Genomic DNA, 115,343 nt, shown 5'->3' with positions numbered 1-115,343 from the left:
GGTGCTACACCCATGGAATTGTTACTGGCAGGTCTCGGAGGTTGTATGGGGATCGATATCACGATGATTCTGGACGCTTTCCTGGACAAAATTACTGGCATTGAGATTGAAGCACAGGGTACACGTAGTGAAGGTATGCCAAAAGGATTTACTTCCATTGACCTGATCTTCAAGGTGGACGGCGATATCCCGGATTACCGGATCTGGAAAGCCATCCAAATGGCTGAAGAGAAGTATTGTGCAGTTTCCGCTTCGCTTAGCGCTGATATTCATCCCATGCTGATTCTGAATGGGGTAGACACACCCCGTCCATAACGGGACGGACATGGTTAAAGTATACAATGAAGAGGCACTTCCAATCATGGGAGTGCCTTTTTGATTGTTCTAACATTTCGACCATTAGGAAGTAAGGTCACGCTGGATGTTGAGCAAGGTCCCAGACACCCATAATTTCGGTGATAGCCTGATCAAGCGTTGCAAAAGGGATACCGTCCCGGGCTTGTGTAGAGATACCTTGCATAAAAGTATCAAATACGGTGGTCAGCATTGCCACATTCGTGGAGGCAGGCAGTTGGCCGATTTCCACAGCGCGCTGGATGCAAGCCTGCAGGCGGTTGCGAGTCAGCTTTCTTTTCTCGGCGGTTATGTCACGGATATGATTGTTTTTGGAAGAACATGTGCTGGCTGACAGCACAATTAAACAGCCAGATGGATGTGCGCTGTCTGTTTGCATTTTGGCGGTACTTCTTAAAGTTGTTTCAATCGCTTCTCTTGGAGATAGCGTAAGATCTGAGAAGCTTTCCGTAACGCGTCCAAATGAACCCATATATCGTTCTACCGCTTCTTTATAAAGAGCTTCTTTGGATTCAAAGGCTGCATAGAAGCTGGCTGCTGAAATATCCCCCATGACCGCTCGAAGTTGAAGCAATGAGGTGGCTTCAAATCCTTGTTCCCAAAAGAGCATCATTGCCTGCAACAGGGCTTCATCCCGATCAAAAATGCGCGGACGTCCGGTTCTTGCCATTAGAGATTCCCCCTCGTTTTTCTTAATTATATACTAATCGATCCAAAAGTCGTTGACAAGGTAGGAGAGGGTGGATAATATAAAGAATGATCGATCCATAATTCGAGTTCTATGTCCTATATTATCTAAAAAGGAGCTGCACAGATGTCCGATAAATCTTCTCAACGTTTCCCATGGTTGGGGCTACTGGCCTTGGCGATGGCTGGTTTTATAGCTATTATGACTGAAACTCTTCCCGCGGGGTTGCTGCCGCAAATCAAGGAAGGGCTGCAGGTCTCTGAGGCAGGGGCAGGGCAGCTTGTCACCTTTTATGCAGTAGGTTCTCTGATTGCCGCCATACCTGTGGCCGTGCTGACAAGGGGCTGGCGACGCCGTCCGCTTTTACTTCTAGCGATTATCGGTTTTCTGGTCTTCAACACGATTACAGCCCTCTCTTCAAACTATGTACTGACCCTTGTCGCTCGGTTTTTTGCCGGTGTTGCAGCCGGTGTCTCCTGGGGCTTGATTGGTAGCTATGCACTACGGATGGTGCCTGATCATCTCAAAGGCAGGGGCATGGCTGTTGCGATGATTGGTACACCGATTGCCTTATCATTCGGTGTTCCTGCAGGTACATTGCTCGGTTCCTTTATGGGCTGGCGCTCGGTATTCTGGCTGATGTCGCTGCTGGCGTTTGTATTGATCTTCTGGGTGCTCTGGAAAGTACCCGATTATCCGGGGCAGTCTGCTGATCAGCGCATTTCTTCAATAAAGGTGCTGCTGACTCCTGGCGTAATTCCCATTCTGGCTGTCGTTCTGGCCTGGATGCTTGCTCATAATATTTTGTACACCTATATTGCCCCTTTCCTCGCCGATGTCGGTCTGGAATCAAAGGTTGGACTTATGTTACTTGAATTTGGCCTGATGGCATTGGTGGGCATCTGGATTACAGGTATTCTTATTGATCGTTGGTTGCGTATGCTGGTTCTCATCAGTCTTGCGGGCTTTGCCCTGATCTCTCTGGTATTGGGTCTTTGGAGTGAGCACGCTGCCGTTGTATTTAGTTCAGTTGCGCTCTGGGGTCTAACTTTTGGCGGTGCGGCTACACTGTTGCAGACCGCCCTTGCCCAAGCTGCCGGGGAGCAGGGTGTGGATATCGTTATGCCAATTAATACGACCGTTTGGAATCTCGCTATTGCTATTGGTGGATTAGCGGGAGGTGTGCTTCTGAATCAATGGGGAGCCTCGTCCTTTACCTGGGCCATCCTGTTCCTATCACTTGTAGCTCTGGTTGTTGCGCTGCGTGCCAAAGGACACGGTTTCCGCTCAGCACGCAGCCGCTAAGCCATCTGTTTTACTTCCTACATTAGAAATAGTTATACAAACTTCATGTTTGTTTTTCACTCAGCATACAGCCTTTTTTTGAAGCCCTCTTGCAGGGCTTTTGCTGTTATGTGGTATGATGAATTGGAAGGGCAGGCGTAATATGTACTGACCTTTATATGTAAGCGCTTATAAGCGACGGAAGGTGCAGATATGTTTAAAAGGCTCATAAGAACATCCAACAATCTTAAATTAAAGCATAAATTGCTCATATCCTATGTACTTGTCGTCATGATTCCGGTACTAATTATTGGACTTGCTGTAACCGGATACTTTCGCAAGCAGGCGCTGGACAATGCCATTGGACAGACGATCAACAACGTAGACAAGGTCAAGAGTCAGACCATCACACTACTGCGTGTGCCTACGGATATTTCCAACATTCTGATGTTCAACAATGAACTGAAGGAAATTGTGAACAAACGATACCAAAGCGTTGTGGAACTGACCTCGGCTTACCTCGCTTATAAAGATTTTCAGGAATATAAGCGTCTGTACCGTGAGGTTGCGGGCATCCGGTTTTACTCCACCAATCCGACGCTGATCAACAATCTGGAGTTCATTCCTGTGGACAAGCAGACCGAGGAGAGCTACTGGTACCAGAAGGCACTGAAAACGACGAGCATCGGCTGGTTTTATATTCCTGACAAGGGAGATAATCCGGTGCACAAGCTAAGTCTGGTGCGCAAAGTGCCTTTTGCCGAATATCGGACCGAGGGTGTGCTGATGATTGTAATCAATCAGGATGAGCTGAATGGATTATTACGTCAGGAACCGTTCGAGACGTTGATTACGGACGAACAGGGTTATGTGGTTGCGGCCAAAAATACCGAACTAGTGGGCAAGACGCTGGACGAGCTTGATTTTGGTGTAGATCTACAAAATCAGACCAAAGGCACAATTGAAGCAGATTTTCGGGGGGAGCCATCCAATATTGTCATTGATGAGCTGCGCCCTGGATCGAGCATGAACAGCCTGAAGATCATTTCGGTTTTTGCCACCAAAAATATTGTCAAAGACGCCAATACCATTAGCATGATCGGTATGCTCTTCATTACGCTTGTGCTGGTCATTGCATTGTTGCTTGTATATATCATTTCATTTCTCACATCGAACCGATTGTTACGCCTTAGCAAACATCTGAATAAGCTCGCACTGGGTGATCTGAACGTCACCTCCCGCATTGACGGGAATGATGAGATTGGGCAACTGTCGAGGCAGTTCAATTACATGGTGAAGAGCATTAATGAACTGATGACTCAGGTAGTGGAGGCAACGGAACAGAACAATCAATTGGAAATCGCACAGAAAGAGATTAAACTGAAAATGATGGCCAGCCAGATCAATCCTCATTTTTTGTTTAATGCACTGGAGTCGATCCGCATGAAAGCCCATATCAAAGGCGAGGCGGAGATTGCCAATATTGTCAGGCTGCTAGGCAAACTGATGCGCAAGAGTCTTGAGATTGGCAGCGGCAAAACGACGTTCAGAGCCGAACTGGAGATGGTACGTTCTTATCTGGAAATTCAGAAATTCCGTTACGGCGACCGGCTTGCTTTCCAGATCCATATCGATCCGGAGGTGGAGAAGATGTACATTCCTCCTTTGATCATTCAGCCTCTGGTTGAGAATGCGATTGTGCATGGTTTGGAAAATAAAGAGGGCACGGTCCGTGTGAATATAAATATTCGTTTGGTGGAGGATGTCGTTCAGGTGCGTGTCGATGATGATGGGGCAGGCATTACGCCGGAGCGTCTGGCTGAAGTGATGCAGTTCATCTGTGGACCGGAAGAACAGGAGAAGAGCCGGATTGGCATGCGTAACGTACATCAACGTTTAACGTTGACCTACGGTGAGCCATACGGATTACAGATTAAGAGTGTGTACGGGGAAGGAACAGAGGTTTCTTTCACCTTGCCAGTAGGAGGAGACCAGCATGTATAAAGTGTTATTGGTAGATGATGAACCGAGCATACGTGAAGGACTGACAACGATCATTGATTGGGAAAAATACGGCTTTCAGGTGATTGGTACAGCTGCCAGCGGGCGTGAGGCCATCACCCGCTTCGAAGAGCTGGAACCGGACCTGACAATCATCGATATTCGCATGCCCGGCATGACCGGACTGGATGTGATTGAAGAAGTGCGGCAGCACCATCCGGGGTCGCACTTTCTGATCCTGAGTGGGTACGCGGATTTTGATTATGCCAAGAAAGCCATCAGTTTTGGCGTAGATGGGTATCTGCTCAAGCCGGTGGATGAAGAGGAGATTATTAGTGAGCTGGAGCGGATCTCTGTGATGCTAACAAGGGAGCGTCTGACACTGGCCCGCCATGCTGGTGAGGATACAGCCTACCGGGAGCACCAGATTGAAGCATTGCTTTTTGATAGCCTGGAAGGTACAGAAACGATGGAAGCAAATGCTCTAGGATTGAATTGGTCGCAGTATCAGGTTGTGCTGCTGGAGATGCATGCCGAACCTGATTTACAGCGTGGTAGTGTAGTGAAACGCAGACTGGCGGAAGCTTTTGACCAGAAAGATCGGGGCATTGTGTTTTCGTTCCATTCCGGACTGGGACTGTTATGTAAAGAGCCTATTTTGACTATCCAATCTGCCCAGAGTTTATATGATGAGTTGGAAGGGCTGCTGGGAGAGTGGAATATTCACATGTACGCGGCAGCAGGTCAACCTGTAAACTCCACAGCAGACATCGCACATTCCTATAATCAGGCCAACGGCGTATTGGGCGGACGTTTCCTGTTCGCGGAACAACGTATTATGTTATGGAACGAAGGCGAGAAGAGCAAAAGTGCTTCTGGGCCGGTTATTGCGCTGGATGAAGTTAGTGGTGAACCGGATGAAGCAGAATTGGCGGACAAGCTGTATTATGCGCTCGACATTCGGAGTAGCGAGTCCGTGATGCGTGTGCTGACCGAAATCGAGGAACGTCTGATCCCCCATCATCAGACAGAACAGGCGATTAAGACGGCGTTCTCCCAAGTGTTTTCATTGGCTATTAACAAACTTGCAGCAACGAATCAGCATATGCAATCTATTATGCAGGAGCATTCCGTTCTAATTACGGAGGTCTACCATCAATTAACGTTACTGGATCTCAAAGTAATGGCTGCTCAACACCTGAACCGGCTTATTCAGCGCATGGGTGGAGGAAGCAAGGATACGGTACTGAAACAGATGATTGAATTTATCCGTCGTAATCCCGGCGAAAATCTCAAGCTGGAGGTACTCGCTGAGGTATTTAACTACAATAGCAGTTATCTGGGCAAGCTGTTCAAAAATCATACCGGAGAATATTTCAATGCATTTCTCGATAAGGTCCGAATGGAGAAAGCGAAGGAACTGCTCGATGAAGGCTTAAAGGTGCACCAGGTTGCCGCGAGGGTGGGGTATGCCAACGTGGATTACTTCCACGGCAAATTCAAGAAGTATGTAGGGGAATCGCCTTCCGCATACAAACATGCTAGAGAGCTTGCTAGATCACAGCCCAAAGATTCTTCAGGAGAGCCAGAACGGGAGTAGCCCATGTTTCAGAGGATGGTACTTCTGGAGTTTGGTATTTCTCCTGATTAGGTGAAAAACGTTTTCGAACTAATAGTCTATTTGAAGGACCCTGGAGGTCCTTTTTCTTTTTAGTTTTACATGAAGTAAACGATTTCTATAAAACGTTTTCGATCATTACCGATTTCAGATTAAATTCCCTTTTAATTTTAATAATTATTAATAGATAGCGTCATTATCACTAATTTTATAGATATAATATCGGATTTTATAAGGGGATATCTAATTTTCATATGATTTTCTCTAAAATCCAGATGGTATTTTGAAAACGCTCTATCAGGTATGATTATTTTATAAATCAGAGGAGGGGGAACGGAGATGGAAACGCTAACAGAAAAATCCGCTTCCGCGAAAAAAAGCAGTGACCCCAATCCGCCAACACAAAAACGGCGGAACAGAGTTTGGGACAGTATGAAACAGCAAAAGTATCTCTATCTCATGTCATTGCCATTCGTAGCTTGGGTTTTTGTATTTAACTATCTGCCACTATGGGGATGGACGATGGCTTTCCAAAACTATAAACCGGCCAGATCGTTCGGTGATCAACAGTGGGTTGGTTTTAAACACTTTGCAGAGCTATTCAGCGATGATCGCTTCTATCTGGTACTTCGAAATACGCTTGCAATGAGCTTGATGGGACTGGTTATCGGTTTTATCGTGCCGATTTTCTTTGCGATTCTCTTGAATGAGATGAAAGGCATGTTCTTCAAGCGCGCCGTGCAAACGGTATCATATCTGCCTCACTTTGTATCCTGGGTCGTAGTGGCAGGGATTATTACCAAGATGCTCTCCACCGATGGCGGGATTATCAATGACCTTTTGGTAAACCTAAACATTATCGATCAGCCGATCCAATTCATGGCTAAGGGGAACCTGTTCTGGTACATTGTAACCGCTTCAGATATGTGGAAGGAAACCGGCTGGAATGCGATCATCTATCTGGCGGCCATTACCGGTATTGACCAGGAGCTTTATGAAGCTTCCCGTGTAGACGGAGCGAACCGCTGGAGACAAATGTGGCATATCACGTTGCCAGGCATTCGGACTACGATCTCTGTACTGTTCATCATGTCCATCGGTCATCTGATCAGTATCGGTTTTGAAAAGCAATTTTTGCTGCAAAACAGTCTAGTGCTAGACTACTCGGAAGTGCTTGATCTATACGCGCTCAACTATGGTTTGAATATGGGACGATTCTCGTATGGTACAGCCATAGGCATATTCAACTCCGTTGTCAGTATCATCCTTCTGTTTACAGCGAACGGATTGTTCAAAAAATTCACCAAAGAAAGCATCATGTAGGGAGGGGACGACATTATGGCGAACAAAGCATTCAATGCTACTCGGGGCGATAAGCTGTTCGATATATTCAACATCCTCGCGATGACCCTGGTGCTAATTGTAACACTGTATCCATTCCTGAACGTACTGGCTATCTCACTCAATAACTCGACAGATACCGTACGTGGTGGAATTTACTTGTGGCCTCGTGATTTCACATTGCAAAACTACAAAACGATTTTCCAATACGATGGATTGCTGCAAGGTTTGCAGGTATCCATTCTACGTACAATTGTAGGTACCGTACTCGGTTTGATCAGTTCCTCAATGATCGCATTTACACTGAGTCGTCCTGACTTTAAGTTGAGAAAGTTTGTTTCTACTGCACTTGCACTCACGATGTATTTCTCCGGTGGTCTGATTCCGGTGTACATCCTGATGCGTGACCTGAACCTGATCGGTACATTCTGGGTATATGTATTGCCAGGTATGATCAGTGCGTTTAACGTGTTCATTATCCGTTCCTTCATTGATGGTCTGCCGTATGCATTGCAGGAATCAGCCAAGTTGGATGGTGCGAATGACTTTAAGATCTATTACAAAATCATTTTGCCGCTCTGTAAACCGGTACTTGCAACCATCGCGTTGTTCCTGGCTGTAGGCCAGTGGAATGCTTGGTTCGATACGTACCTGTATAATGGTTCGAAGGCGCATCTGACCACGCTCCAGTACGAGCTGATGAAAGTACTGCAAAGTACACAGCAAGGCTCGGGAGCCGGACGTAACGCCAATGACATGGCACAGCAGATGACACAGATTTCACCGGAATCCATCAAAATGGCGATCACGATCGTTGTTACGGTTCCAATCCTGATTGTGTATCCATTCCTGCAAAAGTATTTTGTAGGTGGTATGACATTGGGTGCAGTAAAAGCTTAAGTAAGTTTGTACAGGCCGCCACATAGATAGAGTGGCCGTATAATAAAAGAAGCATCAGAATGCCCGAAGCGCAGCCATTTGGCCTGCGCTTCACCGTATAGGGCTGCGGAGTGGCATTCATGGAGCTATAGACAGGGACAAAAAAGTCCCGGAAGACAGACATATGAAACGGGAGGATTACCATTATGGCAAGAAACAAAATGAAGATTGCACTGGCTCCAGTACTTGCGATGTCTTTGCTCGCAGGTTGCGGTGGAGGAAACAGCGGCGAAACGTCGTTTAAGGACACTAGCGGTGATACGTCTCCGATTACTTTTGACTTTTTTAGCGTCGATCCCAGTCCGAACTGGAACGGTATGAAGGATGAAGTGGGGAAGGTCCTTACAGAGAAAACAGGAGTAACCCTTAACGGTGAGTTTGCCGTCAGTGGTGGTCAGGATAAAGTATCCTTAATGGCAGCAAGCGGAGACTATCCGGATATCGTTTCACCCAAAGGAGAGCTAAGCAAGCTCGTGGATGCTGGGGCAATGGTCGATCTGACTGATCTGATCGAGCAATATGCTCCCAATCTGAAGAAGCTGTATGGTAATTACATGGACCGGCTGAAATATAGCAACGAAGATCAAGGAATTTATGTACTGCCTACGTATTATGCGGTAGACCAGAAGTATTTTGATGCAGGCGGCGGATTTGGGATTCAGCAGCGTGTATTGAAAGAGCTGGGATACCCTGAAGTGCGTACACTGCAGGATTATGAAAATGTATTGAAGGCATATAAGGAGAAACATCCAACGATTGACGGTCAACCAACGATTCCGTTATCCCTGGACGCAGATGACTGGAGAATCATGATTACGGTAACGAATCCGGCCTTCCAGGCAACAGGTGCTCCGGATGACGGCGAGTACTATATTGATCCTGAGACATATGAGGCAAGTCTGCATTACAAACGTCCGGAAGAGAAAGAGTATTTCCGTTGGTTGAACCATATGTACGCAGAAGGACTGCTTGATCAGGACAGCTTCGTTCAGAAAACAGATCAATACAAATCCAAAATTGCAAGTGGACGTGTTCTGGGCGTCATAGACCAGGATTGGGGTTATTCCGATGCGGAAAACGCATTGAAAGCAGCGGGCAAAGATGAAGCGACCTATTCACACTTCCCGGTAACTCTGTCTAAAGATATCAAGGATCATTCCTTCCAGGACCCTGGTTTTGTATCTGGATGGGGTGTAGGGATTACAACATCGAATCCGGACCCGGTTCGTACAATTAAATTCTTTGATTACCTAGCTTCTGAGGAAGGCCAAGTGTTGATGAACTGGGGTATTGAAGGTGAGCAGTACGAAGTGAAAGATGGCAAACGTGTGATTCCGGCCGATATTCAGGACCAAAAAACGAATAATGCTGCCGTATTCCAGAAAGAAACAGGTATTGGACTCTATACCAATATGTCTGGTCACTATGGAGATGGTGTCAAGGATTCAACGGATAACTATTACACAACGAATTTCCCTGAACAGATTGTAGCGGCGTATTCCGATGCAGAGAAAGAGACACTCAAAGCATACGGCGCAACAACGTGGAAAGATCTATTCCCAAGTGAAGATGAGTTCCCGGTTAAACCATGGGGAGCAGCGTACAATATGCCAACTCCAGGTGACTCGGATTACAACGTTATTTTCCAAAAAACACAGGATATTATCCGTAAACGGATCCCTGAAGCGATCCTCAGTTCCCCTGAACAATTCGATGCCATTTATGATGGGATGATTGCCGAGCTGAATAAAGCCGGAGCAGAGGACATGGAAAAACAATACACTGAGCTGGTACAAAGCCGTGTTCAATTGTGGAGCGGTGAAGAGAGCAAGTAATGCTTTTCAGCAGAATAGTTTTTCGAAAAAAAGGGCCCAGGAAACTGGGTCTTTTTTTATACCTAAAACGTTTTCCGAAAAACGTTTTCAATTTTGTGAATTCACTATTGACAAGGACTTTTAGAGGGATTATTATTCAAATATGAAAGCACTTTCATTAGTGATTTATCAAGGCATGTACATGAATCTCTTCAGTCAAAGGGAGTACGGATTAGTTCCTCAAATTACTGGATAGAGTGAGTGTTCTTCACTTCATTTTAGAAAACGCTTTTTATGTTATAAAATCAAACGTTTTACAATGAGAATCACCCAATTACGGTATGTGCAGGTCAGCCTGTTCTACAATAGATAGCTTCATTTTATCCATAAGGGGGATTACACATGAAGGGCAAAACACCAAAAACATTCGCAATGCTTCTGTTAGCCAGCGCTCTTGCCATTACAGCAGGATGCAGTGGTAGCGGAGGAGGAACTACGGCTTCAGAAACACCAACGGACACAGGGGATACGACCAGTCCAATCACCTTCACGTTCTTTGGTGCTGACGCAAGTCCAAACTGGAACAACATGAAGGACGCAGTCGGCCAAGAAATTACGAAACAAACAGGTGTTACAATTGAAGCTGAGTATGATGTGAATAATGGTGGCGACCAAAAGATACCTTTGATGGCTGCCAGCGGTGAATACCCTGATATTATCTATCCTAAAGGCAACTTGTCTAAACTTGTGGATGCAGACGCGATGCTTGACCTGACAGATCTGATTGACAAATATGCACCTAACCTGAAGAAAATCTATGGGGACCAGATGAACCGTCTGAAATACAGTTTGGAAGATCAGTCCATTTACACGATCCCAACGAACATGGGTGTAGATAATGTTGCGTTTGATGCTACAGGCGGATTCGAGATTCAGCAAAAGGTATTGAAAGAACTCGGCTACCCAGAAGTGAAAACGCTTGAGGATTACGAGAAAGTTCTGAAAGAATATTATGCAAAACATCCAACACTTGACGGACAGCCAACCATTCCGCTGACGCTGAATGCAGATGACTGGAAGATTATGATTACGGTAACGAATCCAGCCTTCCAGGCAACAGGTGGACCGGATGACGGTGAATATTATATTAACCCTGAAACGTATGAAGCGGTGTTGCACTATAAACGTCCAGAGGAGAAAGAATACTTCCGCTGGTTGAACAAAATGTACAATGAAGGCATTCTCGACAAAGATACATTTGTGCAGAAGGATGATCAATACAAATCCAAAATCGCAAGCGGTCGGGTACTGGGGCTGATTGACCAGGAATGGAATTATGGTGAAGCTGAGAATGCTTTGAAATCAGTTAAAAATGGCGAGAATACCTACGCTCACTTCTCTGTATCTCTCAATAAGGATATTGTGGATCATACGTTCCAACCAACCGGATTCGATGGATATGGCATCGGAATTTCCAAAACTGCAAAAGACCCTGTACGTATTATCAAATTCATGGATTGGCTCGCTTCGGATGAAGGCCAGGTGCTGAGAAACTGGGGGATTGAAGGCGAACAATACAAAGTGGAAAATGGCCAACGTATCATTCCTGAGGATGTACAGGACCGCAAGACCAATGACAACTCGGCGTTTACCAAAGAAACAGGAGTCGGTATGTATAACATCTTCAGCGCAAGATATGGCGATGGTGTCAAAGATTCCACAGGTAACTACTACACAACGAACTTCCCTGAGCAGATCCAAGCAGGTTATACTGCGGCAGAGAAGGAAACATTGAAAGCCTATGGCATTACAACGTGGAAAGATTTCTATCCTTCTGAAGACGACTTGAAGCTGAAAGATTGGGGCGCAGCATATAACATGCCTGTACCTTCGGATACGGATTATAACGTAACGTTCCAGAAAACGCAGGACATTATCCGTAAACGTATTCCTGAAGCCATCCTTGCCAAACCTGAGAAATTCGACCAAGTGTATGATGATCTCCTGGCTGAACTTGATAAAGCAGGGGCGGTAGACATGGAGAAACAATATACCGTTTGGATCAAGGAACGTGTATCTCTCTGGACAGGTAAAGACGTGAAATAATACTGAAAATAAGGCATGATAAACGATCATTTTCAAAGCAAAATGGGTCCCCTAAAAGGGGCCTTTTTTGTTGTTGACGAAAGGGGTAGGATAGCATATAATCGTTAATGTAAGCACTTTCAGTAAGCGTTTTAAATTATTTTCCGAAAACGTTTTATGTATGTTGCTAAAAGAGTTTTCATGGGTTTAGGTTTTGTTAAGAAAGAGTGCGAATTTAATTTTTTAGTAAGCGCATACATAAATGCGTCTTACAACGGTATCCTCAGGCTTAAAGCCTGTTATACAGATAAAACCTTCATAAATAATAGGGGGACTAGACAATGAGAGGCAAAATGAAAGGCAATACACCCAAGACGTTTGCAATGTTGATGCTCGCAAGTGCAATGCTGGTTACAGCTGGCTGCGGAAATTCGGGAAATAAAGAAGCCTCAGAGTCCAGTGGAACCGAACCGGTTACTTTCACATTCTTTGGTGCGGATGCGAGTCCAACCTGGAACAAGATGCAGGATGCAGTCGGTAAAGAGATTACCAAGCAAACAGGCGTTACGATTGAAGCTGAGTATGATGTAAACAATGGTGGAGACCAGAAAATTGCACTTATGGCGGCTAGCGGTGAGTACCCTGATATTGTTTTTCCAAAAGGTAACTTGTCTAAACTAGTAGATGCAGGGGCAATGCTTGACCTGACGGATCTGATTGAGGAGCATGCTCCAAACCTGAAAAAAATATATGGGGACCAGATGAACCGGCTGAAATACAGTTCGGAAGATCAGGCTATTTATACAATCCCAACGAATATGGGTGTTGATAATGTTGCGTTTGACGCAACAGGCGGATTTGAAATTCAGCAAAAAGTACTTAAAGAGCTCGGATACCCTGAAGTGAAAACACTTGAGGATTACGAGAATGTATTGAAAGAATATGTGAAAAAACACCCAACGATTGACGGTCAGCCGACCATTCCATTGACGCTGAATGCAGATGATTGGAAGATTATGATTACAGTAACGAACCCGGCCTTCCAAGCAACTGGAGCACCCGATGATGGAGAATATTATATCAACCCTGAAACATATGAAGCGATGTTGCACTACAAACGTCCAGAGGAGAAAGAATACTTCCGCTGGTTGAACAAAATGTACAATGAAGGACTGCTGGACAAAGATACATTTGTCCAAAAAGATGACCAATATAAATCCAAAATCGCAAGTGGTCGCGTACTCGGTCTGATTGACCAGGAGTGGAATTATCAAGAAGCAGAAAATGCACTCAAATCAGCGGGCAAAGATGACAGCACATATGCTCACTTCTCTGTATCCCTGAACAAGGACATTGTGGACCATACATTCCAGCCAACCGGATTTGACGGATATGGCATCGGGATTACAACTTCTGCCAAAGATCCGGTTCGTATTATCAAATTCATGGACTGGCTCGCTTCGGACGAAGGTCAAGTTTTGAGAAACTGGGGCATTGAAGGCCAACACTACAATGTAGAGGATGGTCAACGGGTGATTCCTCAAGATATTCAGGATCGTAAAACCAATGACAACTCCAACTTCACCAAAGAAACAGGAATCGGTATGTATAGCGTGTTTAGTGCGAGATACGGTGATGGCGTGAAAGATTCCACGGATAACTTTTACACAACGAACTTCCCAGAGCAGATCCAGGCTGGTTATACTGCCGCAGAGAAAGAAACGTTGAAAGCATATGGCATTACAACATGGAAAGAATTCTATCCTTCTGAAGATGATTTGCAACTGAAAGACTGGGGCGCAGCATACAACATGCCTGTACCATCAGGTACAGATTATGAGGTAACGTTCCGAAAAACACAGGATATCGTGCGCAAACGTATTCCTGAAGCTGTTCTGACTACAGCTGCGAACTTTGATAAAGTATACGATGATTTCCTCGCCGAGTTGGACAAAGCCGGCGCAGTTGAAATGGAGAAACAGTACACTGTTTGGGTTAAGGATCGTGTTTCCCTGTGGACAGGTAAAGACGTTAAATAACTTATGTTTTAATTGAATAGGCAGATATACAAAAAAGGCCCTGAGCAGGGTCTTTTTTTGCTGTTCATGTGATGTTTAACATTGACGCAAATTTCGAAATCAAATATAATTTTCTTACTGTAAGCACTTTCAGATAAACGACAATTTAGCCTTGTAGGTAAGCGGATTGCGATCAAGTAAAACAGTATTTATATTGGTTATTTAGTTATACCGAAAACGTTTTAGTAATGAATGAAAAATAGCTGATTAGGAACAGGAGTTATCTATGTCCCCATTTAATGAGAGAACAAAAGAAAATCGTCTGTGGTATCGTCAGCCTGCTACTCGCTGGGAAGAGGCGTTGCCTATCGGTAATGGTCGCCTTGGCGGTATGGTATACGGCGGAGCATCGGATGAACAAATCCAGCTAAATGAAGATACATTGTGGTCCGGATTTCCACGCGACACCATTCAGTACAGCAGTCAGCGGTATCTGAAACAGACCCGTGAACTGATTATGTCCGGGCAATATAGCGAAGTTGAACAATTGCTGAACCGCGAAATGCTGGGACGTGATGTGGAAGCTTATCAGCCGATGGGCCACTTTAAGTTGCAGCACGATGAACTGGATGGGATCCCGTACGATGAATTTGAGCGGGAGCTTGATCTCCATACCGGCATTGCAACGACGAAGTATTCATATAAAGCCATTCGTTATGTACGTGAAGTATACGCCAGTGCAACAGATGATCTCATGATCTGTACCATCACTGCTGATCGTATGGGATCTGTAAACGTCAGTGTTTCGTTGGACAGTCCACATCCTTATAATGTTCAGGCTTCGGGCGATGCACTTACTTTGTTCAGTCGCTGTCCAAGTCATGTTGAATCGAATTATTTCAGGGATCATCCGGAGTCTGTCATCTACGAAGAAGATCGTGGAACGGCTTATGCTATGCGACTGGCCGCGACTGCGACAGGCAAGAATGCCGAAGTAACGGTTATGGACGGAAGACTTCATATTCAGGGAGCTGACCAGGTTATTTTTTATCTGACAGCGGCGACCGCCTTTGAAAGCTATGATGTGGCGCCTGTTAAGGATGGTGTGCATCTGGATCAGGAGTGTAGGGAGGTAATCACTAAAGCGATGGCTCATGGCATGAAGGCTCTTCGGGAGCGACATGTCCTGGATCATGGGACTTTATTTTCAAGAGTATCTATTGATCTCGGCGCTTCAGCCAATGAAGAATTGCCTACAGATGAGCGACTGCAAGCGTACCAGGCTGGAGCCAATGATCCTGGCCTGGAGGCACTCTATTTTCAATATGGTAGATATTTGTTAATGGGTAGTTCACGTGAAGGGAGCCAGCCAGCTAATCTGCAGGGAATTTGGAATCATCAGGTGGAGCCGCCCTGGCACAGTGATTACACGATTAATATCAATACCGAGATGAATTACTGGCCGGCAGAAGTATGCAACCTGAGTGAATGCCATGAGCCGCTGTTTGGCTTGTTGGAGGATCTAAGCGATACCGGGAGAAGAACGGCACGTATTTTGTACGGAGCACGTGGCTGGACAGCCCATCATAATGTAGATATTTGGAGGACATCCACGCCTACAGGCGGAGACGCAAGTTGGGCGTTCTGGCCAATGGGCGGCGTGTGGCTGACTTCACATCTATGGGAGCATTATCTGTTTACCCGTGATCAACAATTTCTCGCGGAACGCGCGTATCCAATCATGAAGGAAGCGGCACTCTTCTGTCTGGACTGGTTGGTGGAGGGACCAGACGGATATCTGGTTACGGCTCCATCGACCTCTCCGGAGAACAAGTTCCTGACTGAGGAAGGAGAGGCTCGCAGCATCTCCATGGCTTCGACGATGGATATGACATTGATTCGTGAGTTGTTCGATCGGTGCATTGAAGCAACGGAGCAGCTGGATGTGGATCAGCAGCTGGCGAAGGAGTGGAGCGAAGCACGCAGCAAGCTCTATCCATTCAAGATCGGAAGCGAGGGGCAACTGCAGGAATGGTTTAAGGATTTTGCCGAATCCGAACCAGGGCATCGTCACGTCTCCCATCTGTATGGTCTGTATCCGGGGGAGCAGATCAACCGACTGGATACGCCAGAACTGGTGGAAGCAGCACGAGTGTCACTTGAACGTCGCATCTCACAAGGTGGCGGGCATACAGGTTGGAGCTGTGCTTGGTTGATCAATCTGTATGCGAGGCTGTTGGATAGCAAGCTGGCACATCAATTTGTCCGTACATTGTTGGCTCGATCCACGCATCCTAATCTGTTCGATGATCATCCGCCGTTCCAGATCGATGGCAACTTTGGTGGCACTGCCGGTATTGCCGAGATGCTGTTACAAAGCCACTTGGGCGAATTACATCTGCTGCCAGCGCTGCCTGAGTACTGGGCCAGTGGCAGTGTGAAAGGGCTTCGGGCACGAGGTGCATACACAGTGGCAATCGCGTGGGCAGATGGCAGACTCTCAAGCGCCGAAATTAAGGCTGATCACGCTGGTTCGATAACCATTCGGAGTGCATACCCAATGCGTGTGGAAGGAAACGATCAGCCTAAGGCGCAGTTAACACCTCAGGGTGATTATGTAGTGATTTTAACCATGACCGCAGGACAGACGATCCGCGTGTCATCATGAGACGGAGGAGTAGACGATGACGATTTTTAAATTTCCACAAGATTTCCGCTGGGGAACAGCAACAGCTTCCTATCAAATAGAAGGTGCAGCGCAGGAAGGCGGACGCGGGGTATCCATCTGGGATACGTTTGCCCGTACACCCGGCAAAGTATTCAATGGAGATAATGGTGATGTCGCATGTGACAGTTACCACCGCTATGAGGAAGACATCGAGCTGATGAAAAAGCTTGGGATCAACACCTACCGATTCTCGATCGCCTGGCCGCGTATTATTCCTGATGGAGATGGCGAGATCAATCGGGAAGGATTGGACTTCTATCATCGATTCGTAGATAAGTTGCTTGAAGCGGGAATCGAACCTTTCTGTACGCTGTATCATTGGGACCTGCCTCAGACGCTGGAGGATATCGGAGGTTGGGGCAATCGTAGGACGGTGGATGCATTTGTAAAATATGCTGAGGTCATCTTTAAGGAGTTTTCCGGTAAAATTAATTTCTGGCTGACTTTCAATGAACCATGGTGTATTGCTTTTCTGTCCAACTTGCTCGGCATTCATGCACCAGGAAATAAGGACCTGCAAACATCCATTAATGTTGCTCACGGACTGCTGGTTGCTCACGGTAAAGCCGTTCAGTCGTTCCGTCGCTTGGGTACAACAGGACAGATTGGTATTGCACCCAATGTATGCTGGGCTGAGCCTTACAGCAAATCTCCAGAAGATCAGGCAGCCTGCGACCGTTCCATTGCACTGAATACCGATTGGTTCCTAGACCCGATCTACAAAGGATCGTATCCACAATTTATGGTGGACTGGTTCGCTGAAGCTGGAGCTACCGTACCAATTCAGGAAGGTGATATGGAAATCATCTCGCAACCCATTGATCTGTTGGGCATTAACTATTACACCATGGGAATCAATCGTTTCAATCCAGAGGCGGGTGCATTGCAATCCGAAGAGGTCGATATGGGACTTACTAAGACAGATATTGGCTGGCCTGTGGAATCACGCGGACTGTATGAGTTCATGCATTACTTGCAAAAATACGGAAATGTGGATGTCTACATCACAGAAAATGGTGCATGCATCAATGATGATTTGGAAAATGGCAAAATCAATGATGATCGCCGGATTGCATACTATGAGCAGCATTTGGCCCAAATTCATCGGATTATCAACGACGGAATCAACCTGAAAGGCTACATGGCTTGGTCTTTGATGGATAACTTTGAGTGGGCGGAAGGATACCGTATGCGCTTTGGTCTTGTGCATGTGGATTACCGTTCATTGGTCAGAACACCTAAAGAAAGCTATTACTGGTATCAAAATGTGATCAAAAATAATTGGTTGGAAACACGAATTTAAGCTTTAATTTCAATATTCCAGGAAGAAGTGCTCAGAACCTGACATAACTAAGTAATTACGTTATTTCAATTGTTAAATGCAGGGACATACGTGTTTAATCAGAAAAAAGACGTTGATTCGATTATCCGAATCAACGTCTTTTTTATTGTTTTATTTTCAGCCAGGACTCACATGTTCATGAAGGTTTCATAAGGTCTAAGCTGTTTCATGTTATGAGGAGAGCGTTTTTGGGTTATAAGAAGTAAGAAGAAGTGATCTGCTCCTTGTCAACAGTTAAAATACAAATAAAGTGTCCAAATTGCGAAATAAATTTGAACATTTGTTGACTAAAAATCATACTGATGTGGTATATTGGTATAAGGAAAGCACTTACAAAAAGGGAAAAGGAAGTGTTTACTATGGCATCGAAGACAGCAATGGTAAGCCAATTGGAACGCAAAGATAAAAATATGCGGCGTGCAGTGCTAACGATGACAGTTCTGGCTTGGATTGCCCTCATTACGGGAGTAGTCATGTGCCTGATCAACCTGAATGATTTTAATGATCGTAACCTCGGATTAATGGTGGGTATCGGTTTCTTGGTTGGCAGTGTATTTATTTACGTTATTGCCAAATCGATTGGACTTGTTCATACACGCCGGGAAGACGAAGGCGCCGATTAAATAATCTTGCGTTAATTCGTTCATAATAAGACTGGATGAGCACCCGGAATCCCAGTCAATAAAGCCCTTTGCGGATTCGTTGATACTGTTCAACGGGACTGCAAAGGGTTTTATTTTGTGACTTGAAGTGTAAAGATTACAATGAGGAAATATCAAGTATGCAAGTGATTTGTGAGAAAAAATTCACACATTTAAGGTGTAAAATCGACAAATTTGTTAACATGAACAAAAAAGTTGCTCATTTCTGATATCTTTAGAAGGAAGAGAGTAGTATACTGTTTTTTCAGTATGAGCGAATTTAAGGAGAGGGGATCAAGATGAACAAGAAACCTAGGTCGCTAATTCGGATAATCATTCCGGTTGTCCTGACGTTGGTTACAATTGCATTGATTGTCTGGCCAATGCTGGCAGGCGGGCAGTACGTTGTTCTGGATCCGAAAGGGCCTGTTGGCGCTTCGCAGAGAGATTTGATTGTCATTTCGACAATTCTGTGTGCAGTCGTTATTGTGCCTGTATTGATTTTGTCTGCTGTAATTGTATGGCGTTACCGCGACAAACCGGACAATAAATCTGCTTATGAGCCTAACTGGTCTCATAGCACTAAAGCGGAGGCTATCTGGTGGACCGTTCCGATTATTATTATTGGGTTGCTGGCGGTTGTAACAATCCGCTACACCTATGATCTGGAACCTTCGAAGCCATTGGCTTCCGAGAAAGCACCGGTGACCATTCAAGTATCTTCACTGGACTGGAAATGGTTGTTTATGTATCCGGAGCAAGGTATTGCAACGGTCAACACGTTGAATATCCCGGCAGACCGGCCCGTAAAATTTGAGCTCACCGCGGATTCACCGATGAACTCGTTCTGGATTCCGCAGCTTGGTGGACAGATTTATACAATGTCGGGTATGGCGATGACCTTGTACTTGCAAGCTGATCATGAAGGTCAATATTGGGGTTCAGGTGCCAACTTTACCGGGGAACACTTCGCCCAAATGCGTTTTGACGTCAATGCTACATCGGAGGAAGACTTCGACAAATGGGTAACTGAAGTGAAACAACAATCCCAACCGCTGACGCAAGAAACGTATAAAACATTGGCGGAACCGGGAACAAGCAATGTAGCTTATTATTCTTCCTTCCCTGAAGGACTGTTCCAAGACATCGTGACCAAGTATGTTATTGACGGTCAAAGCGCTCACAGCAAGCACGGTGAAGCTTCAGGTGCCAAAGAGATTACTACGCAAGACGTGGACAAGAGTGCTAACTAAAGATTCGAAAGGAGGCCCCCAATGTTAGAGAGACTTAAGGAGTTTGCATCGGAGTTTTTCGTTACCGGTGATCCGCTGATTTATGGTGCGGACGTGGCGATCGGAATTACGATGATTACCATCGTAGCGGTGTTGACTTATTTCAAAAAATGGGGCTGGCTCTGGCGTAACTGGTTAACTACCGTCGATCACAAAAAGATCGGTATTATGTATATTATTGCTTCCATTATCATGCTTTTCCGTGGTGGTGTGGATGCACTGATGATGCGTCTTCAGCTAGCTATGCCTAACATGGATTTCTTACATCCTGAGCATTATAATCAGGTCTTTACGACTCATGGTACGATCATGATCTTGTTCATGGCGATGCCGTTTATGTTCGGTTTATTTAATGTTATTGTACCGCTTCAAATAGGGGCAAGGGACGTTGCGTTCCCATTCCTTAATGCACTAAGCTTCTGGTTATTCTTCCTGGGAGCAATGCTGTTCAACCTGTCCTTCGTTATCGGTGGTTCACCGGACGCAGGTTGGCTCAGTTATCCGCCTTTATCGGAGCTATCGCATAGCCCGGGGGTGGGACAAAACTTCTATATATGGGGTATTCAGATTTCGGGTATCGGTTCCCTGGCTACCGGTATCAACTTCCTGGTTACCATCATTAAAATGCGTGCGCCAGGCATGAAATGGATGAAAATGCCGATGTTTACATGGTCGGTATTCTCCACTTGTATTATCATTCTGTTTGCATTCCCAATCTTGACAGTGACACTTGCATTGCTCTTCCTCGACAGGTTTGCGGGGGCGCATTTCTTCACACTTGATCTGGGCGGTAATCCGATGATGTATATCAACTTGATCTGGATGTGGGGTCACCCTGAGGTATATATCGTTGTCTTGCCGGCATTCGGTGTGTTCTCCGAGATTGTAAGTACATTCTCGAAGAAAAAATTGTTTGGTTACAAATCAATGGTATTTGCGATGCTGATCATTAGCTTCCTGTCCTTCTTTACATGGGCGCATCACTTCTTCACGATGGGTTCGGGAGCAGACGTTAATGCATTCTTCGCCGTAACCACGATGTTGATAGCCATACCAACAGGGGTTAAGATCTTCAACTGGCTGTTTACCATGTTCCGGGGAAGGATACGCATGGATACCCCGATGCTATGGACACTTGCATTTATTCCATGCTTTATCGTCGGAGGTATGACGGGGGTTATGTTATCCGTTGCACCTGCTGACTTCCAGTTCCACAACAGTTACTTCCTGATTGCCCACTTCCACCAAGTATTGATCGGTGGTGTAGTATTCGGATACTTTGCAGGTCTGTACTACTGGTGGCCTAAAATGTTTGGATTCCAACTGCCAGAAAAACTGGGTAAATGGGCTTTCTGGACTTGGAATATCGGTTTCTATGTCTGCTTCATGCCGCAGTACGCTGTCGGTTTGATGGGTATGACACGTCGTCTGAGCACCTATGGCTGGGATACCGGCTGGTGGGAACTGAACTTTGTATCCACAATCGGGGCTTTCCTGATGGGTGTCGGATTCTTGTTCCAGGTAGCACAAATCGCAGACGGCATTCGGAAATACAAAACACTCAAAGCATCTGGCGACCCTTGGGGTGGTCGTACGCTCGAGTGGTCGATTCCTTCACCTGCTCCTGAATATAACTTCGCCATTACACCGCGCGGAGATGATATTGATGAGTGGTGGGAAGAGAAAGAACGTCGTGCCAAAGGCATCTATCCACCTGAACAGCCGCTTGAGCCGATTCATATGCCTAAAAATTCCGCGATTCCGTTCATCATGTCTATATGCTGGTTCGTTGCCGGTTTCGGCTTTGTATTCGGATGGCTGTGGATGGCGATTCTTGGACTCGCTGGCGTAGGGATTTGCATGATCGCTCGTTCATTCTCATACGATACGGATTATTATATTCCGGTTGACGAAATTAAGCGTACCGAAGCGTCGTTAAGGGGGTCGGTATAAATGGCTCAAGCAGCCGCGAAGCACGGTCATGACCATGCACATGATCATGACCATGGTCACCATGACCCGCAAGAATTGAAAATACTCGGATTCTGGTTCTTCCTGATTTCCGACGTTATCCTGTTCTCCGTGTTGTTCGCAACCTTTATTGTGTTGCGTGACAATTCGGCGGGCGGACCTGTATTGTCTGAACTGATCAAAATGCCTGGCGTTATTGCCGAGACATTTATCTTGCTCACAAGTTCATTCACAAGTGGACTTGCGGTTCTTGCCATGAATCAGGGCAAGGTGAAGCAATTGATCAGCTGGCTGGCAGTTACAGCTGTTCTGGGTGCGAGCTTTATCGCCCTGGAAGTAACGGAGTTTATTGAGTTGATTCATGAAGGGTTCAGTTATACAACGAGTGCAGCTTCTGGTGCATTCTTCACCCTTGTGGGAACTCACGGACTTCACGTATCGCTTGGTCTGATCTGGATGATCGGATTGATGCTTCAACTGAAAAAACGTGGAATTACCGATGTTACTCGCGGTAAAATCAACGTAATCAGCTTGTACTGGCACTTCTTGGACGTCGTCTGGATTTTCCTCCTGTCGATCGTCTATCTGATGGGGGTGATGTAGATGGCAGAGCATAACTCACATGAATCCCATGGCCACGAACAGCATGGTTCACTCAAGTCCTATGTCATCGGCTTCATTCTGTCCGTTGTCCTGACCATTGTTCCTTTGGTAGTGGTTCTGAATGACATGATGGGCAGAACAGCAACACTGAGTGTCGTTCTGGTAACAGCAGCACTTCAGTTTGTGGTTCAACTCTTCTTCTTCATGCATATCCGTGAATCGGAGAAGCCGCGTTGGAATGTAATGGCTTTGATCTTTGGTCTGTTGATCATGATGACCATCGTTATTGGTTCCATCTGGATCATGTTGAACAATACAGTTGCACATTAAGTTTTATAGGTTCAGGGATCTCCCGACTTTATTTAAAAGTCGGGAGATCTTTTTTTTTTCCTTTTTCCATCCTGAATGCGGGCAGAATAAGGGAAGGGACGCATGAGATACAAAAAGTCGAAAATATTGTCGAAAAAAGTTCTTGATTTTTTTTCTTGAATCCGTATACTCAGAAATATAAGTAATCCGAAACGTTTTGGAGGAAAGCAATTGGCTACAATCAAAGACATATCACAAATGACGGGATTTTCGATTACGACCGTATCCAGAGCTCTGAATGGGTACTCGGACGTCAGCGATAGTACGCGCAAACTGATTAAAGAAGCCGCCGAAACCCTGAACTATAGTCCAAATGGTCTAGCGAGAGGCCTGGTCATGAAGGAAACCAAAACGCTGGGGTTGCTCGTATCAGGCATGACGTACAAAAACATCGATAACAACTTTGTTTTCGAAGTGCTTTGCGGTATTAATGATAGCGCTGCCAATTCGGATTATGATCTGATTTTGTTCAGCACAAATACAGCGAAGCAAAAGATGAAAACGTACACACAGCTGTGCAGGGAACGAAAGGTGGACGGTGTCATTCTTCAGGGTGTGAAGACGGATGATCCGTATTTGCAGGAAGTATTGGATAGTGACATTCCTTGTGTATTGATTGATATACCCATTCACAGTGAGTATGTTGGTTTTGTATCAACGAATCACAAACAAAGTGCACAGACTGCTGTAGAGCACCTTATTGGTTTGGGTCATCGGCAGATTGCCATGGTGAACGGGTACCCCGAGGCTTTTGTATCCAAGGAGCGTTATGAAGGATATTCCGATGCAATGCGAAATGCAGGGTTGAGCTTGAAGCCTGAATGGATCGTAAACGGGAATTTCACGGAAGAGGAAGCACAGCAACAAGCTTCTGAATTGTTGAAGACATATCCGGAAATTACCGCAGTTTTTTGCGCAAGCGACATGATGGCTTTGGGTGTAATGAAGGCTGCGAATGAAATAGGCATCTCTATACCGGATGAATTATCTGTAGTAGGATTTGACGACATTCCAACAGCCGCTTATTTTCAACCACCACTCACCACCATCGGCCAGAACATGTATCAGTTGGGACATGAAGCTGCAAACCTGTTGATGGGCATGCTGAGATCGGAAGACAGTCCCAAATTTAATATTTTGCAAAATGAATTGGTTTTGAGATCCTCAACAGCCAAACCAGGTCGCTGAGTTTAGCTGAGAAACGGTTCGCGAGGGATTGCAAAATGAACGAGATGAAGAGAGCACCGAAATGTTTTATTAAATCCGAAACGTTTCGGTATTATTTTCACTCAAATCCAAAACGTTTCGGATACAACATAAGATAGACATAGGGGGAATACAAATTGCTGAAATACAATGCAGGACAAGGAGAATGGAGTAACTGGCTGGTAACTGAAACCGGGTTTGATCCGGCTCATCAAGGGAAAGGCGAAGCTGTGCTCTCACTTGGAAACGGCTACATGGGACTTCGCTCCGCAACGGACGAGAATTATGTTGGACAAGTGCGGAACTGGTTCGTAGCTGGAACCTTCAATAAGTTTGATGAGCATGAAGTAACAGAACTCCCTAATGCAGCGGATGTAACGGAACTTTCAATCACTCTGAATGGGGAAACCTTCAGCTTGGAAAAAGGAAGAACGATCAGCTACAGTCGTCAACTGAATCTCAAGAACGGTGAGCTGACCCGTAACGTGGTATGGCAGAGCCCAACTGGAGAAAGCTTTGAACTTCAATTCCGTCGCTTTGTTTCCTTGAGCAACCGTCATTTGGTTGGTTCATCCGTAAGTATCAAGCCACTGGATGGTCAGGCACGTGTTCACATTGCGTCTGGTATTAACGGACAATGGACGAACTCGGGTGCACAGCATTTCACGGAAGGCGAAAAACGGATATTTGAAAAGACTTATATTCAAATGACGTCAACGACGACACAATCGGCGGTTGATTTTGTAACCAATACGGTGCATCACTGGCAGCTGAATGGTGAAAAAGTTGAGCCGGAATTGCGTCAAACGATGGGACGCCGCAAGGTTGGCATCGAAGGCACAGTGACCGTGGAAGCCGGACAATCGGTAACACTGGAAAAAATCTCGAATGTTCATACCAGCCGCGATCTGGTGTACAGCAACGGTGGATATTCACTGGATCAAATGCGTGAATCTTCACTGACAGAACTGAAGCAAGAGTCGCAAAAAGGGTATGATCAGCTGTTTCGTGAAAGCGCTAACTCCTGGGCGGATACCTGGTCCACGTACAACATTGAAGTGGACAGCACAAGCGGATATGACCAGCTTGCTATCCGTTTCGCCATCTATCATCTCGTCATTATGACACCTGCTCATGATAATCGCATGGGAATCGGGGCGAAAGGATTAAGTGGTGAAGGGTACAAGGGACATTCCTTTTGGGATACGGAAATCTTCATCCTGCCTTTCTTCATCTACAGCAATCCCAAGATCGCAAGATCCTTGCTGGAATATCGATATCAGGGGTTGGATGGAGCTAGAAGCAAGGCCAAGGAGAACGGATTCGAAGGAGCCATGTATCCATGGGAAGCAGCCTGGATCGAAGATGGCGAAGTTACACCGGTATGGGGAGATGTAGATATCGTAACCGGAGAACAGACGAAGATCTGGTCCGGCTTCATTGAACAGCATATTACCTCTGACATCGCTTATGCCGTTTGGCATTACGTCCAGTCTACAGGCGATGAGGCGTTCATGGAGCAATATGGCTACGAGATCATTTTTGATACAGCAACGTTCTGGGCCAGCCGTCTGGAGTGGGATGAGGCCAAGGGCCGCTATCACATCAATGAGGTTGTTGGACCGGATGAATATAAGGAACATGTGGACAACAATGCATTCACCAATCATATGGCTCACTTCAATATGGAACTGGCCATTCAATATTATGAAAAGCTTGAGCAGGAAAAACCTGAATTACTCAAGGCATTGTCTGCGAAGCTTGACCTGACATCAGCTAGGAAAACATGGAACAAGCTGGATCAAATGTATCTGCCAGGGCCAAATGAACAAGGACTTATTCCACAAGATGATACCTACTTGCAGAAGAAAGTCATTGATCTTACCCCTTATAAAAATCAGACGAAAGTCGCCAGCATCTTCAATGATTACAACCTGGATCAGGTTGGTGAAATGCAAATTTCGAAGCAGGCTGACATCATGATGCTGTTCTTCCTGCTTGAGAATAAATTTGAACCCGCTATCAAACGTGCGAACTATGACTACTATGAGGAAAAAACATTGCATGATTCCTCATTGTCGCTGTCAACGCACAGTATCCTTGCCAGTGACTTCGGTAATCGTCCGCTCGCTTATGATCTGTTCCGCCGGGCGTCCGAGATTGATCTGGGACCGCATATGCACTCTTCGGATGCAGGCATCCACTCAGCTTCTCTGGGCGGAATATGGGAATGTGTCGTGATGGGATTTGCCGGAGTTCGCATGTTGGATGGCCAGCTTCATCTCGATCCGAAGCTGCCAGAGTCCTGGAGCAGTCTGAAATTCCCGCTTTACTGGCAAAACCAGCTGTTGCATATCACAATCACGTCCGAGGGTATTCTAATCGAGAGTGATGCAGAGGAAGAAATTTCTCTCCTTCTGTCCGGTCAGCAAGTTACTTTCAGCAAACGGTTTCAAACCTTGGTTTAATATAAATCCATGTGGAGGTCATTCAAATGAAAAAAGGGTCCGCAAGTTTGGTCATGATGCTGATTTTGGTATTAGTGTTATCCGCGTGTTCTTCAGGTGGAAGCAACAGCGCGGAAGGCGGAAAAGGAGAAAAAGTAAAACTCACCTTCTCCGTATGGGGAGATGTCAACTCCGGTGCGGATGAAGTGAAGCTTGCGGAAGAGTTCAATGCTGCACACCCGGATATTGAAGTGAAGTTTGAGCCTATTCCAAGTGAAGGTTATGGAACAAAACTCACTACATCTCTGGCAGCAGGTCAGGCACCAGACGTATTCCTGGTTGGTGAAGGCGACTACTACAAATACGTTGATAAAGGTGTAATTGAGCCACTCGACGATTATTTGAGCAAAGACACTGCGTTTAATCTGGATATTTTCCAAAAGGATCTCATTGAAAATATGAAAATCGAAGGCAAACAATACTACTTGCCTAAAGATTTCAACCCACTTGCTCTGTGGTACAACAAACGTATGTTTGATGAAGCGGGAATCCCTTATCCAACAGATGAATGGACTTGGGATGACATGATTGCAACTGCACAAAAACTGACTAAAAAAGATGGCAAAAAATATACTCAATTCGGATTCAACGCAGGCAAATGGGAATATCCGATTTATACGTACCTGTGGGATAACGGTACAGACATCGCGAATGAGGATGGAACAGCTGCGGAAGGCTACATGAACAGTGAAAAAACGATAGCGGCAATGGATAAATATGTATCCTGGTCTCAAGGAGATAGTCGTGTATCCCCGACGCCACTGGATTCCGAGACACTTGGCGGAGATTCATCGATGTTCATGACAGACAAGCTCGCCATGATGATTACAGGTCGTTGGATCAAAGGTGATCTCGACAAATCCGATGTTCAATATGGATCTGCACTGATTCCACAAAATACGGACGGTACTCGTTCAAGCATCATCGCAAGTGCGGGTTGGGCAATTAACGCAGCCGGTAAAAATAAAGAAGCGGCTTACGAACTGGTGAAATGGCTCTCGGGTACAGATGCACAGAAGCTTCGCTCTGCGAACGGTAAAGTACTGCCAGCGACTGTGAAAGAACTGGACGAAGTCAAAGCCAAAGAAGTAGCAGACAAACCGGTCATCGAAATGATGGATTATGCTAAAAAACCGGTCACCATGCGTTCTACAAACGGACCTGTGTTTGTTGAAGAATTCACCAAGGCGCTGGAAAAAGTGCTGCTTGGCAAACAAGATGTCAAAGGCGCTCTGGATGAAGCTGCGAAGAACGTTGACAGCAAAATCAAGTAAAAACCATGCGGGTGAGTCGGCGACCATGCTGATTCACCCTCTTCATCAAGGAGGCTGCTATGCGTAATTCTAAATCCGAGCGTGCCGGGTATTGGTTTATATTGCCCTGGCTTATAGGCTTGTTGCTCTTTACCATTGGTCCAATGTTATTCTCCCTGCTGCTGGCATTTAGTAAATGGGATATTATCACCGGCGTACAATCGATCGAATGGGTCGGTCTGGATAACTTCAAAACGATGTTTCATGATGAGCTTTTCTATCAATCGTTGAAAGTTACCTTTATCTTCGCTCTGGTATCCGTACCACTATATCAAGTGGCATCACTGCTTATCGCCTTGCTGCTGAATATGCGGAACAGAGGCATGAAATTTTTCCGATTGATCTATTTCATGCCATCCGTCATTCCAGCTGTAGCGGCATCAATGATGTGGATTATGATTTTCAATCCGGAATACGGCATTCTGAACCGGGCGCTTGCCTTTTTCGGCGTACAGGGGCCAGCTTGGCTTCAAGATCCGAGCTATGCGCTGGGCGCACTGATTGTCATGGGTTTGTGGGGCGTCGGTAATACGATCATCATTTATTTGTCCGGCTTGCAGGGCGTTCCCGAAGAGCTGTATGAAGCTGCCAATCTGGATGGAGCGGGACCGTTTCAACGGTTTTTCAACATTACATTACCTATGATTTCCCCGACGGTGTTCTTCAACGTGATTATGGGTATCATCGGCGGATTCCAGTATTTTACACAAGCATTTGTTATGACCAACGGGGGACCGCTTAACTCGACCTTGTTCTATAACTTGTATCTGTACAATAAAGCTTTTACCGATTTTGAAATGGGTTATGCTTCGGCATTGTCCTGGGTATTGTTCATCATCATTCTGGCGTTTACGTTGCTGGTCATCCGCAGCTCTTCGATGTGGGTCTATTACCAGGGCGATAACGAAAAGGATTGAGAGGAGGACAAATGATGAATCAAGCAACGACACGGAAACCGGTCTACTCGAAACTATTCTCTATGCTCATGCTTATCGCTGGTGCAGCCGTCGTGCTGATCCCGCTGTTATGGACGTTTGCAACGTCTCTTAAAACACCTGCCGAGGTGTTCAAAGATGATTTTTTCCCGGCTGTATGGATGTGGTCTAACTATAAAAATGCCGTCTTGGCCATCCCGTTTTTTACATTTTTGAAAAATACGCTGATTATTCTGATTCCGGTATTAGTCGGTACCGTATTCTCGTCTGCCCTATGTGCGTATGGTTTCGCCCGGTTTAACTTCCGCGGCAAACGCACGCTGTTCCTGGTGCTATTGGCGACGATGATGCTGCCTTCGCAGGTAACGATGATCCCGATGTTCATCATGTTCAAGGAAATCGGCTGGGTTGATACATTTTTACCACTCATTATCCCTGCATTCTTCGGGGGCGGAGCGTTTAACATCTTCCTGATTCGCCAGTTCATGCGCGGTATTCCGCGTGATCTCGATGAGTCTGCTTTTGTAGACGGAGCCAATAAAATGCAGATTTTCACTAAAATCATGCTGCCGCTTTCCATGCCGCCACTGATTGCCGTATCGATCTTTACCTTTATGGGCGTATGGAATGACTTCCAGGGACCACTCATTTATCTGAACTCCAGTGAGAAGTATACGCTGGCTCTCGGATTGTCCATGTTCAAAGGGTTGTATAACGTGGAATGGAACATGCTAATGGCTGCAACGATGCTGATTATGCTTCCGCCACTCCTTGTATTCTTTGTTGCACAAAAATACTTTATTGAAGGCATTTCCATCTCTTCTGCAATCAAGGGCTAATCGTCCGTATGAATAGAAGAGATGAGCGGTAAGCCAAACCGCAGAGGAGGACTACCATGGCCACATTAACAAGCAGACATCCTTTTAATTTGTATTATAACGCAGGTGAATATGTAAAGATTTGCGGTACCCAGGACGGATACTTTCCCGACTTTGGGCATCATATGGCTAACGAAATGGGTGGTGTATGGCTGCATCCGATCAAGCTGCTGGACGGCTTCTGGCTGAAGGTAACCGATCTGGATCGCAACATTGCGGTATGGGCAAGGGCAGACGGATTCACAAGTGAATCCTGGGGCGGAAGCCGGTTCGATTATGATCACGGATTGAGCCACATTCCGGTATCCATTGAACGCAACCAGTTTGCCCCCGATTATGAAAAAGGCATGGTCGCAGAATATGAGATCAGCGCTTACGGCAAAGGAACAACCCGGCTCAAGCTGGAGCTGCTGTCACGTACCGATCTCCGTCCAGTGTGGTATTCCGATGAGATCGGAATTATCCCAGGAGCGGGTGAAACGGCAGAAGCTATTTCTTCGCGCAAAGTCATCGTCAAAGATGATGCCCAAGACTGGTATGCCATGATTGGAAGTGACCTGCCTGGAACGGTAATGACAGTTGGTCCTGAGATTTACGGACCAGAACTGACGGCAGGCAAGGGCACAGGCATTTCTTTTGTAACCGAATGCACGCTGGAGGAGAAGGATGTGTTCCGCTTCCGGTTATTTGTTGCCGGTTCGGAGTCGTCCCGTGAAGCCTGTGAGCAGACTTATGCAGTCATCGAACGTGACTACGTCAGCTTGAAAGAGCAGAAGCAGCAACTCTACGACAAGTTGGATCAGCGCGCAGTGCTGACCATTGAAGGCGAGGATGAGCTGAACGAGCAATTTGCCTGGGTGAAGCGTAATAATCAGTGGCTGGTGCAGCAAGTAGACGGCATTGGTCGTGGATTGACGGCAGGTGGACCCACGTATCCGTGGTGGTTCGGCTGTGACAGTACGTATGCGCTTCAGGGTGTGCTTGCTACGGGAGACCATCAACTGGTGCGGGATACTCTGAATTTGTTGCTGGAGAAATCCAAGGAAGCAAACGGTAATGGACGTTTTGTGCATGAAGTGACCACGATAGGAGCCGTGTCTAATCGCGGCAACACGCAGGAGACGGCACACTATATCGCCTTTGTATGGGAAATGTTCCTGTGGACCGGAGATGGTGCACTTCTGCGCGAGCATTATGACTATTGTGTTCAGGGAATCGACTGGCTGCTGGGTGAGATGGACCCGGACGGAGACCTGTTCCCTTCCGGTTACGGCATCATCGAGATTGCCGGATTGAATATGGAGCTTATTGATAGTGCCGTATATACAGCCAAGGCTCTTCAGGCGCTGGAGCATATGAGTCTCTATTTGGGTGAAACGAAGCGGCATCAGACATATCAAAAACTGGCTGAAAGAGCGGTACGCGCAGTGAATGATGTGTATTGGTCTGAAAAAGACAGCCTCTATGCGGATGCCGTTGCACCTGTTTCTGATATTGTGCCCAAGGTGGATTACATGGTTTCTCTCGCTGAAAAGCAAGGGATCACAGACTACCGGGAGTACGTGGAAGGATTGCTTGCCGATGCAGGTGAGGATCAGAAAGATCGCGGTTGGCTGCTGAACAAAAACTGGGTCATTGTCACCCCGATGGAAGCAGGAATTGCCGATCAGGACAAAGCACAGCGTGCTCTGGAAGCGATGCGAAACCGTGACTTCATTGGTGAATACGGTACTTATCTTGCGGCCATGTATCAACAAGGCACGATGACAATCTCTACCGGAGCACATGCGGTTGCAGAAGCGGCGTACGGACATCCGGATCACGCACTGGATTTACTGCGTCGGATGGGGAAAAGCTTCTCACGTGTAGTGCCAGGTTCTTTCTCGGAGATGTCCCCGGACTACGGCTGTGTAGTGCAGGCGTGGACCATCTATGCACTGGCTGTACCAGTCGTACGACATTTCTTCGGCGTTCAACCGGAAGCACAGCATCGCCGTGTAACCTTATCACCTAATATGCCGCAGGCATGGGATACCAAAACATGCAGTCTGGAGCACCTGATGGTAGGCGATGCGGAGTTCGATATTCATTTTGAATCCCGTGAGGGCAAACGTTATGCGAGCATTTCCAACGCATCGGGCTGGACGGTCGTTCTGGACTGGAAGGGCGAAAGACGGGAAAGCAACGAGAAACGAATCGAATGGCAACTAGAGCAATGACATGGGGAGGAACGGGTAATGAAAGGGAACGGAGCACTTCAAGCCGTTATTTTTGATTTGGATGGTGTGATTACTGACACGGCGGAGTACCATTATGTAGCGTGGAAGAAGCTGGGGGAATCGCTGGATATTCCGTTTGATCGGGAGTTCAACGAGCAGTTAAAGGGCATTAGCCGTGGGGAGTCACTGGCGCGCATTTTACGTCTGGGTGGCAAGGAAGAGGCGTTTTCGGCTGAGGAAAAGGAAGAATTCGCACAGCGTAAAAACGAACATTACGTCTCGTTGCTGGACTCGCTGACACCGGAGCATACCTACCCTGGAATTCGGGAATTGCTGCTTGAGCTGCAAGCTTCAGGCATTCCTGCGGTGATCGCCTCGGCCAGTAAAAATGCCCCTCAAATTCTGAAGGCGCTAGAGTTGGACTCGCTGTTCCGCTTTGTGGTACATCCGGATTCCGTACCAAACGGCAAGCCAGCACCTGATCTATTCCTGCGCGGAGCGGAAGAAGTGGGTGCTGACGTTAAAGCCTGCATCGGCATCGAGGATGCGCAGGCGGGTATTGAGGCCATCAAATCCGCAGGCATGATCGCCGTGGGTATTGGTGAAGAAGCTGTACTTAAAGGTTCCGGAGCGGACGTGGTGCTGAAAGATACTACACAGCTCACGCTGTCCTTCCTGGAGCGTACGTTGCAGGAGCACAGCCATTAAGCAGAAAAGGGGAGATGCAGCATGAACCGGGCATGGTGGAAAGAAGCCGTGGTATATCAGGTCTACTGGCGGAGCTTCCTGGATGCGAATAGGGACGGCATCGGGGATTTGGAGGGCTTGATGCTCAAGCTCGACTATATCAAAAGTCTGGGTATTGATGTCATCTGGCTTAATCCCATTTATGAATCGCCGGATAAAGATAACGGATATGACATAGCGGATTATTACCGCATCATGGCGAAAGCCGGAACGATGGAGCAGTTCAAGCAATTGCTGGACAAGGTCCATGAACTGGGCATGAAGCTCATTATGGATCTGGTGGTCAATCATACATCAGAGCAGCATGCATGGTTTGAAGAATCACGTTCATCCGTCGATAATCCGAAACGCGACTGGTATATATGGAAGCCGGGGAAACAGGATAGCCCGCCGAACAACTGGCGCTCCTATTTTGAACCGTCGACCTGGACCTACGACGAGCGGACGGGGGAATATTATTTCCATTCCTTTGCGAAGGAGCAGCCTGATCTGAATTGGGAAAATCCAGAACTGCGTCAGGAAATTTACCGGATGATGCGTTTCTGGCTGGATCAGGGTATTGACGGCTTCCGCATGGATGTTATTAATCTGCTCGCTAAGCTGGAAGGTTTCCCGGATGCGGAGCACCCGGAGAACATTGATTATCTGGGCAATAATCCGGGCATTCATGAATATTTGCAGGAAATGAATCGGGAGGTTCTCCAGCATTATGACATCATGACTGTAGGAGAAATTCCGTTTGTCACACCAGAAGATGGCCTTCTGTATGTGGGGGATAACCGGAAAGAACTGCATACGTTATTCCATTTCCAGGTGGCGGATGACATGCCAGCTTGGGATCTGGCACGGTACAAGGAAATTCAGGAGAGCTGGTATGAGGCGTTCCGTCATGAAGGTTGGAACTCCCAGTTCCTGAACAATCACGATCACACCCGACAGGTTTCAAGGTATGGCAATGACGGACAATACCGTGTGCAATCCGCTAAACAACTGGCGACCATGATTCATACTCTTCCGGGAACACCGTATGTATTCCAGGGAGAGGAGATCGGTATGACGGGTGTCCGGTTCTCTTCCATTGATGAATATCACGATATTGCAATGAAGAACAAATATAAGGAAGAAATCGGTAAAGGCCGTGCGCCAGATGAAGTGCTCCACAGTCTTCAGCCGCTGAGCCGGGATAATTCCCGCACGCCGATGCAGTGGGACAGCAGCAAGCACGCCGGGTTTACCGAAGGGCAGCCGTGGATGAAGGTTAATCCCAACTATGAAGAGATTAATGTGGAGCGGGATTTGGCTGCGCAGGACTCCATATTTGCATATTACCAGCAGCTGATTGCCCTGCGTAAAACACACGCGGTTATGGTCTATGGAGATTATCGTGACCAATCGGCAGGGGAAGAGCATGTATATGCATATAGCCGCAGTCTGGATGGAGAGACATGGCTTGTCATTCTCAATCACTCGGACCGGGAGCAGTCCTATCGTCTGCCTGCTTCATTCGCTGATCGAGCGACGAATGCCCGCTTGATCATTGGCAATCTGGATCGGTCAACCTCCGATGAGGTTAGAAACGGCACCGTTCGTTTGCGTCCTTATGAGGCGCTCATTTACTCCTTATAATACATCGCAAGATCAGCAGAGCCTGGCGGGGATTTTCCCGTCGGGTTCTTTTATTTTCAAAAAAAGGTACACAAAAGATACATAATGAACTAAAATGAACTTATATGAACATTATCTGACTAACGAAAGGAATGGATTAATGATGCAAAACCGTTATGCTGCACACCCAAATGAAGTGAAAAACTATGATACCTCCCGTCTGCGCGAGGAATTTCTGATGGAGCAATTGTTTGCCACAGATGAGTTGGTAACCGTTTACTCTCATGTAGATCGTTATATTGTAGGAACGGCTGTACCTCAAAGCAAGGATATCGCACTTGAAGTGAATCTGAAGGATATCGGAACGAACTTTTTCCTAGAGCGTCGTGAAATCGGTATCATTAATGTTGGAGGCCATGGAACCGTGACAGCTGACGGTCAAGGCTACGAGATTGGTGCGAAAGAATGCCTGTACATCGGCAGAGGTGTAAAAGAAGTCGTGTTCAAGAGCAGCGGCAAGGATCAGCCGGCTCAGTTTTATTTTGTATCCACACCGGCTCACCACACATATCCAACAGTAAAAGCAACGCAAGAACAAGCTCAGCCGAACCACCTCGGCAGCATCGAAAGCTCGAATGAACGGACGATCTATCGCTATATCCACCAGGGAGAAGGCGGAATCCAGAGCTGTCAGCTGGTGATGGGCATTACGGAACTCGACAAGGGTAACATGTGGAATACGATGCCTGCACATACCCACAACCGCCGTTCCGAAGTATACTTGTATTTCAACCTGCCGGAAGATGGCGTCGTATTCCATATGATGGGCGAGCCAAACGAAACACGGCATTTAGTTGTACGTGACCGTCAGGCCATCATCTCTCCAAGCTGGTCTATCCACAGTGGTGTCGGTACGAGCAGCTATACCTTCTGCTGGGCAATGGCTGGGGAAAACCAGACGTTCGAGGATATGGACGGCGTGGCGATGAAAGACCTGAAATAGGCGCGTAAATTCCAAAGAAACAGGAAGTTGATCTGTGATGAATCCATTGAAAAGACATGAAAAAATTATGGAGGCTCTGCTGGAGCGGCAGGAAGTCACCGTTAGTGATCTGAGTGAACTGCTGCAGGTGACGGGCAAGACCGTACGGGAGGATCTCGATAAGCTGGAAGGTATGGGATTGCTCGTACGTGTCCATGGGGGTGCGATGCTGGCTCAGAACGACCAGTACGGCATCCTCACGAGTCGTGGGGCTACGGAAAAGCATCATTCGGAGAAAACGGAGATTGCCGAGCGAGCCCTTGCGTATATCCGACCAGGAGATATTGTTGCGCTGGATGGCGGGAGCACTACGTTGGAGATGGCGAAGAGATTGGACAATCAGCCCATTACGGTGGTTACCAATGATCTGTTCATTATTGCTGAGCTGACCAAAAAGGAGCAGGTGCGACTGGTTGTGCCCGGTGGGGCAAGAGTCCGCAATATGCTGGTGGGAGACGATACGGCGGCCTTCATTTCCGGTCTCAACATTCATAAAGCGTTTATCTCAACGACGGCACTTCATCCGGAATTTGGACTTTCCATATATACAGGAGATCTGGTGCCGCTAAAAAAAGCAATGATCTCTGCTTCTCAGCAGGTCTATGGCGTCGTGGATCATTATAAATTCGGACAATTTGCCCTTCGGACTTTTGCACACTGTTCGGAGCTGGACTGTATCATCAGCGATAGTCGCTTGGATGAGGAGACAGCAGCCCTATACAGACAAAATGGCATCGAAGTGGACTATCAGAGCTGACCTTCAGTTCCACAGTGGATACGTGACTGCCGAGACTGAAGACACGGTTTGCAACCCAATAACCATGCGGAGGAATCATTCATGAATCCATTTGATTTAAGCGGACAAGTTGCACTTGTCACTGGTACGTCAGGAGGACTGGGGCAAGGAATGGCGATTGGCCTTGCTGAAGCCGGCGCAGATGTTGTGCTGGTTTCCTACTCTAATCCATCGAAAACAGCGCGTGCCATTGAGTCTCTCGGACGTAAAGCGTATGTGATTGAAGCTGATTTGAGCCGTGAGGACGAATTGACCGGGGTGTTTGAAAAGGCATTAGCCTTTCAAGGGAGAATTGATATTCTGGTCAACAATGCAGGAATTATTCGTCGCACACCTGCAGCCGATCACGGTCAACAGGACTGGCATGATGTCATTGGTCTTAACCTGAACACGGTATTTTTCCTGAGCCAGTTGGCTGGCAGACATATGATTGAACGGGGAAGTGGCAAGATCATTAACATTGCATCCATGCTATCTTATCAGGGTGGAATTAATGTACCGGGATACACGGCCAGTAAACATGGGGTAGCCGGTTTAACGAAAGCACTCGCGAATGAATGGGCAGGCAAAGGTGTTCAAATCAACGGGATTGCACCAGGCTATATGGAAACAGACAATACAACTCAGATTCGCGCCGATGAAAATCGGTACCGTGACATCACGGCACGGATTCCGGCTGGACGCTGGGGAACACCTGAGGATCTGAAAGGTCCGGTTGTTTTCCTGGCATCGGCGGCTTCGGATTATTTGAATGGTCACGTACTGAATGTGGATGGCGGCTGGATGGCTCGTTAACGCTGTCAGCGATCGATGCAAAGGAGGCAATGACATGAAACTTGGTATTCTTGCGCATACGTTTGGTAAACAGCCTACAGCACAGCTTGCACAGACCATCGCAGATAACGGATTTAATTCGGTCCAGCTGGCATTAGCCAAGGCCTTGTCGGATGTGGACTCGGCCAACGGCAAGCTGAGCCCTGGACTGGCGAATGAGATCGGAGATCAATTTGCACAGCGCGGAGTCAAGATTGCGGTACTAGGTTGCTACATTAACCCGATTGATCCTGATCCTGTGGCTCGTCGTGCAGACATTGAACGATTCAAGGAGCATCTGCGTTATGCCCGGGATTTCGGTTGCAGCATGGTTGCAACGGAGACAGGGGGCCTGGATACGTATCGCGACACTCATCCGGATGCATATGAAGAAAAGGCATGGACGGTGCTGCGGGAGACGGTAGAGGAACTGGCGGAAGAGGCGGAAAAGTGGGGCGTTCATGCGGCGATTGAGCCAGTATCTACCCATACGCTTCATACACGTGAACATATGATCCGTCTGTTTGAAGAAATTCCTTCATCCAATCTGGGCATGCTGTTCGATCCTTGTAATCTGATCAAACAACCTCATGTGGCTGACCAGTCTGCATTCCTGCGTGAAGTGATGGAAACGCTGTATCAGCGTATCATTGTCATTCATGCCAAAGATGTGGCTTTCAATGCGCAGGGTGAAAAGTTCAATCCGGTGCCGGGTGAGGGCATTCTGGATTATCCGTTATTTTTTGAACTATTGAAGAGCTATAAACCACACATCGATATTTCACTAGAAGGGGTAACCGCGGAAGAAGCTGTCCCGGCGGCCAAGCATTTACGTGAAATATGGAGTGGCGTTCGGGTATAAACGGTATAAAATCACGCAGAAGTTCAGCAGGTGATGGTTGGAAAAAATCCGGAAAACCTTTGCGGGAGCAAAGGTTTTTTTGGTGTAGCAGTCTTACTGATACATATTTAATATTTCTCATCGGAAAAATCGGAAATATTTCTTTTCAAAAGCGACATCTTGTGAGAGAATATGGAAAACATACGCCACCATGTCATGACATCTAGGGATTTGCCAAACGTATAAGTTAAGGGAGGAAACAGATTTATGTCAAACGAACGTGAGCTTTCATTTGAAACATTGGCAATTCATGCCGGCCAGGAGATTGATCCGACCACCCATGCACGTGCAGTACCGTTGTACCAAACAACATCCTACGGATTCCGTGATACGGAGCATGCAGCCAATCTGTTTGGATTGAAAGAGTTTGGCAATATCTATACACGTCTGATGAATCCGACCACGGATGTGTTCGAACAACGTATTGCTGCACTTGAAGGAGGCGCGGGTGCACTGGCTACCGCTTCCGGTCAGGCAGCGATTACGTTCTCCCTCTTAAACATCGCAGGTGCGGGAGATGAGATTGTTTCCGCAGCGAGTCTGTATGGAGGAACGTACAATCTGTTCTCAACCACACTACCGAAACTTGGCTTAGATGTAAAGTTTGTAGATTCCAGTGATCCTGAAAATTTCCGGGCGGCGATTACGGACAAAACAAAAGCATTGTACGCTGAAACGATTGGTAATCCGCAAGGCAACGTACTGGACATTGAAGCTGTGGCAGCTATCGCCCATGAACATGGCATTCCTTTGATTGTAGACAATACATTCCCAAGTCCGTATCTGCTTCGTCCAATCGAACACGGAGCTGATATTGTCGTTCATTCGGCTACCAAATTTATTGGCGGTCACGGTACTTCCATTGGTGGAGTTATTGTGGACAGCGGCAAATTCGACTGGAAAGCGAGTGGCAAGTTCCCGGGACTGACAGAACCGGATTCCAGCTATCATGGTGTCGTATATACAGAAGCGGTTGGACCGATTGCTTATATTATCAAAGCTCGTGTACAATTGCTGCGTGACTTTGGTGCTACAATCTCACCTTTCAATTCATGGTTGCTCATTCAAGGGCTGGAGACACTGCATCTGCGTGTAGAACGTCATAGCAGCAACGCACTGGCTGTGGCGCAATATCTGGAGAAACATGAGGATGTGGAATGGGTAAGCTACGCAGGTTTGCCGAGTCACCCTTCCTATGAACTGGCACAGAAGTATTTGCCGAAAGGCCAGGGAGCCATTCTGACCTTTGGTATCAAAGGCGGAGTGGATGCAGGACGCAAACTGATTGAAAATGTGAAGCTGTTCTCTCACCTTGCCAACGTAGGTGACTCCAAGTCACTGATCATTCATCCGGCAAGTACGACGCATCAACAGCTGACAGAAGATGAGCAGACTGCAGCCGGAGTTAATCCTGAGCTGATTCGTCTATCTGTGGGTACAGAGAATATTCAGGATATCCTCTACGATCTGGAGCAAGCCATTAAGGCTAGCCAGCAATCAAGCGTTAGTGTTTAATTCATAACGTGAATAAATTAAATTCATACGAGCCGCTTGTCCTTATGGACGAGTGGCTTTTTTAATTTTACACCGGCTAAGGTGAAAAACCCATTTACAAATGCAAAGCGCAGGCATATAATGAATCAAAAGTTGTATTGGGTAAAAATAATTGCATAAGTACAAAAATGATTATCATTCTCATTCAAAATGATTTGGAAATCATTCGACAACCATTCAATAACCATGCTGCTGCGGGATTCCCGCAGCAGCATGTGTCATTTTTAGGGTATTAACAATGGCTCTCATTCTCAATACGACTTCAATACAGGGGACATGGATGCTGCAAAACGCACTCCACAACCCGACATTCAGAAAGGATTGTGATTCATATGCAAGCGATACACCAACCCATTCAAACCCAAGCAAAAGCTGAACAGCGTTCAGCCAATACACCTGGCCCAGGCCGAGGGCGCAAACCAGACTTTCGGGCTATGCTGCGCAACAAGGAAATGCAAGCTGCTCTGGGCAGTGGACTTTTGATGCTTATTGCCTGGGCGACGGCATCATGGTCTAACCCGTTATCCGTACTACTATATATTGTTGCTTATGCCATAGGTGGATGGACTAAAGCCAAAGAAGGCATAGAGACACTGGTCAAGGATCGTGATCTCGATGTGAATCTGCTCATGATTGCAGCATCGTTGGGAGCGGCAGCCATTGGCTACTGGAATGAAGGCGCCATGCTGATCTTTATTTTCGCGTTAAGTGGTGCACTGGAAAGCTATGCAACGGAGCGCAGTCACAAGGATATTTCATCACTGCTGGCGCTCAAACCGGAAACGGCGCTGCGTATTGAGGACGGTAAAATGAATCGTGTATCCATCGATGATTTGCAGCCGGGGGATCTGTTGCTGGTGAAGCCGGGCGAACTGGTTCCGGCGGATGGTGTTGTGTACCGAGGCAGCTCTTTTATCAATCAGGCCTCGATTACAGGGGAATCCTTACCCGTAGACAAAATTGCTGGTGACGAAGTATTTGCAGGTACTGTGAACGGTGAAGGTGCACTATATGTGGAGGTGACCAAATCCGCTGAAGGATCGTTGTTTGGCAAAATCATTAAACTGGTGGAAGAAGCGCAGACGGAAGTGCCGGACTCCCAACGCTTTATTGAGCGATTCGAGGGAATATACGCCCGTATTGTTGTCGCCGTAACGGTGCTGGTTATTGTGGCAACACCGCTATTGCTTGGTTGGACGTGGAATGAGGCGTTTTACAAAGCAATGGTCTTTCTGGTAGTAGCTTCACCTTGTGCCCTGGTTTCTTCCATTATGCCGGTCATGTTATCAGCGATGTCCAGCAGTGCACGTCGCGGTATTCTTTTCAAAGGTGGCGTTCATGTGGAGAACATGGCCCAGACCCGGGTGGTTGCTTTTGATAAAACAGGAACATTGACGATGGGTACACCACAGGTGACCGATATTATAACGGCAGACGGATATGACCGTACACAGTTGTTGGGAGCGGTAGCTGCCATTGAGAACCTTTCGATGCACCCACTGGCTCGGGCTATTGTGGAGCGGGCCGCCAAGGAGGACATCAACCTCCCGATTGCAGAACAGGTTCAAGCTCTGACGGGCTGGGGGATTGAAGGGAAAGTAAACGGGGTTTTGTGGAAAATTGGGAAAACGGATGATTTGGATACGCATCACATCAGTGAGGTAAATAACGCAAATGATATAGAGAAGCAATTGGGTGCTTCTGATATGAAGGATTTGGCTGTGTGGCATGGCATACGTGCCCAACTTGAGGGAGAAGGAAAGACCGTGTCTGCTATAACAGCGAACGGGGAGATGGCTGGATTGATCGCAATGAGGGACACTGTGCGCCCACAAGCGGCCGCAGCGGTGAAAAGGCTGGAAGCGATGGGTGTGAAGGTGGCTATGCTGACAGGTGATCGTCCCGAATCGGGAGTAGTGATCGCCCGCGAGACAGGTGTGAGCCTGGTATACGCAGGTTTGTTACCCGAAGATAAAGTGAAGCAGGTGCATCTGCTTCGTGAACAATACGGGCAAGTGTTGATGGTTGGGGATGGCGTGAATGATGCGCCTGCACTTGCAGCGGCAACGGTGGGTATGGGCATGGGTGTATCAGGTAGCGGCACGGCACTGGAAGTAGCGGATGTTGTACTGATGAATGACAATATTGAAGAAATCGCCTGGGTGATCAGGCAGGCACGTCGGGCGCAGCGGACGGTGAAGCAGAATATGTTTTTTGCCATCACGGTAATTCTGGCTCTAATCTCGGGTAACTTCTTACAAGATGTTGCATTACCATTGGGTGTGGTAGGCCATGAAGGCAGTACGATCCTGGTTATTCTGAATGGACTAAGACTGCTGCGATAACTAAATCCATCTGAAAAACGCGGCGTTTGAACCTTGGATCAGCGGGTAATGAATCGAAGAGACGATTCCAGAGGAACGTTCTACACGGAATATGACTAAGGGAACGTTGTTATTGAAACATTACCATGCAGTGCGGCAATCTGCCGCTGCAACGACACGACAATAAAGGGAGCTGTGAAATATGGGACGTTACGTACAAGTGGAACCGAATGTGAGTATATTTGTTGAAGATATTGGTCAAGGAACACCGGTTGTCTTTTTGCACGGCTGGCCAGTTAATTATAAAATGTTCGAATATCAATTGAATGTACTGCCCAATCATGGCATTCGTGCCATTGCAATAGATTTCAGAGGTTATGGCAAGTCGGACGCACCGTCCACAGGCTATGACTACGACCGGATGGCGGACGATGTTCGTGCCGTGATTGATGATCTGGAGTTGGCCGACGTGGTACTTGCAGGTTTCTCCATGGGTGGAGCGATTGCCGTGCATTATATGGCCCGCCATGCGGGACATGGTGTATCCAAGCTAGCGCTATTGTCAGCGGCGGCACCGGTGTTCACGCAGCGTGAGGGTTATCCGTATGGCCTGACTCCAGCGCAGCTTACCGAGCAGATTATTGAGCCGATCTTCGCTGATCGTCCGAAGCTGCTGGAGACGTTTGGCGGCATGTTTTTCGCGAAGCAGCACAGCCAGCCGTTTATGGATTGGTTTCATGCACTCGGTATGGAGGCCTCGTCTTACAGTACGATTAATAGTGCGATTGCCCTGCGGGATGAGGATTTGCGAGGTGACCTGAGTTCGATTCAGGTACCTACAGCCATTTTGCACGGGAAGAAGGATGAGATATGCCCGTTTGAGTTCGCCGAGGAGATGCACAAAGGCATTGCCGGTTCTAAATTGATTGCTTTTGAAGAGAGTGGTCACGGGGCATTCTATGATGAATTGGAAAAATTCAATGCCGAATTGATTCGATTTATCAAATCCGGACTGTGATCGTCAAACGATCTTTACAGGTCGTTCCAACTATTTCATTGAATCTTCATTTGTGAACAAAAAAAGAACCTGGAAGTTCAGCGAACCGCTGTCCTTTCAGGTTTTTTGCCGTCCATTCTTGTGTTCATGTGAGGGCTGTTCTTTGTTCTTTCCATTAAAAGAGTTCAGTCAGACCAATCATCGTGATTAGTCCGAGCAAAAAGGAAACCGTTGCCGCCCGTGCATTGCCGTCGCCGTGGCTTTCGGGAATCAGTTCCTTGTACACGATGAACATCATCGCACCCGCTGCAAAGGCAAGACCGTAAGGGACCAGACCGGAGACCAGACTACTGAGTGTGTAACCAATCATGGCTGTCACAATCTCAACTGCACCCGTCAGCGTGGCGATACCGAGCGCCTTGAAGCGACCGATGTTCTGATTGACGAGGAAGAGGGCGACCAGGAATCCTTCCGGCGCATTCTGCAATCCAATGGAAAAGGCAATCAGATTGCCAAGTCCTGCGTCACTGCTCGCGTAGCTGACACCTACCGATAGCCCTTCGGGCAGGTTATGCATGGTGATGGCTGCAATGATCATGAAGGCTTTGGCTTCAATTTTGAAAGGCATCTTCTCGGGATTTTCCAGATCCACATGGGGAATCTTCATCTCCAGCACAAGCAGAACCATGCTGCCCAGCATGATACCAAGGGCAAGTACAAACAGATTGGATTGCCCGAGTGCTTCCGGTATGAGATTGTACACCGAGGCAGAGGTCATGATGCCTGCTGCGTAGGCAAGCAAAATATCACGCAGGCGGTGGGTTACTTTGCGCATAAATAGAATAGGTATGGCCCCAAGGCCGGTAGACATGGCTGAGATAAAGCTGCCAATGAGTGCATCGTTCATGCTTCCATTTTCCCTCCTGATGAAGACTTCTTCATAATCGCTGCCGAGCATTGACACCGTACATAAAAGAGATCATAATGAACAACAGATTAGAATGATTATAAATTAGAATTCCGTTTCTGCATAGGTTAATTGTCATAACGGGCAGGTCATGTGGACATGATGTAGGCTTTCGTTCTAGTGTATGCAAAAGCCTTTGCTTTTGATGCCGGAGAGCCTGACCTTTTTGCAGAACCCGGGGGAGGAACTATACATGTATAAATCAATTATTATTGGAACAGGCCCTGCAGGGCTGACAGCAGCAATCTATTTGGCACGTGCCAACTTGAGCCCACTCGTTATTGAAGGACCGCAACCTGGTGGTCAATTGACAACAACAACAGAAGTAGAGAACTTCCCAGGTTTCCCTGACGGCATTATGGGTCCTGAACTGATGGACAATATGCGCAAACAAGCAGAACGCTTCGGTGCAGAATTCCGTACAGGCTGGGTAAACAACATCGATATGAGCGAGCGTCCATTCAAAATTCAGGTTGAAGGTATGGGTGAACTCGTATCCGAAACTTTGATCCTGTCTACAGGCGCATCTGCTAAATACCTCGGTATTCCTGGAGAAGAAACGAATGTAGGCCGTGGTGTCAGCACTTGTGCGACATGTGACGGATTCTTCTTCCGCAACAAAGAAATCATCGTTATTGGCGGTGGCGACTCCGCGCTGGAGGAAGCGAGCTTCCTGTCCCGTTTCGGTTCCAAAGTGACTTTGGTACACCGTCGTGAAGAACTACGTGGTTCCAAAATCATGCAGGATCGTGCACGCAGCAATGAGAAAGTGGAAATGGCATTGAACCGTACCCCTCTTGAAGTGCTGGCTGGCGACAACGGCGTAACTGGATTGAAAGTACTGAACAACGAAACAGGTACAGAAGAAATCATTCCTGCTAGCGGTGTATTCGTTGCAATTGGTCACACACCAAACACTGGATTCCTGGGCGGACAGATCACAACCGACGAACACGGTTATATTCTGACTACACCGGGCACATCCGAAACGAATATCCCAGGCGTATTCGCTTGTGGTGATGTGCAGGATACCCGTTACAAACAAGCGATCACAGCAGCAGGTAGTGGATGTATGGCTGCGATGGATACAGAGAAATATATTGAGAGCTTGGAGCACAGCGCAGTAGTTCTGTAAGGGAAGAGCTGTTTTGATCAATAGATTAGTTCATAAAAAACAATATGAGGTGAATAAACATGGAAAACGTAATTGTATACACATCAACCAACTGCCCAAACTGCAAATCGGTAAAAAGCTTCTTGGCTGACAAAGGCATCTCTTATGAAGAGCGCAACATTGAGACAAGCGACGAGTTCGCACAACAAGTATGGGATATGGGCGTACGTGCCGTACCTCTGACTGTCATTGGTGAACACCGTATTCTGGGTATGAACAAAACTCAATTCGCCAAAGCGCTGGACGCTTAATTTACCCTGTATAGGGTAAGTTCAAGTCACATGCAGCTATTCCGGTTCGCGCGAGCCGTTTGAATATATATTGGAGAAGCCTTAGTCCGAATCAGGACTGAGGCTTCTTTTATTTGCAATATGAAAAATCCCCTTTCACAGCTACAACAGAGCACATGTTTCATGAACTCTTTTGTGGATGTAAAAAGGGATTTGACGTTAAAATCAAACATATTTTATCTAAAAAAATATACTCATAAAGGTCTGAAATACTACATACACCAGTACGCCTGACAGCATGTACATGAAACCAGCCTTCTTTTTGCTCTGAAACAATCGAAGTATGCCAAGGCTGAACAGCGGCGCAAGCACGATCAGGAACAGGAGTACGGTGACAAACATTTGCGCCGAGATATCTGAAGTATCCACGTAGGTCACGAATTTTCACTCCGTTTCGTCATCGGAATTAACACGGCGACATTCATGCCGCCATGACAAAAATCACATAACCCTATTATACCTCTGGATTTCTTTAACAAAAAGGGAGGAAATGGGGCAAAATGATGTCAATTTTCAGCGGTTATTAGACGGACACTCTTATTTTACCTAGAAATTGGGAAATTGCTGAGTAAGCGGCACCCACACGTGTGGACCGACTGCCCAGAGCAGCCCATTCAATCTGCAAACTGCGGCGGTGATAGGGCAACGTACGTTCCTCCACCACTTGTTTTAGCGCCGTTTCAATCCATGGTCCTGCTTCCGAAAGAGGGCCGCCGATAATGATGCGCTCAGGATTAAAACTGTTGACGATATTGGTGATGCCAACCCCCAGTTTGCGGCCGATTTCCTGGTATAATTTCAATACATCTTCATGGCCTTGCTGTGCATAATCAATCAATTCCCGTGTAGTATGTGCTGGCAAAAGCAATTGATGATTCGGGTGCTCATAAGCTTTCTCCGAAGCATATAATTCCCAGCAGCCACGATTGCCACAGGAGCAAGGTCTGCCCTCTGCTTCAATGGACATATGGCCTGTTTCTCCGGCATATCCCCAGGCACCTTTGTACAGCTCGCCATCCACCATAATGCCTGAACCAATCCCAATGCCTGCACTAATATAGATCAGATGACGTACACCGATACCCGCACCAAAATTCAGCTCTCCATGCGCACCTGCATTCGCTTCATTGTCGATTGTGACAGGCAGTTCAAATACTTCTTCCAGCATGGCACGCAGGGGAACCTTCTCCCACCCCAAGTTGGGTGCAAACAGCACCGTCCCTTCCTCGTCCACCATACCCGGCACCCCGATTCCAATGCCAATTACCCCGTGAGGGGAGGGAGGGGCTGCCTGAATCAGATGTTCTGCAGCAAGTTTCAACTGTTCAAATACAGAGGACACATCATGTTGTTCCAGCTGCACGGCGTACTCTGTGATGATATGACCTTCCAGATCGGTGAGCACACCCTTTAAATGGGTCACGCTAAGTTCCAAACCCACGGCATATCCCGATGTACCGCGAAATAGCAACATCAGAGGTTTACGTCCACCGCTGGATTCCCCAGGGCCAATTTCCTGCAAGAGTTCATCATTGATCAGATCGGCAACCAGATTGGATACCGTTGCTTTGTTCAGCCCTGTAATCTCGGATACCCGTGCACGGGAGAGGGGGGCATGACGCCGAATCGTATCGAGGACGATCGACTTGTTTATTTTTTTGACCAGCATCTGGTCTCCGGTAATTTTCATATCCATAAGGCACTCCTATTCTTCTATAAAAGGGTTCAGACCCACAATCCGTAAACAAGCTATTCGACTATTATAGCGTAAACAAACGTGCAAAAAACATTTTTATTTTTACTTTGTTTAACCAATAGACAAAGTATAACCGATGTGTTAGGATAACGTTGTAAACGATTACTTTCAAAACTATTGAGGAGGCATTTTACATGGCCTATTTTGAATCCGTTAATAAAATTTCATTCGAAGGTAAAGATTCCACGAATCCATTTGCTTTTAAACATTATAATCCGGAAGAAGTTGTAGCCGGCAAATCGATGGAAGAGCACTTCCGTTTCGGCATGGCTTACTGGCATACATTAACAGCGGGCGGTAGTGACCCGTTTGGTGCGGAGACTGCTGTTCGTTCTTGGGATAAATACTCCGGTCTGGACCTCGCGAAAGTACGCGTGGAAGCAGCATTTGAATTTTTGGAAAAAATGAATCTCCCGTTCTTCTGTTTCCACGATGTGGACATCGCACCAGAAGGCAACAGCCTGCGTGAGTTCTACAGCAACATCGATACGATCGTTGACCTGATTGAAGGTCACATGAAATCCAGCGGCAAAAAATTGCTCTGGAATACAGCAAACATGTTCTCCAACCCACGCTTCATGTTTGGTGCAGCTTCCACTTGCAACGCAGATGTGTACGCTCATGCTGCAGCGCAAATCAAAAAAGGTCTGGAAGTGGGTAAACGTCTGGGCGCAGAAAACTATGTGTTCTGGGGCGGTCGTGAAGGTTATGACACATTGCTCAACACAGACATGCAACTGGAACAAGACAACATTGCCCGTATGTTCCACATGGCAGTAGACTACGCGAAGGAAATTGGCTTCGATGCACAATTCCTGATCGAGCCTAAACCGAAAGAGCCAACCAAACACCAATACGACTATGATGCAGCAACTTCCATTGCCTTCCTGCAAAAATACGGTTTGGACAAACACTTCAAACTGAACCTGGAAGCCAACCACGCTACACTGGCTGGTCACACATTCGATCACGAAATCCGCGTTGCCCGCACAAATGGCATGCTCGGTTCCCTCGATGCCAACCAAGGCGACATGCTGATCGGTTGGGATACGGATGAGTTCCCGGTTGATATGTACGATGCTACATTGACAATGTACGAAGTATTGAAAAACGGCGGTATCGGCCGTGGTGGTGTGAACTTCGACGCCAAAGTACGTCGTGGTTCCTTCGAAGCAGACGATCTGTTCCTGGCACACATCGCTGGTATGGATACGTATGCTAAAGGTCTGAAAGTGGCAGCAAAATTGATTGAAGATCGTGTATTCGATGACTTCATCGAAAAACGTTACAGCAGCTTCAGCGAAGGTATCGGTGCAGATGTGGTTGCAGGTAAAGCAACACTGGCTTCCCTTGCAGAGTACGCGCTGAACAACGAAAGCCCACGCAAAAACCAATCCGGACGTCAGGAATTGCTGAGAGCAAAACTCAACCAATACATCCTGGCTGACTAATATCGGGATTCACCTGTGCAAGGCATGGCATGTGTCGACCTTGCCTGCCCTGTACAAGCTTGTACCACGGAACGCCTGAACAAGCATGACATTCGGACCGTTCCCGACTTTCCCCTGGGAAGGCGGGGACGGTTTTTTGATCCTTGAACCGAATGAGTTTCTTGTGCATTATGGTTTGCGTGTCCACTACTAATGACAGATATAGGTCGTAGGCACGATTTTAGCTACAGAAACGAGTACGTTTTACTCGTTTCATATCCATGTGTGTCCATGATTAAGCATGCAGAACGGAGTGAGCAGAAAGGACCCGGAGGAAGCGAAGCGGTCGCATTTATCCCCGGATTTCTCCCATATAAAAGGGATGAAGGAAATCCGGGGGTAACGGCGATCCAAGGGTTTTCTGATCACGGAGTGACTCTCATGTAAACTTGGATTCTTCGTGGATATAACCTGAGATAAACGAGAGGAGTTAACCCATGAGTTACGTAATTGGTGTCGATCTGGGAACCAGCGCAGTTAAAACGGTGCTGGTTAACCGTGAAGGGAAAGTGGCGTTTGAAGCTTCCGAGGCTTATCCGCTGTACCAGCCCAAAGCTGGATACAGTGAGCAGAACCCGGAAGATTGGGTAGAGCAGACGATTGTATCGCTGCGCAAATTGCTGGAGGTGTCCGGCGTACATCCTTCGGAAATCGAAGGACTGAGCTTCTCCGGACAGATGCATGGATTGGTGCTGGTGGATGCTGAAGGTAAACCGCTGCGCAATGCCATTCTGTGGAACGATACACGGACAACGGCGCAATGCCGCCGCATTGAGAAGGTGCTGGACGGGAAATTGTTAAGTATTGCCCGCAACCGTGCGCTCGAAGGTTTTACCCTGCCCAAAATCCTGTGGGTACAGGAAAACGAGCCGGAATTGCTGCAACAGGCAGCCCTGTTCCTGTTGCCGAAAGACTATGTACGTTATCGCCTGACAGGTGATTATGCTATGGATTATTCGGATGCAGCGGGCACATTGCTGCTGGATGTTGCAGGCAAGCAATGGAGCAAGGAAATCGCGGAAGCTTTTGAACTGCCAGTATCCTTGTGTCCACGCCTTGTGGAGTCATTTGAGGAAGTGGGCACATTGCTGCCTGAGATTGCGGATCAAACTGGACTTGCAGCCGCAACCAAAGTATATGCAGGCGGTGCGGACAATGCATGCGGAGCCATTGGCGCAGGCATTCTGAGTGAAGGACAGACGATGTGCAGCATCGGAACGTCCGGGGTAGTGCTTTCCTATGAAGAGCGTAAAGATCTCGATTTCGAAGGCAAAGTGCACTTTTTTAACCATGGCGAGAAAGATACCTTCTATATTATGGGAGTAACCCTTGCTGCAGGATACAGCCTGTCCTGGTTCAAGGATACTTTTGCAGCAGACAAATCATTTGATGTGCTCTTGCAGGGCATTGATGCGATTCCAGCGGGAAGCAACGGGTTGCTGTTCACCCCTTATATCGTCGGCGAGCGTACACCGCACCCGGATGCAAACATTCGTGGCAGCTTTATCGGCATGGATGCCGGACATAAGCTGGAGCATTTTGGACGTGCTGTGATGGAGGGCATTACGTTCTCACTGCGTGAGTCCATCGATATTCTGCGTAACGCTGGCAAAACAGTGAATGAAGTTATTTCCATTGGTGGCGGCGCCAAAAATGAAGCCTGGCTGCAAATGCAGGCCGATGTCTTCAATGCAACCATTGTGAAATTGGAAAGTGAACAGGGCCCGGCAATGGGCGCGGCAATGCTGGCGGCTTATGGCTGTGGCTGGTTCCCATCCTTGCAGGAATGTGCAGCAGCATTCATTCGTCCTGCCAAATCCTATGTGCCTAACCCGGAAACGGTTAAGGTGTATGACGGACTGTTTGCACTGTATCAGGATGTGTACGGGCAAACACGCAGCTTGAATGATCGTCTGGCAGCATATCGTTGATTATTCAGACCTCTTTTATATTGAGATCTCAATAGGTCATTAACTATTAAACCAATGAAATATTCCATTAAGGAGGTACCTGCGAAGGCGGGTGCCTTTTTTGTCGTTGTTCATGAAAGAAGGGCATATCATATTTCAAGATTCCTAAACGTCATGAAAGGTTTCCCTGCCAGACATAACCCTGTTCCAGACGTGCATAGATTAGATATTGAGGTTAATAGAGGTTCAGCCAATTAATCATTCATATCACATCAATTATTACGCGTGACAGACTCAGCCTGGAGGTGGGGAGTTGGAAGATCGTGAAGCAACCACGAGGCCGCATGTCACCTTGTCCATGATTGTTCGCAATGAGGAGCACAGGTATCTCAGACAGGCGTTGGAGACTCACCGGCCGTGGATTGATCGTGCGGTGATCATTGACGACGGAAGTACAGACCATACCGTCGCTTTATGCCAGGAAATGCTGGAGGGAATCCCGCTTACGTTGATTGTGAATCCGGCCTCCCTATTTGCAGATGAGGTGAGTTTACGCAAGCAGCAGTGGGAGACAACAGTGGCTACAGGACCGGAATGGATCTTGAACCTGGACGCGGATGAAATTCTGACAACGGATTTTGGTATTGTACGGAATCAACTGTTGGGTGGAACGGAGGACGCCATTTATTTCAGGTTGTTTGATATGTGGAGCGATACACATTACCGGGAAGACCAATACTGGCAGGCTCATGCGTATTATCGGCCATTTCTGGTCCGATACCGACCGGAATGGAGCTATGAATGGAAGGAAACCCCGCAGCACTGCGGCCGTTTTCCGCTAACGATTCAGCATTTTGCCTATGGATGTCACTCCCCTCGAGTGAAGCACTATGGTTGGGCGCGTGCAGAGGACCGGATTCGTAAATACGAGCGTTATCAAGCACTGGACCCGGATGCGAGATATGGCTGGAAGGAACAGTACGAATCCATTTTGGATGCAGATCCAATACTTCTGGAATGGTCGGAATAAGGGAAGGAGGACAATAGAGTTGAAGAAGGAAAAAGAAAAAGGTAAAGAAGAGCCAAAGGAAAAGATTCTTATCGCAAGCCCTGTTCGGCAGACGGCTGCGGTACTCCGTGAATTTCTCCAGTCCTTGGAATCGCTTGAGCGAACGACGGTAACGACAGACTATCTGTTTGTGGACGACAACGAAGAAGAAGCGGCATCCAATATGCTCCAGGAGTTTGTACTTCGGCATGAAGGCAACCTTTTGGATGCGAATGTAGATGAAACAGATGCCAATCAGGGAAAAGGAATTTACAACAAGGACGAGGGTGGGCACTATTGGCGTGACGAACAGATCTGGCGGGTAGCCGGACTAAAAAATCGTATTTTGGCATATGCCCGTGACCAGAAGTACGATGCCGTGTTCTTGATTGATTCCGATCTCGTCCTGCATCCACGGACATTGGAACAGCTCGTATCGAACAGGAAGGAGATCATCTCCAATATCTTCTGGACTCGATGGCAGCCGGGCACAAGGGAAATGCCACAAGTCTGGTTGCAGGATGAGTACGCCCTGTTTCGCAAGGGAGGCAAACGCAATACAGGGGAGGAAGCAGAGGACGAAGGTACACAGACGGATGCATTCCTGAGGCAATTGCGTACCCCGGGTTGTTATGAAGTGGGTGGACTTGGGGCGTGTACCCTTATTCGCAGGAACGTATTGGAGTCCGGAGTTTCCTATGACCAGATTCCGAATGTATCTTTCTGGGGAGAAGATCGCCATTTTTGCATCCGTGCTCAGGCACTGGGGTTCCGTTTATACGTAGATACACATTTTCCGGCCTATCACATCTACCGACTATCGGAATTGCCCGGAGTAGCTGCTTTTAATCGCAGAGCCATACGCGGAGAGGAATCGATCAGTATTTCGCTGTGTATGATTGTGAAAAATGAAGAGGCTTCCCTCTCCAGATGTCTGGACTCTGTTAATGGGATCGCTGACGAGATTGTAATTGTAGATACGGGTTCGACGGACCAGACGCGTCAGATCGCAGCTCGTTATACGGAACGTATCATTGATTTTGAATGGGTGGATGATTTTGCGGCAGCACGGAACTTTGCTTTTGAACAGGCAACAAGTGAATATATACTATGGCTGGATGCAGATGATGTGTTTGAACCGGATGACCGGGCGAAGCTCATTGAACTGAAGCGCTCCCTGGACCCTGCTGTGGATAGTGTGACGATGGATTATCATCTGTCCTTTACGGCGGAGGGGAAGGTGGCATATAGTCTGAGGCGGAACCGACTGGTGCGCAGGGATCGGAATTATCGCTGGATTGGTGCCGTGCATGAATATTTGGAAGTGGCCGGTCATCTGCTGCATAGCGACGTGGCAGTCACGCATAAGAAAGATAAGGAATACACGGATCGCAATCTAAAGATTTATCGCAAACGCGAACAGGCAGGGGAGGAATTCTCTCCGCGTGATTTATATTATTTTGGCAATGAATTGAAAGACCACGGGCATCTTGAAGATGCGGTGCAGTACTATGGAAAATTTCTGGACACCGGGCTGGGATGGGTGGAGGATCAGATCGCAGCATGCCAGAAAATAGCTGATTGCGAGGTATCACTTGAACGTTCGGAAAAGGAAGTCTCGGCATTGTTGAGATCCTTTGCCTTTGATTTGCCGAGGGCAGAGATCTGCTGCCGATTGGGTGGATATTTTGCCGACCGTGCCGATTACCGCAAAGCCTTATACTGGTATGAACAGGCGACCCGCGCCGTACGCCCGACCGATCCAATGGTAGTATTGAACGAAGCTGCATGGACATGGATGCCGCATTTACAATTGTGTGTGTGTTATGACCGGATGGGCAATCGGGCAAAAGCCAAAGAGCACAATGACATTGCTTTGATGTACCATCCAACACATCCGAGCATGTTGTATAATGATAAGTATTTTAAGGATCTGGAGAAGGATAATAACGTGCTGGAAAATGCTTAGAGCAAACCTCTCTAATGGAACAAAGTGGATGAATAATCCCTTTTTCCATGGAGAGGTTTTTGTGTTCCTATTTAACTTTATACCGGAGACATTGGTGCACTCACTCTCACAAGAAATTGGATCAAATGATTTCATCCAGGGGACGATATGCTTTACAATAGTGACTAACGGAAAAGCGGTGATAACGAATACTTGTCTTCGGCTGCCGAATCTATGAAACAAGGGGAAGTTGGCATGAATCTGACGGAAGTATTATTGGAATCGAGACTGGTGGCTATTGTTCGTGGTATTAGCCGTGAATCTGCTCAGGCAGCAGGGCAGGGAATGACTGATGGTGGAATCCGACTGATGGAAGTGACGCTGAACACACCTGGGGCACACGATATTATTGCAGACTGGCGTGCAAGGCATGAGGGGAAGGCTTATATCGGGGCGGGCACGGTACTCAATGTGCAGATGGCCAAAGAAGCCGTCGCAGCGGGTGCTCAATTTCTCGTGTCTCCGAATGTCGATCTGTCTGTTATTGAATATGCTGTAGAACACGGAGTGGAGATCTGGCCCGGTGCGATGACGCCAACGGAGATTGTGGCTGCCTATGAAGCAGGAGCAAGAGTGGTGAAGCTGTTCCCAATGGCGAGTCTGGGTATTCCGTATTTACGTGAAATTAAGGCTCCACTGAATCATATTCCACTGCTTGCAACAGGAGGAGCCACCCTGGATAACATTGCAGATTATTATGCAGCGGGTGCGGCGGCAGTGGGACTTGGAAGTGCACTTTTGCCACGAGAAGCACTTGCAGCAGGGAATGATGAGCAGATTGCCGCTTGCACACGTGCATTTGTGGAAATAGCGAAACTCGAGGGTTGAACCAGGAAACCAACGGAAGTGGACCAGACACATCGGGGTATATATAAGGAGAGCTTCTGTACCATTAGATAATATAAGAAGTGATGTGGATTAACGTCCTGTTAACCTTCCTGTCGTATGATGGAGTTAGGCCAGAAAACGGAGAGGAGTGACACCAGTGAAAGCTAAAACGATGATTGGCGGGATGATTGCTGTTGCCGCGGTAACTGCGGGTGGTTTATGGAAGGCAGCGGTGAATAGTCAGACCCCCAAAAAGATTCCGATTACGCTCACACCGCCCATGCCATTTGAGGATATAACCTTTGAGAGTGGAGGCGGGCGAGTGCATGGCTGGTTCATTCCGGCTGGAGCTCATATCCCGAAGCCTTGGCCTTTGGTTATTATTGCACATGGATGGGGCTCCAACCGATCACGTGTCCTCCGTTATGCTCGTCCCATTTGGGAAGCAGGTTATGCGCTCTTTATGTACGATGTTCGAAGCCATGGAGCCAGTGATCCAGTTAAAGCAGCTTCAGCTTACCTGTTCCGCGACGATTTGCTATCAGCATTGCAATATACGTCCTCACGGCCGGAAATTGATCCTGCTGCAATCGGTGTGCTTGGGCACTCCTTGGGCGGGCTAGGCACGATCCTCGCTGTGACGGAGGGCATTCCTGTATCAGCGGTGATCACGGACTCCATGCCATCCCAATTCGAGGTTATCGTAAGTTCCGAGCTGAGACGGCGACGTCTGCCTCTGTTTCCGCTGGCCCAGCTGATTCCGCGAATCTGGTTCTGGCGGCTTGGTGAATCTCTGAAAACGTATCGCCAGCGCGATCCAGTTATGCTGCTGAACGAACGGCGCAAAGGCATGCAGCTGCCGATGCTTATGGTACATTCCAAAGGTGATAACTTTATTCCACCAAGCGAACTTGAATATTTTATGTCCAAAGCGGATCCGCCCGTGGAGCATCTATGGGTCAATAGCGGTGGCCATAGCTGTTCAGAAGAAGATCCCGCGTTCTGGAATACGGTGATTCCATTTTTGAAAACTCATGTACAGGTGCAGGCTCAGTCCAATGAATCTGTTATACCGAACGTCAATATGGAGGAAATTCAGCCCACTTAATGCTCAAGCTGATCGTCGAAACGTCAACCCGGTTGGCGTTTTTTTGCTGTTTCTATAAAATATGCAGAAATTCACATTTGTAAAATTGTTGGGAAAATGACGATTAAAAAGGAAGCTTATGGTATCATAGAATAGACTGGCAATATTCATGCGAGGTTATTTTGCATGCATCCTTGTATGAAATTGAAGGGAGAGGTCCAGATTTGAGTTTTGATTGGAATTTTAATGTGCGATTCAAAATGTTTACAGCCAAAGCGGCTACAGCAGCCATGGCAACTTTGCTTCTGGCATCACAGACACCAGGGTTTGCAGGCAGCGCGTCGGCAGCGACAGCGGAACAGGTAACAGAATCCGCAGCGGGGGAAACGGAACAACCACTTGGATTAACAGACAACGAGGTGCCTGAAGGAGCCAAAATCTCCTCCAAGCAAGCCAGCGAGAATATACTGAAATTATTTCCATTGTTAAAAAAGGCGACGATTTCATCTGTACGATTCGATTCACCGAACTCTTACCCACCACCGGATTACAAGGCGTGGGAGATTGGCTTTCAAATTGTCGAAGGAAATCATACGATGGGATTCAGCGCAACGGTACATGCGGGCACGGGGGAAGTGCTAAGCGTACATTTGCCTTCTGAATTACTGGATAAGCAGTCTACTGCTTCTGATGTCAAATTGACCAAAGACGAGGCTGAGAAGTATGCAGAGGCATTACTATTCAAAGCTATTCCCGGATTGAAAGAAAATGAGTATGCTTCTCTTGGAGATGTGTATCAATTCACTGCACAGCAATCTTTGTTTGGCAGAACGGAATATCGATATGGTTACCAACTCAAGCATGAAGGTTTGTTGTCTGAGGCAGAGACGATCTACATAAGTGTGGATGAAAGTGGCCTGGTGACAGGCTATTCAAGAAGTACAACCGGAGCTGAATATCCTTCATCGAAGTCGGCAGCATCGGAAGAGAAGGCCAGTCAACGATTTGAGGAGCAATTTGATGTACAGCTCGCTTATATCTCGAATGATCGTCTATCCTCGCTCAAAGGACAAAAGTATTATCTTGGTTATATGCCGAGGAATTCCAGCATGGTTCCGCTGGATGCTAATACACTGGAGCCGATTAACGCGATGACTGGAAAAGCTATTGGTGATGAAGATTCTTTACAGCAGAATAAACCTTTAAAAGGAAGTGTAGCTCCTTTTGTCGCAGCGAACGGCCAGAAATTAAATGCACAACAGGCTGAGAACATCATTAAAAAGAACTTTGATATTCCGAAAGGTTACAAGTTGGAGCATAGTCAGTTAAGCAAAGGTGAGTATGCGAGTCCTAACAATCAAGTATGGAGCCTGAGCTGGAGCAATCGAAATGCGAATGTATCCTACATGTTCATGCGAGATATTTCAGCACAGGTAGATGCGCTTACTGGACAGATTTATAGTTACAGCTTGTATCAACGGGTGGAGCCGGGTGCTGCGCAGGAGAAACCAGCGGATGAGAATGAGACTAAGTCTGTAACCCGGACACAAGCCGAGAAACTTGCAATCAATAAGGTGATTGCATTGGTTCCAAGTGCAGCAGAACAATTCCGGTTGTCCAGCGTGCTTGAATTTGAAGGTGCACGTACATTTATGTTCCAGCGCTACATGAACGGAATTGCGGTTATGGATGATACAGTACAAGTACAAGTCCTGAAGGATGGAGCCATCAACGAATTTTATACAAGAATTGCTGCAACGCCTGAACAATTACCTGGAAACACCAAACCAGCCATCAGTTATGAAAAGGCAAAGGCAACCTATCTGGAAGCATTCAAGTTAACACTGGCTTACTCCCGCTACGGTGGTTATGCCATGAGTACAGGTCAGGTCGTTCCCTCGGGTGTAAACCTGGTTTACCAGCCTACACGAAATGGAAATTCGATTTCCGCCAGTTATGAAGTACTTGATGCTAACACTGGGGAATGGAAGTTTTTATACGGTACTGGAAGTGCCACAGCGAATGTTGAACCTAGTGATATTTCGGGTCATGTGGCGGAGGCTGCGCTTCGGAATATGACTCAACATGCCGTAATTCTTTCAGATGAGCAGGGACGTGTATTCCCAGACCGGGTCATCACGAAGGGTGATTGGTTTACCTATCTGGCAAGAGCGGTTAACCCGAATATGGATATGTATTACAGTGGAAACGGGACTGAGAAGCTATATGCTGACATTACCCCGGAGAGCCCTTATTACCAAGCTGTGCGGACATTGATCGATCAGCGCTGGTTAGCGGGTGCTGATTCTGAAACGAAGCTAAGTCCAGAAGAGGAAATGACTCGTGAAGAGTTGGCAGTATTGCTCGTGCGCATTTTGCGCTATGAGAAACTGGCCGGATTCTACACATTGCCATCGGATCTTCCCAACCTGGCAGATGCCAGTGCAGTCAACAACAAGGGAGCGGTCTCCCTCAGCATCAAGCTGGGATTGTTGCCTTCGATTGAAGGACGATTCATGCCTGCACGCAAAGTGACGGTTGCCGAGGCGGCTCAGGTATTGGAACGTCTGGCCAAGCTTCAGGGCAAGACGGATACCTTTATGAGCGGCAATCGTTTATATTGATTGGAGTTTGTTGCATAAATGCCCGGAAGAGTCATATGATGAGGATAACGGGTAGGTTAGGGTGTTTTGCTGAAGACAGGGGGACCTTCTACGGAGGGTCTCTTTTGATGCTTTTCGACAAAACTAGAAGCCTGCCGTCAATCCCTTTTGTGATACAATGAGGCATGAGAACTTTGCAAAGAGAGGTGGTATCCTTTCATGGGCAAGCACGGAAAACGAGTGATAACCCTGCTATTGGCTGGTTGTCTTGTTGCTGTGGCACTGCCACATGCAGTCGATCTGGATCAGCTGTACGCGGCGTCGGGAACATCGGACATATCCACGAATACGGATCTGCGCGAGACGTTGCTGAATGCGATGTCCCAGCGTACGGAGGAACTTGTTTTTACATACAAAGGCAATGTGAAAGGCCTCAAAAAACAGTTGCAGAGCTCCATTGACGAAGCAATGACCAGTGATCCTTATATTCAATATACCGTTAAAAGTTATGCATTTAACTATAAAGGCTCCAATGTATCCGCAGAGGTACATGTGAAGCTGGCCTATCGGGAAACGAAGCAGCAGACCGACTACGTGAACCGCAAGGTGACCAACGTGCTCAAAGAGATTATCGTGCCTGGCATGACGAATCATGAGAAAGTTAAAGTCATTCATGACTGGATTGTACTTAACCTTTCCTACGATACATCCTTGCAGAAATATACTGCATACGATGGACTTGTTACCGGCAGTACCGTATGTCAGGGATATTCATTGCTGGCTTATCGCATGCTGGAGCAGGTGGGTATAGAGAACCGGATTGTGGAAGGAACGGCTGGTGAGCAATTACACGCCTGGAATCTCGTCAAGCTGGATGGCAAGTGGTACCATATGGATACGACGTGGGATGATCCTACTCCTGACCGTAAGGGCAAGGTAAGTCACAATTATTATTTGCTCAGTGATGATGAGATGGCACGTGACCATGTATGGACAGCTAAAGGCAAGTATCCTGCTGCCTCTGCTCCCTATCGTGAAGCTTTGCAAACTTTGGTGAAGGCGGGAGGTAGCAAGGCAAACGCGTACCAGAAGCTGTATCATACACTGGAATACTCGCTCTACGACGAAAGTGATGCGATTAGTGGTCATTCTGCACTGAAAACTAAAGTTCAGAGTGTGCTCAATGATGGTGGAACCTCGCTGACTTTCAGATACAAAGGTACCGAGACGGGACTAGTAGAGGATTTGCAGGATCTGTATCAGCTTGGCATGAAGTCGATATCGTATTACGTATCCAACATGGAGGATACCGTGGATCTGCGTGTGAAAATTACCTGGACCATGTGACATCAAACTTTGTATGAATGATTATAATAGGACACACCTTATGGTGAACAAGGACGCTCATGGATGAGCGTTCTTTTTTTACGTGGATGATGGCTATCCCGAAACTTGGACGAACAAAAAAGGCAACCTTCTCTCCAGTGGAAAGAAGGTTGCCTGTGCAATATCGTTATTCGTTTGTAGTTGTAAAATCACATTCCTGTAATGGTACAACTTTTGTTTTCTTAATAAATTTATAACCCAGCCATAAGATCAGGAACAGTGGAACGCTTAAGTAAGCGACGAGGGCTCCGCTCCAATCGATCTGATCGCCCGTGAACGCCTGATAGTTCTGTCCAATAATGACGACGATACATAACACAAAAGCAAAGATCGGACCAAATGGGAACCAGCGTGCACGGTAGGGCAGATCGTTCAAATCCCGACCTTGGGCCACATACGCACGGCGGAAGCGATAATGGCTGATGGCAATGCCGAGCCAGGTGATAAAGCCACACATACCGGATGCATTCAGCAGCCAGGTGTATACAATGCCATCACCGAAAAGGGAGGCTAGAAAGGCGAGCATACCTACCGCTGTGGTCAAGAGCAGGGCGTTCATTGGAATGCCCTTTTTGTTCAGCCGACCCAAGAAGCGAGGCGCTTTGCCATCCCGGGCAAGAGCATACAGAACACGACTTGAAGCATACATGCCTGAATTCCCGGCAGACAGTACAGAGGTCAGAATAACGGCATTCATGACGGAAGCAGCAATGGCCAGACCCGCTTTTTCAAAGACAAGAGTAAACGGACTAACTCCGATGTTGTTCAGATCACCTTTAAGCAGATTCGGATGTGTGTAAGGAATGATCAGACTGATGACTGTAATCGCCAGAATGTAGAAGATCAGAATACGCCAGAACACTTGCCGAATAGCACGAGGGACATTTTCACGCGGATTTTCACTCTCACCGGCTGCGACGCCAATGAGCTCCGTTCCCTGGAATGAGAACCCGGCAGCCATAAATACACCGAGAACCGCAAAGAATCCGCCATGGAATGGGGCGTCTCCTATAGTAAAGTTACTGAATCCAACCGCTTCTCCGCCGATAATGCCGAAGATCATGAGCACACCAACGGTAAGGAAGATGATCACTGTAGCGACTTTGATAATGGCGAACCAGTATTCCGACTCTCCGTACCCTTTAACAGACAGTACATTTAGGGCAAAGATTAATACGAGGAACAACAGACTCCACAACATGGATGAACTGTCAGGGAACCAGTATTTGATGAGTACGGTTGCTGCAGCGAGTTCTGCTGCAATGGTGACGGCCCAGTTGTACCAGAAGTTCCAACCCATGGCGAACCCAAGGGCAGGATCGACGAAGCGGGCCGCATACGTATTGAATGAACCGGAGTCAGGCATGAAGGTAGCCAGCTCTCCGAGACTGGTCATAAGAAAGAAGACCATGATGCCGACGGCAACGTAAGCAATCAGTGCACCGCCGGGGCCTGCATTGGAAATAGCGGTTCCGCTTGCGAGGAACAGTCCTGTACCAATGGATCCACCGAGTGCAATCATGGTCATATGCCGTGCGCGTAGTCCTTTTTTCAGGGTAGGTCCTGTGTTAGTTTGGTTGTTGCGGTCTTGCATGGAAACACTCCTTCTTTCAGCGTACTAATGGGTTCAGAACAATGGAAATAACCAAAAGACCGCAGGCATTAGCCTGCGGTCTTTATTATCAATCGTCCGCACCTCGTCCCAGATGTTTAAGATAGCTCAACACAGAAGAAATCATACCCTCCGAGGAAGGCATCATACATCTGTGACAGTTCTGCACCTTTCGGCAACAGCCCCAGCCGCGCTGGACAACGTAAGGAACCGTCCTGCGAGCTTCGGCGGGTGCACCTTTCGGCTGAATTCATAAGCGGCTCCTTAGCGCCTCCTTCAGCGTACTGATCGCACCCGCGACCTCTACCTCATCATCATGGATGAGGTGTATCTATTGTCTATGAAATTATAAATCACAGAACGTAACACTCAATGTCCTGTTTAGTAAACAGACAATCAGTATAACCCCCATGGTATTCCAGTGCAATAACAATTGTTGGATATGAATCGAAAGGACTATTCCGACGTCTTGTTACGCCCAGCCATCTGCTGCCATACGGTTCCAGCTGCCTGTTCCCCGGATTCAATCCGTTCCAGTGCCATTTTGGCTTGCAGGCTGACTTCAAACTCAGGATCTTCGGCTGCCTTCCGCAGAGCTTGCTCTGCTTCTTCGGTTCCCACTTCGTACAGGAAGCGGGCCGCACGCCAGCGTACAAGCTTGCTCTTGTCGGATAACGTAGCTGTCATGGCTGCCGTTGCTGCAGAATCACCGATATCGGAGAGGGTATCTCCGGCAGTTCGACGTACAGCAGGCGAACTATCCTGCAGAGCTTCGTACAGCAATTTCATCGCTTCCGGTGTACGGATATCACCAAGATATACAACAGCCAGCCGGCGTATCTGCATTTTATTGTCATGGAGTGCATGAGCAACGAGTGGCAGCCGTTCTGCTGTAGGTTCCATGCCATCAAATGCAGCATAGCGAACATTCCAGTCCTCATTATGCAGAGCCTCTTCAAGCTCGGCACCATCCAGCTGGCGGCGACGTTCCACGAATTCTTCGGCATTGGAGCCGTGCTCAATGGCTTGTTGAATCACGCGTTCCAGACGCTCAGGCGGATATGCTGCTTCCAGCTCCTGTTCAACTTCTCTTGCGATTTCAGGCAATTCACCGTAGCGAACGCCATAGTCACTCAGTTTCCGTTCCTTGATCAGCGTTGCACTGGCGACTTCAGTAACGGCTTTGACGAATCGATCCGAGAGCGAAATGCGCTCTTCCTTGGCGCCAGCTTTGACCCGAATTTGCATCGGCACACCTCTGAAAAATTGAACGAATACCTGTGCTTCACCGAAGTGCTCACCAGAGGCATCTTCAGATTCAATCCAGTCCAGATCAATTCCCTGTTGGCCAAGACGGCTTTGGACTTCGCCAAGTATGACAGACCAATCCGCATTTCCCTTGCGGTCAAGCGCTACGAAGTCGGTCGTGTGGAATACACTTTTTACTCCGGGAATATGAAGCATCTGGCGAATAAACGCCGGAGCAGACCGTTCGTTATCCAGTGTATATGTTCTGCGGATCCCGTCCTCCAGACGTTCGTCCAGATGCAGCATCATCGTATTGGGACTGGGTGTTGGTTCAATGGAAACAATATTCATCGGTTCATAACCTCCTGTACCGGATTCATTCTTAAAGTTCCCGCAATGGACACGGGCATATCCCTATTTTACATGAATTGCCGCAAACTGCGAAATGGGTAATGAACCTTACACAGTTTGTTAAGACGTACGAAGATAGTTAACACTTCTTTTATGTTCACACACGAACATTTTTAAATGAAGATTGGCACAATAAGAAGAGAGAATGAACTGGAGGTTATACCTATGGAACCCATTACCGTACTTTCGGACGGAAGTCGTGGTATTGATTATGACAATATGATTGAATTGTTGAATGAATGGATAACAGACGAGCAGAGGGAGCCCGCAATGAAGAGAGAAAAGAACGTAAATAACGAGGAGGGGGAGGAATGGGGCACAGCTCACTATTGTATTGTGGATTATCAGGACGCTGGGCAAGCCGTATCAGCAGCGAATGCCATTCGGGCATTTATGCCTCAGATTCCTTTGCTGGTGATTACGGATTTCCAGTCGTTGATTCGCAAGCGCCATTTGCAGCTTATTACGGGTACGGGCCTGATAAAGATGATCCTCTGGCAAGAGGAAGAACCAGATCGGCTGATCATGGAAATCCAGCGGTTGCTGCATTCTTTTGCATACAAAACAAAAACAGCTCACCCCTCAACCCAGTCGATTAGACGATGACAGAGAGAGGACATGAGCCATTATTTCATTTCGGCGTGTACTAAATGACGTATTTATATCCCGTTCCCCAAACAGTCTTGATATACCTTGGATTTTTGGGGTCGGGTTCAATTTTTTTACGCAGGCTGGAGATGTGCACATCGATTGTACGGTCCAGATATGCCCGTTCTGAGCCTTTAATACGATCCATGAGTTCATTGCGGGTGAACACTTTGCCGGGATTTCGGTACAATTCCTTCATAATTTCAAACTCAATATGAGTGACCTCAATTTCAAGGCCATCCACAAACAAAGTTCTTCTGTACTCATTCACACTGACATGTCCAACAATTTCAGCAGGTTTGTCCTCTTTTATCGGCTTGTCCGGGTAGGAGATGGCCGATCTACGCAATAATGCCTTAATTCGTGCGTCAAGCTCTTTTAGACTAAAGGGTTTACAAAGAAAATCATCCGCACCATTGTGCAATGCTCGGAGCCGATCATTCAGCATGGTGCTGGCTGAGATCATTAATATGGGTACAGTCGAGTGTTGGCGAAACGCATCAACCAGATCATTACCGTCTGTTTCAGGCAGCATCAAGTCAGTCACTACAATATCGGGCTGGAATCGTGGGAAAAGTTGAAGTGCTTCGCGTGCATGATGGACCCGTTCAGTTATGTAACCCTCCTCCTCAAGAAAGAAAGCAATCATGTCGGCCAGATTTTTCTCATCTTCTATAAGAAGAACTTTGATAGACATTGAGGTCACACTCCTGATGAAATGAATTTGTTAAGAAACTTCTTAGAAAAAGCCGTAATATGTGTGGAAATGCTGCAAATTTTTTAATGTTTGTATTCCAGAATATAGGATGCATATGTAGTAAGTTCTATAGGGTTTCAGCTAAACTTCAGTATTTTACCATGAATGCAGCTCAATTGCCGATCATTCAAAATTTCCCAAAGCTACATCGAGTAGTTATTACAGTATAATGTATCAGAACGGTTTGAGGGAAATAAAGTAGATCTTACGAGCTTTAATCCATAGGAGGTACCAACGTTGTTGTTGAATGCAAACATAGAAATCAGTCATAAGGCCAGCTGCCTATGGACTACATAAAGGTAAATAAGGTGTTGGAGTGGATGGTAATCAAACTCCGTATTCCTTGGTTGGGTACGGCCATCCTAATTATCCTTGGTACGCTGGGAACGATATTTCCGCTGACTCTGTTTTATGGGGTACAGCTGTTGTTCGGCACAGCCGCAACTTTTATTGCCTTGCGCTTACATGGAGCCATATACGGATTCACTTCTTTGATAGCAATCTGTACCTTGGGTGTATTATTCGGGGGTCTAGTCCCAAATAGTTTTTTTATGATTGGCGCTCATACTATTGAATTAATCTGGATGCTGGGATGGCAGATCCGATGGAAGAATGGAAGTGTCATGAAGGCCAATGCTGCATTCTGGGTCGTGATGTTATTGCCAGTGACCTTTTATGGATATTTCATGATGAGCATGAATCTTGAAGAATTAAAGTATGGATATATGCATGTTGCTGTGACTAGCATGGTGAATGCACTAATTGCAGGTATTGTGGTGGACTTCTGGATTACCAATGGCGAGCTGAAGTCGAAACGGACAGGAACCATTCCGCTCACACGGATTGCTTTTAAATACGTCGTAGCTTTTGTAGTCGTTGTCTCTCTTGTTCTGTTATCGGCCGATAGCCGAAGACAGCTAGGTCAGATCAATGACACCATTGTATCTAATCTAAAACATGCTGCGAATGCTGTGATCAAGGATTTAAATGATCGATATCTAACCCAAGAGAACATGCATCAAAGTATGGAGCGTTATCATCATCTACTGGGTGTGAATGTCATCATTCTTGACCCAAATGATAAGGTCATTGCTTCTGGGCTGGATACGCTCCAAGTGGGAGAATACCTGGATATCAACAAATATCGTGTTCTCAAGCCAGGCGAGAACAGCATACTATTTCATTCCGGGGATGCTTATTATAGTGATGTACTTACTCACTGGAAACAGGCATCGTTCATGTACGAAGCAGATATGACTACAAGCACTCCATATCGAGTATTTGTTGAGACCAACTCAGCCAATTATTACACTCGGATTGAGGCGATCTACTTGACCACACTTCAATCTCTGTTCATCATTTTTGTGGCTTCCATGATTGTCGCCGCTCCTCTCAGCCGAAAAGTAATAAGTCCATTGAAGCGTCTTACACGCATGACTGGTTCTCTTCCGAGGCTGTTATTTCGTAATGGGGAGATGGAATGGCCAACCAGCCATGTAACAGAAGTACAGATACTGATTGGTAATTTGCGCAAAATGGCTGATGTGCTTCTAGAGCAATTCGAACAGATTCGTCAGGACAAGCTCACTCTGGAGGACAGGGTTAGAGAGCGAACCAAAGAACTGAAGAATAGTGAGGAGATCAAACGCGCTATTATTGATTCATCCATCGATGCCATTATTGCTGTAGATTCAAACGGACTGATTATCGAGTTTAATCCCGAAGCCGAAAGAATGTTTGGTCTGAAACGAGAAGAAGTAGTATTCGAGAAGGATGCTCCTTCCCTTTTTCAGGGAGCGAGCTGTATGGAAATCAAAGAAATGCTGGAAAGATTCGAATATATCCGGGGTAAACGGCATGTCATCGTCGAAGAGATCTCAGGTATCCGTTGGGATGGTTCGGTTTTTCCGATTGAGTATAAAATTGTAGAAATTCAATTGGGCAATAACGAAACGCTGTATAACTTGTTTATCAAGGATATTACCGAGCGCACAAGGGCTGAAGAAGATCGTGTACGTCATGCGCTGGCTCTGGAGAAGCTGAATGCGGAGCTGTTTCATGAAAAAGTTGCCATTCAGGAACAGCGTGACATCAGCGAGCATTTCATTGAATCCGTTCGGGAAGGTCTGGTCATGTCAGATCGTTCCGGCACCATCACAATAGTGAATAGAAGAATGGAAGAAATGTTTGGCCTCGGAGATTTTTCGGGCAGATCGATCGAAGATTTAGCCAATGCCATTGATACCCTGGTGTTAACCGCCGATTTCAATTTGGTTGAGCAGACTCGTGCTTTTCTGAACGGAGAACTGGCCTTTGTGGAGACTGAATTTATATTCAATGATGTGGAAAAGAGTGTATTTTCCCTGTACATGAAGCAAATGGATGTTCCCGGTAAAAACCATGGATTTCTCCTGGTATTCCGTGATCGTACGGAGGAAGAACGCCTGAATCGGATGAAAAACGAACTGATCAGCGTGGTGTCCCATGAGCTTCGTACCCCTGTAGCAACCATTATGGGCTATGTGGAACTAATGATGATGTATGATCTTCCCGCCTCACAGCGTCAGGACTTCATGGAGACCATTTCTTCGGAAGGCGCACGGCTGAGTAGTCTGCTGGATGATGTACTTGATATTCAACGTCTGGACAATGAAGGCATGACCTATCATAAGACGTATGTACCGTTGCTTGAGTTGGTTGAGGGTGTTGCTGAGCAATGGAATATGCAATCCATTCAGCGTATTTATGTACATGCGTTTAATGGAGACTTTTTTGCTTACGCGGACCAGAATCGGATGGTTCAGTTGCTGCATAATTTGGTAGGTAATGCAGTCAAGTACTCACCTGGAGCAGACCGAATTGATATTACGTTGTGGGAAGAAAAAGAATGGTTATGCATCGATGTACGTGATTATGGAATAGGTATTCCAGAGAACGTGCAGGACCTGCTATTTACGAAGTTTTATCGTGTGGACAATTCGGATCATCGTCAGATTGGCGGGACTGGACTGGGGCTTTACATTTCGCGCAAAATTGTAGAGGACCACCAGGGAACGCTTACCTTTATATCCGCGCCGCACAAAGGAAGTACGTTCAAGGTTCGATTGCCCAAGCAGGATGAACTCTTGTAGAGCAAGAGAGGTCTTTATTTGTTAGGATGGATGCTTTCATCCTGAAACAGGTAAAGGCTTTTTTTGTTTTTCAAAATTTCCCGGATAAAAAAACAACTTCTTTTGCAAACTGTCTATAGAGCCATAATTTGCATGCCATGCAAAAGGAGGACGGCAGGTCTATGTTCCGTAAACAAGAGAAAACCCTTATTATCGTCTGCCTAGTCGCAGCCGTGATCGTGCTGTATGCCGTTGTCAAAAGTATTATCCGGATCATGAGTTATTGAGGCATATCGTCACACAGGCGGTATGAAGTCGTACATAACGATTATGTGAAAGAGGAGTGTAACCCATGTCATCCCTGGATCCTGTTCTGCTCAGCCGGATGCTGACCGGTCTTACCCTGTTTGTGCACATCATTTTTGCTTCCATCGGTGTAGGCGTTCCACTCATGATCGCCTTGGCTGAATGGCGCGGACTGCGCACCAATGATATCCATTACACCTTGCTGGCGCGCAGATGGGCGCGAGGTTTCGTTATTACCGTTGCAGTTGGTGTAGTTACAGGCACCTCAATTGGTTTACAGCTCAGCCTGCTGTGGCCGATGTTTATGCGAGTAGCGGGGCAGGCGATTGCCTTGCCGCTGTTTATGGAGACGTTCGCCTTTTTTATAGAGGCCATCTTTCTTGGAATCTACCTTTACACATGGGACCGTTTCAAAAAGAAATATACCCATATGCTGCTGTTGATTCCGGTGGCTCTAGGATCCTCTGCCTCCGCGATATTCATTACAACGGTGAATTCTTTCATGAACCAGCCTCAGGGGTTTACCCTGATTAATGGCATCATGAAGGACATCCATCCAATTGCTGCGATGCTGAATCCGGCTACCCCGACCAAGGTATCTCACGTGCTCGCCTCGTCATACACATTGAGTGCGGGTATATTGGCAGGCATCGCCGCATTCAGCTTACTTCGTGGTCGGGATCATGTGTATTACAAAAAGGCTCTTAAGCTCACAACGGTATGTGCGCTCGTATTTGCGGTCAGCACCGTCATGATCGGAGATTCTTCCGGTAAATTTCTGGCGAAATACCAGCCGGAGAAGCTGGCCGCCGCAGAGTGGCATTTTAAAACGATGACGAAAGCGCCACTGGTCTATGGGGGTATCCTCGACGAGAACAATGAAGTGAAATACGCCATTGAGATCCCCTATGCACTCAGCATACTGGCGGGAAACAGACCGGACACGGAAGTGAAAGGACTTGAAGAATTTCCGGCCGATCTGAGGCCACCGTTGTCCATTCACTATATGTTTGACCTGAAAGTAACGACCGGCGTGATCATTCTGCTGATTCCGGTGCTTTATGTGTTCCGACGCTGGCTGCCGGGGCGCAAGCCTTATCCCAAATGGCTCTTGCTCGGCATCGTCCTGCTTGGACCCCTGGCCATGATTGCCATTGAGCTGGGCTGGATGTTCGCCGAGGTCGGCAGACAGCCGTGGATATTGCGCGGTTACATGAAGGTATCGGAAGCAGCAACAACATCGTCCTCCGTAGGCTGGATGCTGGTTCTGTTTATTCTGCTGTACCTGATCCTTTGCTTTTCAGCGATTCGGGTACTCAGCAAGCTGTTCCGTAACAAGGAAGCAGAGAAGGAACTGGAGTCTCTTGGTCTGGAAGGAGGGATCGTGCATTGAGCTTTGAAATTGCAGGCATCGCGATCTTGTGGACGTTTCTGTTTGGATATCTGATCGTGGCTTCGATTGATTTTGGGGCCGGATTTTTCAGCTTTTACAGCATATTAACCGGACACGAGAACAAAATCCATAACATTATTCAGCGCTATCTCTCACCCGTGTGGGAAGTGACGAATGTGTTTCTGATCTTTTTTGTTGTTGGTCTGGTCGGATTTTATCCGGATAGCGCTTTTTATTATGGGACAGCGCTGCTTGTTCCAGGTTCATTAGCGATTGTGCTGCTTGCGATCCGGGGCGTGTACTACGCCTATAATACCTATGGGAACAATGGTCAGAACAGCCGGATTTACATGGCATTGTATGGAGCGACGGGATTGCTGATTCCGGCGGTGTTTTCCACCATTTTGGCGATATCCGAAGGTGGAATTATTGAGCAGGTGGGTGATCAGGTATTTTTTCGCTGGCGTGAGTTTTTGACGAATCCGTATACCTGGTCTGTTGTATTGCTTGCACTGGTAAGTGTGCTCTATATCTCAGCGATGTTTCTTTCCTACTATGCCAAGCGGGCGGAGGATGAGACAGCGTTTGAAGTTCTTCGGGAGTATGCACTCTTATGGAGTCTGCCTACGATTTTTGCCAGCTTTCTGGCATTTTTACAGATTAACAAACAGAATCCCGCACACTTTGAGCAGATGTTAAATATCTCATGGATGTTTATCGCATCTTTTATCTGTTTTGTGATCGCCGTCTCGCTGGTGTGGAAACGTAAATATTTGGGCTGGTGTTTTATCGCCGTGATGCTGCAGTTCGCCTTTGCCTGGTACGGCTATGGGCGCTCGCATCTTCCATACATTCTGTATCCGTACATTAATATTTTCGACAGCTTTACGAACAAGACGATGGGTATTGCGCTCATTACGGCGTTCAGCCTGGGACTGCTGGTGCTCATTCCTTCACTCGTGCTCATTATGAAGCTGTTTCTGTTTGATGCCAATTATGTGCGAGGTAATGCTGGCAAAAAGAAAGGATGAGTCCGTTCATGCTTCCCAACAAGCTGTTCATCATGCTTCCAAGGTTACTTCTCAGCTCTGACGAGGGAGTGAGGGGTATTCCCGGTATAACGGGATTAAGTTTTTTTGAGACCTTTACGATAATGTACGCCCCACCACTAATTATCGTGGCTGCAATTGCGTTTTTGTTCGTCTACTTGGCGAAGTGCAAAAATCCAAAGGATTGATTCGTTGGTACGTACTTTCCAATTCGGGGTAATCTTTTGTTAAGATACGAGGAAGGGAGGAGGGCCCTTTCATGCCGAAAATCCGTTATAACAACATTGATAATGTAAGTACGGACAAAACGCTGAAGGAATTCAAGCAATGGAGGGAGCAACGGCGCAGCAAAGTTAAGGATTATTCCTACACCGTGCCCAAGCACCCACCTGAACTGGATTATCTGCACGCCAACCGGGCTGAAACCACGATTACCTGGATTGGTCATTCCACGTTTTTCATTCAATATCATGGACTAAACATCGTGACAGACCCGGTCTGGGCCGAAAAAATGGGGTTTCAGCGCAGACTCGGTGCCCCTGGCATTCCGATTCAGGATATTCCGCCTCTGGATGTCATTTTGATCTCGCATTCTCACTATGATCATTTGCATCTCGCATCGCTGCGGAAGTTGGTCACAGCCAAGACACTGCTCATCGTTCCCGATGGTCTCAAGCGCAAAATGGTGCGCAAAGGTTTCCATCGGTGTCATGAGATGAAGTGGTGGGAACATATTACGCTTGGCGGGGTCAAAATAACCTTTGTACCCGCGCAGCACTGGACACGCCGAACCCTATTTGATACCAACACGTCCCATTGGGGCGGTTATGTATTGGAACAAAATCACCCGGCAGTCATTCCGTCGGAGGAGAGTGCCGCGACGAGCGAAGGACATGGTCATGAAATTTCCCGAGCAGCAGGAACGGATGAGTCAATAGAGGCATCGGCTGATCAATCTTCTGGCGGTCCGCCAATCATTTATTTTGTAGGGGATACAGGATACTTTCAGGGATTCAAAACGATTGGAGAACGCTTCGACATCGGTGTTACCCTGATGCCAATCGGTGCGTACGACCCGGAATGGTTCATGACATCCCAGCATGTGACGCCGGAAGAAGCGTTGCAGGGATTTGTAGAAACGGGTTCCCAGCTTATGGTTCCCATGCATTATGGAACATTTAAGTTAGCGGATGACACACCTAAGGAAGCGCTGGATCGAATGGAAGTTGAACGAGAACGACTTGGAATCAACGCAGAGCGCATTCGGGTGCTCGGACATGGGGAAACATTGCGTATTCGACACGAAGAAAGCAAACAGGACTAACAAAAGTGATCCAAATATGCTAATGTAAGGGTATATCCGCATGAATAAACGATTACCAAATCTTTAACGAGTAAAAAGCGGCCAATTTTCGAATTTGCCGCTTTTTTGTGTTATAATATGGTGCCAGAATAGGCATCGGGATATTGAATCCAAGATTAATGCAAGTTGCTATTCATGCAGTATGCAGATTAATAAATAAAGGATGGTAATGCTTAATGATCAGTACAAGCGGCATCACGCTTCGCTACGGAAAACGTGCACTCTTTGAAGATGTGAATATCAAATTCACACCAGGCAACTGTTACGGCCTGATCGGCGCCAATGGAGCCGGCAAATCAACATTTTTGAAAATTTTGTCCGGTGAAATCGAATCGAACTCGGGAGAGGTGCACATCACCCCGGGCGAACGCATGGCCGTATTGAAGCAAAACCACTTCGAATATGATGAATATCAAGTGCTCGAAACGGTAATTATGGGCCACAGTCGCCTCTATGCCATTATGAAAGAGAAAGATACGCTGTATGCCAAAGCGGACTTCACTGAAGAAGACGGCCTGCGTGCCGGAGAGCTTGAAGGCGAGTTTGCTGAGCTGAACGGTTGGGATGCTGAGCCGGATGCAGCGGCACTCTTGATCGGTCTGGGTATCGATCGTGATATGCATGAGAAGAAAATGGTTGAACTGAGCGGTAACGAAAAAGTTCGTGTCCTACTTGCACAAGCCTTGTTTGGTCGTCCAAACAACCTGTTGCTCGATGAGCCTACCAACCACTTGGATCTCGAATCCATTCAATGGCTGGAAAACTTCCTCATGGACTATGAAGGTACCGTTATTGTAGTATCCCATGACCGTCACTTCCTGAACAAAGTATGTACACACATTGCAGATATCGATTTCGGTAAAATCCAGCTGTACGTAGGTAACTACGATTTCTGGTATGAATCCAGCCAATTGGCACTTGCTTTGCAACGTGATGCTAATAAGAAAAAAGAAGAGAAGATTAAAGACTTGCAAGCCTTTATTCAACGCTTCTCGGCGAATGCTTCCAAATCGAAGCAAGCGACCTCCCGGAAGAAACAACTCGACAAAATCACGCTGGATGACCTTCGTCCATCAAACCGTAAGTATCCGTTTATCAACTTCAAGCCTGAGCGTGAAGCCGGTAAACAATTGTTGACCGTTGACCGTATCAACAAAACAATTGATGGTGTGAACATGCTGAATGATCTCAGCTTTGTGGTGAATAAAGGGGATAAGATTGCCTTTGTTGGCCCGAACGGTAATGCCAAATCATTGTTGTTTGATATCCTTATGGGTGAAACAGAAGCGGATAGTGGCGAATACACTTGGGGTATCACTACAACCCAGGCTTATTTCCCGAAAGACAACTCCAAATATTTTGACGGAGTAGATATGAGTCTCGTGGACTGGCTTCGTCAATATTCCAAAGATCAGGATGAAACGTACCTGCGTGGATTCTTGGGTCGTATGTTGTTCTCAGGCGAGGAATCCCTGAAAAAAGCAAGTGTACTCTCCGGGGGAGAGAAAGTTCGTTGTATGTTGGCGAAAATGATGCAAACAGGCGCTAACGCTCTGATTCTAGATGAGCCAACGAACCACTTGGATCTGGAGTCCATTACCGCACTGAACAACGGTATGATTGATTTTGACGGCACCATGCTGTTTACATCCCATGACCATCAGTTCATTCAAACCATCGCTAACCGGATTATTGAAATCACGCCAAACGGCGTTATTGATCGCCAAATGAGCTATGATGAGTACCTGGAAAGTGACGAAATTAAAGAATTGCGTAACAAAATGTATCCGGTAGAAGCTTAAGATAAGCTATTCTGTCTACATTGAGTATGGTTAACGTAGTTAACTATACGTTCTTATAAAAGATAAAAAGAACCGGAAGCTCTCCAGAGGAGGCTTGCGGTTCTTTTTTGGTCATACAGGGTGATCCTGTAACCATAGAAACATCTCATACAAGAGCTTCTTGCGGTCTAGGATCCGCCAGTACGGCGGCGCTGATTGTTAGGCTTTTTGTTGTTTTGGCTCTTCATTGCTTTAGGGCCGCCTTCAAAATAGGCACTGGATTGGTTACCCGTGTTTGCCTGTTCTTTCTTCTGTGCCAGTTTCTGGCGTATGGCATCCTGCAAACTGACCTTTTTCGGTTCGTTATTATCGCTCATCGTTATTTCCCTCCCGGTCTTACAGTAAGCCGTCCAAATTGGACGGGATGTACTCATTTTATACGTTTTACAAAAGCCCCACAAGGGCAACCTGATAAAATGCTGAAAACCTTCACTTTTTTGACTGAGCCAACATTTTTTCTCTTCACCTACAGCCCTGCGGTCTGGCAACTTTGTTTCGGCTTCCCTACAGCAATGCAGCTTGGCAACACTGTTTCTATAGACCCACACGGTACGCATTTGGTAACATGGAACAACCGTAATACGAAACGTTAAAGGAGTGTCGCCCGGTTTGAACGCCTACGAAGAAATACGCAAAGGAGAGCGCGGGGCTTGGGTCAGTATTGTGGCCTATCTGGTCTTGTCTGCTTTTAAATTGATCTGCGGATATTTGTTTGCTTCCAGCGCTTTGCTGGCGGATGGTTTTAATAACCTTACAGATATTGTTGCGTCGGTTGCTGTATTGATCGGACTTCGCATATCCCAGAAGCCACCTGATTCCGATCATGCCTATGGTCACTTTAGAGCGGAAACAGTCGCTGCCCTAATTGCTTCATTTATTATGGCCATGGTTGGCCTGCAGGTATTGGTTGAAGCAGTTCGTTCCTGGTATGAAGGAAACTTTGTAGCACCAAATCTGTGGTCAGCAGCAGTTGCCGTTGTCTGTGCGCTGGTAATGCTGGGCGTATATCGTTACAATCATCGTCTTGCCAAACAAATTAACAGTCAGGCCCTGATGGCTGCGGCCAAAGATAATCGTTCGGATGCCTGGGTCAGCATAGGGGCTGCGATCGGGATCATCGGTGCACAATTTGGCCTTCCTTGGTTGGACAAAGTAGCTGCAATTGCTGTAGGTCTGTTGATTTGTAAAACAGCTTGGGAGATTTTCCGTGATTCAACACATCGTCTGACAGACGGATTTGATCAGAAAGAACTGACAGACCTAAGATCCTCTGTGGCGCGGGTTCCTGGTGTAGAAATGATCAAGGACGTGAAGGCGCGTGTGCACGGCAGTCATGTACTGGTGGATGTGGTTATTGAGGTGGATGGAGGACTGAGCCTGATCGAAGGTCATCAGATCTGTGACCGGGTCGAAGAGCGCTTGAAACGTTCACATAACATTATGCATGTACATGTGCATGTGGAGCCGAAGATGGAAGAAGGAACGACGGAAAGTCCTTGAAATGGGTAGGGACAAACCGGAAATAAGCGCATTTTCAAATGAAAAGAGGACAGCCGCTGCCTGCGTGCTGTCCTCTTTACTTATCGTTAGAACGATTATACGATACTATTGAATAGCAACATGGATCCAAGCTTTACCTTTCCATGTATACACTTGTACCCATTGACCACCATCGAATCCATCTACAACTTCACCTGTCGTATCGATGACTTGGGAACCCAGTGCACCGATTGGTTTGCCATTAGGTGCATCATAGAACCATGTGCGCTCCAACAGGTTGAGCAGCATTGTAGGGACCAGAACCTCATCTCCTGCTTTCACAACAGGCTCATCAAAGATTTTGTCATCCTTTGTTGAAGTTGTTGTTTCAGTAGTCGTTGAAGTACCTTCTGTACCCGTTGTGTCTACTGTTGTGCCAGTTACGGTCTCAGCTGTGCCTTCTACAGTGTCTACAGCAGGTTTGTTCACTTCAACAGCTGGCGTTGTTGTGGTTGTAGGAGTTCCTGTTTCTGGAGCTACCGTTCCGGTAACCGCTTCCTCAGCACCTGCGGCAGCAGCCATGGATCCCATCAAAGTCAGAGCAGCGGCAAAACTTACGATTTTTTTCATTTGTTTTTCCTCCTCGGTTAGGTATGTAGTTTGTTGTCCTGTGTTAAAAGTAACCAAGCAAGCTCACTTGTGAATCACAAATTATAACAATATTTTCTTGGATTCTCCAGTGTCAACTGGAGCATATGTGGGTATAAGGAGAGCCTGTAAATATCATACTTCGGTGGGAGAAAACCGGGTTGGCTATGTCATAATGGTCCTGTTTTTATGATGTAATCGGGGAGAAGCGATGAATAGACCAGAAGGGAGCGTAATACATAATAGAGAGAAGTCGTAATGTGCTTGGGGAAGAATTGTTGCAAAAAAAGATATTATGAACGCACAAAAGCCTACCGGCTTTTGCAAGCGCGATAGGCTTTTGTATGTATCGAGTGCTGTTCATAATTGGGAAGCCCTATTCATCGCATTCGACTGCGTCCCGTAATCAGGGAGATGACGAACAGAACAACAAAGATGAAGAAGAGTACTTTGGCAATCGAAGCAGCTGCTTCAACAATACCGAAGAATCCGAAAATACCTGCAACAAGAGCAATAATTAGAAATAGTACCGACCATTTCAACATGTGTATCATCCTTTCGTTTATAGAACTTGGTAGCGAGAAGTGTTCGTCTCACTGCCGTGTGTAGTTGTTCTTTAACCGAGGCCTTTAGGGTTGAAACATTGCGATATTTTACCAGGAGGAGTTGTTTTTACAGTTCATATCCTATTTGTTTCGCCTCGGAATGGGTCGGGTAACTAAGCAATAACAAAACCGATTTATACTGGAAAGTGAGGTTCTTTTATGATCTATCAAATTAGTGTGGCTTTAATTGCAATTGCATTTGCAGTACTTGTATTCTTTTTAATTCGTACCTTGAAGTCCGCTCAGGGTTCACTCGACAATGTGTCACAGACACTGCAGGAAGTTCAGAAGACCATTGATGAGCTTAGTTATGAAGTTAAACAGACGGTAAGGCATGCCAATGATATTACAGTTGATGTGCAGCACAAAATGAAACAAATTGATCCTGTTATGGAATCTGTACAGAATCTGGGTGAAGTGCTGAACGAAGTGACGGAAGCAGCAAAGCAGGTGTCATCCACTTTGATGGCCAAGTTTCAGACGAAACGCAGCAGCACTGAACAGAACAAACGTTCAGAAGTAGCGAATGTAGTACAGACGCCGCCTGCTACACCGACAGATCGGACACTGCAATCCTATGAAGCTACATATCATGATGATGCCAAAGGCGGAAAAGGCTGGCTGAAATATGTGGATGTAGCCGCTAATGTATGGCAACGTATGCGGAAATAGCATGACCGTTTTGTAATTAATAGAAGTCTTCAGAGCGGTGATGAACCTGATGAAAGGGTGAGAATCATGATGAAACTACTGCTTGTTATGTTTAGCGTAATTTCTCCCTTTTCCGTTCAACCGGCAGCGGTACCCGCTGCTCATGATATGCAATGGACGGTAGTGGAAGAGGAGACACCAGAGATCATTCTGGCTGCTGATCGATCCGGACCTGTCCAGCACTTTCGGACTCTGAATGACATTTCTCTGGATGACAGCATAAATGATATTTTAGCCAATAAAGGCAAACCGGTTCATAAGGAACTTGATCCATACCTGGGTTGCCCTGAGTATCAATTCAAAGATGTAACGGTGGGGCTCTGCGAAGATACAGGAGTGGTCAATTATGTGCATATTGATGCTTCCGAGAAACGTCTGAAGCTTAATCAGGAATGGATTGATATGAATATTGAGGCCATTCGAGATGTTTTGGGCAAGCCGTATTATGTAGCAGAGGATGGAGAAGTATTTCTTCGAGGAAGTCAGGCGCTGAAAGTATATATGAAGCCAGGCTCCAATCATATTGAAGGAATAGACCTCTTTGATGAATCGGTTTCCTAGGATTGGTTAATCCAGAAACGTTTCAACCCGATATCGTATGGTTATATACTAAGTAGCTCGATAAAGAAGAATAATCAGAGGAGAGTGGAAACGATGAATTCAACCAATGCGCAAGCTTATGCAAAAGTGGTAGAAAACGGAGTCCAAGCGGTAGAAGCGGTGAAAGAATTGCAGATTACCGGATACCTTGCTGATCATATCTTCGTTCTAGCCCATGAAAAGGATCGTACAGATCGGATTGCCGATACGGCAGATGCCAAAGAGATTGGCATCAAGGAAGAAGGCGTATTTGATTCCTTGGCGAATCTGTTCCGCTCCCGCGGTGATGAACTCCGGGCCAAAATTGTTTCGATGGGCTTCACCGAAGCTGAGGCAGATTTTTACGAGAGTGAACTCGATAAAGGCAAAGTACTTGTGATTGCCAAAAAGAAAGAATAGCTTAGCCGATACAAACACGTAAGCTGGAGCCTTCTGAGAATGGACAAGCTTCAGAATCAAGTATTTTGCATCATTCAAAAGAGCTTTCAAGTTGATGACGCAGAATGCTTAACCAAAAACATAGATAAGGAATGGGGATATCCCCATTCCTTATCTATGTTTTTGCAAGTTTGGAAGCGGGATCAGGACGCAGCAAAAACAGGGTAACAAGCGGGTGAATTCTCCTGCGATGGTGCCATTTACTGATAGAAGTTTTTTGATAATACGATTATAGTTATACTAGGAATTATTATGTCTACCGCTGTGTTGTATGCGAAATTTGTATAATTAAGGTTGTTAGATGACCTGATAAGAATCGACAAACCCGGACGCCACAGATAAGGAGATAGAAATGAGAATACTTATTGTTGACGACAATCCGACGAATGTCATTATCATTCGAGAAATTCTGAAAAAAGAAAACTATCGTGACATTGTAACGGCAAGTTCTGCCATGGAGATGTTTGAAGTCCTTGGGATTGGTGAGGAAAACAATGAACTTCGTCCCAAACCGTCGGATATTGACCTGATTTTGCTAGATATGATGATGCCAGAGATGGATGGAATCGAAGCATGCAGTATTGTGCAGAAATTTGAAAATCTCAAGGATATACCCATTATTATGGTAACCGCGATCGGAGATTCCAAGAAATTGGCCGAGGCGCTGGATGCAGGTGCATCCGATTATGTGACTAAACCTATTAACAAAGTCGAACTGATGGCTAGAATCCGTCTTGCACTTCGTTTGAAACAAGAGAAGGATTGGCATAAAGAGCGTGATCAACGGATTCAGGATGAACTGAAACTTGCGGCAATGGTACAGAATGCTGTGTTAAGCCCAGCGATTGAAGATCCATTGTTCCACGTTAATGCAATTTACAAACCTTCGTTTGAACTTGCGGGTGATCTGTATTCGTGGTATCCGCTTGGTGAAGGCAGATATGGAGTCCTATTGCTGGATATGATGGGGCATGGGATATCTTCATCCCTATTTACCATGTTCATTGCTTCCGTGCTGAAAGACACCGTTACAACGTATGTAGACCCGGAGAAGGTTATTCAGGAACTGAATCGTCGCTTTAATCAGTTGCATCTGGAAAAACAGCTGGTGCAGTACTATTTTACAGCGATATATCTGGTCGTAGATACGCGAATGAAGCGAATTGATTATGTTAACGCAGGTCACCCGCCAGCACTCTTTTTCCGCCAGGACGGAAGTGTGACAACGCTTGATAGCGTCTGCTGTCCTGTAGGCCTGTTCGACAAGATGGATATTGAACCACAGACCATTCACTATGAAGGCGAGGGGCATATCGCCCTTTATACGGATGGTTTGACTGAAGCCGTCCAGGGTGATCAGGAAATGCAGCAGGCATTTTTGAAGGAAAAACTGGCGGGTTCCCATCAGTGGGATGAAGCGGCCATGCAGGCGTTGTTCTTCGATGATGAGATTCCGCAGGAGCGGGATGATGATAAATGTTTGGTATGGATTACCTTAAATAAAGGGGTCGAAGCTGAATGAAGATCAGAAATAAACTGCTGATTGGCTTTACAGCTCTGATGGCCATTATGATTGTGCTTACGTTTGTGAGTTACGAACGGCTGAACAGCAGCAATAAACAGATCGATCAGATGTATCAGGAGCGATACCTCAAAGTCAGATATACTTCTGCTGCACGTGGAGAGGTCAATGATATAGCCAAAGTGCTGGCTAACTTGTTGCTGAATCCCAACAATTCGATAAGTGCTGCAGACGGCGATTTGAAGGAGATGCAGAAAAAAGGCGAAGGCTACCTTGAGGAAGTGCGGGATCGGGCGGACAGCGCACCAGAGCATCAACTGGTGGATCGTGTGAATACGGCCTGGGAAGCTTATAATGCTTATGCTGAAAGACAGGTCAGTTTGATGTCTCAGAATCGGGCAGAGGATGCCAATAACTACCGGAACTCAATCGGTTTGGCAGTGCAAAAGGAAGCTGTAGACAGCCTGAATGCCCTATCCCGTTATCAAGACCAGGAGATAGATACCGAGATTAAGGATGCGAACGCAGCCTATATGCGCGCGGTACAGATTACAGTAGCCATCATGATTGCCGGATTACTACTCGCGTTGGGTGTCATTATGTGGGTGCTGCCAAGTATTACACGCGGTCTGAATACCGTGTCCATGATGATTACCAGTTTTGGCAAAGGGCGTTATCGAACCATTCGCCGCATACAGGTGAAGTCTACCGACGAGATTGGTCAGATTGCCAGTGTGTTCAAGGATGTATCCAATGATTTGGAAGAAAAACTGGAAGTCGAGAAAGCTTATTTACAAGCACAGCAAGATCAGAATTGGATGAGTTCGAACATTGCTAGAGTTCCAGAATTGTTGCGGGGTATAGGGTCGATTCGTCAGATCTCGCAGATGTTTATCAGCGAATTTACACCTGTGCTTGGAGCTCAACTAGGTGTCGTATACCTGATCGATGAAGAGAAACATCCAGACGAACTGAGACGTTATGGGGCTTATGCGTTTGAAGAAAATGAAGATGTTGGCAAAGAGGTTTACCGTATCGGCGAGGGGTTAATTGGTCAAGCCGCATTGGATATGACACCAATTATTCTGGAAAAAACTCCAGAGGATTATGTGAACATCGGGTCAGCAACAGGATCATCGCGTGCTTCTGGTGTGATGATCTATCCTGTCGTATTTGAGGATGAACTGATTGGCGTTGTCGAACTGGCTTCGTTTGAAGGGTTCACGAATCTGCATACACAGTTGTTCTCACAACTGATTATGAATTTGGGCGTTATTCTTAACAACGTTCGTCGTCGTTTGCGGGTGGAGGAATTGCTGCGTGAATCCCAGGCGCTCACTGAGGAATTGCAGGTGCAATCCGAAGAGCTACAGACACAGCAAGAGGAGCTGCGCCGTTCGAATGAGAATCTGGAAGAACAGACGGGAGCTCTCAAACGTTCTGAAGAGCTGTTACAGCGTCAACAGGAAGAATTGGAGCACTTCAATACTGAGCTGATTGCCAAGACTCGTGCACTGGAAGAACAGGTACGTGAAGTGGAAGAGAAGAACGACGAGATTGAGAAAACCAAAACTCAGTTGGAACAGCAAGCCATGCAATTGTCGATGACGAGTAAGTACAAGTCAGAATTTTTGGCAAATATGTCGCATGAATTGCGCACACCACTTAACAGTCTTCTGATCCTGTCCCAATTGTTATCCGAGAATAAGGATGGAAACCTGAGTGTTAAACAGCAGGAATATGCCCAGACGATCTATATGTCCGGTGCGGATTTGCTGAAAATGATTGATGAAATTTTGGATCTGTCCAAGGTGGATGCGGGCAAAATGGATATCAATTATGAGACGGTGCGCATGGAAGAACTGACCAGCTTTGTTCAACAAAATTTTGGCCCAATGGCGAACAAAAAAGAACTCAACCTGAACATTGAGTTCGACAGCAATTTGCCGGAATGGGTATATACCGACAGCCACCGCGTCAAACAGATTTTACGGAATCTGTTGTCGAACGCGTTCAAGTTTACGAACCGTGGATCTGTAAGCCTGATTGGGCGGAAGATGAAAATGGAAGAGCTTCCTGGGTACCTGAATACGAACCAGGAATACGTAGGCTTCACCGTGAAGGATACCGGGATTGGAATTCCATCGGACAAGACGGATCTGATCTTTGAAGCATTCCAGCAGGTAGACGGTACAACCAGCCGCAAATATGGCGGCACGGGCCTGGGATTGTCCATAAGTCGCGAACTTGCCCGCCTGCTTGGCGGTGCTATTCAGGTAGAGTCTTCCGAAGGTGTGGGCAGTAGCTTTACCTTGTTCCTGCCGGATAATCACGAAGAGGAGGTTCAGGTGGACGACGCGGCAAGAGAAGCCGCTGCTGCTTCTCAGATTGAAAACTTCGGAAGAGACTCACAGACGATGCGTTCAGGCAGACAGACCGTGCTGACACCTGATACGGAAAGCATTTCAATTATGGAGCTGCCTCAATCCGACTCCCCTGTACCTGTACAATTGGAGGATGATCAGGAAAACCTCTTGGAAGGTGACAAGATTCTCCTCATTATTGAGGACGATGTGAATTTTGCGCACATTTTGATGGATATGGCGAGAGGCAGAGGATTTAAGGCTATTGTGGCGCTTCAGGGAGACATAGGACTCGAAATGGCCCGTCAATATTTGCCGGATGCGATTATCCTCGATATCCAGTTGCCTGTGATGGATGGCTGGGCGATTCTGGGTGAGTTGAAAAGCAGCTCGGCGACACGTCATATCCCGGTACATGTCATTTCGGTTATTGATGATATGAAACAAGGTTTGATGATGGGAGCCATTGCTTATCTGAAAAAACCTTCCAGTAAAGATTCGCTGGATAAAGCTTTCTCGCATATCGAATCCTATACAGAGAATCAATTGAAACGCCTATTGATTGTGGAAGATGATGAAATACAGCGGAAAGCCATCATTGAACTGATTGGCCACGATGATGTTGCAATCACAGCAGTCTCCACTGGCAGTGAGGCCTTGAATGAATTGCATAGTCAACGCTATGATTGCATGGTTCTGGACTTGATGCTGACAGATATGACCGGATTCGAGCTGCTTGACCAGATTCGGGACGATCAGTACTTGAATGATCTTCCGATCATTATTTATACAGGCAAAGAGCTGGACAGCAAAGAAGAGATGAAGCTTCGCAAATATGCGGAGTCCATTATTATCAAAGACGTGAAGTCACCTGAACGTCTGCTCGATGAGACGACCTTGTTCTTGCACCGGGTAGAAGCTAACCTGCCGGAAGACAAGCGTCGAATTCTGCAGAAGCTGCATAATAAGGAAACCTTGTTTGAAGGCAAGAAAATATTGCTAGTGGATGACGACATCCGTAATGTATTTGCCCTTTCAAGCGTGCTTGAAGGCTATCGCATGGATGTGACATTTGCGGAGAACGGCCGTGAAGCTCTGGAGATTCTGGATAAGAACCCGGAGATTGATCTAGTATTAATGGATATGATGATGCCGGAGATGGACGGTTATGAGGCCATGACACGGATCAGACAGATACCGAAGTTCGAAAAATTGCCAATTATCGCCTTAACCGCAAAAGCCATGAAAGAGGATCGTGGCAAGTGTATCGAGGCTGGAGCGTCCGATTATGTAAAAAAACCGATCCAAACGGATCAATTGTTATCCCTAATGCGGGTATGGCTGTATTCGTAACCCGATAGTTTGGGTAATGAAGGACAATACATCTATTACGCAAGTAACAAATGAAGAAGTGGAGAGAAGATATGACACCGTGGGAACCTACCGAGGCGGAGGCAGAATCGATCCGCATGCCGCAAGATGAAGAGCGTGAACTGATCGAGATCGAGTTGCTATTGGAAGGTATGCACCGTTTATATGGATATGATTTCAGGAACTACGCGTTACCGTCGTTAAGACGTAGAATCTGGCATTATGTACATGCCGAAGGACTAAAGACCATTTCAGGTTTACAGGAAAAAGTGCTTCATGACCGTTCTGCATTTGATCGTTTTGTACAGAATCTGTCCATCCCTGTAACAGAAATGTTTCGTGATCCAACCTTGTTTCGGTTCTTCCGGGAACAGATTATTCCTGTACTGAGGACTTATCCATACATCCGGATATGGCATGCTGGCTGTTCTACAGGAGAGGAAGTCTATTCCATGGCGATTATGCTGCATGAGGAAGGACTATACGACAAGGCAAGAATATACGCAACAGATATGAATGATCGCTCATTGCAGCAGGCCAAGGAAGGCGTATATGGCATTGAGAAAATGAAATTATATACTACAAATTATCTGGAAGCCGGGGGCACCCGCGCATTCTCGGAGTATTACACTGCGAAATATAATTCCGTTATATTTCATCCTTATTTACGGAAAAATATTATTTTTGCCGAACATAATTTGGCGACAGACCGGTCATTTAACGAGTTTAATGTGATTTTTTGCCGCAATGTCATGATTTATTTCAATGATGAATTGCGAAACCATGTGCACGGACTTTTTCATGAAAGTTTGAGCCACTTCGGCATCCTTGTTCTGGGATCTAAAGAATCGATACATTTTACGGAATTCAGCGATGCCTACGAGCCGTTAGACCGGACGGAAAAAATATACCGGAAGATTAAATAGGGGGTTAAGCTTAGTCATGGGGCTCAATGAACCAATCCACATATTATTGGTAGATGACCGCCCCGAGAACCTGCTCGCTCTCGAAGCGGTTCTGGAATCGGAACAGTACAAGCTCGTCAAGGCAACCTCCGGGGAAGAGGCACTTCGCTGTTTGCTGAAAGACGAATTTGCGGTCATTGTGCTGGATGTGCAGATGCCTGGGATGGACGGAATTGAGACAGCAAAGTTAATCAAGGCGCGTGACAAGTCCAAGGACGTGCCGATTATTTTCATCTCTGCAAATAGCAGAGAGGCAGAGCACTTATTTGCAGGTTATTCCGCAGGAGCCATTGATTATATGGTCAAGCCGTTTATCCCTCAAATTTTGAAATCCAAAATCGAGGGCTTTGTAGAAATGTTTATCACGAATAAACGTTTGAAAACACAGACGATGCTGCTGCATCAGAAGACGCAGGAACTGGAGAAAATGAACCAGCAGCTCGTTCAGGCCAAAGAGGAAGCGGAAATTGCTGCAAATGCGAAGACCGAGTTCCTTGCCATGATGAGTCATGAGATTCGTACGCCGATGAATGGCGTTATCGGTATGGTTGATCTGTTGATGGAAACGGATCTGAAGGAAGATCAGAAGGAATACGCGGACATTGTACGTCGCAGTGCCGATGCACTCGTTACGGTGATTAACGATATCCTTGATTTCACCAAGATGGAATCCGGCAAAATGGAGCTGGAAGAGCATCCGTTCGAACTTGTGTCCTGTATACGTGAAGTACTGAGACTCTTTGCGGTTGAAGCTGGCAAAAAGAATATTGAGCTGGAATATTTCCTGGAAGATTCGGTACCCGAACTGATCTATGGAGATATGGCAAGGCTGCGCCAGGTTTTATTGAATCTGATTGCCAATGCCATCAAGTTCACGGACCACGGTGGCGTGTATCTGATCGTATCCGTTAATGAGGAAAAAGACGGGCGAATGACGCTGGAGTTTGCTGTAAAAGATACAGGAATAGGCATAGCACCAGACAAAGTAGATCGTCTGTTCCAGCCGTTTTCCCAACTGGACACATCCATGACGCGTAAGTATGGTGGAACGGGTCTGGGGCTGGCTATATGCAAAACGCTCGTTGAAATGATGGGTGGAAAGATATATCTGGATACGTCAGAGCTGCGTGGGGCTACGTTTGTATTTACCATTCAAGCGCAGCGGTATGTTGAGACTGAGCTGACGACAGGTATGGGGGAAGATCAGCTTACGGACATTAAAAAAAATTATGAAATGCATCCAAGCGTATTAATCGTCGATGATCATCCTATTAATCAGAAACTAATGTCCATTATGCTGGGCAAGCTTGGACTCGTCGCAGATATCGCCGAAGATGGCAAGAAGGCGCTGGAGATGGTTTTAGCGAACCGCAATTATGATTATATATTTATGGATTTGCAAATGCCCGTGATGGATGGATTGGAGTGTACACGCAGAATTCGTGAGAGCCTTCCTCAAGACCAGCAGCCGGTTATTGTAGCGATGACCGCCAATGTCATGGATGGTATTCAGCAGCGATGTTCCACTGTAGGTATGGACGATTACATCAGTAAACCTGTGAAAATGGGCAATGTGAAACAGAAGTTGTCCCGATTTCAGGAAGAAAGACAAGGGTTCAAATCCAACGCATCGGCCATAAATCAGGCGAATTGAAATATTTGCTAATTCGATTACTGTTTCATATGTGCTGTAGATGGGTTATTAGGTAAAGAAACCATTGATCAGGAGAGAGATGTCTAATGAATACAAATAAAAATGAAAAATTCAATGCAAGAACAGAAACACTTGATGGAGTGTGCACGGTGTATCTGACTGGCGAACTGGATTTGTCGGTTGCTCCTGAATTCCGTTTAGTGATGGAGCCGCTTGTGGACAACAAGGAACAAGATTTGATTATTAACATGCAAGACTTGAAGTACATCGATAGTACAGGGATTGGTATCCTGTTATCTGTTCTGAAAGCACGGCATGGAATGGAAGCTCGCTTTGAAGTACAGGAAGTTCCTGCGCAAATTCAGAAACTTTTTGATATGACGGGTATTGCCAAATTCTTTGTCTCACAGAAGAATTCCCAATAGGAAAGGATCGAAAAAGGAATGAATGCAGAAGTTCAAAGAGTCACCCTTAATTTACCGGCGACAGCTGATTACGTTGATATTGTAAGACTCAATCTTTATGGTGTTGCGTCCAAAATGGGATTTTCTTATGAGGACATTGAGGATATGAAGGTTGCTGTATCCGAGGCCTGTAATAACTCTGTACTGTATGCTTACTCACACGAAGGCGGCATGGTTGAGGTTGTGTTCGAAGTGGATAATGACACGCTGGCTATTACCGTCAAAGATGAAGGAGCCAGCTTCGAGAACATTAACCCGGCGGTATCCCGTGCAGGCCTTCATGACAAAGAACTGACAGATGCCCAAATCGGTGGACTTGGATTTTACCTGATGCAAGCTCTGATGGACGATGTCAGTGTGGAAAGTGAGACGGGCAAAGGTACGAAAGTAGTACTCGTAAAACGTCTTGCAAGAAGTGAGGAGAAAGTATGAATGAAAAAGTGACTCCCCCAGAGTCCATGTCTGAAGCAATAGGTTTGATCTGGGAATACCAGCAAACCCAGGATAACGAAATTGCAACAGTTCTTATCCGCAAATATGAACCGATGGTGAAGATGGCAGCTGGTAAAATTGCGCGGAACCGACCCGATCTGTATGAGGATTTGTATCAGACCGGGCAGATGGCCCTAATTCGTTTGCTCAAGCAATACGATATTAATCTGGGTATTCCGTTTGAACCTTATGCCATGAAGAGCATGATCGGTCATATGAAGAATTATTTAAGGGACAAGTCCTGGTATATTCAGGTGCCCCGTAGAATTAAGGAAAAGGGAGCACTTGTCCAGCATGCCATTGATGAATTGACAGTGAAGCTGGAGCGTTCACCAGGTGTGAACGAGATTGCTGAATACCTGGATTTAACCCCTGAGGAAACCATCGAAGTCTTGGCTGGTCGGGAATGTTACCACTATGTGTCACTGGATTCTCCGCTATCACAGGATGAGAGTGCAGCCACTTTGGGCGAACTAATCAGTTCTGATGTGAATGACTTCGATTCGGTTGAGAAGCGGATGGACTTGCAGCAGGCATTGGGACAATTGAAGGAACAGGAACAAAAAGTGCTTATTTTAGCATTTCAGGATGGTCAGTCGCAGCGGGCAATTGCTCAGAAATTGGGAGTATCCCAAATGAGTGTATCTCGTATCCAAAAGCGAGCCACTGAGAAATTAAAACAGATTATGTCGAATGCTTCATTATTATGAGATGTAGATCGGTGACGATATTGAGCACGGCATAGAGAAGGACACGTGATTCCAATGGAATGCATACGTGTCCTTTTTTTGGGATCAATGATTTTCTAATGAACAGTATGAATGCAGGAGTGGATGTTTGTGATTGTGGATAAAGTCAAGCTGGAAGCGCGTCGGGATAAGCTTACCTACTCAGACCATTGGGAATGGTGGGATTGGGTTGCACCTGATCAGGAGAGTATGGCTGATGCCTTGGAGGAACTGACGAACACATTTCCAGAAATGCAGTACTGGCTTCGCAAAATACCGGAGGTAGAGTCCAACTACCTGTCCGTCCGCTTCATGAACGGCACGGAGCCCGTGATATTCGGGTCATTATTATATGCGGTCAAGAATGAAAGAAACGATCAACGTAAAGATAATCAGATGTTTTTCTATGTGGATCAAGAAAGACTGGTTACCTTGAATGTAGATGATAATACCAGAGGTATTATGAATACAGGTGAACGTGCAGCCATGTTACAACAGTGCAGTGAAGCAAGGGACGGCATGTTTGTGCTCTTTCGCGCGATATTGCATTATTACCATGTGGGTATGGACCATTTTGAGATGAACCTGAGGGATTTGGAGCGGACGATGGAATCCCGCAATGCACGCACGTTGATGGATCAGATTCTTGCGGCTAGATTTGAGCTGCTGTATTGGAGTAACCTGTTCATTCCGTATTCCGAATTGATGGCTGCTGCCAGGGAAGCCTACCTGGATGAATTGAAAGAGAATCGCTTTTTCCAGCAGCTCCAGCACCGGATCGAACGGATGGAGCGTTTGTTCAAACATTATGAGACAGAGATTGATACATTGATCTCCATCGATAATGCCATTTCAGGGGTGCGGGGCAATGAGATTATGAAGACACTGACCCTTGTAACCTCGGTATTCACGCCCGCAACGGCTGCAGGAGCCATATGGGGAATGAACTTCGAGAATCTGCCTTGGATCGACAAAACATGGGGTGTTGTTCTCGTCCTTGCGCTTATAATCATTAGCATGATTGGCATGTATGTATGGATGATGATGAAGGGCTGGACAGGGGATCTGCTCAAAGTGAAGTCTTCCCAGCCGTCGGCCAAAGAAACAGAGAAGCATGCCAATGGCAAACGAAGGCGATGACTTTGTCAGCCTCACCCTGTGCCTTTTATTTTTTATAATCTTCAATGTATCCCAGTAAGTCAGCAATATATTGTCCTACAATTGGCATGTTCACGAATTGACTGAGAATAAAAGCGAGCAGACCAAGAACGACGAAGGTCCCTACCGTCAAACCCAAACCACGTGCCATACCAGCGGTGAAGTTGGTAATGATACGTTTTTTGGGACTGCTGTAGTTTTCGATAATATCCTTGATTTGAGATTTTTCCAAACTGTCTGCAATCTGATCCAGACGAGTATTCAGACGTTTGACCTCATGTCGCAATTCAAAAGGGTGTTCTGTTGTATCATACTGTTGTGCGGGTTTTCCTCCGGTTATGGGCGTATTGCCGTTCATTGTGACTTTACTCATGTTCTTCCTCCTTTAATCTCGCCGTGGATAAAAAATAGCCAGCTGGAATACAGCTGGCTATTGGTCACTCGATCCAAAGCCTTACAGGCTGGTCGAGTTCAATTCTTTACGTGCATCTTCCTTCGCTTCTACAGAAGCGGTAGCCACTTCGTCCGACGCTTTGGATGCTTCATTCGCTACATCAGCGGAAGCTTTTCTTACGGAGTCCATAACGTCATTACGGCCTTGGTTTACCGTTTTTGCAATATCAGAAGTTTTGGAAGAGACCGTTTTAGCCAGTTCGGAAGCTTTATCACCGACAACCGCTGCAACTTCTTTTGTGCGATCTGTAACGATCCCCACTTTCTCGGAAAGGTCATCACGCAATTCGCGTCCTGGTTTAGGGGCAAAGAGTAGTGCTGCAGCTGCTCCCAGCAAACCTCCGATGAAAATACCTTTGGCGAAAGTGGAACCGCTTTGTACAGGATATTGTTCTTCTGCTTTATTCATGTCAAATCACTCCTTCTTCAAATTTAAGAAACGAATACGAAACAACGAACACCTTGTTGCACCGATCAGGCAGCCTGTCTGAACAGTCTGGACACAAGCCCCAGCAAAAAGACAAAGACTGCTGTTCCAATGATAGCAGGAATTACGGCAAAGTTACCGATGACCGGTCCCCAGTTACCAAGCAAGAGTGCTCCCAGCCAGGCTCCGGCAAATCCGGCAACCATTGCACCAATAATTCCTCCAGGCATGTTATGACCGGCAAGTGCATCACCGATTACACCGATAATGACTGCCATCACAATACTGATAATAATACCCCACATAACAACCGCCTCCTTTGTACTTGATGTAGGATGGTGTCTGTTCGCGTTTGCTTACTTCGTATATAAACGCCGTGCTTCAAGGTGAAACAATCAATGTAGGGAGATCTATACTGGAAATTATAGGATAGTACAATTCAGACGGAACGTTGAATCCCTTTAATCATACAGAAGATCCAAGCCAGTCCTGCAGCAAATCCGGTGAAAACGTCGGTTGGAAAATGTACACCCAGCATGATGCGGCTGAGGCCGACCAGAAATATAAATGTGATTCCGCAAATGACAGGCAGTGCAACTCCAGACACACGTTGATGTCGTTCAATCGCCCAGATGACAAAGAGCATGCCATAAAACCCCATCGAGATCATCGCATGACCACTTGGAAAACTATATCCATGAACAACCAGCAGATGTTCCAGCTCAGGTCTACTACGCCTGAATATTTCCTTCAATAAGGTGTTGAGAATCCACATCATGGCAAAACTGCTGAGTAACGCATAACCATATATGAGGAAACGGGGACGACGCTGCCACAAGAAAAGAATTGAAAAACCGATAGCTGCGATGGCAGAAAGTCTGAAAGAACCGAGCGCAGTAATGAATGAAATGAAAGGCAGCAGATGAAGACGTGAATCTGAGTTCAGATAAAATAACTGCTGGATCCTGTCATCCAATGAAAGGATAACATCGTTACCCAGCAACGCTCCCAGAGCCGCCAGCAAGAAGACGACCGAAACGCTGGCTATAATTCCGACACCAGCCCAGTTGAGCAGTGGACGTACTGAAGTTTTGCGAGCTAACCCGGAAGTGGGTAATTGCGTTTTGCGCAGCATAAATAAGTATCTCCTTCAGTAATGGTAGTAGGTAGATAAAGATTGATAAAGGATTACCCCAAATGTCTGTCGAAAAAACTGTAAAAACGTCGCTTTTGTACTATACTATTTAAGATATCCCATGCGGCGTCGTGACGCAAAGCAGAGATGAATTCGGGAGTATAAAGGAGAGAACTCGCATGGAGAGTGCCCTGTTAATTAAAGAATACCGTGCGGGCGTTATGGAATGCGCCCATTACGGACACATAAGCATTACGGATGAGAACGGCAATGTTGTATATTCAGCCGGAGATCCGCATTTTAGAGCGTTTACCCGTTCATCTGCCAAGCCCTTTCAGGCCATTCCGGGGATTCGTGCTGGTATTGCTGGGCATTACGGTCTGACAGCTCAGGAGATTGCCATTATGTCTTCCTCACACCGTTCGGAGCCGATGCATATTCAGGTGTTGGAGCAGATAGAAAGCAAAATAGGGTTGGGTGAAGAGTGCTTGATTTGCGCACCGAGTTACCCCCTCAATGAAGAAAGCCGAAATCAATGGCTACGATCTCAAGGAGAGAAGCGTCGTATTCTCCACAACTGCTCCGGTAAACATCTGGGCGTTCTCGCATACACTCAGATGAAACAGGCCGATTTGGGAAGTTATGCAGAACCAGAACATCCGGTACAGCGTGAAATTCTTGAGACCATGGCCTATATGGCAGGGATTGAACAGAAAGAGATTAAACTTGGGACGGATGGCTGCGGCTTTCCGGTATTTTCGTTGCCGTTATCGGCATTGTCGAACGCATATCTGAAGCTGGCTTGCCCGGATCTGATCGAGGACCCATCTACACGTTCGGCGGTAGAGACCATTACTGGAGCCATGAACGAATATCCGTTAATGGTAGGAGGAACGCAGCGTGTGGATTCCGTGCTGCTTGAAGACAGCAACATTGTAGCCAAAGGTGGCTTCAAGGGTGTATTTGGTTTTGCCCTGAAAAAGGAACGCCTCGGAATTACGTTCAAAGTGCTTGATGGTTCGGAAGAAGAATGGGCCTATATTGCCCAATCCATTCTGGAGCAGATTGGCTACAGCAATCGAAAAACCATCGAACGACTGGCAGAAGTATATCCACCTGACATTCGGAACGACGCAGGTAAAGTCGTAGGGCGGGCAGAGATCGAATTCAAGCTTCACTCATCTGAAGAAAGCGTATAACCATAAGCAAGGGGCGTGATTAGAATTCCCTGACCACGGGTAAAGATGACATACCAACTGGTATTGATCTATAGAATTCTAAATATACACGCAAGAACTGCTGCGATAGTGCTGCAGCTCTAAACCCTTGGAGGTGGATGAACATGATTAAAGTAGTGACATCGGAAGAAAGGCACACGTCGGATCGAGGTTGGATACACAGTGAATTCAGCTTTTCCTTTGCGGACTATGATGATCCAAGCAATGCCCATTTTGGTTGTCTTCTGGCTCATAATGACAACACACTGATGCCGCAGGAAGGCTTTAAGCGACATCCACATCATGACTTGGAGATTGTTAGTTATGTCATATCAGGTACGTTGAAACATACGGATAGCATGGGAACGGAGCAATTGTTGGAACCGGGAACAGTTCAGGTCATGAGTGCAGGCACCGGCGTAGAGCATTCAGAGACTAACCCGTCAGAGGATGAACCGGTACGCTTTCTACAGATGTGGTTCCTGCCATCCCAGCGCATGTTGAAGCCCTCGTATACTAATCGTCGTGTAGAGGCTCAGGAGCATCTGAACCGTCTTTGTCCGATTGTATCGGGGCAAGGGGGAGAAGGAGCCGAGGGAGCATTGCCTATTTCACAGGATGTAACTTGTTATCTATCCCATCTGGAATCCGGTCAAAAATTAATGTACCCTCAACATGAAGATAGGCGTACACATCTCTTCCTGATTAGTGGCCATATCGAGATTGTATGTTCAGACGGCAATTTCAATCTCAAGCCGGGTGATGCTGCACGAATCCGCAAAAGCTGTGATCTGCAAATTACAGGTACAGGCAGCGAGACGGCTGAATTTGTATTGGTGGATTTGCCTTGACGAAAAAAACAAACGCAAGAGGACCTGTCTCCACTGTGATGTGGAGAACAGGTCCTTTTTGTACGGCTTGTTGTAGCTGCCTTCGTAAAAGAGTCTCTCAAAGTTTGCTGGGCGATGCCGCCCTAGGATTTGCGGAGATTACCCAGTTCGGAAGCGACAGCTTCCACTTCAGAGATACTCAGATGTTCCTTGCTTAGGACCATTTCATACAGGTCAAACAAATCTTCATACTTCGCAAGTGGGAAAGACGAAGCCTGCATGGCAGCTCCACTGGCCATCCGCAACTTCGTTTTGATTGCTTCAATCATATATTCCATGTTGGCTGCGCTTGCTTGCGTTAAATCCATCGTTATGTCCATCCCTTCCGTATCGGAAACTGTTGTCATTGTATCATGATTGGACAGGCTCAGGCCAATGCTTTTGCGACGAAATCAAGCATCGGGTAAAATGAGGAATATAACAATAGAGACTCAGGCAGGAAGTACATGTGTATAAGGAGGTAAGAGATTGGCCGTATATAAGCGGGAATTGGTTCGTCATCAAAGTAGGGAAGCCCGCCACAATGTGCAGGGAGAAGACTTAGTATTATTTTTCAAGCACATCTATAAGCTTCATTCACCGGATGAAATCACCTTTGTCTGTATCGGGACGGACCGTTCTACCGGAGATGCTCTGGGCCCACTGACAGGCAGTCTACTGCAGGAGTATGGAGTGAATCACGTTGTAGGAACTCTGGCTTCTCCTTGTGATGCGGATACACTGGAGAAGAGGCTGGCGCTTGTCCCGTCACATCATGCCATCATCGCCATTGATGCTTGTCTGGGTCCAAAACAGGCAACAGGTACATACTATCTTGCGGAACATCCACTGATTCCGGCAAAATCGGTTGGAGGCAAGCTGCCGCCAGTTGGTCATTATAGCGTGGCTGCTGTAGTGAATGCTAATGGACCGAGACCTTATTCCATTCTACAGATGACCTCGCTTCATTTCGTTATGGGCATGTCCAGATCGATTGCAGAGGCGGTCGCCGAAGCAGTGAAATACAGATAAACGTTTCATTAATGATATGCAGGCTTAATAATATACAACTTGAATTAATTTAATTCGCGCAGAGAGAGGGATTTATATGGAAAAAGTGATGTGTGACGGAACGACGATTTGTTATGCCGAACAGGGTAAGGGAGAAGCACTCATTTTGCTCCACGGATACTGCGGCAGTTCATCCTACTGGGATGAAGTGGTGCCTGAGCTTGCACGCAGCTATCGTTGCATCGTACCCGATCTGCGTGGACACGGCAAAACGGACGCACCTGTAGGTAGTTATACCATTGATCAGATGGGCAATGACGTATTGCAATTAATGGACGAGCTAAAGGTGGACAAGGCTTTCCTACTCGGTCACTCCATGGGCGGATATATCGCACTTTCTATCGCACAGCGCCACCCAGAACGATTGAATGCCTTCGGCTTGATTCATTCCACAGCCTATCCGGATAGTGAAGAAGGCAAAGAAAAACGCCTTCGTGCAGTATCCACCATTCAGACGGAAGGCATTGTTCACTTTGTAGATGGGCTGGTTCCCGGTTTGTTTGCACAAGAACATTTGGAATCGCTATCGACGCAAGTGACTCGTGTGAAGGAAATTGGTTACCAGACTGCGCCACAAGGGGCAACTGGAGCTGCACTGGCTATGCGGGAACGACCGGATCGTCGTGATGTATTGTCCGCTACACCGCTTCCTGTCCTACTGGTTGCCGGAGAGAAGGATGCCGTCATTCCGCCGGAACGTACATTCACAAGTGACAAACCACATATTACACAAGCCGTGATTCCTGGGGCAGGACATATGAGCATGTATGAAGCTCCGGAAGATTTAATTCAGGTCATTAAACAATTTTTGACGGGATTATCGAAGTAATAATGGAACATGAATAGAGTATCGGATGATTTCGCCTCCTTGGCGGAGCGTCAGTATTTTGCTAAACCCCTGCAACGTTCGCTCAAGAACGGCAGGGGTTTTATTTGTTCAGGGCCAGAGCATAGGACGAGCCATAGACCATGTTTTGGCTTTTTGTCATGGCATGAATTAAAATGATGAGAATGGATCATGCAAGTGAAACTGGAATGTACACGATCGAATGATGAGGGGGCACATAGCATGTTCAGGAAAGATTATCTGCTCCGCATGATGGAGGAAATGACAGAAGCGATCGGCAAAGTATTTACACTTAAACAACAGCGAAAACACACGGAGGCTCTGTCCGAGCTGGACGAGCTGCTGCGTAGGCAGTTTGGACTGAATTTATCTCTGCTGAACTCACTGCCGGCCGAGGATGTCATTGAAATGTTCCGTTTTCGCGGCGTCATTGAAGTGGACAATCTGCAACAAGCCGCCAGGCTGATCGAAGAAGAGGCGTACATTTATAATGAAAAGGCCAAAGTAGAGGGCATAGATGACCAGGAAAAGATGGAGTCGGAGAATGAAGCACTTATTCGTCTGATGAGATCACTTCATTTTTACCTGTACGCACTGAATAATGGGGCTAATCCGAAGCTGCTGGATGCACCAGATCGTGTGGAGGGAATATTGGAGCAGACGAAACAATACGAACTTCCGGCACGAACGGAAAAGCAGCTTGCCCTGTATCGTGAACAGCAGGGGCGTTATGATCAGGCTGAGAATAGCTGGTACAGACTGCTGCAGGTAGACGATAGTCATCCCATTCATTATCGGGGTGAGGTGCAGGCTTTCTATGAAAGGTTAAGACAACTGGAAGATGAGCAATTGCAACAAGGTGGTTTGCCTCGTGAGGAAGTGGAAGAGGGGATTGCCGAGCTGAACCGTTAAACCGATGAATAGGCCGTTAACTTGGAGAGGGAACGGAATTGTGTTATGGTAACGGTTGACCAAACCAAACCGAAAGTGAGATGTACCCCCGTGGATTCATTGCGAAAGCTTATACAAGACATCTTTGAACAGAATTCGCTGATTACAGCGACCTGGAGCCAGCTGCGCAGACGGGACAATGTCTCGTATACGAAAGTGCAAGTCAAGCCGGTAACGCTCAAGAATCAGCTTCATTATCAATTCGCATTTCATTATACCAACAAAGTGCTGCACGAGAATTTGACTCCGGATGAAGCGGCAGAGCGCATGACTTTGCTATGCGAAGAGACGTTTCGTCAAGGACTGCTCTGTACTACAGACGCAGACTATCAAATTTTGATCAGCAAAAAATATAAAGTGTCCATCTTGACCAAGTCGCCTTCCAAGACTGCGGTGGACCTCTCGCATAATCGCAAAAAGCAATATGTGCTGGAAGATGGAGTTCCCGTTTCATTTCTGGTGGAGCTGGGGATTATGAGCGAGGAAGGCCGCGTTTTGGCTCGCAAGTACGACAAGTTCAGACAGATCAACCGTTTCCTCGAAATGGTTCAGGACGTCATCCCGCATCTGCCGGAGGGCCGTCCACTTACCATTGTTGATTTTGGTTGCGGGAAGTCTTATCTCACCTTTGCTTTATATCACTATTTGTCCGTACAGCAGCGCAGATCGCTTAAAATTATTGGCCTCGACTTAAAAGCCGATGTTATTGAACACTGCAATGATCTGGCAAACAAATTGCATTACGGTGACCTGAAGTTCCTCGTTGGAGACATCGCTGACTATGACGAGTTGAATGAAGTGGATATGGTTGTAACGCTGCATGCCTGTGATACAGCAACCGATGCTGCTTTGGAGAAAGCCGTTCGTTGGGGCGCTTCGGTCATTCTGTCTGTACCGTGCTGTCAGCATGAGCTATTTGATCAGATTGAATCCAACGTGATGAACCCGTTGTTGTCACACGGTATTCTGAAGGAACGTTTCTCCGCTTTGGCAACCGATGCCATTCGGGCCAAGCTGCTCGATCTGATGGGATACAAAACGCAGCTGCTTGAATTTATCGACATGGAGCATACGCCGAAAAATATTTTAATCCGTGCCGTACGAGGCCAGGCTGGGCAGACTGCTGACATGTGGAACGAATATACCGCATTCCGTGATTTCATTCACGCAGATCCTTATTTGGAGCGGGCTTGTGCGGACTTGCTCCCAGGTGGTGGCAAGCTGAAAGAAGCTGCACCGAACCAAGGGGCAGATGCGAGCCAGGAGAATTCAAATGGGGAATCGACCAAAGGTGTCACCCAAGATGCCAGCCACTGTGATCACTGTTGAATGTGAATGTCTATGGAACAATGAAAAGTGATGCATAATGTTTGATGGCAGATGGCAAGAAGGATGATACATGATTGAGTTGCTTGATCCTTTGAGACGATGCAGTTCGTCTGCCATCGCCGTTGACGGGACATACTGATAAGAGGGTCCCGTGAAAATAAATATAATGTGCCAAAGGCATGAAATCAGGCAGAAGACCCTAATGGGGCTTCTGTCTTTTTTTGTTTGAAATTCATTAAGAGGAATACGGAGACGGGAGAAAGGAGAGGGACATATGAAGGGAGGAAAATCAGATGAGAAAGCCAAGTGGAGTTCAGAATCGGCATTAACGGCAGTTCTTGGTTTAATTGCAGTGGCTTTACTGTTGACAGGATGTCTATGTAGGGGATTGTTTTATACTACGGACGTATATCCCATGGTACTCATGGCATCAGGAAGTGTACTTATTTGGTTTGTTTTGTTCATTATGTGCTTTAATGCACCGAAGACGAGAGGGCAGTTAGGGATTGCTCAGTGGTTGGATTACCTCAAACGACTATATGAGGCGATTATGCAGTATGCTCACTTCCGCTGGATGCTTTGGCCCCTGGCAATAGCAGTCTGGTTTGGCCTGCATGTATGGATGGGCTCTGTAAGCGTACAGGGAAGTTTGGATGAGATGCTGCGCTGGAGCCTTCTGGCGATATTTGCGTTGCTAACCGTCATACTGGCATCACGCGCGAACGGAACGCTTTGGTTTGCCTGTGGCTGGCAATTGGCAGGCGGCCTGATTGTGCTAAGCGGAGTGCTAGCCGCGTGTGGTGTGCTGCCGCTGCCTTATGGGGTCATGCGAACCGCTGACCCCGAGATCAGCTCCGCTGGAGCCCGGCTCGGCGGATTGCTGCAGTACCCTAATGCGTACGGTGCCATTGTTGGCATGTACGCATTGGAGCGGCTGGCTGCCGCCGCGCGCGCCATGGCCCGGCCGTTGTCGGCCGGGCGGCTCATCGCGGCAGCACTGCCGCTCATGCCCGCGCAAGCCGCGCTCCTGCTGAGCGAGTCGCGCGGCGCTTGGCTGGCGACCGGCTGCGCCGCGGTCGCCGCCTTCGCTTTGCAGCGGCGCGGTGCCCGCCTGCCGCTGCTGCTGGCCACAGCCGCGCCCTTGGCGTGCGCGGCCTGGCTCTACCGCCAGCTGGCTGCGGCCCAGCTGGCGCCTGCACCCGTGCCCGGCCTGCTGGCACTGGCCGGGGCATGGGCAGCTGCGCTGCTCGGCACGCTGCTGCTGTGCCGTTTGTGGCACAGCGACGCTCGTGCACGCGCCGCTGCCCTCACGGCCACAGTGCTGGCGGGAATCGCCGCCGCCACTGTGGCCGTGGCCTCCACAGCCGACCGCATGGCGGCTGGTGTCGGCACAGGGCTGTCCCGCCTTCAGATGTGGCGGGACGCCCTGAAGCTCTGGACCGAGGCCGCATGGCTGGGCCACGGGGGAGAGACATGGCGCAACATGTTTCGCGCCATCCAATCCTCGCCTTATGTCGGAGGCGAGGTCCACAACGGCTTCCTCGATCTGGCCCTCGATACAGGCGTGATCGGGTTGCTGCTCATCGTCGGATGGTTCTTTTCCACCCTGCGAACGATGTGGAGGCATGCACCGCAGCTGCTGCCTTCGGTTATTGTTTTTGTCCTCCATGGCGCTATGGACTTTGACTGGAGCTTCACCTTCAATTGGATGCTGTTCATTTGGCTTGGGGGCTGGGCCCTCTCGTCGTCAACTCTTCAGGAATCCGTGGCTGACAAAAAACGGTCTCGTTTTCTCCGTCCGTTAAGCCCGTGGCCTCAACGGATATTAACCGGACTGTTCGTCATGTTTTGGCTCGGCGGCACAGTCTGGCTTGCTGGACAACAAGTGGCGGCAGAACAACAATATCGTTTAGCCATGTCAAAAAATACAGAAGGTGCTGAACGTAAAGCGCTTCTTACTGCGGCGTACAAGTTTAACCCCTACAGGCCGGATATCGCCATCTCCTTGTCCCGTACGATTCCAGCGGGAAAGGCTGACTCCATATTGGTGCAGAGCTTGTCCTTTTCCCCTGTTTCACCCCAACTCTACGGAGAGCTGGGGCGGTTAGCCGCTCAATCGGGTAGAGGAGAGTCGGCCGGGAACTATTTTGAACAAGGCCTGGCCCAGAATCGTTTTGACGCGTCCAGCCAGTCCCAAGCCCTATATTGGATGGAACAGGCATCACGGATGGAACTGGCGTCAGGGTATGCTGAACGAGGAAGGCAGACCGCTGCTGCTGGAGTATGGATATATGAACGTTACAGACAACTGGCCGAAAAAGTAGCATCAGAGAAGGATAGAAATGATCGGCGTTTTGAGCTTGGAGAAGACGCATTACGTTACGGGGATAATCTGCGCCTCCTTGCTTTTGATCCACTTGCTTCAGAGGTGACCAGAAAGATTCCCTGAATATCTGACCTCATCCAACGCTAAAAGAGAACGAGATCCATGAAAACAATGATTCAACTTGTAACGGCATGAACGATCTCGCATGGATCCAACGAAAGTATTGGCTTACGCCTCAGTTCGGGTTATTCAAAATCGAACAAAATGCTGCACCATAAGCTGTTCGTCTACCTGTTCATTGCTCCCAACTTACAAGCGATATCCGCCAAACGCATTCTTAAAGGCAGCTTGCAGCGGTTCTACCTCTACACCCCATAGAGTCGCAATATCTAAGCTGACATCCGCGTTCCACCATTCGCATAATTTTTTGCGATTATCCCGATTTTCTCCGATCCAGAGCAGATTGGCGATGACCTTCCCATAATACAATTCTTCCGCCTGCTTCATCAGCTCTGGGGAGATATATACCTTTAGCTTTTTGGCTGTTCGATACAGCTCTTTGCTGCATGCTCTTCGGATACCGCGGGCAGAAGGCAGTTTCTGGCCTGGGGTGTTATGTTTGACCGGGGGAGTACCGGGTGCTGATTTGAATGACATCTTCTCACGCTCCTCTCCCGATACCATATGCAAACGCCTGCCTGCGGGACACTATCCCAGACGGGTGAAGTAGCAACAGCTACAGGCCTGTGATAAAATAGGGACGAACATCCATGGTGCGGAAGGGCACTGCCAATCAGGATGAAGAAAGAGGGTCGAGATGGACGTTATTCATAACATTGTCAATCAATTATTCGATTGGATTCAGAGTCTTGGATACTTTGGAATTATGCTTGGACTAATGCTTGAAGTTATTCCGAGTGAAATTGTACTGGCATATGGAGGTTTTCTCGTTTCACAAGGCCATATTAATTTTTTCGGTGCATTGATTTTTGGTACCGTGGGCGGTGTCATAGCCCAGCTATTTATTTACTGGATTGGCCGTTATGGCGGAAGACCTGTACTTGAACGCTACGGAAAATACATACTGATCCAGAAAAAGCACATCGACCATTCCGAAGAGTGGTTCCGCAAGTATGGGACAGGGGTCATTTTCACGGCGCGTTTTGTTCCGGTCGTAAGACATGCCATATCGATTCCTGCCGGTATATCCAAAATGCATACGGGTCGATTTATTTTGCTGACAACCCTCGCTGTTATACCGTGGTCTGCATTGTTTATATATTTAGGGATGATACTTGGAGATCAATGGCAACATATCAACGAGAAAGCGGCACCTTATATTATGCCGATTTTGCTCGTTGCTCTCGCACTTATGATTGTTTATGTACTTATTAAATGGATGAATGCTCGTAAAAAGAAGGGAAGTGTCTAGTTATGGGAAAACCAAACTTGTCTCACAAATTCGGTAAAGGTTTGCCACCGAAAGATTTCATTGAGAGCATGACGAAGAACCAAAGTGAGTTTCAGGCAAACTATGACAGCTTTGTATGGCCAAGTGAGGATGATCGTGAATTTTTCGAAAGCCTGAATCACCGCGATGACTTGCGTGTGTTAATTTTGGCTGCTGACTGGTGTGGCGATGTGGTACGCAATGTTCCAGTCGTATTCCAGGCGCTGGAAATTTCCGGCATTCCGACAGAAGTTCTTATTTTGGAAAATCACCCTGAAGTGATGGATGAGTTCCTTACGATGGGCGGACGCTCTGTTCCTGTCGTTATTTTTGCAGATACGGGCGGACATGTACTGGGTCAATGGGGACCTCGTCCGCAACATGTGCAGGAAGTTATGGTTGAATTCAAACGTCTCAACCCGGACCGTGAAGCGGCAGATTATCAGGATAATTTGGCTGTAGCACGTCAAGAGATTGGTAAACGTTATGGGGAAGGAACGGAGTCAAATGCAGCTATTATTCGTGAGTTGCGTGAACTGATTTCGGGTTACTGAGCCGATATGCTTAACATTCGTACATTTTCTTTGGGACCGCTCCAGACCAATGCGTATCTGTTGCAGGGTGATGATCCAGGTAAAGCCGTAATCATTGACCCTGGAATGAATCCGGGCTCATTACTCAAAGCCATTCAGGACCTGGAGATCGAAGCGATCCTGCTTACTCACGCACATTTTGATCATATGGGCGGCGTGGATGAAATTCGACAATTGAAAGGCTGTCCCGTTTATTTGCATGACTTGGAGAGTGATTGGCTTACGACGCCGAAATTGAATGGTTCTTTGAACTGGCCGCAGGCTACCCCGCCGCTTTCGACAGATCCAGCTGAATATGCCTTGGACGAAGGGCAGACTCTGAACTTTATTGGTCATACGTTCAAAGTGTACCATACACCGGGACACTCCCCAGGCAGTGTAAGTCTGCTGTGTGGTGACGATCTGTTTGCTGGTGATGTTCTGTTCCGTATGGGTGTAGGCAGAACGGATCTGACCGGAGGTCGTGAACGGGATCTGATTGATTCCATCCAGAACAAGTTATACACCTTCGCGGATGAGGTCAAAGTGTATCCAGGTCATGGTCCCAAAACGACAATCGGTTATGAGAAGAAGAACAATCCTTACGTGTCTGCAAGATGATCCGACAATTTATGTGAAGAAAGTCTGGACAAGTGACAACTTTTTCATTAGAATAGCAATTAGTTGTTACAAGCGTTAAAGCACCATCTAACTGAAGCAATACAAAGAAACACCCTAACTTGCGAAGCACGCAGACTGTGGTCTATACCCGGTTTGCGTTCTTTTTTTGTTTTCAGCTACTTTTTTATCAAAGTTACATCCGTTTAACCCTACATACAGATCGTTGACAAGTATCTACAGAAGATCGTCTAATGAGAGCGAGGAATTAGAAGTGGAGAAAAAGCGAGTGATTCAGTTTGGACAACGTGCCGAGAACCTGATCATCGAAGAAAACCGTCTAGCAATGGAAAGTGGCAGAATAGAAGCAGTTACTCAGCGTCCTCAACTACATAACTACATGAATAATGAGATGAATCCAATCAAGGATCAACAGCAAAATATATGGAGAAGTCGTTTATTAAGCAGTGGAGCCCGCAACCAACCGTGGTTCGACAAACTGCAAGATTACCGAAATGAAGTCTGATTGCCCGGGAAATTGTCGGCTTCAGATTTTTTTTTGGATTGAATTGAACGTTTCTGCAGAGCCTGTCGTAATAACATAAGACTGAGCGGAGAGCAGGTGATGATGCAGATGGAGGCAGCCGAACTGGAAGAGGTACAGAGAGCGATACAGGGGGATGACAGTGCACTGGCAGAACTGCTGCAGCGTCACTACGCCTTTGTGTATAAGTATCTTGTCAAAGTAACGATGGACCCCAACGTTGCTGAGGAGACGGTGCAGGATACGATGATTCGATGTATGGAAAATATTTATAGATACGATGGCTCGTCTGCCTTTTCGTCATGGATGATTACGATTGCCACCCGTATATATATCGACAAGTCCAGGCGCAGGCGAAGAGAACAGATTTGGCTGGAAGCCATTCGGAATCAGGCTGTACGGAAATTGCGGTGGCAATTTGAGAGCCGGAATGAAGAATGGACAGATGTTATGGATGCCATGACAAGGTTAACCCCAGAACATCGTATTGCCGTCCTGCTGAAGCATTATTATGGTTATGGCTATGATGAAATTGGTGAAATGCTGGGTATTCCATCCGGAACGGCGAAGTCTCGAACTGCCTATGGCCTTCGTCAATTGAGAAAGGAGCTGGGTTGAGCATGAGCAGATCTGAGGAACAGGATGAACAAGAGATTCTGAAGCGGATGCAACAACAGATGAGAGTGCTCGATGATGCGTATGAGCCTGTAAACATTCCTTCATTAGCCTCCATTGAAGCCCAAGTCAAGGAACGAAAACAAATGAGACGACGAGCCAATCGGATCGAAATGATTTTTTTCTGGATTGTGGGATTGTTCATTATCGCTTTTGGTGCCTTATTGTTCCATTCGGCTCCAGCTCTATATTTGGGTATCCAGGCGATTAGCTTGTGCGCAGCGATTGCCGTGGGAGTAATCTGGTCAGGGAGACGCCGGAAGGAGACTCGTCATGAATGATCTGCATTATTCTTTAAATGAGATTCCTCTCATATGGCTTATTCTGATTGCCGTTCTTTTGCTAATACAGGGAACATGGATCTTTCAGGATGCACGCAGACGTGGCCGTTTCCCCTGGTTATGGGGATTGTGGGGCATTACCGGATTCCCAACACCTTTGATCATATATTGGTTCATTGTGGTGCGAGCAGATCGCAGACCCCCTAAGCAAACGTCGGACAAATCATAGAGTTCACGGGTTGGAAAAAAGATTTTGCACAAATGTTTTGTTTAATTCTAGTAATCGTAGACAGCGCTATTCTTTTCTAGTAGACTATACAAATAATAAAAAGATAGACTACCAGGAGGTTAGACGATGCTGCGATTAGGAGAGAAGGTTGTCATCGTCGCGGATGCGTTTGAGCAGAATCTTCCTGTGGGGGAATATGGTTTCATCATCGCTTATGACCGGAATCCGGACAATGCGTTCGATTACGTGCTTCGAGTGCCGCAGGTGAATCGGAACTTTTTTGTTCCATCCGGCGACGTCGATCTAGAAGAGGTTCTGCTGAAGCAGGAAGCTGAGCGGGTCGAGCGAGAAGCGTTGATAGATTACGCCCTTGCGACACACAATGAGAAACTGTTTCATCATCTGATGAACGGAGATTTTCAAGCTGTGGAAGAGGAAGAGGAAACCGCGAACGATGTTATGTCCCAGGCGGATTTTATAAAGCAGGTTAACCTGCGTGCATGGATTTAGAATTTTAAGAGTCGGCTGATGCCGGCTCTTTTTTGATTAGACTGGAACATATGAACGTTGAAGCTCCTCATTATCCTGGTTAACGCGTAAAAATTCAGTTAATAGGTTTTGAAATTCGCATTAAAGGAAGACTCCCCTGATGTGGTGTTATTTTGCATATTCGGTAACTCGGGTCATTTGCATTGAATTGTCGAACTATCTCACCTATAATGAAAAAAGTTATCTTGGGACTTTAGCCCGTTAAACGGACGATTCGTTTTCGGCGGTTTCAGGAATTAGAACGAATGAAGGAGGCATCCGGAAATGAGTATTTCGAATAATGACGTTCAGCATGTGGCCAAGCTGGCCCGGCTTAATTTGACTGCTGAAGAAGAGCAAACCCTGACAGGGCAGCTGAACGCGATTTTAAAATATGCTGAGAAGCTGAATGAACTGGATACAGAGAACATTGAGCCTACCACTCACGTGCTGCACGTCAGCAATGTGATGCGTGAAGATGAGACGAAGGAAAGTCTGTCGATTGAACAGGTCATGCGCAATGCACCAGATGAAGAAGACGGGCAATTCAAAGTGCCTGCTGTAATGGAATAACGGATAACCGGAAGGAGGACGAATTACGTGAGTTTATTTGAACAATCGTTGCCGGAGATACATAACAAGCTGCACGCCAAGGAGCTGTCGGTCAGCGATCTGGTGAATCAGGCATATCAGAACATTGGTGAACGGGATGAAAAGGTTAAGGCTTATCTGGCGCTGGATGAAGAACAAGCACGTGCTCGTGCACGTCAACTGGATGATCGTCTCGTCAGCGGTGAGGAGAAAGGTTTGCTTTTCGGTCTGCCAGTCGGCATTAAGGACAACATCGTTACGAACGGACTGCGTACAACATGCGGCAGCCAGTTTTTGCGCAATTTCGACCCGGTGTATGATGCAACGGTTGTCGAGAAGCTGAAAGCGGCGGATACCGTGACGATCGGGAAGCTGAACATGGACGAATTCGCCATGGGCGGCTCTAATGAAAATTCAAGCTTCTACCCTGTACGTAACCCATGGGCACTCGATCGTGTTCCAGGCGGCTCCAGTGGTGGATCTGCTGCGGCTGTTGCGGCAGGAGAAGCTTATTTCACATTGGGATCAGATACAGGGGGCTCGATCAGACAGCCTGCATCCTATTGCGGCGTTGTTGGTTTGAAACCTACCTACGGACTCGTTTCCCGCTTTGGTCTGGTTGCATTCGCATCTTCCCTGGATCAAATTGGACCTTTGACGAAAAATGTCGAGGATTCTGCCTATGTGCTGCAAGCCATTGCTGGTTATGACGCCAAAGATTCGACATCCGCGAAAGTGGATATCCCGGATTACTTGAGCGGACTGACAGGGGATGTCAAAGGACTTCGCATTGCTGTTCCGAAGGAATACATTGGTGAAGGCGTTGATCCTCAAGTTAAAGAAACCGTCCTGTCTGCCCTGAAAGTCCTCGAAGGACTCGGCGCAACATGGGAAGAAGTATCCCTTCCGCATACCGAATATGCGGTGGCTACGTATTATCTACTCGCTTCCTCGGAGGCTTCTTCGAACCTGGCTCGTTTCGACGGCGTACGTTATGGTGTTCGTGCAGACAATCCGGAAAACTTGCTGGATCTGTATCACCAATCCCGTAGTCAAGGTTTTGGTCCTGAAGTGAAACGACGCATCATGCTTGGAACCTATGCACTCAGCTCGGGTTACTACGATGCGTATTATTTGAAAGCTCAGAAAGTGCGTACGTTGATCAAACAGGATTTCGACGACGTATTTGCTAAATATGATGTCATCATTGGGCCAACTGCGCCAACAACGGCATTCAAACTTGGATCCCAAGTCGATGACCCACTTACGATGTATCTCAACGACATTCTGACTATCCCTGTCAGCCTGGCTGGTGTACCTGCAGTCAGCATCCCTTGCGGATTCTCGGATGGACTGCCTGTTGGCATGCAGATTATCGGTAAAGCTTTTGATGAAACGACCGTACTGCGCGTAGCGCATGCGTTTGAACAAAATACGGAATTCCACAAGCAGCGTCCGCAGCTGTAGACTGCCCGGAACGGAGGAATATAGAAATGTCCGCATCTAAATATGAAACGGTCGTTGGACTTGAAGTCCATGTCGAGTTGCATACAAACTCCAAAATCTTTTGCGGCTGCTCCACTGCCTTTGGAGCTCCGCCAAATACACATACTTGTCCGGTCTGTCTCGGACATCCAGGCGTATTGCCTGTATTGAATCGCCAGGCTGTAGATTACGCGATGAAAGCAGCCATGGCCCTTAACTGCACTGTTGCTGATGTCAGCAAGTTTGACCGCAAAAACTACTTCTATCCCGATTCTCCGAAAGCTTATCAGATCTCACAATTCGATCAACCGATTGGTGAGAATGGCTGGATCGATATTGAAGTCAACGGTGAAACGAAGCGAATCGGCATTACGCGTCTTCATCTGGAAGAAGATGCAGGGAAGCTTACCCACGTGGACGGCGGCTATGCTTCATTGGTCGATTTCAACCGTGTTGGTACGCCGCTCGTGGAGATTGTCTCTGAGCCGGAGATTTCTTCTCCGGAGGAAGCTCGTGCATATCTGGAGAAATTGCGTGCCATCATGCAGTACTGTGATGTATCCGACGTGAAGATGGAAGAAGGCTCACTGCGTTGTGATGCCAACATTAGTTTGCGTCCGCATGGACAGGAGAAGCTTGGAACGAGAGCTGAACTGAAAAACATGAACTCCTTCCGGGGCGTTCAGCGTGGTCTGGAATATGAACAGTATCGTCAAGCGGAAATTTTGGACGATGGCGGTGAAGTGGTTCAGGAAACTCGTCGCTGGGATGAGGCTCAAGGGAAAACACTGTCGATGCGCGGTAAAGAGCAGGCGCATGACTATCGTTATTTCCCAGATCCGGATTTGGTGAAGCTGCATATCGATGCAGCCTGGAAAGAACGAATCAGAGCTTCCATACCGGAGCTTCCGGACGAGCGTAAAGCCCGCTATACCGCTGATTATGGACTGCCTAATTATGATGCTGAGGTTATTACCTCTTCCAAAGCGGTCGCTGATCTTTTTGAAGACAGTCTGAAATACACCAAGGATGCCAAAGCCGTATCCAACTGGATTATGGGTGATTTGCTTGGTTATTTGAATACCAGCAACCTTGAATTGACTCAGGTGCCACTGACTGGCCAAGGTCTGGGTGAGATGATTGGATTGCTTGAAAAAGGTACAATTAACAGTAAAATCGCCAAAACGGTATTTAAGGAAATGCTCGAGAGCGGCAAGCTTCCACAGCAAATTGTTGAAGAAAAAGGTCTGGTCCAGATTAGTGACTCAGGTGCCATTCTCGCGATTGTGGAGCAGGTTGTTGCGAACAACCCGCAATCCGTGGAAGATTACAAGGCTGGTAAGCAGAAGGCCATTGGCTTCCTCGTTGGTCAAGTCATGAAAGAAAGCAAAGGCAAAGCCAATCCGGGACTAGCCAATCAACTGCTTACAGATGTACTGAACCGCTAATCCATCCGGTGAGGCCGGACAGAAAGAGGCTCGTCCCTGTGACAGCCTCTTTTTGTTAGGGCATAAGTTTGATTTTATTGTCCTGGATTCAGTGGACGTACGAAGGAGATGAGGTAGGTTATGAAGATTCAATCTTTGTCATTGAATGATCTGGAGACAGTAGGGCAGCTCTGGCGACTGCAGCATGTAGCTTATCGGCTCGAAGCCGAGATCATCGGGTTCCAGGAAATTCCGCCTTTGATGGATACGATGGAGACACTTCAGAACTGTGGAGAGACTTTCTATGGCTATCTGGACACGGATGGGGAATTGCTTGGTGCGATTGCGGTGGATGAGGAAGAGATCAATACATTGACGATCACACGCATGATGGTGCATCCTGATCATTTTCGTAAAGGGATTGCTGCTGCTTTGATGACGTATGTGTTTGAACAGTATCCGGATCTTCCGCGTTATATCGTTTCCACAGGAACGTTGAACCAGCCAGCCGTGAAATTGTATACCAAATTCGGTTTTAAGCCAGTGGAGGTTGTACAGATTGCACCTGGAGTGGAATTAACGACATTTCATAAGAATAAAGATTAATGATGTGAACAACTGGAGGAGGAATACCGGCTTTGGGCAATCCCTGGTTAATAGATGAGTGGCACATTTTATTGCGATTATTACTGGCTATGCTGCTTGGAGGGCTTGTAGGCCTGGAGCGGGAGCGTTCCAATCATGCTGCTGGTCTGCGTACCCATATTCTGGTATGTCTTGGATCTGCACTGATCATGATGTTGTCTATTTATGGTTTTAAAGATTTTGCAAATGAATTAAACGTAAGGATTGATCCGGCTCGTCTGGCTACAGCCGTTATTACAGGCGTTGGATTTCTCGGAGCGGGCACGATTCTTTTTACCGGCAAGTCGATTACCGGACTGACAACGGCGGCTTCCATTTGGGTTGTGGCAGCTATCGGACTGGCAACAGGCGCAGGATTCTTTTTTGCCTCCATCGTGTCAACCGTCCTGGTATTACTTAATCTCTGGGTATTCAACAAGTTGGAGCTTAGGTATATACGGGGAAACAAACTGCATGTCGTTACACTTCATACTTTGTCTGAGCCCGGTTTTCTGGAACAGGTATCTTCATTTATGGAGCAGGAGAAGATCAAAATCCGTAAAATAACGGTGAATGAACAGGATTTGGCTTATGCTGAAATGATATCGGTTGAACGCAAAATTGAAATTGTGCTGCATGTCTACATGCCACATGAATTGAGTGCAGTGCATCTCGTATCCAAGTTAAGACAGTGGGAACATGTAACGAAAGTGTCAGTCGAATAATTGAATTAAACCCTCTGAGGCCTTTAGTGCCGGAGGGTTTTTGCTCATAACCATATTTCTTCCAGTTACTCTCCCGGCTCTTTAGGGTACTATCTAACCAAATGCATGAAGAGCGGGAACATCAGCCCGGAAGAAAGGAGTCGTTTATGAAACGGAAACGTCATTCGAACAATACTTCCAGCGGAACGCGCGGAAAACCTGTCCGAAATCGAACTCACAAGTTTATTGCCGGGTTACTAAGTGCGGTTATTCCGGGTCTGGGCCATATTTATCTCCGATTATACATGAGAGGTCTGACTTTCATGATGCTTGTACTTCTGGACTTGTCAGCACTCTTGTACTTCTCAACCATTGGAATACAGATCAATGTACCATTGCTTATCCTGTTGGCGTTGTTTATTCCGGTGATTTACTTTTACAATGTATTCGACGTATTGCAATCTGCGGACTGGGTGATGATGCGCAGGAGAAGAGCGGTTACCCACAATAGCTCGGACAAGCCCATTCCTAATGAACGTTCTGCAGGGGAAGCCATGATGGTGTGGGAAAGAGGCATTTCGTTTGGATTGCTCCTGATTGTAGGGGGATCGCTGCTGGTATTGTTCTTTCGTAAACCACGTTGGTTTAAAGAGTTAATCGCTGTGTATGGCGGATACACTTTTGCTGTTCTGATGATCGCAGGAGGACTAATCCTTTTCGGACGGGAAATCTGGGTCATGCTTCGCAAGAAGAAAATCTAATGTGAACTATTCAAGGAGGGATAGCCATGAACCGTAAAGTCCGGGTCGGCCGCTATACGGCTGCCGCCTTACTCGTAGCTGTCGGTGTGCTGTTGATTTTGGATAAACGGTGGGGAACGGACTATGTATATGAGATGGTCGATTGGTGGCCCCTCTTGCTCGTTGTGTTAGGTGTAGAATACATACTGTTGTTCTTAGTGACACGTCGAAGAGGGAATGCAGGTTCAGACAACCAAGGTGAGAAAATTAAAATGCGCTTCAGACCTGATGCGAAGGGCATCCTGACGTCCCTTGTCCTGACGGCTTCTGTATTTATCGTTTCTGAGCAGGATCATTATATGCATTTGTGGAACAGGGTGAGTCTTAATCTCGGAGCGGCATCCATGGACTATAGTCAGGCAGCAGGATATATGGAAGATAAGGGCACGATTCGGGTGCCTGTAGGTATGGATACATCGGACCTTGTTGTTGAGGGAGTGAACGGGGATATCTCGATACAGCGGGGGGATACGGAAGAGATTGAAGTGCGCACGGTAGTTTGGGTGGATCAGACAACTGAAGTACAAGCCAAAGCAGTGGCGGACGCTTCTTTTGTTGAGGCAGACGGGACAAAAGTGATTCATATCAAGACTACAGGCAAAACGTATGGAGAGAACGAGAAAACACAGCCGCGGATGAATATCACCATAACGATCCCGGATGATCGTCGTTTCAATCTCGATATTCGGACGTCCAATGGAGCCATATTGTTGAATCGTCCGGAAGCCATTAGTACCATTTTGGCCGAGACCGGAAATGGACGGATAAGAATTACGAATGCCGTAGGTGATATTTCCGGTAAAACGCTGAATGGTGATGTCGTTGTGGCAAATGCGATCGGAAATGTGGACTTGAACAGTAATCGTGGGGACATGAAGGCCCGTGGGGTTTCTGGAAATGTGAATCTGACTACACAAGTCGGAAGTATTAACATCACGGACTCCGTCGGAGAGATCACAGCGGATACCCGAAACGGAAATATCAATGTAGACGGCGCAAGTTTGGCAGTTAAAGCTCAATCCCTCAATGGGAGTATAAGTATTGTTTCCGCCAAAGTAGGCGGTGACTGGGACGTTTATAGCGCTGTAGGTGCTATTAACATTCTGCTTCCGGAGCGGGGGGATTATAGCCTCAGTGGTTCCAGCAGTTATGGAGATCTGCAAACGGATCTGCCGTTTAAAGTGAAGAATAAAACGATTGAGGGCCAGCTTGGTGAAGGAGAATATACGGTTAAAGTTGAAGGTAACAGCGACCTTACTATTGATCGTAATCCTGCAGTGCCTCCTGTTGGAACGAATTCATTGGATTCGGAAGATACAGACAATAACTTGGAACAAATGACCGAAGACGGACAGAATTCCCAAGACCAAACGTCCGAAGTTCCCTGACTGGTGCGTTGACAATAAACTTGCAATCGCCGTACAATAAATATAAACTGGCAAGGTTACACGGCAGGAAAATGTAATGTCGTTGTTCCAGCCGAGGATCAACTCTGAATGAAGAGAACATGTGATCATACATTCTGTCTCTGCAGAGTAATGAAAGGTAAGGCGGTGGGTTTTATGGCAACACGTGTCCAACATGCGTTGGAGCATCTGAAAACGACCGGTGTCCGTATTACACCCCAGCGTCATGCCATATTGAACTATCTGATGGAATCCATGGGGCATCCGACAGCCGATGAAATTTACCGTGCGCTTGAACCCCAGTTTCCCAGTATGAGCGTGGCGACTGTATATAACAATTTGAAGATGTTTCTGGAAGCGGGCATGGTCCGGGAGTTGACATACGGGGATAACTCAAGTCGCTTCGATGCCAATGTGACGGATCATTACCATGTTATCTGTGATAAATGCGGCAAGATTGAAGATTTTAGTTATCCTTCGCTAAAAAGCGTGGAGCTCCAGGCGGAGTCAAGTACAGGATTTGAAGTACATGGTCACCGGTTGGAAGTATATGGTGTTTGTAAAAGTTGCAGGGATTAAGAGAGATGAATTACAATATTAACGTGCAGAATTCAGTTTGGATTCTTCACGTTTTTTGTTTTTAGGACGATAGAATGTATATAGTCTTCAGCAGTTTAGCTATTTCATGATTCAGCATGATTAACGGAGGTAGACGTTTGAGTAGAAAAAGCAGATATACACGTCAGAAGCGCCGCTCGTTCTGGCCTGGATTTTTGGCTGCCTGTGTTGTTGCAGGCGGTGCTTATTGGCTAATAACGAATGTTTGGCTTAATCAGATTCACGAAGACCCCGACTGGATTGGTATGAATCAACCTATTTTTGTAGACGGACAATTGATGGATGGCGAGGCTTCAGGAACGGGAGATCAGCTTAAATTGCCCGTATCGGTGCTGCAAGAGGCGATCGATTCCGGAATACGTTATGAAGCAGACACAGGAGATATCATTATTGCAACACCGCAGCGAGTACTCCATATGAAGGAAGGCAGTACGAAAGCGGAACTTAATCATCGAGATTATCCCATGACGGTTAAACCGGAGGTGGTTGGGGGGGAAGCTTATATTCCGCTCAAACCATTGAAAGAAGTATATGGGATAGCTATACAGGAAGATGTTACAACGGGTGCCGTTCTGCTGATGCGTGGAGGTGACACGATTCAGTATGCGGAGATTAATACATTGTCTTCCAAGGCAGACAAAACGGTTCCTTTGTACAAACGCGGGGGAGAATCTTCTCCCATCATCGCCGATATGGAGCAGGACGCACGAGTAAGGGTATGGCAGACAGGTGATGACCAGAGCTTTGTTCAGTTGGATAATGGTTATGCCGGTTATGTGGCTAATAAGTATGTCACTCTTACGGAGGTAAAGGAACTGGACAAGCCTAAATTTACCCTGACTGCGGCGGAGAAAAAGTGGCAGAATAAACCGGTCAACCTGGTTTGGGAAGCCGTATACAACCGACAGCCTGATGTGTCTTCGATTGGCAAGATGCCTGGAGTTAATGTGGTAAGCCCCACATGGTTCCATATTACAGATGGACAAGGCAACGTAAAAAGTAAAGGGGATAAAGCATACGTCAACTGGGCTCACCATTCCGGCATGGAAGTATGGGGCTTGATGGATAACAGCTTTGATCCGGATGTTACGAAAGAAGCCGTGGCCTCATATGAGACACGTACGCGTATTATAGAGCAGATGCTGGAGTATGCACAGACGTATCATTTGGACGGCATTAACATTGACTTTGAGAATGTCTATACAGACGATGGACCGAATATCACTCAATTTGTCCGCGAAATCAAAGCAATGGCGCGCATTCATGGTTTGATGCTCTCGGTTGATGTGACGCCGAAATCGAACAGTGAGATGTGGTCTGCTTTTCTGGATCGTCGCTCGTTAGGCTCTTTTGCCGATTATATTGTCGTTATGGCGTATGACGAGCACTGGGCTGCGAGTCCAAAGGCCGGTTCGGTTGCCTCGCTTCCTTGGACCGAGTCTTCTATGAGAAAGATCCTGGAAGAGGATGAAGTACCATCGAACAAATTGATTATGGCTGTGCCGCTATATACTCGAATCTGGACGGAAGAGACCAATGATCAAGGAGAAGTGAAAGTGTCTTCCAAAGCGGTAGGCATGAGCACCGTCGCAGAGCTGATCAAGGAAAAGAAACTCAAACCTGTTCTGGATAAACAAAGCGGACAGAATTATGTGGAATATTCCGAGGATGGGGCCACTAAGAAAATCTGGATAGAAGATGCCGTTTCGCTTCAGGCACGTGTTGATTTGGTTGCTTCGTTGAAATTGGGTGGAGTAGCTGCATGGAATCGAAGCTTCGCCGATGCATCAGCATGGGAGACGCTAAAACAGGCAGGGTATTCGAAATAAACATGAAATAGCTCTCTTTGAACTTATATATTAATTAATTTAAAAGTGCTTCTGAAATTCAAAAAAAGGTCCGGTGAAGATACCGGGCCTTTTTTCTGTCTCTGGGCTTTGATGAAAAGAAAATCTAGCTGTTGGAACTCATGCCATGATCTGTGTCCGAAGGGGATGGAGGTGTGGAATGCGCTTTCAGTTGTGAACTGGTAGTATTGGCCTGATTAGGGTCCAGGGTAAGGATGGTGTGACAGAACATACAACGATCCGTCTTGCCGAGCATTTTGGTTAACTTGCCACATTCCGGACAGTCCACTTGTACTGCGCTTGTGGAAAGCATACCAGCCCAGAAATAAATGGCCAGACTAGCCATCATGGCGATCAGGCCGATGACGAGTCCCACAGCGGCAAATACTTTGCCTGCGTGTCCCCAGAACACAATTCCGGCAGTTCCCAGTACCATTAGGCCCATGCCTAGCATGGTAAGCAGTAGTCCCCAAGTGCGAAAAGCATTAATTTTTGCTGATTTAAAAATCATGAAAAATGCTCCTATCGTATGAGTAGTATCGGACCTGGATAAGAAGGAAACTTCAGCCTACATGTAGAATTACATTATAACTGACTTGGCGCTTATCTGCCATGAATTGTATGGAGGGAATCGTGGAACTAAAGAACCTTGCTTTTTTGTCCGAACAGTCGGAAGAGACAGGGGCAGTTGGGGCTATCGCTTATTCCCACCCGGGAGAGCGATTCCACGGCTCCCTAATCCAGGATTTTGAATTGCTCGTACTTGTTGTTCATAATACCGACCAGTTGATATCCAAGGTTGGACACTACAAATATGGTGATCTTCGTTATCAAATAATCTATGTCAGCCGTCATGAGCTGCAGAGCAGTGTAATCACGGGGGATAACAATAACATCATGCAGTGCCTAATTGAAGGTGAGATCATCTGGGAAGCGGATAACGCCTTGAGTGATTTGCGAGAGGAACTATCTGCTTTTGGAACCGAACTGCGTGAGCAAAAGCTGCTACATGAATTCGCCAGTTTTTTGAGAATGTATGTGGAAGCCAAACGTTACATTCAAGAGGGCCATGTTGTTGATGCCTATTACAATGTACTTGAGGCTCTGGGGAACTGGGCAAGAATTGTACTTATTGAACAGGGGATCTACCCAGATCATGCGGTCTGGACACATGTGCAGAGTTTGGATCGTGCTTTGTGGAAGCTCTATCAGGAGCTTACAGTAAGTTCAGAGACTCTGGAACAGAGAGTTGAGCTTGTGCTGCTTGCTTGTGAATTCTCAGTGATGTCCAAAATGAGCGATTGCTCTGGAATGCTTCTGCGTGTGCTTGGAAGTCGAAGAGAGCCGTGGGGTATGGATGAACTTGTCCATCATCCACAGTTGAGATTCGTACGGGAGGATTTGCCGCTTATCCTTCGTAAGCTGGTGTTTCGTTCTATAGTAAAAGAATCGGCAGGATGGCCATCCTTTATAGGAGGAGATGGGCGGGAAATCCGCTATTGGATTGAGGCGTAGTTACTCGTGAAGCCTGACGTTATATGGATTATAAAGTGGGAGGGGAAACCTTCCTTTTTTGTTTGTTTAATAATTTATAAAAAGAGGTTGACTCTTATTCAGGAAATATGATACATTATATTTCGTTCCTCAAACGAGCTTATCGTCAACAAATGATAAATTCTGCATAGGAATTAGTGAAGAACGGAAGCTTCAAAAAAAGAAATTAAAAAAAGTTCTTGACGAAAACAAACGAGATGTGATACATTATTTAAGTCGCCGCCGAAAACACGGTTGAGACGAAAAAGAGTAACGCAAATCGAGTTTGATCTTTGAAAACTGAACAACGAGTGAGTAACGATCTTGCTTGCAAGATCGACGCTGAGAAATCGGTACACGTCTTCGGACTGTATGATT

The 115,343-nt window shown here is 46.9% G+C and carries 104 protein-coding genes and 1 riboswitch (1 of these 105 running past the window's edge); of the genes, 87 read left to right on the top strand and 17 right to left on the bottom strand.

The genetic code is table 11. The features are described 5' to 3' along the window. Positions 1 to 315 carry the 3' portion of an OsmC family protein gene (locus BLS14_RS27260; protein WP_090954798.1) on the top strand. The gene continues 108 nt to the left of window position 1, outside the view, so the window shows 315 of its 423 coding nt (coding positions 109–423); its start codon lies off the left edge, out of view; its stop codon occupies positions 313 to 315. A 97-nt stretch (positions 316 to 412) separates the two neighbouring features. Here BLS14_RS27260 and BLS14_RS27255 read toward each other — a convergent pair whose 3' ends face one another. Beyond that, positions 413 to 1,024: a TetR/AcrR family transcriptional regulator gene (locus BLS14_RS27255; RefSeq protein ID WP_090954796.1), complete on the bottom strand. Its 612-nt coding sequence runs from the start codon at positions 1,022 to 1,024 to the stop codon at positions 413 to 415. 144 nt (positions 1,025 to 1,168) lie between these two features. On the opposite strand from BLS14_RS27255, the gene BLS14_RS27250 reads away from it, so the two are divergent. The 30 genes from BLS14_RS27250 (at position 1,169) to BLS14_RS27105 (ending at position 42,946) form a co-directional block, all read left to right on the top strand. Further along, positions 1,169 to 2,347 carry an MFS transporter gene (locus tag BLS14_RS27250; RefSeq protein WP_090954794.1) on the top strand — a complete coding sequence of 393 codons (1,179 nt, stop codon included), beginning with the start codon at positions 1,169 to 1,171 and terminating at the stop codon, positions 2,345 to 2,347. Positions 2,348 to 2,539: 192 nt separating this feature from the next. Further along, on the top strand, positions 2,540 to 4,330 hold the full coding sequence (locus tag BLS14_RS27245; RefSeq protein ID WP_063566550.1) for a sensor histidine kinase: 1,791 nt from the start codon (positions 2,540 to 2,542) through the stop codon (positions 4,328 to 4,330). Further along, the gene (locus BLS14_RS27240) at positions 4,323 to 5,927 is read left to right on the top strand and encodes a response regulator transcription factor (RefSeq protein WP_090954792.1); all 1,605 of its coding nucleotides are present in this window, start codon (positions 4,323 to 4,325) and stop codon (positions 5,925 to 5,927) included. Before BLS14_RS27245 ends, BLS14_RS27240 begins: the two co-directional genes overlap by 8 nt. A gap of 357 nt (positions 5,928 to 6,284) precedes the next feature. Next, positions 6,285 to 7,268 (top strand): ABC transporter permease, encoded by a 984-nt coding sequence (locus BLS14_RS27235; protein ID WP_063566552.1) that lies wholly within the window; start codon positions 6,285 to 6,287, stop codon positions 7,266 to 7,268. A 15-nt stretch (positions 7,269 to 7,283) separates the two neighbouring features. Then, positions 7,284 to 8,186, top strand: a complete 903-nt coding sequence (locus BLS14_RS27230) for a carbohydrate ABC transporter permease (protein ID WP_063566553.1) — start codon at positions 7,284 to 7,286, stop codon at positions 8,184 to 8,186. Between the two features lie 185 nt (positions 8,187 to 8,371). Continuing rightward, on the top strand, positions 8,372 to 10,060 hold the full coding sequence (locus tag BLS14_RS27225; protein WP_063566554.1) for an ABC transporter substrate-binding protein: 1,689 nt from the start codon (positions 8,372 to 8,374) through the stop codon (positions 10,058 to 10,060). Positions 10,061 to 10,441: 381 nt separating this feature from the next. After that, positions 10,442 to 12,145, top strand: a complete 1,704-nt coding sequence (locus BLS14_RS27220) for an ABC transporter substrate-binding protein (protein ID WP_063566555.1) — start codon at positions 10,442 to 10,444, stop codon at positions 12,143 to 12,145. Between the two features lie 332 nt (positions 12,146 to 12,477). Then, positions 12,478 to 14,163: an ABC transporter substrate-binding protein gene (locus BLS14_RS27215; protein WP_090954867.1), complete on the top strand. Its 1,686-nt coding sequence runs from the start codon at positions 12,478 to 12,480 to the stop codon at positions 14,161 to 14,163. A gap of 265 nt (positions 14,164 to 14,428) precedes the next feature. Beyond that, positions 14,429 to 16,810: a glycoside hydrolase family 95 protein gene (locus BLS14_RS27210; protein ID WP_090954790.1), complete on the top strand. Its 2,382-nt coding sequence runs from the start codon at positions 14,429 to 14,431 to the stop codon at positions 16,808 to 16,810. A 16-nt stretch (positions 16,811 to 16,826) separates the two neighbouring features. Further along, on the top strand, positions 16,827 to 18,173 hold the full coding sequence (locus BLS14_RS27205; protein WP_063566557.1) for a GH1 family beta-glucosidase: 1,347 nt from the start codon (positions 16,827 to 16,829) through the stop codon (positions 18,171 to 18,173). Between the two features lie 398 nt (positions 18,174 to 18,571). Beyond that, on the top strand, positions 18,572 to 18,835 hold the full coding sequence (locus BLS14_RS27200; RefSeq protein ID WP_024631414.1) for a hypothetical protein: 264 nt from the start codon (positions 18,572 to 18,574) through the stop codon (positions 18,833 to 18,835). A gap of 317 nt (positions 18,836 to 19,152) precedes the next feature. After that, positions 19,153 to 20,106 (top strand): ubiquinol oxidase subunit II, encoded by a 954-nt coding sequence (gene cyoA / locus BLS14_RS27195; protein ID WP_063566558.1) that lies wholly within the window; start codon positions 19,153 to 19,155, stop codon positions 20,104 to 20,106. 21 nt (positions 20,107 to 20,127) lie between these two features. Continuing rightward, a complete protein-coding gene (locus BLS14_RS27190; protein ID WP_063566559.1) occupies positions 20,128 to 22,098 on the top strand; it encodes a cbb3-type cytochrome c oxidase subunit I in 1,971 nt (656 codons plus the stop codon). After that, entirely contained in the window at positions 22,099 to 22,719 is a 621-nt protein-coding gene (gene cyoC / locus BLS14_RS27185) for a cytochrome o ubiquinol oxidase subunit III (RefSeq protein WP_063566560.1), read from the top strand. Then, complete coding sequence (cyoD, locus tag BLS14_RS27180) at positions 22,720 to 23,049, top strand: cytochrome o ubiquinol oxidase subunit IV (RefSeq protein WP_063566561.1); 330 nt, start codon at positions 22,720 to 22,722, stop codon at positions 23,047 to 23,049. Between the two features lie 210 nt (positions 23,050 to 23,259). Beyond that, on the top strand, positions 23,260 to 24,276 hold the full coding sequence (locus BLS14_RS27175; RefSeq protein WP_063566562.1) for a LacI family DNA-binding transcriptional regulator: 1,017 nt from the start codon (positions 23,260 to 23,262) through the stop codon (positions 24,274 to 24,276). 155 nt (positions 24,277 to 24,431) lie between these two features. Beyond that, positions 24,432 to 26,762 (top strand): glycoside hydrolase family 65 protein, encoded by a 2,331-nt coding sequence (locus BLS14_RS27170; RefSeq protein ID WP_090954788.1) that lies wholly within the window; start codon positions 24,432 to 24,434, stop codon positions 26,760 to 26,762. A 26-nt stretch (positions 26,763 to 26,788) separates the two neighbouring features. Next, on the top strand, positions 26,789 to 28,075 hold the full coding sequence (locus BLS14_RS27165) for an ABC transporter substrate-binding protein (RefSeq protein WP_064640611.1): 1,287 nt from the start codon (positions 26,789 to 26,791) through the stop codon (positions 28,073 to 28,075). A 59-nt stretch (positions 28,076 to 28,134) separates the two neighbouring features. Next, positions 28,135 to 29,031: a carbohydrate ABC transporter permease gene (locus tag BLS14_RS27160; protein ID WP_053780124.1), complete on the top strand. Its 897-nt coding sequence runs from the start codon at positions 28,135 to 28,137 to the stop codon at positions 29,029 to 29,031. A 14-nt stretch (positions 29,032 to 29,045) separates the two neighbouring features. Then, positions 29,046 to 29,888: a carbohydrate ABC transporter permease gene (locus BLS14_RS27155; protein ID WP_063566566.1), complete on the top strand. Its 843-nt coding sequence runs from the start codon at positions 29,046 to 29,048 to the stop codon at positions 29,886 to 29,888. A 56-nt stretch (positions 29,889 to 29,944) separates the two neighbouring features. Beyond that, positions 29,945 to 32,146: an alpha-L-rhamnosidase-related protein gene (locus tag BLS14_RS27150; RefSeq protein WP_072735564.1), complete on the top strand. Its 2,202-nt coding sequence runs from the start codon at positions 29,945 to 29,947 to the stop codon at positions 32,144 to 32,146. Positions 32,147 to 32,164: 18 nt separating this feature from the next. Further along, positions 32,165 to 32,854, top strand: coding sequence for a beta-phosphoglucomutase (gene pgmB / locus BLS14_RS27145; protein ID WP_072735563.1), 690 nt, complete (start codon positions 32,165 to 32,167; stop codon positions 32,852 to 32,854). 21 nt (positions 32,855 to 32,875) lie between these two features. Continuing rightward, entirely contained in the window at positions 32,876 to 34,519 is a 1,644-nt protein-coding gene (locus BLS14_RS27140; protein ID WP_072735562.1) for a glycoside hydrolase family 13 protein, read from the top strand. 142 nt (positions 34,520 to 34,661) lie between these two features. After that, positions 34,662 to 35,501, top strand: a complete 840-nt coding sequence (gene kduI / locus BLS14_RS27135; protein WP_053779017.1) for a 5-dehydro-4-deoxy-D-glucuronate isomerase — start codon at positions 34,662 to 34,664, stop codon at positions 35,499 to 35,501. 37 nt (positions 35,502 to 35,538) lie between these two features. Further along, on the top strand, positions 35,539 to 36,297 hold the full coding sequence (locus BLS14_RS27130; protein ID WP_063566570.1) for a DeoR/GlpR family DNA-binding transcription regulator: 759 nt from the start codon (positions 35,539 to 35,541) through the stop codon (positions 36,295 to 36,297). Between the two features lie 81 nt (positions 36,298 to 36,378). Continuing rightward, entirely contained in the window at positions 36,379 to 37,131 is a 753-nt protein-coding gene (gene kduD, locus BLS14_RS27125; protein WP_072735561.1) for a 2-dehydro-3-deoxy-D-gluconate 5-dehydrogenase KduD, read from the top strand. Positions 37,132 to 37,165: 34 nt separating this feature from the next. Next, the gene (locus BLS14_RS27120; RefSeq protein WP_063566571.1) at positions 37,166 to 38,011 is read left to right on the top strand and encodes a sugar phosphate isomerase/epimerase family protein; all 846 of its coding nucleotides are present in this window, start codon (positions 37,166 to 37,168) and stop codon (positions 38,009 to 38,011) included. Positions 38,012 to 38,257: 246 nt separating this feature from the next. Then, positions 38,258 to 39,565, top strand: coding sequence for a homocysteine synthase (locus tag BLS14_RS27115; RefSeq protein ID WP_063566572.1), 1,308 nt, complete (start codon positions 38,258 to 38,260; stop codon positions 39,563 to 39,565). Positions 39,566 to 39,936: 371 nt separating this feature from the next. Beyond that, the gene (locus BLS14_RS27110; protein ID WP_090954784.1) at positions 39,937 to 41,949 is read left to right on the top strand and encodes a heavy metal translocating P-type ATPase; all 2,013 of its coding nucleotides are present in this window, start codon (positions 39,937 to 39,939) and stop codon (positions 41,947 to 41,949) included. Positions 41,950 to 42,130: 181 nt separating this feature from the next. Continuing rightward, positions 42,131 to 42,946 (top strand): alpha/beta fold hydrolase, encoded by an 816-nt coding sequence (locus BLS14_RS27105; protein ID WP_090954782.1) that lies wholly within the window; start codon positions 42,131 to 42,133, stop codon positions 42,944 to 42,946. A gap of 154 nt (positions 42,947 to 43,100) precedes the next feature. On the opposite strand, the gene BLS14_RS27100 is transcribed toward BLS14_RS27105, so the two are convergent. Beyond that, positions 43,101 to 43,832, bottom strand: coding sequence for a ZIP family metal transporter (locus BLS14_RS27100; RefSeq protein ID WP_053779008.1), 732 nt, complete (start codon positions 43,830 to 43,832; stop codon positions 43,101 to 43,103). A 253-nt stretch (positions 43,833 to 44,085) separates the two neighbouring features. Between BLS14_RS27100 and trxB the strand changes: the two genes are divergently transcribed. Continuing rightward, on the top strand, positions 44,086 to 45,027 hold the full coding sequence (gene trxB / locus BLS14_RS27095) for a thioredoxin-disulfide reductase (protein ID WP_063566574.1): 942 nt from the start codon (positions 44,086 to 44,088) through the stop codon (positions 45,025 to 45,027). 59 nt (positions 45,028 to 45,086) lie between these two features. Next, positions 45,087 to 45,317 (top strand): glutaredoxin family protein, encoded by a 231-nt coding sequence (locus tag BLS14_RS27090; RefSeq protein WP_024631391.1) that lies wholly within the window; start codon positions 45,087 to 45,089, stop codon positions 45,315 to 45,317. Between the two features lie 219 nt (positions 45,318 to 45,536). Here the strand turns inward: BLS14_RS27090 and BLS14_RS27085 are convergent, their stop codons facing one another. Next, positions 45,537 to 45,734, bottom strand: coding sequence for a hypothetical protein (locus BLS14_RS27085; RefSeq protein ID WP_053779005.1), 198 nt, complete (start codon positions 45,732 to 45,734; stop codon positions 45,537 to 45,539). A 145-nt stretch (positions 45,735 to 45,879) separates the two neighbouring features. Further along, complete coding sequence (locus tag BLS14_RS27080; protein WP_090954865.1) at positions 45,880 to 47,046, bottom strand: ROK family transcriptional regulator; 1,167 nt, start codon at positions 47,044 to 47,046, stop codon at positions 45,880 to 45,882. A gap of 200 nt (positions 47,047 to 47,246) precedes the next feature. Here BLS14_RS27080 and xylA point away from each other — a divergent pair, with 200 nt between their 5' ends. From xylA to BLS14_RS27040, 9 genes are all read left to right on the top strand, one after another. After that, the gene (gene xylA, locus BLS14_RS27075) at positions 47,247 to 48,563 is read left to right on the top strand and encodes a xylose isomerase (protein WP_063566575.1); all 1,317 of its coding nucleotides are present in this window, start codon (positions 47,247 to 47,249) and stop codon (positions 48,561 to 48,563) included. A 270-nt stretch (positions 48,564 to 48,833) separates the two neighbouring features. Beyond that, positions 48,834 to 48,989: a hypothetical protein gene (locus BLS14_RS32785; protein WP_176854786.1), complete on the top strand. Its 156-nt coding sequence runs from the start codon at positions 48,834 to 48,836 to the stop codon at positions 48,987 to 48,989. A gap of 50 nt (positions 48,990 to 49,039) precedes the next feature. Further along, complete coding sequence (gene xylB, locus BLS14_RS27070; protein ID WP_090954780.1) at positions 49,040 to 50,533, top strand: xylulokinase; 1,494 nt, start codon at positions 49,040 to 49,042, stop codon at positions 50,531 to 50,533. Between the two features lie 292 nt (positions 50,534 to 50,825). Further along, positions 50,826 to 51,542: a glycosyltransferase family 2 protein gene (locus BLS14_RS27065; protein WP_240321507.1), complete on the top strand. Its 717-nt coding sequence runs from the start codon at positions 50,826 to 50,828 to the stop codon at positions 51,540 to 51,542. Positions 51,543 to 51,561: 19 nt separating this feature from the next. Beyond that, complete coding sequence (locus BLS14_RS33325) at positions 51,562 to 53,529, top strand: glycosyltransferase (RefSeq protein ID WP_256336704.1); 1,968 nt, start codon at positions 51,562 to 51,564, stop codon at positions 53,527 to 53,529. Between the two features lie 234 nt (positions 53,530 to 53,763). Continuing rightward, the gene (locus tag BLS14_RS27055; RefSeq protein ID WP_063566578.1) at positions 53,764 to 54,396 is read left to right on the top strand and encodes a bifunctional 4-hydroxy-2-oxoglutarate aldolase/2-dehydro-3-deoxy-phosphogluconate aldolase; all 633 of its coding nucleotides are present in this window, start codon (positions 53,764 to 53,766) and stop codon (positions 54,394 to 54,396) included. A 157-nt stretch (positions 54,397 to 54,553) separates the two neighbouring features. Further along, entirely contained in the window at positions 54,554 to 55,504 is a 951-nt protein-coding gene (locus BLS14_RS27050) for an alpha/beta hydrolase (protein WP_244552238.1), read from the top strand. A gap of 203 nt (positions 55,505 to 55,707) precedes the next feature. Then, positions 55,708 to 58,107 (top strand): YcdB/YcdC domain-containing protein, encoded by a 2,400-nt coding sequence (locus BLS14_RS27045; RefSeq protein ID WP_090954776.1) that lies wholly within the window; start codon positions 55,708 to 55,710, stop codon positions 58,105 to 58,107. 198 nt (positions 58,108 to 58,305) lie between these two features. Beyond that, positions 58,306 to 59,433 (top strand): transglutaminase domain-containing protein, encoded by a 1,128-nt coding sequence (locus tag BLS14_RS27040; protein WP_090954773.1) that lies wholly within the window; start codon positions 58,306 to 58,308, stop codon positions 59,431 to 59,433. Positions 59,434 to 59,599: 166 nt separating this feature from the next. Here BLS14_RS27040 and BLS14_RS27035 read toward each other — a convergent pair whose 3' ends face one another. Then, positions 59,600 to 61,066, bottom strand: coding sequence for an amino acid permease (locus tag BLS14_RS27035; protein WP_063566581.1), 1,467 nt, complete (start codon positions 61,064 to 61,066; stop codon positions 59,600 to 59,602). 114 nt (positions 61,067 to 61,180) lie between these two features. Further along, positions 61,181 to 61,398: riboswitch (Lysine riboswitch) on the bottom strand. A gap of 142 nt (positions 61,399 to 61,540) precedes the next feature. After that, positions 61,541 to 62,683, bottom strand: a complete 1,143-nt coding sequence (locus tag BLS14_RS27030; protein ID WP_090954771.1) for a virulence factor — start codon at positions 62,681 to 62,683, stop codon at positions 61,541 to 61,543. Positions 62,684 to 62,908: 225 nt separating this feature from the next. Here BLS14_RS27030 and BLS14_RS27025 point away from each other — a divergent pair, with 225 nt between their 5' ends. Further along, positions 62,909 to 63,349, top strand: coding sequence for a hypothetical protein (locus BLS14_RS27025; protein WP_090954769.1), 441 nt, complete (start codon positions 62,909 to 62,911; stop codon positions 63,347 to 63,349). Between the two features lie 40 nt (positions 63,350 to 63,389). Here the strand turns inward: BLS14_RS27025 and BLS14_RS27020 are convergent, their stop codons facing one another. After that, entirely contained in the window at positions 63,390 to 64,088 is a 699-nt protein-coding gene (locus BLS14_RS27020; protein ID WP_064640594.1) for a response regulator transcription factor, read from the bottom strand. Positions 64,089 to 64,468: 380 nt separating this feature from the next. Here BLS14_RS27020 and BLS14_RS27015 point away from each other — a divergent pair, with 380 nt between their 5' ends. The 6 genes from BLS14_RS27015 to BLS14_RS26990 all read left to right on the top strand — a co-directional run bounded on the left by BLS14_RS27015 (position 64,469) and on the right by BLS14_RS26990 (position 73,171). Then, positions 64,469 to 67,279: an ATP-binding protein gene (locus BLS14_RS27015; RefSeq protein ID WP_176854785.1), complete on the top strand. Its 2,811-nt coding sequence runs from the start codon at positions 64,469 to 64,471 to the stop codon at positions 67,277 to 67,279. Between the two features lie 331 nt (positions 67,280 to 67,610). Next, entirely contained in the window at positions 67,611 to 68,957 is a 1,347-nt protein-coding gene (locus tag BLS14_RS27010) for a cytochrome ubiquinol oxidase subunit I (protein WP_063566586.1), read from the top strand. Then, a complete protein-coding gene (locus BLS14_RS27005) occupies positions 68,954 to 69,988 on the top strand; it encodes a cytochrome d ubiquinol oxidase subunit II (RefSeq protein WP_063566587.1) in 1,035 nt (344 codons plus the stop codon). Before BLS14_RS27010 ends, BLS14_RS27005 begins: the two co-directional genes overlap by 4 nt. After that, on the top strand, positions 69,985 to 70,194 hold the full coding sequence (locus tag BLS14_RS33595; protein ID WP_179132274.1) for a cytochrome bd oxidase small subunit CydS family protein: 210 nt from the start codon (positions 69,985 to 69,987) through the stop codon (positions 70,192 to 70,194). Before BLS14_RS27005 ends, BLS14_RS33595 begins: the two co-directional genes overlap by 4 nt. Positions 70,195 to 70,265: 71 nt before the next feature. Next, positions 70,266 to 71,330, top strand: a complete 1,065-nt coding sequence (locus BLS14_RS26995) for an MBL fold metallo-hydrolase (protein WP_064640592.1) — start codon at positions 70,266 to 70,268, stop codon at positions 71,328 to 71,330. A 215-nt stretch (positions 71,331 to 71,545) separates the two neighbouring features. Continuing rightward, a complete protein-coding gene (locus tag BLS14_RS26990) occupies positions 71,546 to 73,171 on the top strand; it encodes an ABC-F family ATP-binding cassette domain-containing protein (RefSeq protein WP_063566590.1) in 1,626 nt (541 codons plus the stop codon). 167 nt (positions 73,172 to 73,338) lie between these two features. Here BLS14_RS26990 and BLS14_RS26985 read toward each other — a convergent pair whose 3' ends face one another. Next, positions 73,339 to 73,527: a hypothetical protein gene (locus tag BLS14_RS26985; protein ID WP_063566591.1), complete on the bottom strand. Its 189-nt coding sequence runs from the start codon at positions 73,525 to 73,527 to the stop codon at positions 73,339 to 73,341. A 292-nt stretch (positions 73,528 to 73,819) separates the two neighbouring features. Here BLS14_RS26985 and BLS14_RS26980 point away from each other — a divergent pair, with 292 nt between their 5' ends. Then, complete coding sequence (locus BLS14_RS26980) at positions 73,820 to 74,710, top strand: cation diffusion facilitator family transporter (RefSeq protein ID WP_063566592.1); 891 nt, start codon at positions 73,820 to 73,822, stop codon at positions 74,708 to 74,710. A gap of 105 nt (positions 74,711 to 74,815) precedes the next feature. Here the strand turns inward: BLS14_RS26980 and BLS14_RS26975 are convergent, their stop codons facing one another. Both BLS14_RS26975 and BLS14_RS26970 read right to left on the bottom strand, forming a co-directional pair. Continuing rightward, positions 74,816 to 75,319, bottom strand: a complete 504-nt coding sequence (locus BLS14_RS26975; RefSeq protein ID WP_090954767.1) for a hypothetical protein — start codon at positions 75,317 to 75,319, stop codon at positions 74,816 to 74,818. Between the two features lie 398 nt (positions 75,320 to 75,717). After that, positions 75,718 to 75,882, bottom strand: a complete 165-nt coding sequence (locus BLS14_RS26970; protein ID WP_017692264.1) for a DUF1328 domain-containing protein — start codon at positions 75,880 to 75,882, stop codon at positions 75,718 to 75,720. 219 nt (positions 75,883 to 76,101) lie between these two features. Here BLS14_RS26970 and BLS14_RS26965 point away from each other — a divergent pair, with 219 nt between their 5' ends. From BLS14_RS26965 to BLS14_RS26915, 12 genes are all read left to right on the top strand, one after another. Then, positions 76,102 to 76,614 carry a DUF948 domain-containing protein gene (locus tag BLS14_RS26965; RefSeq protein ID WP_063566593.1) on the top strand — a complete coding sequence of 171 codons (513 nt, stop codon included), beginning with the start codon at positions 76,102 to 76,104 and terminating at the stop codon, positions 76,612 to 76,614. A gap of 87 nt (positions 76,615 to 76,701) precedes the next feature. Continuing rightward, positions 76,702 to 77,214, top strand: coding sequence for a hypothetical protein (locus tag BLS14_RS26960; protein ID WP_176854782.1), 513 nt, complete (start codon positions 76,702 to 76,704; stop codon positions 77,212 to 77,214). A 93-nt stretch (positions 77,215 to 77,307) separates the two neighbouring features. Further along, entirely contained in the window at positions 77,308 to 77,652 is a 345-nt protein-coding gene (locus BLS14_RS26955) for a YflT domain-containing protein (RefSeq protein ID WP_064640589.1), read from the top strand. 39 nt (positions 77,653 to 77,691) lie between these two features. After that, positions 77,692 to 77,859 (top strand): hypothetical protein, encoded by a 168-nt coding sequence (locus BLS14_RS32770; protein WP_176854780.1) that lies wholly within the window; start codon positions 77,692 to 77,694, stop codon positions 77,857 to 77,859. A gap of 184 nt (positions 77,860 to 78,043) precedes the next feature. Further along, entirely contained in the window at positions 78,044 to 79,213 is a 1,170-nt protein-coding gene (locus tag BLS14_RS26950) for a PP2C family protein-serine/threonine phosphatase (RefSeq protein ID WP_063566596.1), read from the top strand. Then, a complete protein-coding gene (locus tag BLS14_RS26945) occupies positions 79,210 to 82,929 on the top strand; it encodes a response regulator (RefSeq protein WP_090954761.1) in 3,720 nt (1,239 codons plus the stop codon). Before BLS14_RS26950 ends, BLS14_RS26945 begins: the two co-directional genes overlap by 4 nt. Positions 82,930 to 83,000: 71 nt before the next feature. Beyond that, a complete protein-coding gene (locus BLS14_RS26940; protein ID WP_063566598.1) occupies positions 83,001 to 83,873 on the top strand; it encodes a CheR family methyltransferase in 873 nt (290 codons plus the stop codon). A 16-nt stretch (positions 83,874 to 83,889) separates the two neighbouring features. Further along, a complete protein-coding gene (locus BLS14_RS26935) occupies positions 83,890 to 85,566 on the top strand; it encodes a response regulator (protein ID WP_063566599.1) in 1,677 nt (558 codons plus the stop codon). Between the two features lie 86 nt (positions 85,567 to 85,652). Then, positions 85,653 to 85,991 (top strand): STAS domain-containing protein, encoded by a 339-nt coding sequence (locus tag BLS14_RS26930; protein ID WP_063566600.1) that lies wholly within the window; start codon positions 85,653 to 85,655, stop codon positions 85,989 to 85,991. 18 nt (positions 85,992 to 86,009) lie between these two features. Then, positions 86,010 to 86,462, top strand: a complete 453-nt coding sequence (gene rsbW, locus BLS14_RS26925) for an anti-sigma B factor RsbW (RefSeq protein ID WP_063566601.1) — start codon at positions 86,010 to 86,012, stop codon at positions 86,460 to 86,462. Beyond that, on the top strand, positions 86,459 to 87,232 hold the full coding sequence (locus BLS14_RS26920) for a sigma-70 family RNA polymerase sigma factor (protein ID WP_024631358.1): 774 nt from the start codon (positions 86,459 to 86,461) through the stop codon (positions 87,230 to 87,232). The genes rsbW and BLS14_RS26920 overlap by 4 nt, the downstream gene beginning before the upstream one ends. Before the next feature lie 129 nt (positions 87,233 to 87,361). Further along, the gene (locus tag BLS14_RS26915; RefSeq protein WP_256336701.1) at positions 87,362 to 88,390 is read left to right on the top strand and encodes a magnesium transporter CorA family protein; all 1,029 of its coding nucleotides are present in this window, start codon (positions 87,362 to 87,364) and stop codon (positions 88,388 to 88,390) included. A 25-nt stretch (positions 88,391 to 88,415) separates the two neighbouring features. On the opposite strand, the gene BLS14_RS26910 is transcribed toward BLS14_RS26915, so the two are convergent. The 4 genes from BLS14_RS26910 to BLS14_RS26895 all read right to left on the bottom strand — a co-directional run bounded on the left by BLS14_RS26910 (position 88,416) and on the right by BLS14_RS26895 (position 90,423). Further along, entirely contained in the window at positions 88,416 to 88,781 is a 366-nt protein-coding gene (locus BLS14_RS26910; protein WP_082935221.1) for a DUF5665 domain-containing protein, read from the bottom strand. Positions 88,782 to 88,862: 81 nt separating this feature from the next. Then, positions 88,863 to 89,270: a YtxH domain-containing protein gene (locus BLS14_RS26905; protein ID WP_063566603.1), complete on the bottom strand. Its 408-nt coding sequence runs from the start codon at positions 89,268 to 89,270 to the stop codon at positions 88,863 to 88,865. A gap of 65 nt (positions 89,271 to 89,335) precedes the next feature. Next, positions 89,336 to 89,593 carry a GlsB/YeaQ/YmgE family stress response membrane protein gene (locus BLS14_RS26900; protein ID WP_063566604.1) on the bottom strand — a complete coding sequence of 86 codons (258 nt, stop codon included), beginning with the start codon at positions 89,591 to 89,593 and terminating at the stop codon, positions 89,336 to 89,338. 134 nt (positions 89,594 to 89,727) lie between these two features. Next, positions 89,728 to 90,423, bottom strand: coding sequence for a phosphatase PAP2 family protein (locus BLS14_RS26895; protein ID WP_090954759.1), 696 nt, complete (start codon positions 90,421 to 90,423; stop codon positions 89,728 to 89,730). Positions 90,424 to 90,602: 179 nt separating this feature from the next. Between BLS14_RS26895 and BLS14_RS26890 the strand changes: the two genes are divergently transcribed. Together BLS14_RS26890 and BLS14_RS26885 are read left to right on the top strand one after the other, a co-directional pair. Then, the gene (locus BLS14_RS26890) at positions 90,603 to 91,622 is read left to right on the top strand and encodes an asparaginase (protein WP_064640583.1); all 1,020 of its coding nucleotides are present in this window, start codon (positions 90,603 to 90,605) and stop codon (positions 91,620 to 91,622) included. Positions 91,623 to 91,765: 143 nt separating this feature from the next. Beyond that, positions 91,766 to 92,491 carry a pirin family protein gene (locus tag BLS14_RS26885; protein ID WP_063566607.1) on the top strand — a complete coding sequence of 242 codons (726 nt, stop codon included), beginning with the start codon at positions 91,766 to 91,768 and terminating at the stop codon, positions 92,489 to 92,491. Between the two features lie 122 nt (positions 92,492 to 92,613). Here the strand turns inward: BLS14_RS26885 and BLS14_RS26880 are convergent, their stop codons facing one another. Next, a complete protein-coding gene (locus BLS14_RS26880; protein WP_063566608.1) occupies positions 92,614 to 92,838 on the bottom strand; it encodes a DUF1128 domain-containing protein in 225 nt (74 codons plus the stop codon). A gap of 160 nt (positions 92,839 to 92,998) precedes the next feature. Here BLS14_RS26880 and yyaC point away from each other — a divergent pair, with 160 nt between their 5' ends. From yyaC to BLS14_RS26855, 5 genes are all read left to right on the top strand, one after another. Beyond that, on the top strand, positions 92,999 to 93,541 hold the full coding sequence (yyaC, locus tag BLS14_RS26875) for a spore protease YyaC (RefSeq protein ID WP_079697093.1): 543 nt from the start codon (positions 92,999 to 93,001) through the stop codon (positions 93,539 to 93,541). Between the two features lie 76 nt (positions 93,542 to 93,617). Continuing rightward, a complete protein-coding gene (locus BLS14_RS26870) occupies positions 93,618 to 94,409 on the top strand; it encodes an alpha/beta fold hydrolase (protein ID WP_063566609.1) in 792 nt (263 codons plus the stop codon). Positions 94,410 to 94,649: 240 nt separating this feature from the next. After that, positions 94,650 to 95,339: a DUF6483 family protein gene (locus BLS14_RS26865; protein WP_079697091.1), complete on the top strand. Its 690-nt coding sequence runs from the start codon at positions 94,650 to 94,652 to the stop codon at positions 95,337 to 95,339. Between the two features lie 90 nt (positions 95,340 to 95,429). Further along, positions 95,430 to 96,707 (top strand): class I SAM-dependent methyltransferase, encoded by a 1,278-nt coding sequence (locus tag BLS14_RS26860; RefSeq protein ID WP_090954861.1) that lies wholly within the window; start codon positions 95,430 to 95,432, stop codon positions 96,705 to 96,707. Between the two features lie 274 nt (positions 96,708 to 96,981). Then, a complete protein-coding gene (locus BLS14_RS26855) occupies positions 96,982 to 99,156 on the top strand; it encodes an O-antigen ligase family protein (RefSeq protein ID WP_090954756.1) in 2,175 nt (724 codons plus the stop codon). A 186-nt stretch (positions 99,157 to 99,342) separates the two neighbouring features. Here the strand turns inward: BLS14_RS26855 and BLS14_RS26850 are convergent, their stop codons facing one another. Beyond that, the gene (locus tag BLS14_RS26850) at positions 99,343 to 99,690 is read right to left on the bottom strand and encodes a dehydrogenase (protein ID WP_090954755.1); all 348 of its coding nucleotides are present in this window, start codon (positions 99,688 to 99,690) and stop codon (positions 99,343 to 99,345) included. 160 nt (positions 99,691 to 99,850) lie between these two features. On the opposite strand from BLS14_RS26850, the gene BLS14_RS26845 reads away from it, so the two are divergent. From BLS14_RS26845 to BLS14_RS26765, 17 genes are all read left to right on the top strand, one after another. Further along, entirely contained in the window at positions 99,851 to 100,465 is a 615-nt protein-coding gene (locus BLS14_RS26845) for an undecaprenyl phosphate transporter UptA (protein WP_063566612.1), read from the top strand. A 2-nt stretch (positions 100,466 to 100,467) separates the two neighbouring features. Then, positions 100,468 to 101,037 carry a thioredoxin family protein gene (locus BLS14_RS26840; protein WP_079697089.1) on the top strand — a complete coding sequence of 190 codons (570 nt, stop codon included), beginning with the start codon at positions 100,468 to 100,470 and terminating at the stop codon, positions 101,035 to 101,037. Positions 101,038 to 101,043: 6 nt separating this feature from the next. Further along, complete coding sequence (locus tag BLS14_RS26835; protein ID WP_090954753.1) at positions 101,044 to 101,676, top strand: MBL fold metallo-hydrolase; 633 nt, start codon at positions 101,044 to 101,046, stop codon at positions 101,674 to 101,676. Positions 101,677 to 101,947: 271 nt separating this feature from the next. Then, positions 101,948 to 102,199, top strand: coding sequence for a hypothetical protein (locus BLS14_RS26830; protein ID WP_143021589.1), 252 nt, complete (start codon positions 101,948 to 101,950; stop codon positions 102,197 to 102,199). 99 nt (positions 102,200 to 102,298) lie between these two features. After that, the gene (gene sigY, locus BLS14_RS26825) at positions 102,299 to 102,835 is read left to right on the top strand and encodes an RNA polymerase sigma factor SigY (protein WP_231952702.1); all 537 of its coding nucleotides are present in this window, start codon (positions 102,299 to 102,301) and stop codon (positions 102,833 to 102,835) included. A 2-nt stretch (positions 102,836 to 102,837) separates the two neighbouring features. Then, positions 102,838 to 103,173, top strand: coding sequence for a YxlC family protein (locus BLS14_RS26820; protein ID WP_072735545.1), 336 nt, complete (start codon positions 102,838 to 102,840; stop codon positions 103,171 to 103,173). Next, entirely contained in the window at positions 103,166 to 103,402 is a 237-nt protein-coding gene (locus BLS14_RS26815) for a hypothetical protein (protein ID WP_090811413.1), read from the top strand. The genes BLS14_RS26820 and BLS14_RS26815 overlap by 8 nt, the downstream gene beginning before the upstream one ends. Before the next feature lie 126 nt (positions 103,403 to 103,528). After that, positions 103,529 to 103,912: a hypothetical protein gene (locus tag BLS14_RS26810; protein WP_024631336.1), complete on the top strand. Its 384-nt coding sequence runs from the start codon at positions 103,529 to 103,531 to the stop codon at positions 103,910 to 103,912. Between the two features lie 303 nt (positions 103,913 to 104,215). After that, on the top strand, positions 104,216 to 104,503 hold the full coding sequence (gatC, locus tag BLS14_RS26805; protein ID WP_063566618.1) for an Asp-tRNA(Asn)/Glu-tRNA(Gln) amidotransferase subunit GatC: 288 nt from the start codon (positions 104,216 to 104,218) through the stop codon (positions 104,501 to 104,503). A gap of 27 nt (positions 104,504 to 104,530) precedes the next feature. After that, complete coding sequence (gene gatA / locus BLS14_RS26800) at positions 104,531 to 105,988, top strand: Asp-tRNA(Asn)/Glu-tRNA(Gln) amidotransferase subunit GatA (RefSeq protein WP_064640573.1); 1,458 nt, start codon at positions 104,531 to 104,533, stop codon at positions 105,986 to 105,988. Positions 105,989 to 106,014: 26 nt separating this feature from the next. After that, complete coding sequence (gene gatB, locus BLS14_RS26795; RefSeq protein ID WP_090954751.1) at positions 106,015 to 107,454, top strand: Asp-tRNA(Asn)/Glu-tRNA(Gln) amidotransferase subunit GatB; 1,440 nt, start codon at positions 106,015 to 106,017, stop codon at positions 107,452 to 107,454. A gap of 120 nt (positions 107,455 to 107,574) precedes the next feature. Continuing rightward, entirely contained in the window at positions 107,575 to 108,039 is a 465-nt protein-coding gene (locus BLS14_RS26790; protein ID WP_063566621.1) for a GNAT family N-acetyltransferase, read from the top strand. Positions 108,040 to 108,071: 32 nt separating this feature from the next. Further along, entirely contained in the window at positions 108,072 to 108,782 is a 711-nt protein-coding gene (locus tag BLS14_RS26785; protein ID WP_063566622.1) for an MgtC/SapB family protein, read from the top strand. A 146-nt stretch (positions 108,783 to 108,928) separates the two neighbouring features. Beyond that, complete coding sequence (locus BLS14_RS26780) at positions 108,929 to 109,522, top strand: hypothetical protein (protein WP_090954749.1); 594 nt, start codon at positions 108,929 to 108,931, stop codon at positions 109,520 to 109,522. A gap of 26 nt (positions 109,523 to 109,548) precedes the next feature. Further along, a complete protein-coding gene (locus BLS14_RS26775; RefSeq protein WP_072735543.1) occupies positions 109,549 to 110,949 on the top strand; it encodes a DUF4097 family beta strand repeat-containing protein in 1,401 nt (466 codons plus the stop codon). A 174-nt stretch (positions 110,950 to 111,123) separates the two neighbouring features. Next, positions 111,124 to 111,546 (top strand): peroxide-responsive transcriptional repressor PerR, encoded by a 423-nt coding sequence (perR, locus tag BLS14_RS26770; protein WP_024631328.1) that lies wholly within the window; start codon positions 111,124 to 111,126, stop codon positions 111,544 to 111,546. Positions 111,547 to 111,683: 137 nt separating this feature from the next. Then, positions 111,684 to 113,414: a glycosyl hydrolase family 18 protein gene (locus BLS14_RS26765; protein WP_090954747.1), complete on the top strand. Its 1,731-nt coding sequence runs from the start codon at positions 111,684 to 111,686 to the stop codon at positions 113,412 to 113,414. A gap of 124 nt (positions 113,415 to 113,538) precedes the next feature. Here the strand turns inward: BLS14_RS26765 and BLS14_RS26760 are convergent, their stop codons facing one another. Next, the gene (locus BLS14_RS26760; protein ID WP_053778954.1) at positions 113,539 to 113,943 is read right to left on the bottom strand and encodes a YgzB family protein; all 405 of its coding nucleotides are present in this window, start codon (positions 113,941 to 113,943) and stop codon (positions 113,539 to 113,541) included. Positions 113,944 to 114,065: 122 nt separating this feature from the next. Between BLS14_RS26760 and BLS14_RS26755 the strand changes: the two genes are divergently transcribed. Then, the gene (locus BLS14_RS26755) at positions 114,066 to 114,947 is read left to right on the top strand and encodes a nucleotidyltransferase-like protein (protein ID WP_256336697.1); all 882 of its coding nucleotides are present in this window, start codon (positions 114,066 to 114,068) and stop codon (positions 114,945 to 114,947) included. Positions 114,948 to 115,343: the final 396 nt, after the last annotated feature.

The sequence above is a fragment of the Paenibacillus sp. OK060 genome (assembly GCF_900101205.1).
Lineage (GTDB): Bacteria > Bacillota > Bacilli > Paenibacillales > Paenibacillaceae > Paenibacillus > Paenibacillus marchantiae.
The sequence above is the reverse complement of the archived record's forward strand: the minus strand, read 5'-3'. Positions and strand labels throughout refer to the sequence as shown.

What these genes read in the sequence shown, in the direction of transcription:
- BLS14_RS27255 (WP_090954796.1), bottom strand. Translation starts at nt 1,024, where the DNA reads ATGGCAAGAACCGGACGTCCGCGCATTTTTGATCGGGATGAAGCCCTG.
- BLS14_RS27250 (WP_090954794.1), top strand. Translation starts at nt 1,169, where the DNA reads ATGTCCGATAAATCTTCTCAACGTTTCCCATGGTTGGGGCTACTGGCC.
- BLS14_RS27245 (WP_063566550.1), top strand. Translation starts at nt 2,540, where the DNA reads ATGTTTAAAAGGCTCATAAGAACATCCAACAATCTTAAATTAAAGCAT.
- BLS14_RS27240 (WP_090954792.1), top strand. Translation starts at nt 4,323, where the DNA reads ATGTATAAAGTGTTATTGGTAGATGATGAACCGAGCATACGTGAAGGA.
- BLS14_RS27235 (WP_063566552.1), top strand. Translation starts at nt 6,285, where the DNA reads ATGGAAACGCTAACAGAAAAATCCGCTTCCGCGAAAAAAAGCAGTGAC.
- BLS14_RS27230 (WP_063566553.1), top strand. Translation starts at nt 7,284, where the DNA reads ATGGCGAACAAAGCATTCAATGCTACTCGGGGCGATAAGCTGTTCGAT.
- BLS14_RS27225 (WP_063566554.1), top strand. Translation starts at nt 8,372, where the DNA reads ATGGCAAGAAACAAAATGAAGATTGCACTGGCTCCAGTACTTGCGATG.
- BLS14_RS27220 (WP_063566555.1), top strand. Translation starts at nt 10,442, where the DNA reads ATGAAGGGCAAAACACCAAAAACATTCGCAATGCTTCTGTTAGCCAGC.
- BLS14_RS27215 (WP_090954867.1), top strand. Translation starts at nt 12,478, where the DNA reads ATGAAAGGCAATACACCCAAGACGTTTGCAATGTTGATGCTCGCAAGT.
- BLS14_RS27210 (WP_090954790.1), top strand. Translation starts at nt 14,429, where the DNA reads ATGTCCCCATTTAATGAGAGAACAAAAGAAAATCGTCTGTGGTATCGT.
- BLS14_RS27205 (WP_063566557.1), top strand. Translation starts at nt 16,827, where the DNA reads ATGACGATTTTTAAATTTCCACAAGATTTCCGCTGGGGAACAGCAACA.
- BLS14_RS27200 (WP_024631414.1), top strand. Translation starts at nt 18,572, where the DNA reads ATGGCATCGAAGACAGCAATGGTAAGCCAATTGGAACGCAAAGATAAA.
- cyoA (WP_063566558.1), top strand. Translation starts at nt 19,153, where the DNA reads ATGAACAAGAAACCTAGGTCGCTAATTCGGATAATCATTCCGGTTGTC.
- BLS14_RS27190 (WP_063566559.1), top strand. Translation starts at nt 20,128, where the DNA reads ATGTTAGAGAGACTTAAGGAGTTTGCATCGGAGTTTTTCGTTACCGGT.
- cyoC (WP_063566560.1), top strand. Translation starts at nt 22,099, where the DNA reads ATGGCTCAAGCAGCCGCGAAGCACGGTCATGACCATGCACATGATCAT.
- cyoD (WP_063566561.1), top strand. Translation starts at nt 22,720, where the DNA reads ATGGCAGAGCATAACTCACATGAATCCCATGGCCACGAACAGCATGGT.
- BLS14_RS27165 (WP_064640611.1), top strand. Translation starts at nt 26,789, where the DNA reads ATGAAAAAAGGGTCCGCAAGTTTGGTCATGATGCTGATTTTGGTATTA.
- BLS14_RS27160 (WP_053780124.1), top strand. Translation starts at nt 28,135, where the DNA reads ATGCGTAATTCTAAATCCGAGCGTGCCGGGTATTGGTTTATATTGCCC.
- BLS14_RS27155 (WP_063566566.1), top strand. Translation starts at nt 29,046, where the DNA reads ATGAATCAAGCAACGACACGGAAACCGGTCTACTCGAAACTATTCTCT.
- BLS14_RS27150 (WP_072735564.1), top strand. Translation starts at nt 29,945, where the DNA reads ATGGCCACATTAACAAGCAGACATCCTTTTAATTTGTATTATAACGCA.
- pgmB (WP_072735563.1), top strand. Translation starts at nt 32,165, where the DNA reads ATGAAAGGGAACGGAGCACTTCAAGCCGTTATTTTTGATTTGGATGGT.
- BLS14_RS27140 (WP_072735562.1), top strand. Translation starts at nt 32,876, where the DNA reads ATGAACCGGGCATGGTGGAAAGAAGCCGTGGTATATCAGGTCTACTGG.
- kduI (WP_053779017.1), top strand. Translation starts at nt 34,662, where the DNA reads ATGCAAAACCGTTATGCTGCACACCCAAATGAAGTGAAAAACTATGAT.
- BLS14_RS27130 (WP_063566570.1), top strand. Translation starts at nt 35,539, where the DNA reads ATGAATCCATTGAAAAGACATGAAAAAATTATGGAGGCTCTGCTGGAG.
- kduD (WP_072735561.1), top strand. Translation starts at nt 36,379, where the DNA reads ATGAATCCATTTGATTTAAGCGGACAAGTTGCACTTGTCACTGGTACG.
- BLS14_RS27120 (WP_063566571.1), top strand. Translation starts at nt 37,166, where the DNA reads ATGAAACTTGGTATTCTTGCGCATACGTTTGGTAAACAGCCTACAGCA.
- BLS14_RS27115 (WP_063566572.1), top strand. Translation starts at nt 38,258, where the DNA reads ATGTCAAACGAACGTGAGCTTTCATTTGAAACATTGGCAATTCATGCC.
- BLS14_RS27110 (WP_090954784.1), top strand. Translation starts at nt 39,937, where the DNA reads ATGCAAGCGATACACCAACCCATTCAAACCCAAGCAAAAGCTGAACAG.
- BLS14_RS27105 (WP_090954782.1), top strand. Translation starts at nt 42,131, where the DNA reads ATGGGACGTTACGTACAAGTGGAACCGAATGTGAGTATATTTGTTGAA.
- BLS14_RS27100 (WP_053779008.1), bottom strand. Translation starts at nt 43,832, where the DNA reads ATGAACGATGCACTCATTGGCAGCTTTATCTCAGCCATGTCTACCGGC.
- trxB (WP_063566574.1), top strand. Translation starts at nt 44,086, where the DNA reads ATGTATAAATCAATTATTATTGGAACAGGCCCTGCAGGGCTGACAGCA.
- BLS14_RS27090 (WP_024631391.1), top strand. Translation starts at nt 45,087, where the DNA reads ATGGAAAACGTAATTGTATACACATCAACCAACTGCCCAAACTGCAAA.
- BLS14_RS27080 (WP_090954865.1), bottom strand. Translation starts at nt 47,046, where the DNA reads ATGAAAATTACCGGAGACCAGATGCTGGTCAAAAAAATAAACAAGTCG.
- xylA (WP_063566575.1), top strand. Translation starts at nt 47,247, where the DNA reads ATGGCCTATTTTGAATCCGTTAATAAAATTTCATTCGAAGGTAAAGAT.
- BLS14_RS32785 (WP_176854786.1), top strand. Translation starts at nt 48,834, where the DNA reads ATGATTAAGCATGCAGAACGGAGTGAGCAGAAAGGACCCGGAGGAAGC.
- xylB (WP_090954780.1), top strand. Translation starts at nt 49,040, where the DNA reads ATGAGTTACGTAATTGGTGTCGATCTGGGAACCAGCGCAGTTAAAACG.
- BLS14_RS27055 (WP_063566578.1), top strand. Translation starts at nt 53,764, where the DNA reads ATGAATCTGACGGAAGTATTATTGGAATCGAGACTGGTGGCTATTGTT.
- BLS14_RS27040 (WP_090954773.1), top strand. Translation starts at nt 58,306, where the DNA reads ATGGGCAAGCACGGAAAACGAGTGATAACCCTGCTATTGGCTGGTTGT.
- BLS14_RS27035 (WP_063566581.1), bottom strand. Translation starts at nt 61,066, where the DNA reads ATGCAAGACCGCAACAACCAAACTAACACAGGACCTACCCTGAAAAAA.
- BLS14_RS27030 (WP_090954771.1), bottom strand. Translation starts at nt 62,683, where the DNA reads ATGAATATTGTTTCCATTGAACCAACACCCAGTCCCAATACGATGATG.
- BLS14_RS27025 (WP_090954769.1), top strand. Translation starts at nt 62,909, where the DNA reads ATGGAACCCATTACCGTACTTTCGGACGGAAGTCGTGGTATTGATTAT.
- BLS14_RS27020 (WP_064640594.1), bottom strand. Translation starts at nt 64,088, where the DNA reads ATGTCTATCAAAGTTCTTCTTATAGAAGATGAGAAAAATCTGGCCGAC.
- BLS14_RS27015 (WP_176854785.1), top strand. Translation starts at nt 64,469, where the DNA reads ATGGTAATCAAACTCCGTATTCCTTGGTTGGGTACGGCCATCCTAATT.
- BLS14_RS27010 (WP_063566586.1), top strand. Translation starts at nt 67,611, where the DNA reads ATGTCATCCCTGGATCCTGTTCTGCTCAGCCGGATGCTGACCGGTCTT.
- BLS14_RS33595 (WP_179132274.1), top strand. Translation starts at nt 69,985, where the DNA reads ATGAGTCCGTTCATGCTTCCCAACAAGCTGTTCATCATGCTTCCAAGG.
- BLS14_RS26995 (WP_064640592.1), top strand. Translation starts at nt 70,266, where the DNA reads ATGCCGAAAATCCGTTATAACAACATTGATAATGTAAGTACGGACAAA.
- BLS14_RS26990 (WP_063566590.1), top strand. Translation starts at nt 71,546, where the DNA reads ATGATCAGTACAAGCGGCATCACGCTTCGCTACGGAAAACGTGCACTC.
- BLS14_RS26985 (WP_063566591.1), bottom strand. Translation starts at nt 73,527, where the DNA reads ATGAGCGATAATAACGAACCGAAAAAGGTCAGTTTGCAGGATGCCATA.
- BLS14_RS26975 (WP_090954767.1), bottom strand. Translation starts at nt 75,319, where the DNA reads ATGAAAAAAATCGTAAGTTTTGCCGCTGCTCTGACTTTGATGGGATCC.
- BLS14_RS26970 (WP_017692264.1), bottom strand. Translation starts at nt 75,882, where the DNA reads ATGTTGAAATGGTCGGTACTATTTCTAATTATTGCTCTTGTTGCAGGT.
- BLS14_RS26965 (WP_063566593.1), top strand. Translation starts at nt 76,102, where the DNA reads ATGATCTATCAAATTAGTGTGGCTTTAATTGCAATTGCATTTGCAGTA.
- BLS14_RS26960 (WP_176854782.1), top strand. Translation starts at nt 76,702, where the DNA reads ATGTTTAGCGTAATTTCTCCCTTTTCCGTTCAACCGGCAGCGGTACCC.
- BLS14_RS26955 (WP_064640589.1), top strand. Translation starts at nt 77,308, where the DNA reads ATGAATTCAACCAATGCGCAAGCTTATGCAAAAGTGGTAGAAAACGGA.
- BLS14_RS32770 (WP_176854780.1), top strand. Translation starts at nt 77,692, where the DNA reads ATGGACAAGCTTCAGAATCAAGTATTTTGCATCATTCAAAAGAGCTTT.
- BLS14_RS26950 (WP_063566596.1), top strand. Translation starts at nt 78,044, where the DNA reads ATGAGAATACTTATTGTTGACGACAATCCGACGAATGTCATTATCATT.
- BLS14_RS26945 (WP_090954761.1), top strand. Translation starts at nt 79,210, where the DNA reads ATGAAGATCAGAAATAAACTGCTGATTGGCTTTACAGCTCTGATGGCC.
- BLS14_RS26940 (WP_063566598.1), top strand. Translation starts at nt 83,001, where the DNA reads ATGACACCGTGGGAACCTACCGAGGCGGAGGCAGAATCGATCCGCATG.
- BLS14_RS26935 (WP_063566599.1), top strand. Translation starts at nt 83,890, where the DNA reads ATGGGGCTCAATGAACCAATCCACATATTATTGGTAGATGACCGCCCC.
- BLS14_RS26930 (WP_063566600.1), top strand. Translation starts at nt 85,653, where the DNA reads ATGAATACAAATAAAAATGAAAAATTCAATGCAAGAACAGAAACACTT.
- rsbW (WP_063566601.1), top strand. Translation starts at nt 86,010, where the DNA reads ATGAATGCAGAAGTTCAAAGAGTCACCCTTAATTTACCGGCGACAGCT.
- BLS14_RS26920 (WP_024631358.1), top strand. Translation starts at nt 86,459, where the DNA reads ATGAATGAAAAAGTGACTCCCCCAGAGTCCATGTCTGAAGCAATAGGT.
- BLS14_RS26910 (WP_082935221.1), bottom strand. Translation starts at nt 88,781, where the DNA reads ATGAGTAAAGTCACAATGAACGGCAATACGCCCATAACCGGAGGAAAA.
- BLS14_RS26905 (WP_063566603.1), bottom strand. Translation starts at nt 89,270, where the DNA reads ATGAATAAAGCAGAAGAACAATATCCTGTACAAAGCGGTTCCACTTTC.
- BLS14_RS26900 (WP_063566604.1), bottom strand. Translation starts at nt 89,593, where the DNA reads ATGTGGGGTATTATTATCAGTATTGTGATGGCAGTCATTATCGGTGTA.
- BLS14_RS26895 (WP_090954759.1), bottom strand. Translation starts at nt 90,423, where the DNA reads ATGCTGCGCAAAACGCAATTACCCACTTCCGGGTTAGCTCGCAAAACT.
- BLS14_RS26890 (WP_064640583.1), top strand. Translation starts at nt 90,603, where the DNA reads ATGGAGAGTGCCCTGTTAATTAAAGAATACCGTGCGGGCGTTATGGAA.
- BLS14_RS26885 (WP_063566607.1), top strand. Translation starts at nt 91,766, where the DNA reads ATGATTAAAGTAGTGACATCGGAAGAAAGGCACACGTCGGATCGAGGT.
- BLS14_RS26880 (WP_063566608.1), bottom strand. Translation starts at nt 92,838, where the DNA reads ATGGATTTAACGCAAGCAAGCGCAGCCAACATGGAATATATGATTGAA.
- BLS14_RS26870 (WP_063566609.1), top strand. Translation starts at nt 93,618, where the DNA reads ATGGAAAAAGTGATGTGTGACGGAACGACGATTTGTTATGCCGAACAG.
- BLS14_RS26865 (WP_079697091.1), top strand. Translation starts at nt 94,650, where the DNA reads ATGTTCAGGAAAGATTATCTGCTCCGCATGATGGAGGAAATGACAGAA.
- BLS14_RS26855 (WP_090954756.1), top strand. Translation starts at nt 96,982, where the DNA reads ATGAAGGGAGGAAAATCAGATGAGAAAGCCAAGTGGAGTTCAGAATCG.
- BLS14_RS26850 (WP_090954755.1), bottom strand. Translation starts at nt 99,690, where the DNA reads ATGTCATTCAAATCAGCACCCGGTACTCCCCCGGTCAAACATAACACC.
- BLS14_RS26845 (WP_063566612.1), top strand. Translation starts at nt 99,851, where the DNA reads ATGGACGTTATTCATAACATTGTCAATCAATTATTCGATTGGATTCAG.
- BLS14_RS26840 (WP_079697089.1), top strand. Translation starts at nt 100,468, where the DNA reads ATGGGAAAACCAAACTTGTCTCACAAATTCGGTAAAGGTTTGCCACCG.
- BLS14_RS26835 (WP_090954753.1), top strand. Translation starts at nt 101,044, where the DNA reads ATGCTTAACATTCGTACATTTTCTTTGGGACCGCTCCAGACCAATGCG.
- sigY (WP_231952702.1), top strand. Translation starts at nt 102,299, where the DNA reads ATGATGCAGATGGAGGCAGCCGAACTGGAAGAGGTACAGAGAGCGATA.
- BLS14_RS26820 (WP_072735545.1), top strand. Translation starts at nt 102,838, where the DNA reads ATGAGCAGATCTGAGGAACAGGATGAACAAGAGATTCTGAAGCGGATG.
- BLS14_RS26815 (WP_090811413.1), top strand. Translation starts at nt 103,166, where the DNA reads ATGAATGATCTGCATTATTCTTTAAATGAGATTCCTCTCATATGGCTT.
- BLS14_RS26810 (WP_024631336.1), top strand. Translation starts at nt 103,529, where the DNA reads ATGCTGCGATTAGGAGAGAAGGTTGTCATCGTCGCGGATGCGTTTGAG.
- gatC (WP_063566618.1), top strand. Translation starts at nt 104,216, where the DNA reads ATGAGTATTTCGAATAATGACGTTCAGCATGTGGCCAAGCTGGCCCGG.
- gatB (WP_090954751.1), top strand. Translation starts at nt 106,015, where the DNA reads ATGTCCGCATCTAAATATGAAACGGTCGTTGGACTTGAAGTCCATGTC.
- BLS14_RS26790 (WP_063566621.1), top strand. Translation starts at nt 107,575, where the DNA reads ATGAAGATTCAATCTTTGTCATTGAATGATCTGGAGACAGTAGGGCAG.
- BLS14_RS26780 (WP_090954749.1), top strand. Translation starts at nt 108,929, where the DNA reads ATGAAACGGAAACGTCATTCGAACAATACTTCCAGCGGAACGCGCGGA.
- BLS14_RS26775 (WP_072735543.1), top strand. Translation starts at nt 109,549, where the DNA reads ATGAACCGTAAAGTCCGGGTCGGCCGCTATACGGCTGCCGCCTTACTC.
- perR (WP_024631328.1), top strand. Translation starts at nt 111,124, where the DNA reads ATGGCAACACGTGTCCAACATGCGTTGGAGCATCTGAAAACGACCGGT.
- BLS14_RS26760 (WP_053778954.1), bottom strand. Translation starts at nt 113,943, where the DNA reads ATGATTTTTAAATCAGCAAAAATTAATGCTTTTCGCACTTGGGGACTA.